This is a genomic window from Nitratireductor indicus C115, from assembly GCF_000300515.1.
In the GTDB taxonomy this organism is placed as follows: domain Bacteria; phylum Pseudomonadota; class Alphaproteobacteria; order Rhizobiales; family Rhizobiaceae; genus Nitratireductor; species Nitratireductor indicus.
The window spans coordinates 172,072-260,779 of sequence record NZ_AMSI01000007.1 but is presented as its reverse complement, the minus strand read 5'-3'; the positions used below and the strand labels follow the sequence as shown (position 1 = coordinate 260,779).

The 88,708-nt window shown below is 61.0% G+C and carries 85 protein-coding genes and 6 pseudogenes (1 of these 91 cut by a window edge); 50 read left to right on the top strand and 41 right to left on the bottom strand.

Features of this window, described 5'->3' with window-relative positions:
- The 5 genes and pseudogenes from NA8A_RS25495 to NA8A_RS12450 all read right to left on the bottom strand — a co-directional run.
- On the bottom strand, positions 1-379 hold a 379-nt coding region (locus NA8A_RS25495), incomplete at its 3' end, for a transposase (protein ID WP_009450661.1).
- Positions 369-803: an IS630 transposase-related protein gene (locus NA8A_RS25490; RefSeq protein ID WP_009450660.1), complete on the bottom strand. Its 435-nt coding sequence runs from the start codon at positions 801-803 to the stop codon at positions 369-371. The genes NA8A_RS25490 and NA8A_RS25495, both read right to left, overlap by 11 nt.
- 36 nt (positions 804-839) lie before the next feature.
- A pseudogene (locus NA8A_RS25485) lies at positions 840-1,312 on the bottom strand (integrase core domain-containing protein); the annotation flags it as partial.
- A gap of 75 nt (positions 1,313-1,387) precedes the next feature.
- Positions 1,388-2,038 carry an NHL repeat-containing protein gene (locus NA8A_RS12455; RefSeq protein ID WP_009450658.1) on the bottom strand — a complete coding sequence of 217 codons (651 nt, stop codon included), beginning with the start codon at positions 2,036-2,038 and terminating at the stop codon, positions 1,388-1,390.
- Positions 2,039-2,047: 9 nt separating this feature from the next.
- Positions 2,048-3,268 carry a hypothetical protein gene (locus NA8A_RS12450; protein ID WP_009450657.1) on the bottom strand — a complete coding sequence of 407 codons (1,221 nt, stop codon included), beginning with the start codon at positions 3,266-3,268 and terminating at the stop codon, positions 2,048-2,050.
- 107 nt (positions 3,269-3,375) lie between these two features.
- Between NA8A_RS12450 and NA8A_RS12445 the strand changes: the two genes are divergently transcribed.
- Together NA8A_RS12445 and NA8A_RS12440 are read left to right on the top strand one after the other, a co-directional pair.
- Positions 3,376-3,660, top strand: coding sequence for a hypothetical protein (locus NA8A_RS12445; protein ID WP_009450656.1), 285 nt, complete (start codon positions 3,376-3,378; stop codon positions 3,658-3,660).
- A gap of 2 nt (positions 3,661-3,662) precedes the next feature.
- Complete coding sequence (locus NA8A_RS12440) at positions 3,663-4,382, top strand: DUF899 domain-containing protein (protein WP_009450655.1); 720 nt, start codon at positions 3,663-3,665, stop codon at positions 4,380-4,382.
- An 8-nt stretch (positions 4,383-4,390) separates the two neighbouring features.
- On the opposite strand, the gene NA8A_RS12435 is transcribed toward NA8A_RS12440, so the two are convergent.
- Both NA8A_RS12435 and NA8A_RS25270 read right to left on the bottom strand, forming a co-directional pair.
- Entirely contained in the window at positions 4,391-5,011 is a 621-nt protein-coding gene (locus tag NA8A_RS12435; protein WP_040672552.1) for a YdeI/OmpD-associated family protein, read from the bottom strand.
- A gap of 6 nt (positions 5,012-5,017) precedes the next feature.
- Entirely contained in the window at positions 5,018-5,287 is a 270-nt protein-coding gene (locus tag NA8A_RS25270; protein WP_009450653.1) for a hypothetical protein, read from the bottom strand.
- On the opposite strand from NA8A_RS25270, the pseudogene NA8A_RS25480 reads away from it, so the two are divergent.
- Positions 5,287-5,638 (top strand): annotated as a pseudogene (locus NA8A_RS25480) (IS6 family transposase); the annotation flags it as partial. The gene NA8A_RS25270 and the pseudogene NA8A_RS25480 sit on opposite strands and share 1 nt — an antisense overlap.
- 391 nt (positions 5,639-6,029) lie before the next feature.
- Complete coding sequence (locus NA8A_RS12420; RefSeq protein WP_040672489.1) at positions 6,030-6,821, top strand: IclR family transcriptional regulator; 792 nt, start codon at positions 6,030-6,032, stop codon at positions 6,819-6,821.
- 5 nt (positions 6,822-6,826) lie between these two features.
- On the opposite strand, the gene NA8A_RS12415 is transcribed toward NA8A_RS12420, so the two are convergent.
- Together NA8A_RS12415 and NA8A_RS12410 are read right to left on the bottom strand one after the other, a co-directional pair.
- Complete coding sequence (locus tag NA8A_RS12415) at positions 6,827-7,702, bottom strand: beta-keto acid cleavage family enzyme (RefSeq protein ID WP_009450650.1); 876 nt, start codon at positions 7,700-7,702, stop codon at positions 6,827-6,829.
- Positions 7,699-9,036 (bottom strand): aspartate aminotransferase family protein, encoded by a 1,338-nt coding sequence (locus tag NA8A_RS12410; protein ID WP_040672549.1) that lies wholly within the window; start codon positions 9,034-9,036, stop codon positions 7,699-7,701. Before NA8A_RS12410 ends, NA8A_RS12415 begins: the two co-directional genes overlap by 4 nt.
- Positions 9,037-9,135: 99 nt before the next feature.
- Here NA8A_RS12410 and NA8A_RS12405 point away from each other — a divergent pair, with 99 nt between their 5' ends.
- The 10 genes and pseudogenes from NA8A_RS12405 to NA8A_RS25705 all read left to right on the top strand — a co-directional run.
- Positions 9,136-10,302 (top strand): CaiB/BaiF CoA transferase family protein, encoded by a 1,167-nt coding sequence (locus NA8A_RS12405; protein WP_009450647.1) that lies wholly within the window; start codon positions 9,136-9,138, stop codon positions 10,300-10,302.
- The gene (locus NA8A_RS12400; protein WP_009450646.1) at positions 10,299-11,177 is read left to right on the top strand and encodes an SMP-30/gluconolactonase/LRE family protein; all 879 of its coding nucleotides are present in this window, start codon (positions 10,299-10,301) and stop codon (positions 11,175-11,177) included. The genes NA8A_RS12405 and NA8A_RS12400 overlap by 4 nt, the downstream gene beginning before the upstream one ends.
- 12 nt (positions 11,178-11,189) lie before the next feature.
- Positions 11,190-12,089: a dihydrodipicolinate synthase family protein gene (locus tag NA8A_RS12395; protein ID WP_009450645.1), complete on the top strand. Its 900-nt coding sequence runs from the start codon at positions 11,190-11,192 to the stop codon at positions 12,087-12,089.
- Positions 12,086-12,373, top strand: coding sequence for a (2Fe-2S)-binding protein (locus tag NA8A_RS12390; protein ID WP_009450644.1), 288 nt, complete (start codon positions 12,086-12,088; stop codon positions 12,371-12,373). Before NA8A_RS12395 ends, NA8A_RS12390 begins: the two co-directional genes overlap by 4 nt.
- 7 nt (positions 12,374-12,380) lie before the next feature.
- Positions 12,381-13,799, top strand: coding sequence for an FAD/NAD(P)-dependent oxidoreductase (locus NA8A_RS12385; RefSeq protein ID WP_009450643.1), 1,419 nt, complete (start codon positions 12,381-12,383; stop codon positions 13,797-13,799).
- Positions 13,796-14,896 (top strand): NAD(P)/FAD-dependent oxidoreductase, encoded by a 1,101-nt coding sequence (locus NA8A_RS12380; protein WP_009450642.1) that lies wholly within the window; start codon positions 13,796-13,798, stop codon positions 14,894-14,896. The genes NA8A_RS12385 and NA8A_RS12380 overlap by 4 nt, the downstream gene beginning before the upstream one ends.
- On the top strand, positions 14,893-15,678 hold the full coding sequence (locus NA8A_RS12375) for an SDR family NAD(P)-dependent oxidoreductase (RefSeq protein ID WP_009450641.1): 786 nt from the start codon (positions 14,893-14,895) through the stop codon (positions 15,676-15,678). The genes NA8A_RS12380 and NA8A_RS12375 overlap by 4 nt, the downstream gene beginning before the upstream one ends.
- Positions 15,679-15,955: 277 nt before the next feature.
- Positions 15,956-16,945 carry a TAXI family TRAP transporter solute-binding subunit gene (locus tag NA8A_RS12370; RefSeq protein WP_009450640.1) on the top strand — a complete coding sequence of 330 codons (990 nt, stop codon included), beginning with the start codon at positions 15,956-15,958 and terminating at the stop codon, positions 16,943-16,945.
- An 86-nt stretch (positions 16,946-17,031) separates the two neighbouring features.
- Complete coding sequence (locus NA8A_RS12365) at positions 17,032-19,011, top strand: TRAP transporter permease (protein WP_051018002.1); 1,980 nt, start codon at positions 17,032-17,034, stop codon at positions 19,009-19,011.
- Between the two features lie 52 nt (positions 19,012-19,063).
- Positions 19,064-19,183 (top strand): annotated as a pseudogene (locus NA8A_RS25705) (integrase core domain-containing protein); the annotation flags it as partial.
- Positions 19,184-19,282: 99 nt separating this feature from the next.
- Here NA8A_RS25705 and fic read toward each other — a convergent pair.
- The 11 genes and pseudogenes from fic to NA8A_RS12310 all read right to left on the bottom strand — a co-directional run bounded on the left by fic (position 19,283) and on the right by NA8A_RS12310 (position 28,649).
- A complete protein-coding gene (gene fic, locus NA8A_RS12360) occupies positions 19,283-20,380 on the bottom strand; it encodes a protein adenylyltransferase Fic (RefSeq protein WP_009450638.1) in 1,098 nt (365 codons plus the stop codon).
- A 171-nt stretch (positions 20,381-20,551) separates the two neighbouring features.
- A pseudogene (locus NA8A_RS24675) lies at positions 20,552-21,304 on the bottom strand (IS5 family transposase).
- Between the two features lie 149 nt (positions 21,305-21,453).
- Positions 21,454-22,233, bottom strand: coding sequence for a zinc ribbon domain-containing protein (locus NA8A_RS12345; protein WP_240532781.1), 780 nt, complete (start codon positions 22,231-22,233; stop codon positions 21,454-21,456).
- Positions 22,145-22,672 carry a carboxymuconolactone decarboxylase family protein gene (locus NA8A_RS25475; protein ID WP_074896757.1) on the bottom strand — a complete coding sequence of 176 codons (528 nt, stop codon included), beginning with the start codon at positions 22,670-22,672 and terminating at the stop codon, positions 22,145-22,147. Before NA8A_RS25475 ends, NA8A_RS12345 begins: the two co-directional genes overlap by 89 nt.
- Before the next feature lie 28 nt (positions 22,673-22,700).
- Positions 22,701-23,330 (bottom strand): 3-oxoacid CoA-transferase subunit B, encoded by a 630-nt coding sequence (locus NA8A_RS12340; protein WP_009450630.1) that lies wholly within the window; start codon positions 23,328-23,330, stop codon positions 22,701-22,703.
- Positions 23,330-24,034: a CoA transferase subunit A gene (locus tag NA8A_RS12335; protein ID WP_009450629.1), complete on the bottom strand. Its 705-nt coding sequence runs from the start codon at positions 24,032-24,034 to the stop codon at positions 23,330-23,332. The genes NA8A_RS12340 and NA8A_RS12335 overlap by 1 nt, the downstream gene beginning before the upstream one ends.
- Positions 24,035-24,044: 10 nt before the next feature.
- Entirely contained in the window at positions 24,045-24,977 is a 933-nt protein-coding gene (gene kce / locus NA8A_RS12330) for a 3,5-dioxohexanoate:acetyl-CoA acetone transferase (RefSeq protein ID WP_009450628.1), read from the bottom strand.
- Positions 24,974-25,759: a cyclase family protein gene (locus NA8A_RS12325; RefSeq protein WP_009450627.1), complete on the bottom strand. Its 786-nt coding sequence runs from the start codon at positions 25,757-25,759 to the stop codon at positions 24,974-24,976. The genes kce and NA8A_RS12325 overlap by 4 nt, the downstream gene beginning before the upstream one ends.
- A 12-nt stretch (positions 25,760-25,771) precedes the next feature.
- Positions 25,772-27,046, bottom strand: coding sequence for a TRAP transporter large permease (locus NA8A_RS12320; RefSeq protein WP_338086164.1), 1,275 nt, complete (start codon positions 27,044-27,046; stop codon positions 25,772-25,774).
- Positions 27,047-27,084: 38 nt separating this feature from the next.
- Positions 27,085-27,597 (bottom strand): TRAP transporter small permease subunit, encoded by a 513-nt coding sequence (locus tag NA8A_RS12315; RefSeq protein WP_009450625.1) that lies wholly within the window; start codon positions 27,595-27,597, stop codon positions 27,085-27,087.
- Positions 27,598-27,602: 5 nt separating this feature from the next.
- Positions 27,603-28,649: a C4-dicarboxylate TRAP transporter substrate-binding protein gene (locus NA8A_RS12310; protein ID WP_009450624.1), complete on the bottom strand. Its 1,047-nt coding sequence runs from the start codon at positions 28,647-28,649 to the stop codon at positions 27,603-27,605.
- Positions 28,650-28,813: 164 nt separating this feature from the next.
- On the opposite strand from NA8A_RS12310, the gene NA8A_RS12305 reads away from it, so the two are divergent.
- The 7 genes from NA8A_RS12305 (at position 28,814) to NA8A_RS12275 (ending at position 35,898) form a co-directional block, all read left to right on the top strand.
- Positions 28,814-29,752 (top strand): amidohydrolase family protein, encoded by a 939-nt coding sequence (locus NA8A_RS12305; protein WP_009450623.1) that lies wholly within the window; start codon positions 28,814-28,816, stop codon positions 29,750-29,752.
- 36 nt (positions 29,753-29,788) lie between these two features.
- Positions 29,789-30,544, top strand: coding sequence for a TetR/AcrR family transcriptional regulator (locus NA8A_RS12300; RefSeq protein WP_240532780.1), 756 nt, complete (start codon positions 29,789-29,791; stop codon positions 30,542-30,544).
- 241 nt (positions 30,545-30,785) lie between these two features.
- The gene (locus tag NA8A_RS12295) at positions 30,786-32,273 is read left to right on the top strand and encodes an aldehyde dehydrogenase family protein (protein ID WP_202802943.1); all 1,488 of its coding nucleotides are present in this window, start codon (positions 30,786-30,788) and stop codon (positions 32,271-32,273) included.
- Positions 32,274-32,456: 183 nt separating this feature from the next.
- Positions 32,457-33,251: an ABC transporter ATP-binding protein gene (locus tag NA8A_RS12290; protein ID WP_009450620.1), complete on the top strand. Its 795-nt coding sequence runs from the start codon at positions 32,457-32,459 to the stop codon at positions 33,249-33,251.
- A gap of 80 nt (positions 33,252-33,331) precedes the next feature.
- Complete coding sequence (locus NA8A_RS12285; RefSeq protein WP_009450619.1) at positions 33,332-34,078, top strand: ABC transporter permease; 747 nt, start codon at positions 33,332-33,334, stop codon at positions 34,076-34,078.
- Positions 34,079-34,114: 36 nt separating this feature from the next.
- Entirely contained in the window at positions 34,115-35,191 is a 1,077-nt protein-coding gene (locus tag NA8A_RS12280) for an ABC transporter substrate-binding protein (RefSeq protein WP_009450618.1), read from the top strand.
- 26 nt (positions 35,192-35,217) lie between these two features.
- The gene (locus NA8A_RS12275) at positions 35,218-35,898 is read left to right on the top strand and encodes a VOC family protein (protein WP_009450617.1); all 681 of its coding nucleotides are present in this window, start codon (positions 35,218-35,220) and stop codon (positions 35,896-35,898) included.
- 44 nt (positions 35,899-35,942) lie between these two features.
- Here NA8A_RS12275 and NA8A_RS12270 read toward each other — a convergent pair whose 3' ends face one another.
- Positions 35,943-36,575, bottom strand: a complete 633-nt coding sequence (locus NA8A_RS12270) for a TetR/AcrR family transcriptional regulator (protein ID WP_276275401.1) — start codon at positions 36,573-36,575, stop codon at positions 35,943-35,945.
- 457 nt (positions 36,576-37,032) lie between these two features.
- On the opposite strand from NA8A_RS12270, the pseudogene NA8A_RS25470 reads away from it, so the two are divergent.
- From NA8A_RS25470 to NA8A_RS12230, 9 genes and pseudogenes are all read left to right on the top strand, one after another.
- Positions 37,033-37,110 (top strand): annotated as a pseudogene (locus NA8A_RS25470) (VirB3 family type IV secretion system protein); the annotation flags it as partial.
- Positions 37,111-37,119: 9 nt separating this feature from the next.
- Entirely contained in the window at positions 37,120-39,636 is a 2,517-nt protein-coding gene (gene trbE, locus NA8A_RS12265) for a conjugal transfer protein TrbE (protein WP_009450615.1), read from the top strand.
- Entirely contained in the window at positions 39,633-40,373 is a 741-nt protein-coding gene (gene trbJ / locus NA8A_RS12260; protein ID WP_009450614.1) for a P-type conjugative transfer protein TrbJ, read from the top strand. Before trbE ends, trbJ begins: the two co-directional genes overlap by 4 nt.
- 12 nt (positions 40,374-40,385) lie before the next feature.
- Positions 40,386-40,703 carry a putative entry exclusion protein TrbK-alt gene (gene trbK-alt, locus NA8A_RS12255; protein ID WP_009450613.1) on the top strand — a complete coding sequence of 106 codons (318 nt, stop codon included), beginning with the start codon at positions 40,386-40,388 and terminating at the stop codon, positions 40,701-40,703.
- Positions 40,700-42,055 (top strand): P-type conjugative transfer protein TrbL, encoded by a 1,356-nt coding sequence (gene trbL, locus NA8A_RS12250; RefSeq protein WP_009450612.1) that lies wholly within the window; start codon positions 40,700-40,702, stop codon positions 42,053-42,055. Before trbK-alt ends, trbL begins: the two co-directional genes overlap by 4 nt.
- On the top strand, positions 42,052-42,741 hold the full coding sequence (trbF, locus tag NA8A_RS12245) for a conjugal transfer protein TrbF (RefSeq protein WP_009450611.1): 690 nt from the start codon (positions 42,052-42,054) through the stop codon (positions 42,739-42,741). The genes trbL and trbF overlap by 4 nt, the downstream gene beginning before the upstream one ends.
- Positions 42,742-42,761: 20 nt before the next feature.
- The gene (gene trbG, locus NA8A_RS12240) at positions 42,762-43,799 is read left to right on the top strand and encodes a P-type conjugative transfer protein TrbG (protein ID WP_040672538.1); all 1,038 of its coding nucleotides are present in this window, start codon (positions 42,762-42,764) and stop codon (positions 43,797-43,799) included.
- The gene (locus NA8A_RS12235; protein WP_009450609.1) at positions 43,799-44,995 is read left to right on the top strand and encodes a TraB/TrbI/VirB10 family type IV secretion system protein; all 1,197 of its coding nucleotides are present in this window, start codon (positions 43,799-43,801) and stop codon (positions 44,993-44,995) included. The genes trbG and NA8A_RS12235 overlap by 1 nt, the downstream gene beginning before the upstream one ends.
- Complete coding sequence (locus NA8A_RS12230; RefSeq protein WP_009450608.1) at positions 44,992-45,222, top strand: DUF2274 domain-containing protein; 231 nt, start codon at positions 44,992-44,994, stop codon at positions 45,220-45,222. The genes NA8A_RS12235 and NA8A_RS12230 overlap by 4 nt, the downstream gene beginning before the upstream one ends.
- A 58-nt stretch (positions 45,223-45,280) precedes the next feature.
- Here NA8A_RS12230 and NA8A_RS25110 read toward each other — a convergent pair whose 3' ends face one another.
- Positions 45,281-45,739 carry a hypothetical protein gene (locus NA8A_RS25110; RefSeq protein ID WP_143088031.1) on the bottom strand — a complete coding sequence of 153 codons (459 nt, stop codon included), beginning with the start codon at positions 45,737-45,739 and terminating at the stop codon, positions 45,281-45,283.
- Entirely contained in the window at positions 45,729-47,573 is a 1,845-nt protein-coding gene (locus NA8A_RS12225; protein WP_040672482.1) for a Z1 domain-containing protein, read from the bottom strand. Before NA8A_RS12225 ends, NA8A_RS25110 begins: the two co-directional genes overlap by 11 nt.
- A 248-nt stretch (positions 47,574-47,821) precedes the next feature.
- On the opposite strand from NA8A_RS12225, the gene NA8A_RS12220 reads away from it, so the two are divergent.
- The 3 genes from NA8A_RS12220 to NA8A_RS24350 are packed head-to-tail and all read left to right on the top strand — an operon-like array spanning position 47,822 to position 51,344.
- A complete protein-coding gene (locus tag NA8A_RS12220; protein ID WP_202802942.1) occupies positions 47,822-48,829 on the top strand; it encodes a DNA-methyltransferase in 1,008 nt (335 codons plus the stop codon).
- A 29-nt stretch (positions 48,830-48,858) separates the two neighbouring features.
- Positions 48,859-50,727, top strand: coding sequence for an AAA family ATPase (locus NA8A_RS12215; RefSeq protein ID WP_009450605.1), 1,869 nt, complete (start codon positions 48,859-48,861; stop codon positions 50,725-50,727).
- On the top strand, positions 50,724-51,344 hold the full coding sequence (locus NA8A_RS24350) for an HNH endonuclease family protein (RefSeq protein ID WP_009450604.1): 621 nt from the start codon (positions 50,724-50,726) through the stop codon (positions 51,342-51,344). Before NA8A_RS12215 ends, NA8A_RS24350 begins: the two co-directional genes overlap by 4 nt.
- An 81-nt stretch (positions 51,345-51,425) precedes the next feature.
- On the opposite strand, the gene NA8A_RS12205 is transcribed toward NA8A_RS24350, so the two are convergent.
- Together NA8A_RS12205 and NA8A_RS12200 are read right to left on the bottom strand one after the other, a co-directional pair.
- Positions 51,426-53,093, bottom strand: a complete 1,668-nt coding sequence (locus NA8A_RS12205) for a recombinase family protein (RefSeq protein WP_009450603.1) — start codon at positions 53,091-53,093, stop codon at positions 51,426-51,428.
- A gap of 19 nt (positions 53,094-53,112) precedes the next feature.
- Positions 53,113-53,304 (bottom strand): hypothetical protein, encoded by a 192-nt coding sequence (locus tag NA8A_RS12200; RefSeq protein WP_229342097.1) that lies wholly within the window; start codon positions 53,302-53,304, stop codon positions 53,113-53,115.
- 294 nt (positions 53,305-53,598) lie between these two features.
- On the opposite strand from NA8A_RS12200, the gene NA8A_RS12195 reads away from it, so the two are divergent.
- Positions 53,599-53,901, top strand: a complete 303-nt coding sequence (locus tag NA8A_RS12195; protein WP_009450601.1) for a hypothetical protein — start codon at positions 53,599-53,601, stop codon at positions 53,899-53,901.
- Entirely contained in the window at positions 53,898-54,329 is a 432-nt protein-coding gene (locus NA8A_RS24660; RefSeq protein ID WP_009450599.1) for a PIN domain-containing protein, read from the top strand. Before NA8A_RS12195 ends, NA8A_RS24660 begins: the two co-directional genes overlap by 4 nt.
- Positions 54,330-54,515: 186 nt before the next feature.
- Here the strand turns inward: NA8A_RS24660 and NA8A_RS12190 are convergent.
- From NA8A_RS12190 to NA8A_RS12165, 6 genes and pseudogenes are all read right to left on the bottom strand, one after another.
- Positions 54,516-55,397 (bottom strand): annotated as a pseudogene (locus tag NA8A_RS12190) (acetate/propionate family kinase); the annotation flags it as partial.
- A gap of 119 nt (positions 55,398-55,516) precedes the next feature.
- Positions 55,517-55,894: a hypothetical protein gene (locus NA8A_RS12185; RefSeq protein ID WP_009450595.1), complete on the bottom strand. Its 378-nt coding sequence runs from the start codon at positions 55,892-55,894 to the stop codon at positions 55,517-55,519.
- Between the two features lie 14 nt (positions 55,895-55,908).
- Positions 55,909-56,601 (bottom strand): ABC transporter ATP-binding protein, encoded by a 693-nt coding sequence (locus tag NA8A_RS12180; protein WP_009450594.1) that lies wholly within the window; start codon positions 56,599-56,601, stop codon positions 55,909-55,911.
- Between the two features lies 1 nt (position 56,602).
- Positions 56,603-57,736 carry an ABC transporter permease gene (locus NA8A_RS12175; RefSeq protein ID WP_009450593.1) on the bottom strand — a complete coding sequence of 378 codons (1,134 nt, stop codon included), beginning with the start codon at positions 57,734-57,736 and terminating at the stop codon, positions 56,603-56,605.
- A complete protein-coding gene (locus NA8A_RS12170; RefSeq protein WP_040672478.1) occupies positions 57,733-58,881 on the bottom strand; it encodes an efflux RND transporter periplasmic adaptor subunit in 1,149 nt (382 codons plus the stop codon). Before NA8A_RS12170 ends, NA8A_RS12175 begins: the two co-directional genes overlap by 4 nt.
- 3 nt (positions 58,882-58,884) lie before the next feature.
- Entirely contained in the window at positions 58,885-59,463 is a 579-nt protein-coding gene (locus NA8A_RS12165; protein ID WP_009450590.1) for a TetR/AcrR family transcriptional regulator, read from the bottom strand.
- 169 nt (positions 59,464-59,632) lie between these two features.
- Here NA8A_RS12165 and NA8A_RS12160 point away from each other — a divergent pair, with 169 nt between their 5' ends.
- The 3 genes from NA8A_RS12160 to NA8A_RS12150 all read left to right on the top strand — a co-directional run bounded on the left by NA8A_RS12160 (position 59,633) and on the right by NA8A_RS12150 (position 64,055).
- Positions 59,633-60,556, top strand: a complete 924-nt coding sequence (locus NA8A_RS12160; protein ID WP_009450588.1) for a LysR family transcriptional regulator — start codon at positions 59,633-59,635, stop codon at positions 60,554-60,556.
- Between the two features lie 185 nt (positions 60,557-60,741).
- The gene (chrA, locus tag NA8A_RS12155) at positions 60,742-61,977 is read left to right on the top strand and encodes a chromate efflux transporter (protein ID WP_009450587.1); all 1,236 of its coding nucleotides are present in this window, start codon (positions 60,742-60,744) and stop codon (positions 61,975-61,977) included.
- Between the two features lie 116 nt (positions 61,978-62,093).
- Positions 62,094-64,055 carry a heavy metal translocating P-type ATPase gene (locus tag NA8A_RS12150; protein ID WP_009450586.1) on the top strand — a complete coding sequence of 654 codons (1,962 nt, stop codon included), beginning with the start codon at positions 62,094-62,096 and terminating at the stop codon, positions 64,053-64,055.
- Between the two features lie 259 nt (positions 64,056-64,314).
- Here the strand turns inward: NA8A_RS12150 and NA8A_RS12145 are convergent, their stop codons facing one another.
- On the bottom strand, positions 64,315-65,094 hold the full coding sequence (locus NA8A_RS12145; RefSeq protein WP_009450585.1) for an acetoin reductase: 780 nt from the start codon (positions 65,092-65,094) through the stop codon (positions 64,315-64,317).
- A 292-nt stretch (positions 65,095-65,386) separates the two neighbouring features.
- Here NA8A_RS12145 and NA8A_RS12140 point away from each other — a divergent pair, with 292 nt between their 5' ends.
- Both NA8A_RS12140 and NA8A_RS12135 read left to right on the top strand, forming a co-directional pair.
- On the top strand, positions 65,387-66,775 hold the full coding sequence (locus NA8A_RS12140) for a mercuric reductase (protein ID WP_009450584.1): 1,389 nt from the start codon (positions 65,387-65,389) through the stop codon (positions 66,773-66,775).
- A 35-nt stretch (positions 66,776-66,810) separates the two neighbouring features.
- A complete protein-coding gene (locus NA8A_RS12135) occupies positions 66,811-69,162 on the top strand; it encodes a heavy metal translocating P-type ATPase (protein ID WP_081581943.1) in 2,352 nt (783 codons plus the stop codon).
- A gap of 50 nt (positions 69,163-69,212) precedes the next feature.
- Here NA8A_RS12135 and NA8A_RS12130 read toward each other — a convergent pair whose 3' ends face one another.
- The 9 genes from NA8A_RS12130 to NA8A_RS12085 form a co-directional block, all read right to left on the bottom strand.
- Positions 69,213-69,443, bottom strand: a complete 231-nt coding sequence (locus NA8A_RS12130) for a hexameric tyrosine-coordinated heme protein (protein WP_009450582.1) — start codon at positions 69,441-69,443, stop codon at positions 69,213-69,215.
- Positions 69,444-69,539: 96 nt separating this feature from the next.
- Positions 69,540-70,184: a DUF924 family protein gene (locus tag NA8A_RS12125; RefSeq protein WP_009450581.1), complete on the bottom strand. Its 645-nt coding sequence runs from the start codon at positions 70,182-70,184 to the stop codon at positions 69,540-69,542.
- Positions 70,185-70,276: 92 nt separating this feature from the next.
- Entirely contained in the window at positions 70,277-72,226 is a 1,950-nt protein-coding gene (locus NA8A_RS12120; protein WP_040672527.1) for a heavy metal translocating P-type ATPase, read from the bottom strand.
- A gap of 86 nt (positions 72,227-72,312) precedes the next feature.
- The gene (locus NA8A_RS12115) at positions 72,313-72,534 is read right to left on the bottom strand and encodes a heavy-metal-associated domain-containing protein (RefSeq protein ID WP_009450579.1); all 222 of its coding nucleotides are present in this window, start codon (positions 72,532-72,534) and stop codon (positions 72,313-72,315) included.
- A 360-nt stretch (positions 72,535-72,894) separates the two neighbouring features.
- Complete coding sequence (locus NA8A_RS25755) at positions 72,895-73,599, bottom strand: hypothetical protein (RefSeq protein WP_425287023.1); 705 nt, start codon at positions 73,597-73,599, stop codon at positions 72,895-72,897.
- Positions 73,600-73,678: 79 nt separating this feature from the next.
- Positions 73,679-74,083 carry a Ros/MucR family transcriptional regulator gene (locus tag NA8A_RS12105; protein WP_409529907.1) on the bottom strand — a complete coding sequence of 135 codons (405 nt, stop codon included), beginning with the start codon at positions 74,081-74,083 and terminating at the stop codon, positions 73,679-73,681.
- 172 nt (positions 74,084-74,255) lie between these two features.
- Positions 74,256-75,565 (bottom strand): IS3 family transposase gene (locus tag NA8A_RS12100; RefSeq protein WP_086006164.1). Its coding sequence is split into 2 segments (ribosomal slippage): positions 74,256-75,271 and positions 75,271-75,565, totalling 1,311 coding nucleotides; the frame shifts between segments, so codons are not numbered across the junction.
- Between the two features lie 20 nt (positions 75,566-75,585).
- The gene (locus NA8A_RS12090) at positions 75,586-76,602 is read right to left on the bottom strand and encodes a nucleotidyl transferase AbiEii/AbiGii toxin family protein (RefSeq protein ID WP_009450573.1); all 1,017 of its coding nucleotides are present in this window, start codon (positions 76,600-76,602) and stop codon (positions 75,586-75,588) included.
- Positions 76,595-77,188 (bottom strand): DUF6088 family protein, encoded by a 594-nt coding sequence (locus tag NA8A_RS12085; RefSeq protein ID WP_009450572.1) that lies wholly within the window; start codon positions 77,186-77,188, stop codon positions 76,595-76,597. Before NA8A_RS12085 ends, NA8A_RS12090 begins: the two co-directional genes overlap by 8 nt.
- A 235-nt stretch (positions 77,189-77,423) precedes the next feature.
- Between NA8A_RS12085 and NA8A_RS12080 the strand changes: the two genes are divergently transcribed.
- The 10 genes from NA8A_RS12080 to NA8A_RS12040 form a co-directional block, all read left to right on the top strand.
- Complete coding sequence (locus tag NA8A_RS12080) at positions 77,424-78,386, top strand: ArdC family protein (RefSeq protein ID WP_009450571.1); 963 nt, start codon at positions 77,424-77,426, stop codon at positions 78,384-78,386.
- Positions 78,383-78,778: a DUF2958 domain-containing protein gene (locus tag NA8A_RS12075; RefSeq protein ID WP_009450570.1), complete on the top strand. Its 396-nt coding sequence runs from the start codon at positions 78,383-78,385 to the stop codon at positions 78,776-78,778. Before NA8A_RS12080 ends, NA8A_RS12075 begins: the two co-directional genes overlap by 4 nt.
- A gap of 124 nt (positions 78,779-78,902) precedes the next feature.
- The gene (locus tag NA8A_RS12070) at positions 78,903-81,041 is read left to right on the top strand and encodes a ParB/RepB/Spo0J family partition protein (RefSeq protein WP_009450569.1); all 2,139 of its coding nucleotides are present in this window, start codon (positions 78,903-78,905) and stop codon (positions 81,039-81,041) included.
- A gap of 97 nt (positions 81,042-81,138) precedes the next feature.
- On the top strand, positions 81,139-81,444 hold the full coding sequence (locus tag NA8A_RS12065; protein ID WP_009450568.1) for a hypothetical protein: 306 nt from the start codon (positions 81,139-81,141) through the stop codon (positions 81,442-81,444).
- Between the two features lie 417 nt (positions 81,445-81,861).
- On the top strand, positions 81,862-82,026 hold the full coding sequence (locus NA8A_RS25265; RefSeq protein WP_009450567.1) for a hypothetical protein: 165 nt from the start codon (positions 81,862-81,864) through the stop codon (positions 82,024-82,026).
- Positions 82,027-82,225: 199 nt separating this feature from the next.
- On the top strand, positions 82,226-82,774 hold the full coding sequence (locus NA8A_RS12060; RefSeq protein ID WP_009450566.1) for a hypothetical protein: 549 nt from the start codon (positions 82,226-82,228) through the stop codon (positions 82,772-82,774).
- Between the two features lie 65 nt (positions 82,775-82,839).
- Positions 82,840-83,256 carry a hypothetical protein gene (locus NA8A_RS12055; RefSeq protein ID WP_009450565.1) on the top strand — a complete coding sequence of 139 codons (417 nt, stop codon included), beginning with the start codon at positions 82,840-82,842 and terminating at the stop codon, positions 83,254-83,256.
- The gene (locus tag NA8A_RS12050) at positions 83,249-83,893 is read left to right on the top strand and encodes a hypothetical protein (RefSeq protein ID WP_009450564.1); all 645 of its coding nucleotides are present in this window, start codon (positions 83,249-83,251) and stop codon (positions 83,891-83,893) included. The genes NA8A_RS12055 and NA8A_RS12050 overlap by 8 nt, the downstream gene beginning before the upstream one ends.
- Positions 83,894-84,050: 157 nt before the next feature.
- Positions 84,051-88,373, top strand: a complete 4,323-nt coding sequence (locus tag NA8A_RS12045) for a strawberry notch family protein (RefSeq protein WP_009450563.1) — start codon at positions 84,051-84,053, stop codon at positions 88,371-88,373.
- Positions 88,373-88,708, top strand: the start of a protein-coding gene (locus tag NA8A_RS12040; protein ID WP_009450562.1) for a DUF7146 domain-containing protein. It continues 702 nt past the right edge of the window; only the first 336 of its 1,038 coding nucleotides appear in the window; the start codon lies at positions 88,373-88,375; its stop codon lies beyond the right edge, outside the window. Before NA8A_RS12045 ends, NA8A_RS12040 begins: the two co-directional genes overlap by 1 nt.

The window sequence follows — 88,708 nt, the reverse complement described above, 5'->3', positions numbered from 1 at the left end:
TCCGGTAAACCCGGCTCGGTTCATAGGCCGGCAGGAAGAGCATCCATGCGCCGCGTGCCTTGATGGCGGTTTCAGCTTTCGGGCTCTTGCGGGCGGCGAGGTTGTCGAGGATGACGACATCGCCGGCAGACAGTGTCGGGGCAAGCTGGGTTTCGACATAAGTCTCGAAGATGCGCCGGTTCATCGGACGGGCGACGACGAAGGGCGCGGTGAGCCCATGGCAGCGTAGGCCGGCGATGAAGGTCTGCGTCTTCCAGTGGCCGAACGGGGCCTTGGAGCGTAGGCGCTGGCCCTTCGGGCAGCGCCCGTAAAGCCGGGTCATCTTTGTCGTCGTGCCGGTTTCATCGATGAAGACCAGCCGGTGCGGCTCAAGCCGCATCCTCGGCTGGCGTTTGTCCCGCCATTCCTGGCGCGCCTTTTTGATGTCGGGCCGGTCTTGTTCGCTGGCCAGCAGCGTTTTTTTTGAAGCGGTAGCCGTTGCGGATGAGCCAGCGCGAGAGCGAGGCGGGATCAGCCTCGACACCTGTGGCAGCAGCAAGATCGGCCGCCAGCTCCGGCATGGTGATGTCGTCCTTCTCGGCCACACGTTCGAGTAAAAACGTGCGATGCGCTTCCAACTTGGCGTGACGCCGCCCGCCAGCGGGCTTGGGAGCGAAGCTTCCCCGCGTTCGCCAGGCCTTCATCAGGTTCACCACGAAGGAAACCGACACAGCAAAATGAGCCGCAGCGGTGCGCCGTGAATGACCGGCCGCCACGAAGCCGACCACCCGCTCGCGCAAATCAAGAGAATAGGCTTTGGGCATGGCAAATCACCTCCTCCAAGAAGTGAATCACCAATCTCAACTCAAAGGAATCCCCTTCGATTCAATTTGAAAATCCGGCGCTCTAGCGCTGTTCACGTTGTGGTCCATTTGGGATCGGGTTGCAAACTCACTCGGTGTGAGCCCCTCGAGGCTCGTGTGCGGTCGGCGCAGGTTGTAGTCGATGCGCCATTCCTCGATGCCCTCGCGGGCATGACGATCTAGTCGATGCGCCATTCCTCGATGATCTCGCGGGCATGACGATAGCTGCGGAACAAATGCTCGTTGAGACACTCATCGCGGAGCCGGCCATTGAAGCTTTCCACGAAGCCATTTTGCATTGGTTTTCCTGGCGCGATGTAGTGCCACTCGACACCACGATCCGCCTGGCAGGCAAGAATGGCGTTCGATGTCAGTTCTGTCCCGTTGTCGCTGACAACCATGCAGGGGTAGTGGCGCGGAGATTGGCGTTGTCGTGTGGGAATAGGCAGCCGGCGCGCTGACAAAGCAGACAAGCTGGCCGAAGCTCCAATGGGGCCGGAGCCGCTCCTTGCGTTTATGGAACAATGCGCTGGATACTGTTCAGCTCATTGCGCCGCTTCGGAGTGTTTTGGCTTGCGGACTGAACGGATCTTGGCGCTGTCTCCGCCGCCGCAGAAGAAGCAACTACCACCGTCAGATTCGAGGCCCGAAACCCCGGTTCCCGCCGGCATGTCCAACCGCTCCAGCACGTCTCCGCTCGACGGATCTATGCGACGTAGCTCGCTCTCGCCGTTCTCCCAGGTGCCATGCCAGAGCTCACCGTCGACCCAGGTGACGCCGGTGACGAAGCGGTCGGTTTCAATCGTGCGCAGCACCTGTCCGGTTTCGGGGTCCACCTGATGGATCCTACGACCGCGATGCTGCCCAACCCAGAGTGAGCCTTCCGCCCAGGCAAGGCCGGAATCGTCGTTGTCGCCGGGTGCCGGGATCGTGGCGAGCACAATGCCGGTCTTCGGATCGATCTTCCGGATCACCGCCTCTGCGATCTGGAACAGGTGTTCGCCGTCGAATGCGGTGCCAGCCTCTGCGGCAACGTTCAGCGCGTTCAGCATTTCACCGCTGTCCGGGTCGAGCGCCTGCAGCCTGGCACCTGTTGCGATCCAGATCTGGCGACCGTCGAAGCTGACGCCATGGACACTGTCCACTCCGGGAAAGGGACCGTATTCGCGAATGATTTCGGCTGCTGCGTGTTTCATGCCCTCTCTTTAACCCAGAATGCCATCGGTGGGGAGTAACAAGCTCGTCGGGAAACCCGGAACGCCGGTTGCGATCCATCGACGCGCGCGTCCCTGGCCGAACCAGTCTGCCTTGCCATCTCCGGCAAGAGTGTCGAGCGCGCGCTGCACGGTGCGCGGGCTGACGTCGAGCGCCAGAGCCAGCGCGGAACTGGACCAGGCCTCGCCATCGGCCAGAAGCGCCAGCACGTCACCATGTGTGTGTTCGACGGGCGGTGCGAGAACTGCCACCGCTCCGGCCGCGTGGCGGGTCAATATGAAGCCCCGTTCGGTGGCCTGGATGTCTGCCAGGGGGGAGATGGTCTCGCGCAGGCGCCCGATCTCGACCCGCAGGCGCGCGCGGTGCGAGCTATCCACCTCGCGCGCGTGAAAGGCGCAGGCGAGAAGCTCTTCTCGCGGTGCATCTTGCGGCCAGGTCGCACCGAGCACACGCAGGAGAGCGAACAGGACCGGGCGGCTGGCCAGAGAGACGATGGCTGTCCTGGTACGCACCACATTCCGGCAGGCATCGACGATCAGCGCATCCGAGGCGATCAGCGCCTCGACCTCTGCGAGCTGGAGCAGCGCTTCGCCACCGCGCGCCACCAGCCGCGCTGCGGGAGCTGCGAAAGCCTGCACAGCGCGCGCAACTTCGGCCTTCAAGGCGGCATTGCCGATGCCGTCTGCGATGCGCCGTGCGCGGTCGAGCGCCTCACCGGCCGGTTTTGCGCGGATGCGGCGCATCGCAATCCCTGCGGCCACCAATTCGCAGCCCGCCCGTGATGTCACCGGCAATGCGGTTGGATCTAGGCCGCCGAGGGTCCGCTCTGCCTCGTCGAGGCGACCGATCAACAGCAGGCGCCTTGCGTCGAGATAGCCGGCGTGGGCGGCGTTTGCGCGATCTCCGGATTTCTCCAGCGTCGATCTGGCGGCGCCGAGGTCCTGCATCGTCTGGCCGAGGTCGCGGGTGACCAATGCGATCTCGGCCTCGGCGAGATTGCAGCGCGCGCGGGCCATGGGCGCTTTGGCGCCGAAACCGCGCGCGGCGTTGCCCAGCAGCTCTTTTGCGCGCGCCAGATCGCCGAGTTGCGCCATGGCGATGCCGCGCAGGGCAAGCGCCGGGGCGTCGTCGCGCAGGGCGATGCGCTTGAGCGCCGCAAGCGGATCGCCTGCCTGCAGCGCACGTGCAGCGGAGTCTATCAAGGAGTCCATTCGAATCCCGTCACACTTGTTACTCACGCCGTCCCACGGTTCGGCGGTAGGTTCTTCCTCAGCCCAGCGCCGAAACCTATCGGCAAAGATCAACCGGAAGTACGGAAATGACAAGTTTCATGCCAGTTAGCGACCGCACCTCCGAGACCCGACCGCAGCGCGATGCTGCGGGCTGGCTCGGCCTTGCGGCCTCGCCGACCTTCGCGCTGATGGCCTGGATATCGGCGGGTGACGACATGATGTGCGCGTCAGGTTCCGGGCTTTTGCCGGTCGGCGGTATGGCCTGGATGTATCTGCTGATGGGCTTGTTCCACCTCGCGCCCTGGCTGAGGCTCGCTTCTGTCGCCTTGCGTCAAGGCGCGGCACTGACGTCCCAGATCAAAGGAGATTGACCATGCAACACGTAATCGTTTCACGCAAAGACTGGCTCGCGGCCCGCAAGGCGCTTCTGGCAAGGGAACTCGAGCTGACCCATGCGCTCGATGAGCTGCGCGCCGAGCGCCGCGAGCTTCCCTGGGTCAGGGTCGAAAAGAGCTATGTCTTTGACGGGCCGGACGGCAAATGCAGCTTGATCGACCTGTTCGGCGAACGCGGCCAGCTCGCCGTCTATCACTTCATGCTTGCGCCGGGTTCGGATCATATATGCGCAGGCTGCTCGTATACGATGGACCACGTCGATGCGGCACGGCAGCATTTCGAACGCGCCGACCTCGCCTTCGCCGCGGTCTCGCGGGCACCGATCGGACGGATCGAGCAGGTGAAGGAACGGATGGGCTGGGCTTTTCCGTGGGTCTCTTCCGGCGACGGCGACTTCAATTATGATTTCGGCGTGTCGTTCACCGAAGAGGATCGTGCTGCTGGCCGCGCGCTTTACAATTACGACAAAACCAGAATCCAGAAGTCCCCGGACATGTTCGGCGTCAGCGTCTTCGTCAAGGGCGAGGATGGCGACATCTTCCACACCTACTCGACATATCATCGCGGCACCGAACTGCTGATGGGCGCTTTCAACTGGCTCGACCTGGTACCCAAGGGCCGCAACGAAACCGGTGGCGTCATGAGCTGGGTTCGCCTGCATGATGAGTATCCGCAAGCGGAACGGGCCTTCGCGTAGCGAGGCTCCTAACGCTCCAGCGCGCCCTTGCCGGCGATGATCCTGTCGCGGAACTTCTCGATGCGAGCCACGCGGGTGGCGGGTTGCTTGGCCTGGCCGAGGTTGAACATATAGCTTCTTTGCCGCCCGGGGGTCAGCGCGTGAAACGCCTCGGCCAATTCCGGATCGGCATCGAGCGCTTCGGCCAGTTCGTCGGGCATGTCGGTCTCGGTCTGCATCTTTGGCGGTTTCGTGCCGGCCTCGGCATGATCCATCAATTGCCGCAGATAGGCGCGGATCGCCGGCTCCGTCCCGCCGACCTCGGCCACATCGGTAAAGCGGATCATTCCCGGTGTCCGGCTGTTCGGCCCCTGCGGTTCAAGCAGACCTTCGCTGTCGTTCAGCAGGCCGGGATTCATGAAGCTCAGCCGGAAATCGCCCCGGAAAGCCGCGATCAGCGCGATATTGCGGCCCGCGTGCATATAAGTTGGGTGAGCCCATTTCACCGTCTCTTCCAACCCCATGTCGTGGCAGATGCGACGCAGGGCATTGAGACCGTCGATCCATCGACGGGTCGAACAGCCGGGCGTATCAAAGCGCGCGCACCGGCCGCAGCCCTTGGTGAAGAAATCATTGGAATCTGTGATCATCGCCATTTATCCGCTTCTCCTCAAAGGCAGCACCGTGTCCCGATAATGCACGAAAGCTCTCCTGCCATCCATGCCACGACCGGGTTTGCCAGCGCCGATCACCGAGCGTTGCGGCGGCTCCATGCCAAGGTGGAGATTGCGCAGTTCGGCCATGAATGCTTCCCACATCGGCGGCCCGCCTTTCTCCAGAAACTGCGCGCGAACCGACATCTCGCGGATCGCCGGCGTGTAGCGTCTGCCCCATTGATCCAAGAACACCGGACTGAAGCGGAGCAATGATGTTGTCCAAGGGCGCGCAGTTTCCCAAGAAGGTGATCCTCTTCGTGATGTTTTTCTATGTCTGCTAAACAGTATCGTATCGTGACCTTGAAGAGATCATGGCCGAGCGCGGCGTCGAGGTGGATCATGCGACGCTGACCCGGGGGGGGGCAAGTATTCGCCGCTGATCGCAAGCACGGCTCGGCGCCGGAAGGCGCCGACGGATGATCCTTGCGGATGGATGAGACCTACATCAAGGTGAAAGGCGGGTGCGCCTATCTCGACCGAGCTGTCGAAAAGCTAAGCAACACACTCGATTTGATGCTGTCGACGCGGCGCAACAAGACGGCCGCAACCGAGTTCTTCGCCTCCACGTCGGCTACGCTCAAAGGGATTGAAGGCGCGAACATGATCTGCAAGGTCATATGACGCCCGGACTCTGCCCGTTTGCACAATTCGCCTCCTTGGCGGCCTGATTGAAGAAGGTCAACGGCCTTTGGAAATCAAAGCTGAAATTTGCGACAAAGCCGCCTTAACACGATTAATGGGTCCTGAGCCTAAAAGACATTTCACCCCCGAGAGGCCGGCGATATGTGGGCAAGTAACTAAAGTGACGTGTTCAAGCGGGATAAAAAAGGATGAAATCTCGGTGCTTGGCTGCCAAATACAAGGCTGCCTGCCTTCATCCAGTCTCCCCTCCATTGTGGGCAAGGCGTTTTGCATCTAAAACCACCGAAAAGGCCATCCTGATCGAGCTGACATGACTGACACTCCCAATCACAAGGTTTACTTCGTCCCCGGATTGCATCGGGGTCTCAAAGTGCTCGAGCTACTCGGCGCGGCGGGGGAGGCGATGTCGATCAGCGACATCGGCCGCGCGATGGGGTTGAGCCGGTCATCGGCCTTTCGCCTCGTCTATACGCTGCGCCACATGGAATTTCTCAAGGAAGGCGAGCAGAAGGACACCTATACTCTCGGCGCAAGGGTCCTGAATCTCGGCTTTGCCTATTTGAATCAGCAGCCGATCACCACGATCGCCCGTCCGCACCTGGCCAACCTGAGGGACAAAACTGGCGTCAGCGCACATCTCAGCGTGCTGGAAGGGCAGGACGTTCTGTACCTAGGCAGCCACCAGGCCAGGACCGGCTATGTCTCGAACATGGTGACGGGGACGCGGGTGAAGGCCTATGTCATTCCGGTTGGATGGGTACTGTTGACGGCGCTGGACGACGCCGAGCTGAAGGCCTTTTGCGCCGGTCAAAAGATGGTGCCAACAACCGAGCATACGCCGACGACCTATACCGAGCTGAAAGCCAAGGTCGCCAGCGTGCGGGAGCAGGGCTATGTCTTCTCGCGCGGCTTTCACGAGCCGGGCGGGTCGAGCGTCGCGGCGCCGGTGCGCAACAACACCGGTCGGGTAGTCGCCTGCGTCAATGTCTCTGGGCCGGACAGCGGGTTCGACTTCGACCAGTTGGATAGCCTTTACATCGCCGAAACGCGGGCGACCGCGCTCCAGATCTCGCGCGAGCTCGGGTATCTGGGCGACAACTGAAGGCATCAGGCCAGCGCGAGAATCGCGCGGGCCTCGGCAGGAGTGGCAATGTCGCCGCCAAGATCGCGTATGATCCTGATCGCCTTCTCCACCAGTTGGGCATTCGATCGGCAATGTTCGCCGCGGTCGATGTAGGCCGTGTCCTCCATCCCAATCCGGCAGTGCCCTCCCAGCAGAAAGGCCTGCGCCAGCATCGGAAAGGCCATCCGACCGATTCCGAAGGCGGCCCATTCGCTGCCGGCGGGAAGTTGGCCGACGAGATAGGCCATCGTCTCGGGGTTGGCGACGGCGCCGAACCGGACGCCCAGGACCATCTGCACCATAAGCGGCACTGTCAGCACGCCGCGCGCCACGAAATCCTTGACCATGTGCAGATCGCCGGAATCGAAGATCTCGATTTCCGGCCTCACCCCGGCGGAGATTATCCTCTCGGCCATAATGGCAAGGTTGCGCGGGCTGTTGATCACGCTGGCTTGGCCGGACCACATGGTGTTGAAGTCCAGCGTGCAGATGTCTGGAAGCAGGGCCTCGATATGGGCAACCCGGCGTTCGGGCGCGCAAAGGGTCGAGCCGGGTGCGGCTACTTTCGGATCATCGTCCGACGGGATGAAGCGACCTCCTTCACCCGTCGTCAAGTTGAGCAGGACTTCGGTGTTCTCCAAGCGGATCCGGTCGACGAGTTCGCGGTAGAGCGCCAGATCCATCGACCCTTTCGCCGTTTCCGGATCGCGGACATGCAAGTGTACGATTGCCGCCCCCGCCGCCGCCGCATCCAGCGCCTGACGCGCAATCTGCTCCGGTGTGACCGGCAGGTAGGGGCTGATCTCGGGTGTCATCAGGTTGCCGGTGATCGCGGCGGTAAGGATTGTCTTCCTGCTCATGCTTGGGCGTCCAGTGCGGCATTAACCGCTGCGGCGAGCGTATCGGCGATGCGCTCAATCTCGTCCGGCGTTGATGTATAGGCTGGCGCGAGCAGGACGTGGTCGCCCAGCCGCCCATCAGCACAGCCCTGCGCCGAGTAGGTCATTACCCCGCGGGCGAATGCCTCCGCCTGGATGTTCTGCGCGACGGAGCGTTCGACGGGGAAGGGGGCCTTGGTATCGCGGTCGGCGACCGCTTCAATCGACCAGAACAGGCCCCGGCCGCGAATGTCGCCGACATTGGGGTGTTGGGCCAGGCGGACATGGAGCGACTGTTGCAGCTGCCCGCCCCTGGCACGGACATTGGCCAACAGTCCATCGTCTTCGATCACCTGCTGGACGGCCAGCGCTCCGGCCGTTGCGACCGCGTGGGACATGTAGGTGTGCCCGTTCCACAAAGTCCCGCTGCCGGTTTCGATGGCGGAGATCACCTTCTCGGCGGCCATGACCGCGGCGATCGGTTGGTAGCCGGCGCCCAGACCCTTGGCCAGCGTGGTGATGTCGGCGCAGATGCCTTCTTGTTCGAGCGCGAACAGAGATCCGGTGCGACCCATGCCGCACATGACCTCGTCGGCGATGAACAGGACGTCGTGCGCGTCGCAGATTTCGCGGATCCGCTTGAAATAGCCGGCGGGCGCAGGCTGCGTTCCCAGCGAGGCACCCACCACCGGCTCGGCCACGAAGGCCATGACGTTCCGGGGACCGAGCTCGAGGATCTTCGCCTCCAGCAGGTCGGCCATCCGGCGCGCGTAATCCGCTTCGGTTTCGCCGCTCTCGCGCAGGCGATAGGCATAGGGAGCCTCGATGTGGCCAACCTCCATGAGCAGCGGCTGAAACGGCGCGCGCCGGCCGGCGTGGCCGCCGGTGGCGAGGGCGCCAAGGGTGTTTCCGTGGTAGCTGGGTGAACGCGCAATAATCCGGACGCGCTCGGGCTGACCGCGTTCCAGGTGGTATTGACGCGCGAGTTTCAGGGCGGCTTCCATCGCTTCCGAGCCGCTGCCCAGGAACATCACACGCCCGGCGCCAGTGCCTTCCGGCGCGCGATCGACCAGGAATTTTGCGAGTTCCTCGGCCGGTGCATTGGTGAAGAAGGACGTATGGGCAAAGGACACCTGATCGAGTTGATGCTTCAGGGCGGCAATCACCTTGGCATTGTCATGGCCAAGGCAGGATACTGCCGCACCGCCGCAGGCATCCAGATACCGATTCCCCGCGTCGTCCACGAGGTAACTGCCTTCACCGCCAACGACTGAGGGAAGGGTTGATTTCAGGCTGCGATGGAGCACACTGGACATGTTCATTCCGTCTTGCATGTGGATATGCGTTTTGTATATTAAACGAAATCAGCGAGCTCAAGGAAATTCTCCACGAGCCGAAAAATTCAGGAGTTTGACTTGGTAGGTGCGCTGGAGGGGCTGCGGATCATCGAGGTGTCGCAGGTGCTCGCGGCTCCGTTCTGCGGCTATCAGTTCGCCTTGCTTGGCGCGGACGTCATCAAGGTCGAAAACCCGCGGACGCCTGATTGCGCGCGCGGACGCGGCCCGGTGCCGGCGCTAAACGCACGCGAAGTCGGGCTGACCTATCAGGTGCAAGGCGCAAACAAGCGGTCGCTTGCGCTCGACCTGACGGACCCGCGCGGAGCGGTCGCCTTGCATAAGCTCGTGGGTACGGCGGATGTCTTCATTGAAAATTACAGCACGGGAACACTGGACGCGCTGAACCTTGGCTACGACACTTTGCGTGGGGTCAATCCCCGGTTGATCCACTGTTCGATGACGGGATACGGAGAAACCGGGCCGAAGGCGCGTAAGGGAGCCTATGACAACACGATCCAGGCCGCCTCCGGAATCATATCCCAAAGTGGGGGGCAAAAGCCCGGCCTGTCGTTTGTCGACTACGCTGCCGGATATGCGGCCGCCTTTGCAATCGCTGCGGCAGTCGTGCAGCGCCACCGAACCGGTGAGGGCTGTCATATCAGCGCGTCGATGCTCGAGGTGGCCATGTCGCTGATGGCACCCGAAGCGGCCGCTCTTCAGGTGGCGCCGGCTGCTCCGAAGCGAGAAGAAGCCGGGATCACGGCTTATGAGACGGCAACCGGACCACTGATGCTGGGTGCATTCAGGCCGGCCCAATATCGCAAACTCGGTCGCTGCCTGGCCAAGGCCGGATATTCGCTGCCGATTCTCGATGAGATCAGGGATTGGCCCGATGTCTGGGCAAATTCCGACGCGATCCGGGTCTCGCTTCAGGCGATCTTTCGGCAGCGGGGTGCAGAGGAATGGGCCGGTATGCTCGATAGCGCCGATGTACCGGCGGAACGGATCGTCACGCTTGGTGAGGCGGTCGCTTCGCGCCAGCTGGCGGAGCGGGGCTATTTCAGTGAGTCGCCGGATGACCCTTCGGTCCGTCTGCCGGTGGCAGGTTATACGATGTCGCGGGGCGGACCCGAAGTCACGACGGCGCCTCCCGAGCTGGGCGCGCACAGCCGGGCGGTGTTGCTGGACGCAGGATTGTCCGGTTCCGAGATCGACACCCTGATCGCGGCAGGGGTGGTGCGATGACGCCGCGCCTCATCGCCGAACCAGCCTTCCGGCTTCCCGACGAGTTGCGGCACTGGGGCGAACCCTCTGCCTGGGCGAAGATGACCCGGCCTGGGCAGCCGATGCATTCTTTCCTCGAGGCCGCCTTCTTCGATGCCGAGCGGAATCTCTGGCTCTGCGATGTGCCCTATGGCCGGGTGTTCCGGGTCACACCCGGCGGCGAATGGACGATGGCTCACCGGATCGACGGTGAGCCACATGCCATGCGAATTGCGCCCGACGGGCGGCACATCGCCGTCGACTATCGCCACGGGCTGATCGAGTTGAGGGACGAAAGCGACTTCACGGTTCTTGAGACCGGAGCCGAATCCTGCGGTTTCCTGGGTCTTTCCGACATGTGCTACGGGCCGGATGGCCGGCTCTGGTTCACTGATAGCGGCCGCACATCGCTGAGCGACCAGCGGGGCAGGGTCTGGTGCCGGATGCCGGACAGCGAACTGCGGCTGGTGCTCGATTGCGTGCCCTATTCCAACGGTATCTGCCTGTCGCCCGACGGTGCCTGGGTCTATGTCGCCGCCACCCGCGCCAATCAGGTCTGGCGGCTGTCGTCGCACCTGCCCGCCATGGGCCAGCCGATGGTCGGGGTCTTCCTGCAACTGTCCGGCGGTCTCGGGCCGGACGGTCTGGCCACCAACACCCGCGGCTGGCTCGCCGTTGCGCAGGCGCAGGCCGGGCGCGCCTATGTCTTCGATGCCCTGGGAGATCTGGTCGCTGAGATCCGACTACCCGAAGGTCTCTGGACCACCTCGGTCGCCTTCGGCCCAGACGAACCGTCCCGCCTTTTCATCGTCGATGCCCAGACCGGCACCGTTTTCACAGCAGCAATCCCCGACTGACGGAACCCCTCAATGAACAAAGATGACCTTCACGGCTATGTCCCCGCAATCGCCACGCCTTTTTCCGCGAAGGGCGAAATCATGGAGGACGCCTTTGTCGAGCTGTTCGAGTTCCTGATCGGACGGGGGGCGACCAGCATCTGCATCGCCGGCGACAACGGCGAGAGCTGGGCCCTGACCGCTGCGGAACGTGGTCGGCTCGTGCGCCTGGCCAAGGATACGTCCCGAGGTCGTGTTGGGGTAATGATGGGCATTTCGGCCCCTACGATCGAAGCCTGTCTGGGATACGTGCGAGCGGCCGAAGAGAACGGGGCGGATGTGCTGCTGTCGATGCCGCAGACCTATGTCCTGAAGGCTTCGGAAGCGGAACTGATGGCCCGCTTCGACAAGATCTCGGCGGCGACCGGTCTGCCTCTGGTCCTGTATAACTCGCCGCGTCGGATGGGCTTCTCGCTGACCGTGGACCAGACCGAGACGCTGGTGAACGCGCATAACGTCATCGGCATCAAGGAAAGCCAGCGCGACTTCTTCTATCATACACACCTGCTTGCACGTTTAGGCGGGAAGATGTCGGTGATGACCGGCCCGTGCCACTATATCCTGCCGGCCTTTGCGCTGGGCGCGAAGGGATTCATCGCCACCGGCCCCGAGTTCACCGATCTGCTTCCCTCGCAGATGCAGGAAGTGGGGACTTCCGCGCCTGACGAAATCTATCGCAAGGCGCACTACCAGCTGACGGTCATATACGAGATGCTAATGGGGACAGGCACGTGGCCGGCTTCCTTCAAGGCGGCGTTGAACCTGATCGGCCAACCGGCGGGCGTGCCGCGCGACCCGGTCCTGCCGCTGAGCGGGCAGGATCTCGACAAGATCCGGCGCACCTTTGACGCGCTGGGGATCAGTTACAGATGATCCGCCTCGTTCCCGATCACTCCGCCCGGATCCAACGCTCGGAGAAGGTGCCTTTCACCTTCGACGGGGTCGCGTTGATGGGGTGCGCGGACGAAAACCTTGCCGCGGCGCTGATGCAGGCGGGAGTTCTGCATCTGCGGAACGCACCGGGCGATGGTGCTCCGAGGGGCGCGTTCTGTATGATGGGCCTTTGCCAGGAATGCGTGGTCTTCGTGGATGGGCAGAGTGTTGAAAGCTGCCGCCTCACGGTATCGCCCGGCCTAGCTGTCAAGTCGCGGCGGTGACGGTGCGATGCGGGACATAGTCGATATTTCAATCGTCGGTGCCGGCCCGGCCGGTGCGACCGCAGCTCTGGTCGTCGGTCAGACGGAGTGTCGGTCCTTGCTGATTGACGAGCAGCGCCAGGCGGGCGGACAGGTCTGGCGGGCCAAGGACAGATCCATCCTGTCGGCCCCGGCGACCCCCGAGAGCCGTTCCGGTGATAATCTGCGCGAGAGGCTCGCCGCAAGCGGTGTCAGTCAGATGACCGACACGCGGGTCTGGCAGATCGAAAGGCAGGGCGAGCATTGGGTCATACATACCCTGCGCAATGGCACCGCAGGTCGCCTGTATAGCCGTGCCGTCATACTGGCGACGGGCGCGCGCGAGGAGGCACAACCGGTTCGGGGGTGGACCACTCCGGGTGTCATCGGACTTGCCGGTGCAACGGCGCTGTTCAAACAGTCGATCCGGCTGCCTGGCCGGGCGAGCGTGGTTGCGGGCACCGGGCCACTGGTATTCTTCGTGGCCAGCGAAATTCGCCGGTTGGGGGGAACGGTGGCGGCTGTTGTTACACCCAACACCCGCGCCGACTGGCTGGCACGCCTGCCGTCGATGATGGCGCGACCCGACCTGCTGTGGCGCGGGGGGCGCTGGGTTGCCGACCTGATGCTGGCTAGTGTGCCGATCTACTGGGGCCATGCCGTGAAATCCGTTTCCGGGGACGATCGGGTCATCGGTGTCACCCTGTGCCGCCTGGCGACCGACGGCACGCCGCTTCCCGGTGACATCGGGATCGCGGCGGATTCCGTCTGCCTCGGGGGCGGTCTTGCCCCGTCGATCGAGGCGGCACAGCTGGCCGGTGTAGCGGTCCGGTACCGACCCGATCTCGGCGGGTGGGTTTCCGAAGCCGAATCGGACGGCAGCACTGCGCGCGAAGGACTGTTCCTAGCGGGAGACAGTTGTGGCATCAGAGGCGCGGTCGCGGCCGAATTGCACGGCCAGATCGTCGCTCGGACCGCCTTGCGCCATATCGGGCAGGCCAGCGCGTCCGATCCGGCTCTGGAAAGGGCCTATCGCCGTGCGTCGCGTTTTGGCGAAGCGATGACCGCCCTGTCGGTGCTGCGTGCGGACCCGATCGGCCTGGCCACGCCCGACACGGTCGTGTGCCGCTGCGAAAGCCTCACCCGGCGTGCCATCGAGGACGAGATCGAGTCGGGTGCGGTCAGCAGCAATGCGGTCAAGTCCGGACAGCGTGCGGGCATGGGGCCTTGTGGCGGCAAATACTGCCAGTCATCTGTGGCCCGGCTTATCGCGTTGCAAGAAAACCGGGCTTTGTCCGAGATCGCACCACCAACGCCGCGGCCACCGATACGCCCGGTTCCGGTGTCCGCTCTGGCGGGCGACTTCGATTATGGCGATCTGCCCATGCCGAAACCGGCCCCGCTATGAGCGAGAACCACGACATCGCGATAATCGGTGGCGGCATCATGGGTTGCGCCGCGGCCCTGCGCCTGGCCTCGGGCGGGATGGCGCCCATCGTGCTCGACCGTGGCGACCTGGGGCAGGGGGCATCCGGCGTTAACGCCGGCACGCTCTCGTTGCAGATCAAGCGGGTCAGGCTGATGCCCTATGCGCTGAAGGGCCATGAGGAGTGGGCGCGCATGGGGGATGCGGTCGGCTTTCGCCGCACCGGTGGCTATACGCTCGCCTTCACCGAGCGCGAGGCAGAGCTGCTGACGGAACGCCAGACGCTCAAGGCCGAAGCCGGTGCGCCGATTGAGTTCGTGACGAACAACCAGGTCCTGAGCGCCGAGCCGAACCTGACCCGCCGCGTGCTGGCGGCGAGCTATTGCCACGAGGACGGCTATGCGAACTCCTCGCTGACCGGTCAGTATTATCGCGGACGCCTGCGTGAGGCTTCGGTGCCATATCGCGAGCGATGTGCGGTGACGTCCATCACTCGCGATACGCAGGGCTTCGTGCTGCACACCGGCGGTCCGCCAATAAAGGCCAGGCGGATCCTGCTCGCGGCGGGCGCCTGGCTGAAACCGGTGGCCGCGATGCTTGGCGTCGATCTGCCGGTCAATGCCCGGATCAACACGGTTTCGGTGACGGAACGGATGCCGCCGCTGTTCGCGACGGTCATCGGCCACGCGACCGGTTTGCTGACCATGAAGCAGAAAGGCAACGGTACCATCCTGATCGGCGGTGGCTGGCAGGGGCGCGGCACGCCGCAGGAGGGCAGGGGCGAAGTCATCGCCGACAGTCTCATCCCGAACCTGTCGCTGGCTCAATTCGCCCTGCCGAAGCTGGGGCAGGCACGGGTTCTCCGCAGCTGGACCGGCTTTGAAGCCAACGTGCCCGACTTCTACCCGCTCGCCGGAGAACTTCCCGGCGTGCCGGACGCATTCGTTCTGGGCTGCGTGCGCGGCGGCTATACCATCGGCCCGTATATCGGCCGGCTGATGGGTGATTTCATCCTGGGGCACAGCCCTGAAATGCCCCTGTTCAATCCGGGGCGAGATTTCGAAAAGGACGCGACATGAGCGCTGATTTCAACGATCTTTCCCGCCTGGACGGCAAGCTTGCCGTCGTCACCGGCGGCGGCAGCGGAATCGGCGAAGCCACCGCCCGGGTCTTTGCCGCGGCGGGTGCCAAGGTCGTCGTCGCCGGGCGCCGAATCGAGCCGATTAAACGGGTCGCCGACGCGATCGGCGGTTATGCGATCGCCTGCGACGTTGCGGATCAAGCGCAGGTCAGGAGCATGTTCGCCGAGGCGCTCGCAATAACCGGGCGGGTCGACATCCTGCTGAACAATGCCGGTGGTCCCGGCCCGATCGCGCCGGTCGCCGAGGTCGATATGGCGGACTGGATAAATTGTCTGAACATCAACCTGGTCGGGGCGATGTATTGTCTCCAGGAAGCGGCCCGGATCATGAGCGCGCAGCGTTCGGGGTCGATCATCAACATGTCGTCGCTCATGGGCATCGAAGGCTATCCGATGCGCTCGGCCTATGTCGCCTCGAAGTTCGCCCTCATTGGCATCACCGAGACCATGGCCCGCGAGCTTGGGAGCGTCGGGGTTCGGGTCAATGCGTTGATGCCAGGTGCGGTCTCTGGCGAGAACATGGATCGAATCCTGAAACGGCGATCCGAAGCGGAGGGGCGCCCGGTCGAGGAAATCGAGCGCGAGAACTACACCGACGTTGCCGCGCTGAAACGGTGGGTTGCCCCTGAAGAGGTTGGCCGGGCCGCGCTTTACTATGCCTCCGACCTGTCATCGGCGATCACCGGCGACAAGATGAAGGTCGATTGCGGGCGGTTTTGATCTTGCCCAGCCTGCGCCCGAACCGTGCAGAGAGCGTTCGGGCACCGGGACATGCGGGCGAAGCGATGCGGGCGAAGCGATGCGGGCGAAGCGATGCGGGCGAAGCGCAATTGTTGCGACGGGCAAGTTCGGCCAATCGCAGAAGCGCCGAAGCAGAGCGCTTTCTGTTTGATATATAAAACTATGTCTAGTATATTAGTGAACGTCAGGGCAGCGTGCGCTCTAGTCAAAAGTTGAAAAACCAAAAAACGCAACCACTGAATGAGAGGGGAAGCCATTGAAACAGATCACACATCTTCTTGCAGCCATAGCTGTCGTCGGATTGGCCACGACCGGTCCGGCCCTGGCGCAGGACAAGACGCATGCGGTTGCATCCTTTATTTCGGGCGGTGCGACGGGCACCTGGTACCCGACGGCCACCGCGATTTCCGACATGGTCAACCAGGCCTACGAAGGCCAGCCGGTCAGCACACTACCAGGCAAGGGTGCCATCGGTAACGCACTGGCTGTCGGTTCGGGGCAAGCGGACTTCGGGCTTTCCTACGGACCCTTCCTTCTCGCGGTGTACGAAGGAAATAACCCGGTGCTCAACCGTGACGGTCTGAAGGATTTGCGCATTGTCGCCAACGTGGTGCCAAATACCGTCCAGATCGTGTTGGCCGGTGACGTGCCCGATACCGTGTTTTCCGACGTCAAGGACGGCGGCAAACTGCGAATCGGTGTCGGGGCGAAAGGATCATCCAATCTGTTCGGTATCGAGAAGATCCTCATCGAGAATGGCTCGGATTTCGCGGCGGTCGAGCGCAACGGCGGTTTTGTCATGGAAGGCGCGCAGGAAGGTCTGCTGGATGCATTCCTGAACCGGCAGATCGACGTCTATACAAATACGGTCGGTACCGGGGCGAGCGACTTCCAGCAGGCGCTGGCGACACGCAGTTCGCGTCTCTACGCCATTCCCGAGGACATCCGCCAGAAAATGATCAGGAACTGGGGCTATGTGGCCTATGACATCCCGGCCAACACCTATGCCGGCCAGACCGAAGTGGTGCCGTCGCTCGACCTGTCGACGCTGGTGATCACCAACGCGTCGATGGACGACGACATGGTCTATGAAATGGTCAAGCGCATGGCAGAGAACAAGCCGCGACTGGTGTCGGCCTATAGCGGGTTTGCCAACTGGGAGCCGAAGGACATGGCCACCGGTGCGCCGATCCCGCTGCATCCGGGTGCAGAGAAGTATTACCGCGAAGTCGGCTGGATCAAGTGAAGCCGGCCTAACTTGAGACCACCGCCCCGGGATATTGTCCCGGGGCGATCCAATAACAACGGCAATACCATCGGGTCACGGGGATCATGATGACGGATACAACGGCAATTGATGCTCCCATGGGCGAAACGTCTCTCGATATTCCCGCCCTGTCGCAGGCCGAGTTCGAGACCTCGATCTTCCCCGCTGAACAGCGCCGGACGCACGGTCTGACCCGGCATGTCATCCGGGTCGCCTGCGCTGCCCTGACCATCTTCACGCTATTCTTCGCCTTTCGCACGACGATTGGGGAGATCGCCAGCCGGGGCCTTTACCTCGCCTTCGCGGTTCCGCTCAGCTTTCTGCTCTATCCGGCGCTTCACCGCAGCCGGAAGGACGGACCCTCGATGCTCGACTGGGGGCTCGCCGCGCTTGCGGTGATCGCATTCGGGTGGGCCGTCATCTCGCAGGAACGTTGGCTGGACCGTTACGTGGGTTTCGATCCGATACCGAACTACGATATCGCCCTGGGCGTCATCGCGCTGATCGTGACCTTCGAGGCGACGCGTCGCACGGTTGGCGGCGTGATTGTGGGATTGAACCTTGTCTTCATCGTCTACGCCGTTACCGGACCCTATTGGCCAGGGCTGTTCCAGCATCGCGGCATCAAGCTCGATGAGTTGATCGAAACGCTCTACATGGACACCAGCGGGCTGTTCAATTTCATCACCGGGATCATGGCCACGTTCCTCTTTGCATTCCTCCTGTTCGGAGTATTGCTCAGGGCAACCGGCGGTGACGTGATTTTCACCAACCTGGCCCTCTCTGTAGCCGGACACCGACGCGGCGGACCCGCGAAGGTGGCGGTGATCTCGTCCGGATTGATGGGGATGCTTTCGGGCTCTTCAATTTCCAACGTCGCCACCACCGGTGTGATGACGATCCCGCTGATGAAGCGCACCGGCTACAAGCCGGTCGAGGCTGCCGCCATCGAGGTGGTGGCCTCGGTGGGCGGCGCGCTGGCGCCGCCGCTCATGGGAGCCGGAGCCTTCATCATGGCCAACCTGACTGGATTGCCGCTGACGACGATCCTTCTGTATTCGGTTGCTCCGGCCATCCTGTATTACCTGGCCCTCTATGTGTTCACCGACACCATCGCCGCCAAGCGGGACCTGAAGGGCCTGCCGCGCGAACAGCTTCCAACCCTGGTATCGGTGTTTGTCAGCGGTTGGCACATCCTGGGCTCGATCCTGATCCTGATCGGCCTGATGCTGCTTGGATATACGCCATACTTCGCCGCCGCGGCCTGCGTCATCGGCACCTTTTTTGTCGCGATGATGCGCCGGTCCACGCGCCTGGACTTCCGCAAGACGATTGCACTGCTGGAAGCAGGGGCGCGGACGGCGCTGAGCATCTCGGCGCTACTGGCCAGCGCAGCCCTGATCTATGGCGTGGTGGTGCAGACCGGTCTGCTGACCAAGGTCACGTCGATCCTGCTGACTTTCTCCGGTGGTTCGGCGGTGTTCGCGATCATCCTGCTGGGGCTGATCAGTTACTTCGTCGGCATGGGGCTGCCGGTAACGGCCTCCTATGTCATCATTGCCGCGCTTGGCGCACCCTTCTTGCAGGATCTGGGCGTATCGCTTCTGGCGGCGCATCTGATCATCTTCTGGTTCGCACAGGATTCGACGATCACTCCGCCGATCTGCATGACCGCGATGGTCGGTGCCCGGATTGCCGGAGCGCCGCCAATGCAGACCGGCTGGCTGAGCGTGAAGATCGCCAAGGCGCTTTACCTGCTGCCCTTCGTCTTCGCCTTCGGCGGATTGCTGGATGACCGGATCCACGTCGTCGTGCTGACGGCCGTTGCCGTGGGTGTTTGTCTCTGTGCGATGCAAATTGCGCTGATCGGATACTGGCGCCGGCCCCTGAGCCTGCTCGAACGCGGTGGCTTCTCGCTTGTAAGTGTCACGAGCTTCCTGGCCTCGATTGCGGACACGCCAAGCGAAGCGGCAATTTGCGTTGGTATCACGGCGGCGGTTGCAGCGGTTCTGGTGGTTTCCTCGAAAAGAGCCATCAAGCTTTGATCGCACACTCGAATCCACGTCACTATCAAACGTGTTCAATTATAGATTAGATTCTGCAGTTGGCTCCCCTTTGAATTTGGTGCCACAAAGCCCGTCTTCATCATGCCGGGGCAGACCGTGGGAAAATGGCTATTGCGAGAGCTTCAATTCGAAGCCCCGTGACGAACTGCTCATCACGATTTGCGGAATGTGAGCTCCGTCTGAGGAAAATGGCGCACCCACCGGGGCTTGAACCCGAGACCTCATCATTCGGAGCGCAACTGCCACCCGGTCAGGCGTTTGCCTGACCACGTTCCGATAGCAGCGTCAGCAGGGCGGGATTGATGTAGAGGTTCTCCCGTCCGGCCTTCACCTCCTCAAGCAATCCCTCGGAGACCATCGCCTTTAGGTAGACTGCCGCAGTCTGTCGCTTGGCGACACCGGAATCGACAAGATCGCTGATCCGGCAATAGGGGTTCACGAAGATCAGTTCGGCCAGTTCGTGGGAGTAGACCTTGGGCAGTTTCTGCCGCATCCGCGCGGCGGTCTGCTCCAGCAGATTGCGGATCGTCTGGATCCTCGCCGTGGTCCAAAGCGCGGTTGCCCTGACGGCCTCGATCATGAACAGCAGCCATTGTTCCCACGCCCCGTGCGTGGTGACCTCCAACAGATACCTGTAGTAGAGCGCCTTGTTTTGGATGATGTGCCGGCTGAGATAGAGCACCGGGATATCCAGCAGCCCCTTGTCCACCAGATAGAGCAGGTTCAGTACGCGCCCGGTGCGGCCGTTGCCGTCGACGAAAGGGTGGATGGCCTCGAACTGATAATGCATCACCGCGAGGCGGATCAGCGGGTCGGTATCCTCGGCCTCGTGGATATAACGTTCCCAGTTGGCAAGTTTCGCACGTAACAAGTCTTCGCCTTCCGGCGGAGTATAGATCACGGCTCCGGTGGCGTCGTTCATCAAGGCGGTGCCGGGCGTGTTGCGAATGTCGAGTTCGACACCTTTGATGGTGCGGCAGACCTCGACCGCGATGGCTGTCGAGAGCGGGCGCTGCCTCAGCATCCCGAAGCCGCGGTTCAGGGCGGTGCGATAGCGCAGCGCCTCCTTGGTCGCCGGGTCGGCCTGACCGCCCGCATCGTTGGCAAAGCGGAACAGCCGGTCGGTGGTGGTGACGATGTTTTCGATTTCGGAGCTCGCCTGGGCTTCGAGCAGGGGGATGGAGTTGATCAGCACCGCCTGATTGGGGATGATCTGCCCGGAGATTCGCAACTCCGCCAGAGCGGCGCGCGCCTCAATGCAGGCTTTCAGCACGGCTTTGGTTTCGATATCCCGTACTGGCGGCAGGGCAGGGAGGTCGTTGAACGGACGGTCTGGGCGGAAGCTCATGTCTATAACCTGCGTTCTGATCGACATGCGAAACTGACGTGTCGATGTTATCGACAGATCAGGACAATGTGTCGATTTTTGTGGAATATATCGACATGTCGTTTACGGCGCAAGAACTGTGGTGGCAGGCTGAAATGTGTTGGAGAAATGGCTAGGCTCAGGACTCATTGATCAGTGCCAGAAGATGACGGCGGCTGCGATGCAGATTGCGGAGAAGAAGGTGTGGGCGCATCGGTCATTGCGGGTGGCATTGCGCCGCCAGTCCTTGAGCTTGGCGAGGAGATTTTCGACCTTGTGGCGCTGGCGGTAGAGCGCCTTGTCGTAGGCATAGGGAATTTTGCGGCTGCGGCTCGACGGAATGCAGGGCTCTATGCCACTGGCTTTCTGTTGCTCTCAGAACCATGCGCTGTCATGGCCGCGATCGGCGATGAGATGAGAGGCCGGCGGCAAGGCGCCGAGCACGAGACCGGGCACCCTTGTGATCGCTCATCTGGCCTTCAGACAGGAGCAGAATGATCGGTCGTCCGCCATCGTCGCAGACTGTGTGGAGCTTCGAATTCAGCCTGCCCTTGGTTCGCCCGATACGACGGGGAACATCCTTTTTAAGCAGGCACGCCGCCGTGTGATGAGCCTTCAGATGCATCGCATCGATCATGATACGCTCGGGCTTTGGTCTTTCTCCGGCCAGCCCCGCGAAGATGCGGTTGAACACCCCATCAGGCTCCAACGGACGAAGCGGTTGTAGAGCGTCTTGTGCGGCCCATACGCCGAAGGCGAGTCCTTCCAATGCAAGCAGTTGCGGATCACATAGATGATGCCGCTCACCATTTGCCGGTTATCGATCCGGGGAACTCTATACGACGACGGGAAGAACGGCGATATCTGCGCCTTCTGGCGTTCGCTCAGGCAAAATAGATCATCCATCAAGGCCTCCTTCTCGGAGACCGTGAATCACACCTCAAATCAAATTGATAGATGCTGACCCCAGTTGGGCAAGATCACCGGTTGTAAAGCTGTTCGCCTGGAAATTTCTGGGAATGGCTGATGACGCAACTGCTGTAAATAGAACAGTGTTACGCTATGCAGCGAGCTTCGGGATTTGGTATTCGCCCAATCGCAAGTATCGTTTGGTTGCGCGCCCCCGCAACCAATGATCCCTGCGATCCACTCAAAGCCCCTCCACGGGGCTTTTTGCGTTTCTGAACGCCAGCGCCCGCCGAACTACGAAGCAGCCCCTCGAGCACTTCGGCCTCAGCCAGAAATGCCGGGTTCTTCTTGCCGCAGGCAAAGGTCAGGATCGCCGCCAGGTCACCGCGCAGCACGATCGCCAGTTCTTCACTGTCTGGGACGAGATCGATCCGGCTGACCAGCGTGCGGATCCTTTCCGCCGCATGCGCCCGCGTCTCCTCATTGCCAAGCTGCATGTGGAGGGTGGCAATCTCCCTGTGATAGAATTTTGCGAGGTTCGGGTGCAGCAGGGCAGGCGGGTCCTCGGTCGCGGCGAGCATCGAAGACAATTCCTTCTTCCGCTGCTCGAGGGCGACCATCTTGGCGTTGATGCGATCCGCTGCGCCGCCTTTCAATATCAGGTCGAGAAGCGTGTCGAGTTCGCGATCGATACGCTTGATCTCTGCTTCCGCCGAATCCAATGATGCCCGCGCTTCCATCCGCGCCGTATTGACCGCGCGCGTAAAATCCTCGCAGAACGCCTTGAACAGATCGGGTTCCATGAGATGCTTGTCGAGACCGTTCAGGACGGCTGCTTCAAGCACGTCGCGGCGGATATTGAGGCGGTTGTCGCAGGTGCCTTTTGTGCGGGCGTTCGTGCATCCGAGCATGTCCTTCGAGATCATCGAATAGCCGCCACCGCAACAGCCGCATTTGATGAGGCCGGTGAATAGGTGCTTCGGGCGCCGGCGATTGTTCAGGTTCAGATTGTCGCCCGGCAAAACACGACGCCGCCGGCCAACCGCAATAGCATCCGGCGTGCAACAGGAGTTCCCGTAACTCCGCATCGGTGACGCCGTTGTTTAGCGCTCCGCGAAGGTGTGTTTCCAATTCGCGTGGCCTGTTCAATGCAATCAGCATGGCGACTGTGATCAGACTGCGCGTTTTCAGGTCCAGCCCTTTGCGTGACCATGTCGCGCCCCAACCAAGCGCCGTAACCGCCTGTTGCAGCGCCTGACGCAGTTCATCTTGCTCAGCAGAGGCAAGGGATTTGTCGACATACTCGTCGCCAAGAACCTCACGCCGGATGGGCATTCCAACATTATAGAGTTCCTCATACATCATTTGATATCCCAGCCATGCATCGCTTCCGCTAGTTTAGAAGGCTCGCCATCGTCGCCGCGCGGAGGTGGCCCAAGGAGATCCCGTCAGCCAACTCCACGACCTTCAAGCCGCCAGGGACGACATCGAGGACACCCAGATCTGTGATAATGCGATCGACAACGGCTTTGCCGGTCAGCGGCAGAGTACAAGATTTTAAGACTTTGGATCTTCCTGCCTTGTCGGTATGGTCCATGACCACCACTACGCGTTTTACGCCCGCCACAAGATCCATGGCCCCGCCCATCCCCTTCACGAGTTTGCCCGGGACCATCCAGTTCGCAAGGTCTCCTTCTTCAGACACCTCCATGGCGCCAAGAATTGCCATGTCGATTTTACCTCCACGGATCATCGCAAAGGATGTCGCGCTGTCGAAGTAGGCGGTCTGCGGCAGTTCAGCGATGGTCTGCTTGCCGGCGTTGATGAGGTCGGGATCTTCTTCACCTGCAATGGGGAACGGCCCCATTCCCAGCATCCCGTTTTCCGATTGCAACGTGACAGCTATTCCGGTTGGGATGTGATTTGATATCAGCGTCGGAATTCCGATCCCGAGGTTTACATACCATCCGTCCTGAAGTTCCTGCGCTGCGCGCGCAGCCATGCGGTTTCGATCCCAAGGCATCAGGCCACCTCCTTCGGACGAACGGTGAGCTGTTCGATGCGCTTCTCGTGTACCCCTGAGACAATTCGATTAACGTATATGCCGGGAAGGTGGATGTGATCCGGGTCGAGGCTGCCTAGCGGCACGATTTCCTCGACCTCAGCGACGCATACCTTGCCGCAAGTTGCCGCCGGCACATTGAAGTTTCGCGCGGTCTTGCGGAAGATCAGATTTCCGGAAGGGTCGGCTTTCCACGCCTTCACAATCGAGAGGTCGGCGATGATGCCGGTCTCGAGAATGTGCACTCGTCCATTGAATTCCTTGTGCTCCTTGCCTTCGGCAACGATGGTGCCGACACCCGTTGCCGTGTAGAAGCCGGGAATGCCTGCACCGCCCGCACGCATTCGCTCGGCCAATGTGCCTTGCGGGTTGAATTCCAGCTCCAGTTCGCCTGAGAGATACTGGCGCATGAATTCGGCGTTTTCACCTACATAGGACGAGATCATCCTGCTGATCTGTCTTGTGTTAAGGAGAACCCCGAGGCCGAAGCCATCGACTCCGCAATTGTTCGACGCGACGGTTAAGTTCTTTGCTCCACTTCGACGCAAGGCTTCGATCAGGAGTTCAGGAATGCCACAGAGCCCGAAGCCACCAGCGGCAATGGTCATGCCGTCGAATAGCAGTCCGTCGAGAGCCGCATCGGCATCAGTGTAGGTTTTTGTCATTGGGTCCTCTTCAGAACGCGACACTGTCGGCACCTTTCAGGCCGAGGATTTCTCGCGCTTCATCGGGCGAGGCGATCTCGCATCCAAGGTCTTCGATGATCCTGCGGATTTTCGTGACTTGCTGCGCATTGCTTTCGGCCAGCTTCCCGCGGCTGATAAACAGGCTGTCTTCAAGGCCAACGCGAACATTTCCCTTCATTTGGCTCGCGGTTGTCGCGAGGCTCATCTGTGCGGCACCTGCGCCGAGAACAGACCAGTGATAGTCATCGCCAAAGAGCCTGTCGGCAGTGCGCTTCATGAAGATGAGGTTGTCAATTTCCGGGCCTATGCCACCCAGGATGCCGAAGATGAACTGGATAAAGATGGGCGCCTTGAACAGGCCGATGTCCATGCAGAAGCGCAGGTTGTAGAGATGGCCCACATCGTAGCATTCGTGTTCGAATTTTATGCCATGGGGGGCAAGTGCCTTCGCTGCATTCTCGATGTCGGCAAAGGTATTGCGGAAGATATATGTATCCGATTGAGCTACATAATCCCGCTCCCAGTCGAATTTCCAGGTATCGTAACGCTTTGCGAGTGGATGAAATGAGAAGTTCATGCTTCCCATGTTCATCGAGCACATCTCCGGCGAGAATTTTAGCGCTGGTGCGATGCGTTCTTCGATCGTGTTCTTCAGGCTGCCGCCCGTCGAAATATTTATGACGGCATCGGTTGCTTGCTTTATCCGTGGCAGAAAAGCGGCAAAGGCATTCGGTTCAATCGTCACGCCGCCGTCTTGAGGACGCCTCGCGTGGAGATGCAGGATCGCGGCGCCCGCCTCCGCCGCCTCGATCGCTTGAGCTGCAATATCGTCTGCGGTGTAAGGCAAAGCATCCGACATGGTCGGCGTATGAATTGCACCGGTAATGGCGCATGTGATGATCGTGCGTTGCTTCTTGGTCATTTCGTCTCCGCTTCGTCGAGAATGGCAACTGCCCGGATGAAACCGGCCGAGGCGCCCTTGATCTTGAATGGAAAGCAGGAGACCTGGTACCCGCTCGATGGGAGTAGATCCAGGTTTGCAAGTTTTTCCATATGGCAATATCCCGTCGTCATGGAGGCGCGATGCCCTTCCCAGATAATCGACGGGTCATGGGTTTCGGCCCAGGTTTTCGCGGTATGCGAAAATGGCGCGTCCCAGGACCAGGCATCTGTTCCTGTTACGCGTATCCCCCGTTCAAGGAGCCATTCCGTCGCCGCCCGCCCGACGCCGCAGCCGCGGGAAAGATAGTCGTCATGGCCGTAGCGGCCGCCAGCTGCAGTATTGACCAACACGATATCGCCAGGGCGTAACTCATGCCCAATACGCAGCAGTTCACCCTCAACATCCCTCGGTGTGGCGACATATCCGTCGGGAAAGTGGCGGAAGTCGAGCTTCACGCCGGGCGCGAAGCACCATTCCAATGGTACCTCATCAATTGTGATCGCGTGGGCTCCGCCGTTCATGGTCGAATGGTGATGGAATGGGGCGTCGAGATGGGTGCCGTTGTGCGTCCAGAGCGTTAGTTTCTCGATCGCCCAACCTTCCCGACCCGGGAGATCATCGACGGTGAGACCGGGAAAAAATGAGGTAATCTGGTCGGCTGTCTCGTCGTGTTGGAAGTACTCAATCTGAGGCAACATGAAAGCTGGATCGGACGGGAGTCCCGCTTCGAGCGTGACGGAGAGATCAATGAATCTTTGCATTAGGTGGAGGTCTCACGGGCTAAGTGTAAGAATACCGGTGGCGATACCCGGGAAGGCTATCAACAGGCCAACAGCGATGAGCATCGACAGGGCGAACGGAAACGCTCCGGCAAATATCTCGCCCAGTCCCACTGATGGATCGTTTAATGTCGCCTTGATGACGAATACGGATATCCCGAACGGAGGCGTCAGGAGGCCCATTTCGACAGCCACCACTGTCAGAATGCCGAACCAGATCAGGTCGACATTGAGCTGCGCGAGAATCGGCAGCATGATCGGCACCATGATGAGCATGATCGATGAGCTGTCGAGAATCATGCCCAGCAGAATCACCGCAAGCAGATAAAGCAGAAGCACTGGGAGAAATCCCATGTCAGATCCCGCGATGAGCGCGCCGAATTCCTGCGGGACCTGCGAGAATGCCAGCATTCGAGAATACATCTGGGCCGCAATAATGAGGAAACAGATGGTCGCCGTAATGATGCCGGTCTCAAGGAGCACGACGCGCAGCCGCCGGAGGGTCAACTTGCGCTTCGCGAGACCCAGGATAAACGCGCCAACGCAACCGATAGCGCCCGCCTCAACGGGCGTGAACACTCCGCCGTATATTCCTCCCAGCACACAGACGATCAAGAGAAGGATAGGGAAAGCTTTACGGGCAATACTGAGAGCGGTTTCCTTCTTTGTGGCGGAGTGATCGTGCTTTCCAGTGAAGCTCGGGCGCAAGATGATCATCGCCATGATCAGCAGGCAGAAGATAGTTGCCAGCAGCAGGCCAGGCACGATTCCGGCCAGGAAGAGGTCGCCGACCGATTGTTCTGTCAAAACTGCATAAAGGATGAGCAGGAGGCTGGGCGGGATAAGCATCCCTAGCACCGACGAGCCCGCGACCACGCCAACGGCGAAACGGCGGGTGTAGCCGTGACGCACCATTTCCGGCACCGCAACCCTGGTGAAGACTGCGGCCGAGGCGATGGAAATGCCGGTAATAGCGGCGAAGATGGCGTTGGCGCCAACCGTGCCCATGGCGAGCCCGCCGGTCAGGCGACCAAGGACAGCGTTGGCGACATCATAGGCATCCTGTCCAAGATCGCTTTCAGCCACGAGAAATCCCATGAGCACGAAGAGCGGGATGATCCCGAAATAGTAGCTCGCTATGGAATCGTTGACTGCCAATCCCAGCATCTTGCCGGCCAATATGGGTGAGCCCTTGATCGCCCAGACGCCGCAGAAAGAGGTCGCGATTAAAGCGATCGGTACGTAGAGCCCGGCCAGAACCAGCACCACCAGAACCGCTATGCAAATGAGACCGATGTCAAAGGGTGTCATTGCCGACCTCCCATTTGTCTTGAGACATGCCGCAAGAGCTGCAAGAGCATAACGACACAGGAAACAATGACAGCGATCCGCACCGGCCATAACGGCGCGGTGAATGTGCCGGTCGCGCCTATGAAGAGGTTGTTCGCGAAGGCCTTTTCGGCCAGCGGCCAGGTGAATCCGAGGATGAGGGCAACGACAACCAGTGCCACCAGATTGAATATGACCTCCATCCAACGGTGAAGGCTCGGATTGCGACGGACGAGCATGTCCGGAATTGCATCGGAACGGGTAAGCCGGTTCTCCCGCATCGCGTAAGGCAGTTGCAGAAATACGATGCCCACAATGGAGAGCGCCACGATTTCCGGTACGCCGATCAGGGGGCTATTGGCGATATTTCGTAAAGCGACGTCTGTGCTGACCAGGAGAACCAATCCTCCGATCAACAACGAACCGACAAGATTCATGCCGTCGATCACGACATCGAGCGCGCGTGTGACTGCTTTCAAAGAACCGGTCATGCCCGTTATTCCTTGTCCCAGTCGCGAAGCGGCTTCACGCCGGCGTTGCGCATGCGGTCCATGTACAGTTTCAAGATTTCCGTGCCGGGCAGGCCACTGGTATCGGCCTTGTTCGCCCATTCCTGGGCGATATTCTTCATCCCCTTCGCCCAGGCCTTTCGCATGTCCTCAGAAGCGATAGTGATGTGTGCACCTTCCGCCGCCATTTTCGCCAAGGCTGCATCCGTGCCTTCCTCTAGCGAGCGCAGGTACCAGTCACCCGCTGCCTTGGCCCCCTCACGCAGCGCCTTCTGGACCTCTGGAGGCTGGCTTTTGAACCATTCCGCATTGGCCCCGATCTCACCCGCATACTGTGCACCGAATCCGACGCGCGTGATGTATGGCGCGACTTCGTGCAGTTTGGCAGGCAATGCCGCGGTGGCAAACAGGATGACGCCGTCGTACACGCCGGTCTTGATGTCGTTGTAATAAAGCGGGATCTGGCCAGACACGCCAACCGCCCCTGTGCCGTCAAGCCAACTGACGGCGGCGCCAGCTGTGGCAATTTTTCGTCCCTTGAGGTCATCGAGCGACTTCACCGGAAACGTCGTCAATAGAAGATAGTCGTCGATTGCCAGTGGTCCGCCTAAAGGCACAATGTTGTGCTGGGTGAAGGCGGCTTGCAGCCGAGGGTCCGTAAGCACCAGTTCGTTCATCAACTCGTTGACCGTCCGGGGGTTTGGGCTGACGAAGGGTGTGTAATAGGTGACGTTTTGAAGCGGCATCTTTGCCGGGTCGAACAGGCTCTGGATGATGCCGATTTCGGCCAGACCATCCTCGACCGTTTCAAGTTCTTCGCCAACCCCAGCGATCGACCCGCCGAATTGGTTGCTGAAGCTGATCTGGTGCCCGGTTCCTTCAAGCGCTTTTTGCACTGCCGGTTCGAAGGCTGCGGGAAACATTTTCACCCATCGGAATACTTCAGGGTGTCCCGCGACAACCGTGGCGCTGATGGTATCGGCCCAAGCAGAACTCGCAGCCATAGTGGCCAGCAATGCAACAACGAGTCGCATAGTTTTATCCTCCCTCAAGAGTGCCGCACGTTCTCGTGGCAGCACAGCCGACCTCCCGTCGGCCCAGGAAAAATATCCTGACTGATCGATTAGTCAATGCACTTTTTGAGCGGAGATGTTAAGTTCGTGATCAGGAATGCCGTTCGTATGAGGAGGATCATCGGATGCCCAGGGCTCAAGCCATTGCACTTGAAGAACATTTTGCACATCCAGAATTCGCGGCGCGTTTCGGTGTTGCTGGGCCGGTAGACGCGTTGACCGGTCCTCTCGAAAGTAGGCTGCCCGATATGGATGCTGCAGGCATCGAGATTCAGGTTCTGTCCCACGCCCCCGGCGCGGCGCAGTCGCTACCCGCCGACGAAGCTTGCTCCTGGTCGGAGAGGATCAACGATCACCTCGCTGCCGCCATAGGCGGGAACGCACGGTTTGCTGGCTTCGCCTCATTGCCGATGACAGCACCAGAGGCGGCTGCCCGTGAGCTGGCACGCACCGTCGAAACGTTGGGCTTCCGTGGGGCGATGCTGCATGGTCTGACGAATGGCGCCTTTCCAGATGACGAGAGTCATTTCTCGCTCTATGCGGAAGCCGAACGTCTCGGCGTGCCGATCTATCTCCATCCGTCCTTTCCCCATCCTGCCGTGATGCAGGCCTATTACGCTGATTGGACGGAGCGTTTTCCGATGTTTGGAATGGCCGCAGCCGGATTTACCGCCGAGACAATGGTGATCGCCATTCGCATGATGCTGGGGCGGATTCCCGAGCTTTTCCCCAAGTTACAACTCATTCTCGGTCACATGGGGGAAGCAATTCCGTTTCTGCTGGAACGAATTGATGAATCGCTAGCTCGCAACAACGGTGGCCAGCGCTTTTTCCGTGAGCGTTTCCTTCGTCATTTCCACATTACAACGAGCGGCAATTTTTCAGACGCGGCGCTGATTTGCGCACTGAGTGAGATGGGAGCAGACCGTATCATGTTCTCGGTGGACTGGCCTTACGTGGCTAACCGTGCTGGTCGAGATTGGATCGATGCGGCGCCATTAAACGAGCAGCAACGTCTATTGATCCTCAACGGAAACGCCCGCCGTGTCCTGCGTCTTCCCTAGCTCCACGGGCTGTGGTCCGTTCCGGGAGGCGAAAAGTTGGCAGCAGAACATTCGTTGACTGTGAAGGGAGCGGGCGGGTATGGTCTGACTGATCAGTTAAGCAGCAGAGTCCCCTCAATCATGAAAGCATCCCCTTCTCGTTCCGTCAGCGGACCTGCTCCGGATAATCGCGAAGCAATCATGTTGGCAGCCGAACGCGTGTTCGCAAGAAGCGGGTATGATGGCAGCAGCATGCGTGACATAGCCAAGGAGGCGAACGTTTCGCAAGCCCTCCTGCACTACCACTTTGGAACGAAGGAAAAACTGTTCGATGAGATTTTTTCCTTTCGTGCAACTGAGATCAACCGGGAACGAGGCCGCCATCTCGATCGCCTGTTCGCTGACGGTGCCATTCCTGACCTGCCACAGTTGATCGATGCCTTGTTTCGACCCACCGTTGAACTCGGTCATGACCCCGATCGCTTCGGCAACTTCTTTTCAAGGATTCTGGCGGCGTCTGCTAACTCGGATGATCCTCATACCAAGGACCTGATTGCTGAACACTACGATAGCACAGCCCTGCGTTTCATCAGCGCGTTTGAAAAGGTGCTCCCGGGGATTTCGCGGGAGGACGCTGTCTGGGCGTATATGTTCTCGATCGGTGTTGGCATGACCATGATGGCGCGCACCGGCCGCACGGCAAGATTGTCGAACGGGATTTGCGACGATAGCGACGTGGAGCTTCTGCTGCGAAAGATCAATCTTTTTGTGTGTGGTGGACTGCTCAAGATGGCCCCGGCTGCCAAATCGTAGCTTGGTTCCTCCAGAAAGCCGCTTCTTTCTAAACGATACGAAAGTTCTTCGATCAGCACACTTGACCGAATTGCACTGCACTGTATAGTGCAATGTATCGTCTTCGCCGCATACCTTAGAAGGTTGAATGCCGGCGGTGTGGTGATAGCGGACCGCTCCTGAATTCCAGCACTCTGAACGAAGATCGGGGGCTTTCCGCGCGAATGTCGAATTACGCGCTGTTTCAGAGGAAAGTCCAATGTTGACGACACCTGTTCCGACTATCAATTCGAGATGGTCGTCGAGAAGTTCTAATGACCTATTCGATGTCGATAATCCGGCGACCGGCGAAATCATTGCCCATGTTCAGGGAAGCGGAGTTGCAGAAGTTGGTAAGGCCGTCTCCGCTGCGCATGCTGCGTTCTTAGGGCATTGGCGCGAACGGTCTGCACGCGAACGTGGTGCCATGCTCATGGCGGCAGGCAAGCATCTGGAGAACCATGCTCAGGAACTTGCCGAACTTGTCTCTCGGGAAAATGGAAAGCCAGTACGCGATGCGTTGCAATTCGACGTTGCCAGTCTGACGGGTTCCTTTGCCTTCTTTGGTGCGCTGGCCGGCAAAAGCGGTGGTGAATATCTGGATCTCGGTTTTGTGACGTCGGCGACAGTGCGTGAACCATTCGGCGTGGTCGCCGGCATTATTCCCTTTAACTGGCCGCCCATTCACACCGGCGCAAAGGTTGCGCCGGCTCTTGCCGCAGGAAACACGATCGTCGTGAAACCAGGAGACCAGGCACCGCTGACGATCATGCGCATAGTAGATCTTCTCAACGAAGTGCTGCCGGAGGACGTCCTTCATTGCGTGACCGGAATAGGGCCGGCGGTCGGGCAAGCACTGACGCAGCACCCGCTGGTGCGCAAGATCTCGTTCACGGGTGCGCCTTCAACAGGCACGGCCGTTCTGAAGACGGCGGCCGAACGCCATGTACCGGTTCTGTGCGAACTTGGCGGTAAGAACCCATTTATCATCATGGCCGACGCGGATCTCGACCAAGCTGTGCGCGATGCGGTTGACGGAGCCTTCTTCAACAAAGGTGAGGCATGCACGGCCGCTTCGCGCATTCTGGTTCACCAGGACGTTCATGATGCGTTCGTCGAGCGTTTCTGCGCAGCTACCGAAAGGCTGACGACTGGAGACGGCGCACTGGAAACGACCCACGTCGGCCCTGTCGTATCGCGGGCACAAAAGGAAAAGGTTGAAAGCTACATCCGCATCGGCCAATCGGAGGGCGCCACCATTGCTGCGCAAGGCAAGCTACCTGATGATCCCAGGCTAAAACAGGGTTATTTCGTTCCACCGACTGTCTTCACAAATGTCACCTCGAAGATGCGCGTTGCTCAGGAGGAAATCTTCGGTCCCGTCACCTGCGTGATGAAGTTCAAAGACGAAGCCGATGCAATCGAAATCGCCAACGGGACGCAGTTCGCGTTGGTCGCCGGCATCTATTCGAGAGATCAGGAACTCGCCAATCGTATGGCTCGGCGGGTGGAGGCGGGAATCGTTTTCGTCAACAACTACAATCGTATCGTTATCGGCACGCCGTTCGGCGGCACAAAATCGAGCGGCTACGGGCGTGAGCATGCCGCGGCAACGCTGAACGAATTCACCTATTCAAAGGCGATACGGACCCCGACCGGGAGAGTTCCGGTTCCGGAATGGAAGGCTGTCACGGATATTTTCGGCCGCTGAGAAGCTGGATCAGGAAGAGCGGCCAATTTTGCCGCTCTCCAAGCAACCCGCATTCGAGAAACAAACGCTTGACTGCACTGCATGATGCAGTGCATTACTAGACTGCACCATGCAGTGCATCGCGCGGTGATCACCCATGATGATCCAACCATTGCCGCGCCAACCAAGAAAAATGGGAACACAATGAATTCAATTGAAAATGGAGTTTCGGACTTTATCTCGCTCCGCCACGTCACAAAATCTTTCGAGACCATGTCCGGTGACATCGTCACTGCATTGCGTGACGTTTCACTTCAGATCCCAAAAGGCGCATTCGTCACTCTCTTGGGCCCAAGCGGATGCGGAAAGAGCACGCTCCTGCGGCTGATCGGCGGGCTTATCGAAAAGACCAGTGGCGACGTATTGCTTGGAGGAAAAGCAGTGGAAAAGCCGACGAACCAGGTCGGCATGGTTTTTCAGTCGCCGGTCCTTTTGCCTTGGCGCACCGTGCTTGAGAATGCCACGCTTGCGGCCGATCTTGGCAAATTGAGCAGAGCAGAAGCCCGTGAAACTGCGTCGCGGTATATCCGTCTTGTCGGGCTCGAAGGGTTTGAGAGGAAGTATCCAGGTGAACTTTCCGGTGGCATGCAGCAGCGTGTCGCAATCTGTCGAGCGCTTGTGCACAATCCCTCCGTGCTGCTCATGGACGAACCATTTGCCGCACTCGACGCCATGACCCGGGATCATCTTCAGGTGGAGCTTCAGAGCCTCTGGATGGCGGGCGACAAGACTGTCGTTTTTGTCACCCATTCGATCTCAGAAGCAGTGTTCCTCGCCGACTATATGGTTGTCTTGGCCGCTCGTCCCGGAAGAGTTGTCGAAGTCATCAAGGTGGATCTACCTCGGCCAAGAACCCTCGACATGGTCAACTCTGCGGAGTTTGGGGGCTATGTCAGCCATGTCCGCGGCTACTTCGAGGCTGAGGAGCGTGCGGCGTGACTGATCAAGTATCCATGGCTATGCGGCCAGCTAAAACCAAGCGCAACCGGAGATTATCGAGCGGCTTCGACCGCGTCACGATGCTGGCCATTGCACTGTTCATCCTGTTCCTTGCTGTATGGGAATGGATTCTCATTCCAGCAACGGGGGTGAGCCCAGCTCTACTTCCTCGCCCAAGCCAGATTGCTGTATCCCTTTATCAAGGCGCTGTGCAAGGCTATCTCCTTCCCAATACTTTCATCACGTTGCAGGAGGTGCTGATCGGCTTTGTCGTTGGTTCCGCCCTCGGATTTGCCCTTGCGGTGCCTGTCGCGGAATGGCGGGCTGTGGAGCGGATTCTATCGCCATATGTTGTCGCCCTCCAGGCCATTCCCAAGGTGGCGATAGCCCCACTTTTTGTCGTCTGGTTTGGCTATGGCCTTTCCTCAAAGGTCCTCATCGTCGGCCTGATCACGTTCTTCCCGGTCTTCATCAATACGGTGGCGGGTCTGCGCTCGGTCGCCCATGAACAACGCGAGTTGTTCATGATCTATAACGCGACACGCTGGCAGCGATTTCGATATCTGACCCTACCCAATTCCGGCAGTTTCGTTGTGGCGGGTCTGAATGTTGGGGTCACGCTCAGTGTCATTGGTGCGGTGGTCGCCGAATTCGTTGGGGCGCAAGAAGGCCTTGGCTCGCTTATCGTCCGTGCGGGATTTGCAATGGACACGGCAGGCGTTTTCGCAGGGGTGCTGTGCCTCACTGTTATCGCAGCCATCCTCAGCGCTACCGTGCAGCTTTTGGGCCGGAAAATCGTCTTCTGGGCGAACGATCTGCGCCGTTGATTAAATCCATCTTCAACACAACTCGGGGGAATGACAATGCTCGCCAAACGTCATCTAGCAGGACTACTTCTTACAACCGCCGTCCTTTTCGCAATCGGCAGTGAAGCCGGGGCTGCCGAAAAGCCCCGCACGGTGCCATTCGTTATCGGCAACCCGCTGATGATTCAGGCGGTCTATGAACTGTATGTGCCACTTGCAATGGGCTGGTGGCGCGACGCCGGATATGACGTGCAGGTGCAATACATGCCCGGCTCCAGCGCTGCGGTCCAAGGAATCATTGGCAAAAGCGCGAGCGTTGGAATGATGAACACGACACCTTGGATGGTTGTCGATGCAAAAGGACTTTCTGACATTCGCATGGCAGCCGTGATGACGAATAGTCTCTGGAGGGTCATCACGGAAAAGTCGAGCGGCATCACGAAGCCGCAAGACCTCAAAGGAAAGAAAGTCGGCCTGGCGGTCGGCGGGTCGGGTGGCTCCATGTATCTCGATTCGTTGCTTGCCAAAAACGGAATGGATCCCAATCGCGACGTACAGAAGATCGTCATCGGCATGGGTGCTCAGGCCCAGGAGATGTTGCGGTCCGGTAGAGTTGACGCGAGTCTGACTTTCACGCCGGAAATCGCCACCTACCAGGCGCTGGGCGGCAAAGTGAACTTTATCTACGACGACGCATGGTTGCGCTTTCCGGACTACGGCTTTGTCGCGACAAAGGACGCCCTCAAGACTGATGCGAAAATGGTCGAGACGCTCGCGCGCGGCGTGGCAATGGCACAGGTCTTTGCCGAGGCGAACCCCGAATGCGTCGCGAAAATATACCGTAAGAACTGGGCCCCTGACCGGAGCACGACCCTTGCGCAAGACACCGAAATCCTCAAGAGCATGCTTGAAGAGCGACGTCTGCCTTTCGAGGCCTCAGGCGGGAAACTTCATGGAAAACCGGCCGTAGCTGGACTTGGGGAGCTTCAGGAGTTCCTTCACAAGAACGGCCTGATCGAGACCCCCGTCGATCCTGCGCGGTTCGTCTCGGACGATCCAGCGTTCTACAGTCGAATCAATGACTTTTCCAAAGATGACGTCGTCGCCCAAGCGACGAAGTGTGAAGGCTACTGATAAATTTACGACGAGGAGCATATTCGATGATCGAGATCGACCATATTTGCCTGGGCGCGCGGAACTTCTGGGAGTCGACTCACCGTCTGACTCAGGAAACCGGATTGGGCAATGCCGAGGGAGGATGGTTTCCTGAGTACCGGCTTGCCAACCGGATCTTACCCACCGGCGGTGATACCTATATCGAGGTGGAAGGGGTGATCGATGCCCACGCCGTTGAGGCGGGACATCCAGTCGCCAAATTTTTCCACGAGGCGACCCGGGACGGCGATTGTTTTATAGGTTGGTGCGCCCGCGTCGACTCTCGGGCGGAATTGGACGCAATCGCTCGACGCCTGGGAAGCGACGTTTTCGAGGGAACGATGCGCATGCGGGCGGACGGATCGATGGGTTACTCGGCGCGCACGCCTGACACATCCCGTGCCTGGAAAGCGGGCCTGCCCAATTTTTTCTACATTGAAGACAGATCAGAGCACGCAGGTCGGCTTCAGCCGCAATATGGAACCACGATCGCCCGCGGCATTGCCTGGATGGAACTCGGAGGTAGCGCTGCGGAAATGAGCGATTATCTTGGCATGGATGCCGCTCGGCTCGGCTTACGGTTCAACGGTGGCAAGCCGGGGCTCCATGCAATGGGCATTCGCACTGACAGTGGTGAGGCCATCATTCGTCGTCCCGTGATGCCGGGAACAACGGGAAAACTCTAGCCAGGCAAAGGTCAATCGATCTTCCAACGCGCCGCCGCCATGGATCATGATGCGGCGGCGGTTCCTTTCGCACTGTAACGTGCGAGGAACGTGGCAACAGCCTCTTCGACGACCTGCTGGCGTCGGTCCTTCGAGGGTGCGCCACCGACACCGATCACACGGTACCAAAGCAGCGGTTCATTGACGAGTCCCACGAACTGCCGGGCGGCGAGATCGGGATCTTGGACATTGATGATCCCTTGGCCGTTCATCGCGCTGATATAGTCGATCAAGGCCCGAAGTGCCGGCATCTTCCCAAGTCGTACAAAATTTTCAGCGAGGTCCGGGAAGCGATTGCTCTCGCTGATGACCATGCGTACAAAAGCCACCGCTTGATCTGGAGTCCAGAAATCCGCGATCAGCAGCCCCACTTTTCTGAGGCCAAGAGCTGGATCCTCGAGGGCGGCTTCATCGGACATGATGCTCACAACGGGCATATCCCGCCATACCCGCTCCACCGCGGCGTTGAAAAGGACCTCCTTGCTTTCGAACTGATTATAGACGGTGCGGCGCGCTGCGCCCGACTCTTGCGCGACAAGATCCATGCTGGCTCCCTCATAGCCATGAGTGAGGAATATCCGCGTCGCTGCATCCAGAATCGCTTCACGTTTGGAGGGTCCCTGGTCCCTGGACCTCATTGGCGATTTGTTCGTCGCCGTCGAAACAGCAATGCTTTTCATCAATTCGATTGATCCCATAAAATGTAGGATTGAGCGCCATAATTACCTAGTGCATTGCACTCAAGCGTGCAAGTTGCCTCAACTGACAAAACCACGCGCTTCGTTCAGACGTCGAACGTCGGAGCAACGTCTCAGGTAGACCGTCCGTCTCACTTCTGGATCAATCTTCGGCCCCACAATGTGAACGAAACCGCCAAAGGGAGAGTTGTCGCTTTTGTGTTGACTGCACTGCACTATGCAGTGCATATCTTGGGAAGGGAGGTGTTCGCGTTTGAGGATTGATCATGAATATTCGTTCTATCGTGTTTGTTCTCCTGATGATGGGTTGCGCTGTCTTGGCTACGGGAGAGCTTTATCTCACAATCCCCCTTGGTGTTGACATCGCCCGCCAATATCACGTCGATGCAACATCTTCTGGGCGGCCAGGCGCGACGCACAGTTCATCGACGTGGGCCGCCGGCACCTGCGCTATCCGGCGCATATGGGCGTGTGAGGTCTGACCATGCTGAACCTCACAGAATACCGCTGGAGAAATGAAAGCCTTGCCGATTTCCTGCCCTGGGCAGCCCTGATTGCTCCGGGCGTCGTCCTCAACAAGGACGGCTCGTTCCAGCGCACAGCGCGGTTTCGTGGGCCGGACCTCGACAGCGCCACGCCGGCCGAACTCGTCGCCGTCACTGCACGCCTCAACAATGCGCTACGGCGTCTCGGCTCCGGCTGGGCGGTCTTCGTCGAGGCGCAGCGCAATCCCGCCAGCCATTATCCCCAAAGCCTGTTCGCCGATCCCGCATCCGCGCTGATCGATATCGAACGCCGCGAACAGTTCGAGGGGGAGGGCGACGCGAACGCGTCCCTCTTCGAGAGTAGCTATTTCCTGAACTTCGTCTGGTTGCCGCCGGCCGAAGAGGCCTCGCGCCTGGAAGGCTGGCTCTATGAGGGCCGCGAACAATTCGGCGTCAATCCATGGGAATTCCTCAAGAGCTTCGTCGATCGCACCGACCGGGTGCTGCACCTCTTCGAAGGCTTTGTCCCGGAGGCCGACTGGTTCGATGACGCGGAAACACTCACCTATCTGCACTCGACCGTCTCAACCACGCGCCAGCGTGTCCAGGTTCCGGAAACCCCGATGCATCTCGATGCGTTGCTGGCCGTCGAGCCGCTGACCGGCGGTCTCGAGCCGCGCCTTGGCGAGAAGCATCTGCGTACGTTGACTGTGATCGGCTTTCCGACCATCACCTTTCCGGGCATTCTCGACGATCTGAACCGCCTTGCCTTCTCCTATCGCTGGTCGACCCGAGCAATCATGCTCGACAAGACGGACGCAACGCGCCTCGTCACCAAAATCCGCCGGCAATGGTTTGCCAAGCGCAAGTCGATCGCTGCGATCCTGAAGGAGGTATTGACCAACGAACAATCGGTGCTGACAGACACCGATGCTGCCAACAAGGCGGCCGATGCGGATGCCGCACTCCAGGATCTCGGCTCCGATGAGATCGGTCAGGCCTATGTCACCGCCACCGTCACCGTCTGGGACGCCGATCCACGGATCGCCGAAGAAAAGCTGCGGCTTGTCGAGAAGGTCATCCAGTCCCGCGACTTCACCTGCATTGCCGAGACCGTCAACGCGATCGAGGCCTGGCTCGGCAGTCTGCCCGGGCACGTCTATGCCAATGTCCGCCAGCCGCCGATCTCGACCCTGAACCTTGCCCATATGATCCCGATCTCGGCGGTCTGGGCGGGGCCGGAGCGGGACGTGCATCTCGATGCCCCACCGCTCTTCTATGCGCGGACCGAAGGCGCGACCCCGTTCCGCTTCGCACTCCATGTCGGCGATGTCGGGCATACGATGGTGGTTGGTCCGACGGGGGCGGGGAAATCAGTGCTCCTTGCACTGATGGCGTTGCAGTTCCGCCGCTATGATCGCGCTCAAGTGTTTGCCTTCGATTTCGGCGGCTCGATCCGAGCGGCAACCCTTGCCATGGGCGGCGACTGGCAGGATCTGGGTGGTGCGATCTCGGAATCCATATCCGTTCTCGACATGGTGGCATTGCAGCCGCTCGCCGGCATTCACGACACGCTGGAGCGCGCCTGGGCCGCGGACTGGCTGGTCGATATTCTGGTCCGTGAGGGCGTCGCGATCACGCCCGAGGTCAAGGAGCATCTCTGGACGTCCCTGACATCCTTGGCGTCCGCGCCGGTCAGCGAACGCACCATTACCGGCCTGACCGTGCTTCTGCAGTCGACCCGCCTGAAACAGGCGCTCAAGCCCTATTGCATCGGCGGTGCCCATGCCGGTCTGCTCGACGCGGAAATGGAATGGTTGGGCGATGCCTCCGTCCAGGCCTTCGAGACCGAGGGCCTGATCGGAACGGGGGCCGCGCCCGCCGTGCTGTCCTATCTCTTCCACCGCATTGAGGCCCGCTTTGACGGGCGGCCCACGCTCCTCATCATTGACGAGGGTTGGCGGGCGTTGGACGATGGCGGCTTTGCCGCAAAGATCAAGGAATGGCTGAAGACGCTGCGCAAGAAGAATGTCAGCGTCGTCTTCTCCTCCCAGTCGCTTGCCGACATCGAAGCCTCGCCGATCGCGCCGGTGCTGGTGGAAAGCTGCCCGACCCGCATCTTCCTGGCCAATGAGCGCGCCATCGAACCGCAGATTGCCGGCGTTTACCGGCAGTTCGGATTGAACGACCGTCAGATCGAGATCGTCGCGCGGGCCACGCCGAAGCGGGATTATTACTGCCAGTCCCGGCGCGGCAATCGCCTGTTCGAACTGGGCCTCGGGGATGTCGCGCTTTCGCTCTGTGGAGCATCTGACAAGGCGGCGCATGCGGCGATGAACGAGCTGATCGAAGCCGGTGAGCAGCCGCGCTTCCTGGAGGCCTGGCTGACGGCTCGCGGTCTCGGCTGGGCCGCCGATCTTGTTCCCGTCCTTACCAACATCGTTCCGTCGGCGGACGGTGAGGCCGGCGATGCTCCCACCTTTTCCCCATCATCCGACGAGGAGATCATGCCATGATCCGTTCCGCGCCCGTTTACACACCAGCGGGCCGCGCGCTTGCCGTTGCGCTTGGCGCAGCCGTGATTCTTCCGTTCGGCGTCACCCTGGCGCCGAAGCCGGCCTTCGCCTTCATCGTTTTCGACCCGACCAACTACACCCAGAATCTTCTGACCGCGGCGCGTTCGCTTGAACAGATCAACAACCAGGTCACCTCGCTGCAGAACGAGGCGCAGATGCTGATCAACCAAGCGCGCAATCTCACCAGCCTGCCGACATCGATGTTGTCTGAGATCGAGGGCAATTTCTCTCAGATGAAGAGCCTGCTCGATCAGGCCGAACAGATTGCCTACGACGTCCAGACCATCGACCAGCAGTTCAGCCAGACCTATGAAACCTTCGCCGCCGGCAAGAATGGCGAGCAGTTGGTGACGGCCGCGCGCGGACGCTGGCAGCGATCGGTGTCGGCCTTCGAGGATTCGTTGAAGACCGGTGCCGCGGCCGTCAACGGGATTGAGGATACACAAGCCCAGACTTCGGAACTGGTCAGTGCCAGTCAGTCGGCGGTCGGCGTCCTGCAGGCGGCGCAGGCAAAACAGATGGCGGACCTCACCGCCATGCTGGCAGCACAAGGTCGAGCCGACGCGCTTGAAAAGGCCCGTGAGGCGGCAGCGCAGGAACAGGCCCGCGAACAGTTCAGCCGCTTCATGGCGGGCACTGCCTATAATCCGTCGTCCGTCCGCATGTTCCACGATTGAGGAGCACGCCCCATGGACCTGAAGATCGCCGCCCGGATGATTGCCGTCCTTGCCGTTGGAGCGGGATTGACCGCGACGCTCATGGCAGTGGGCCGGCCGCGCGGAGCGGAAGAGGCCCCCGTCTTCCGCTCCGCCGATCCGGGCGGCGACCCCGATGGTGTCGATGGTCGCGCTGAGCTTCGCCATTGCCGTGATCTCGGCACGAACGCCCTGAATGACACGGGTTGCCGGAAGGCCTGGATGGAAAGCCGACGGCGCTTCCTTCAGGTGTCGCCGACCACGCATCCGTCCGCGCCGGCATCCGGCGCCGAGGTCACGGTGGCGCCATGAACAACACCGGCATCATCGATCGTTTTCTGGAGACCTTCACCGCCTATATCGATTCCGGCTTCGGGCTGCTGCATGGCGAGGTGGCGTTTCTGTCGTCGACGCTGATCGCCATCGACATCGTGCTGGCCGGTCTTTTCTGGGCCTGGGGCGCCGACGAGAATGTCATGCAGCGCCTTGTGAGAAAGACACTCTATATCGGCGTCTTCGCCTTCATCATCGGCAACTTCAATCATCTGGCGAAGATCGTCTTCGAAAGCTTTTCCGGTCTCGGGCTGAAGGCGGCCGGATCGTCGCTTTCGGCTGCCGAACTCCTGCAGCCGGGGCGTGTCGCGCAAGTCGGCATCGATGCCGGTAACCCGATCCTGAAGGCAGCCAGCGACCTGATGGGTTATGTGAGCTTCTTCGAGAACTTCGTGCAGATCTTCGTGCTGATGACCGCCTGGGCCATCGTCATCGTTGCCTTCTTCATCCTCTCCGTCCAGATATTCGTCACCCTGATCGAGTTCAAGCTGACGACGCTCGCCGGCTTCGTGCTGATCCCCTTCGCCTTCTTCCAGAAGACCGCCTTCCTCGCCGAAAAGGTGCTTGGCAATATCGTTGCCTCCGGCGTCAATATCCTGGTGCTCGCCGTCATCGTCGGCATTGGCTCCAGCCTCTTCGGCCAGTTCACCTCCGGGTTCTCCGATCAGCCGACGATCTCGGAAGCCCTGTCGCTGGTGCTTGGCGCACTGGCGCTGATGGGTCTTTCGATCTTCGGGCCCGGTATCGCCACAGGCCTCGTCTCCGGGGCGCCGCAGCTTGGCGCGGGTGCGGCCGTCGGAACCGGGCTGGCGGCCGCGGGTCTGGGTGCGGCCGGTTTTGTCGGCGCCCGCGCCGGAATGGGCATGGCCACAGGTGCGATCGGCGGCGCTATGCGAGGCGGCGCTGCCGTCGCCGGTGGCGCCAGCACCGCCTATGGGCTTGCGAGTAGCACCTCGGGTGCGGGCAGCGTGGGCCGCGCTGCGGCTGGCATCGGCGGTGTGGCCAGGGCTGGCGCGGGCTTTGTTGCCAACAAGGCGAAGGATGCCACGAGCCATTCCCGCGACACGCTTAGCGAGCGCTATGCGGCCGGTCAGTCGGCCGCCTGGAAGGCGACCGGCGGCGGCAACGACATTGGTGGGGGTACGCCCGGCTCGGCTGGTGAAATGGCCGGCGAGATCCAGCGATCCTCTTCGCCGCCGCCTTGGGCGACGAAGATGCAGCGCCGCAATGCGTTCCATCATGGCGTCAGCACCGCTGCCCATACCGTCCGCTCCGGCGATCATGGTGGCGGCTCCATGTCCGTTTCCCTCAATCAGGATGACCGTCGATGAACCCGTTCAAACGCGCCTCCGTGCGCTACGCCCGCACACCCGAACCCGAAACTCCGTATCAGAAGGCAGCCCAGGCCTGGGACGAGCGCATCGGCTCGGCCCGTGTCCAGGCGAAGAACTGGCGGCTGATGGCCTTCGGCTCGCTCCTGCTCGCCGGCAGCTTTGCAGGCGCCCTCGTCTGGCAATCGACCCGTGGAACCGTCGTGCCCTGGGTCGTGCAGATTGACAAGCTTGGTGAGGCCCAGGCCGTGGCGCCGGCGATGGCCGATTACAAACCGAGTGATCCGCAGATCGCCTGGCATCTTGCCCGCTTCGTCGAGAACGTCCGCTCGATCCCCGCCGATGCGGTGATCGTTCGCCAGAACTGGCTGCGCGCCTATCAGTATACGACCGATCGGGGTGCTGTGGCGCTCAACGATTATGCGCGCGCCAACGATCCCTTCACCAAGGTCGGCAAGGTCCAGATTGCCATAGACGTCTCGTCCGTCATTCGCGCCTCGCCTGACAGCTTCCGCGTCGCCTGGGTCGAGCGCCGCTACGAGAACGGACAACTCTCATCCACCGAACGCTGGACGGCGATCCTGACCGTGGTCATCGCCCCGCCGCGCGATGCCGACCGGCTGCGCGCCAATCCGCTCGGTGTCTATGTCAACGCCATCAACTGGTCGAAGGAGCTTTCGCAATGACGGGGGTAACAGGAATGTCCATGAACAGACGTCGGCCGGGCAGGGCGGTCACGTTAGGCTCAGTGCTGCTGACGGCAACGGCGCTTGCCGGCTGCGCCCACAAATATATCCCGCCAGAAATCAATTATGATGACGCGGCGCCGGCAGTGAAGATCACCGATCCGGTAGGCCCGGTGAAAATCGTCGAGCTGCCGAAGCCGCTGCCGCTGCCCGGCCAGTTGAAGCCGGTTGGGGATGCGAAGAAGAAGCCGGAAGCCAAGGACCCGAAGGACCGGGTGTCGGCGGCCAACGCGGCCGCACGCATGCAGCCGGTTCGCGACGGCTTCATCAATGCCGTTCAGGTCTATCCCTATACCGTCGGCGCGCTCTACCAGGTTTATGCAGCCCCTGGGCAGGTGACTGATATCGCGCTGGAGCCCGGAGAGGAACTGGTCGGCTCCGGTCCGGTTGCCGCCGGCGACACAGTGCGCTGGATCATCGGCGATACGGAAAGCGGCGCGGGCGCCACCAAACAGGTGCATATTCTTGCGAAACCGACGCGTCCCGACATCGAGACCAATCTTGTCATCAACACCAATCTGCGCACCTATCATCTCGAACTGCGCTCGACGGAAAAGACCTACATGGCTTCCGTCTCCTGGCAATATCCCGCCGACCAGCTGATTGCCCTGAAACGCCGCAACACGCAAGCCGCTGAGACCATGCCGGTCGCCGCCGGCGTCGATATCGCCAGGCTCAATTTCCGCTATCGTATCGAGGGCGACAGCGCCCCCTGGCGGCCCGTTCGCGTCTTCGACGACGGCAAAAAGGTATATATCGAATTCCCCTCCGGCATCGCCCAGGGAGAAATGCCGCCGCTCTTCGTCATCGGCGCGTCGGGCAATTCCGAACTCGTCAACTACCGCGCCCGCCAGAACTACTATGTCGTCGATCGCCTCTTTGCCGCGGCTGAACTCAGGCTCGGCGACAAGGAGAGCCAGCGCCGGGTGCGGATCGTGCGCACCGACGGCCGTCCCTCGAAACGCAGAACGGTACTCTTCCCGTCGGAGAACGATTGATGACCGGGGAGAAGGATATCAAGGCGGCGTTCCGGCTGCGGCCGGAGCCGCCCCGCGTCAAGCGCCTCTCCCGGAAAGTCCTGATCGGGCTTGGGGGTGTCTCCGGATTGGCGATCGCCGCCGCTTTGTTCTTTGCCCTCGATACCGCACGGCGCAAGGGTGAGGCCCCGTCCGAACTCTATAGTACCGACAATCGCACGGAAGCCGACGGCCTTGCCAGCCTCCCGAAGGATTACACCGCCATTCCGAAGCTGGGGCCGGCACTTCCCGGCGATCTCGGCCGGCCGATCCTGAAGGCGCAGGGAGAGGGCAAGCCCGTGACCGTACCTGCGCTTAAGATCCCGCGCGCAGATCCGGATGAACAACGGCGTCTCGCGGAAATCGAGGCGGCACGGGTCGCCAAGCTGTTCACCGACAGTCATGGTGTGCGTGCTGAAACCGCGCCGGTGCTCGACGGCAAGGCTAATGCTGCCGATCCGAATACGCTGACGCAGCCTGGTACCACGCCTGCGCTCGACGCCGGGGCGGTCCAGAACATGCAGGACCGCAAGCTCGCCTTCGTCAATGCCGAGGCAGATCGGCAGACCGTCAGTCCGGATCGGGTGCAGAAAAAAGCCTCGTCCTATATCCTGCAGGCCGGATCGGTAATTGCCGCCGCCCTAATCACCGGTATCCAGTCCGACCTGCCGGGATCGATCACCGCGCAGGTCACCGAAAACGTCTATGACAGCCCGACGGGAACCGCTCTCCTCATTCCGCAGGGCTCACGTCTCATCGGCCAGTACGACAGCCAGGTCGCCTTCGGCCAGTCGCGCGTCCTTCTCGTCTGGAACCGTGTCGTCATGCCGAACGGCACGTCCATCGTGCTGGAGCGCTTGCCCGGCGCCGACCCGCAAGGGTTTTCTGGGCTTGAAGACGGTGTGGATTATCATTGGGGGCAGTTGTTCAAGGCGGCCGCCCTTTCCACGCTGCTCGGCGTTGGAACACAGATCGGCGGCAACAGCCAGGAAAGTCAGATCGCCCAGGCAATCCGCGAAAGCGCGCAAGGGACGGCCGCTAATGTCGGGCAGCAGATCGTCGGTCGGCAGCTCAATATTCAGCCGACGCTGACCATCCGGCCGGGGTTTCCGGTCCGCGTTATCGTCAATCGCGATCTAATGATGCAGCCCTATGTGTCACGCAAGGAGCCGTCATGACCAAGCTGAAGCTCTCCGTCATTCCGGACGACAAGCCGGTCAAGATCACTGTCGAATTGCCTGCGGCGGTGTTTCGGGATCTGCAGGCCTATGCGGAGATCCTGGCGAGAGAGAAAAGGGAGGCGTCACCGCCAGAGCCGGGGAAGCTGATCGTGCCGATGGTCCAGAGATTCATGGCAAGCGACCGCGAATTTAGCAAAACAAAGCGCCGCATCCACGATACGTGAGTTGAGATTTGTAGCTTCAGTTTCGCAATCTGCCGCGCATGCGACCGTGTGCACCGCTTCAAATACCTCCCCACACAGGATGCCGAAAAAGATCGATAAATCCGTCACGCTTTTTTGTTTTCAACACGCCAAAATCACCAGAGACGGTAAACATGCTTTTTGGTCGACGTGTCACTCTAACCCACGGCAGCTCGGTGCCATCTACTGCTGCAACCGCTTTGAGCTCCGAGAGATCCAAGCATACAATGCCGTTCCATCCGCAAACAAGCGCCACGAACACCTCTCTGCAACAAGAGCGCAGTTCCAGAAATTGTTCAATGTTTTGGCCGGTGAAAGAGAACTGCCACGGTGTCAGGCGCGCGGTAGAATGTTTAATATAGAGCCCAACTATCTGATTGATGATATAGAATCCTGAGCGCCCATCGGCGCCCAGGTGGCCGATTGTCAGTCCAAAAGGCGATTGGTCGATCAGTGCGCAAATGGCAGCCCCATGAAATAGTCGGTACTCAGGTATCATTTCGCAGGTTCTTGATGAACTGAATATTCCCTTCAAATTTATAAAATAGTCGAGCTCTTCCTTCGCCATTTGTGTAGATTTTAAAATGATGGATGGCGTGAGGATATTTTCCCTTTTGAAGGTCAGAGGTGCCGATAAATCCGCGCCGCCGCTCTATGAGTTTTTGGTTGGCATCAGTGTATTTTACTATCGATCCTGTTGGATGAAAGGCCAAGGATGCACTCTGCTTCGGAAGGGTTCTCAATATATACTTTCGGAGATAACTCGGGAAACTCTGATCTCCCAGTAATTGGGAGAGCTCTTCCATCAATTGCAGCGAAGATTTTTCCGACGTAACTAATTTTTCAATCTCTCTTGTGTGGTCAAATATTGCAAACGACATTTCACCCCTATTGAGATCGACGGTAGAACGATCAATACTTGAACTTGAGACCGCGGCTATTCGCTGATCGGTAAGCCAGACCAAGGAGCCCATTTTCTGTCGGATCGCATCCAGTGCCAAACGGTGGAATACAAAACAGCGGTGCCAATCACTATAAAGCGCGGAGGGAATAGTTAGTTCAAAGAAGCGAAGATATCCTCCCCTGCTTCCGAACATGCGTGCCCGCTGAATATAGGTATCTTGCTGGATCTTATGGCGAACGTCACGTGTAAAGAACATTGAAAGTAGATTTTCAAGCGTTACTCCCCGTGAAACAATATTGCCGCCTATAATTATTGTGAAAAGACTACTCGGATTCGTCGCGGAAGCGCCGCGAAGGCTAAAATCGCGTTCGCTATTTATTATTATAAGGGAGTTTCTGGTAATGTTGTTTAGTACATACCGGGTTAATTCGTCCACATCGGCGTCTGGATACCGTGTTGAGATGACGTCCCAAATTTCTTTAACATACTTTTCAAACCGGGATGATTTCGGATCCTGAAGATCATTTAGCGCAGAATTTATTACCGACCAGTCCGATTTATGATCAGTCTTTTTTCCGCTCGTGTGAACAAGAAATGAGTAGTTTTCTTCAGAATTGTTAACATACTTATTGAGATAAGCTACATTCGCAAGAAATCTGAATAAAGCGCTTCTTGCATATTTCGGTTCATCTCCGCTGTTCGGTAAGAGCTGAAGCGAAAAATCAACCTTATTGTCTAACGGAAAGAATACGTCTTGGCCGGTGTAAGCGGAGTGAGGCGGGAAATCGACCCAGAGGTGGCTGTCATTCTGAAAAGTGTTATTCAGGTCAAGTCGGGCTGGTGTAGCCGTCACGCCAATATAAATCCCGGTTTCACCAAGAATCTGATTTATGAGTTCATTTATTCTGGTTTTGGTTCCGGAATTGATTTTAGAATTGGGAGAAGCATAGTCTGCTTCGTCATCTATTACAACGATGCCCTCTACACTCCCAATTTTGTCGATAAGTTTTCGGAGGTCGTTGGCATTTTTTTTGCTGAAAATAACATGCCTTCCGCTTTTTACCGGGATAGTAGGGTCGAGAATCTCTGAAAAATTGCGGGCGGCTGGGGCCAAGCCCGACGTCTTAAAACGACCGAGATTTTGACCGAGCAGGTCGACGCTGTCGTTCAGCAGGTGGAGAATGAAGGTGTGTCCTTGATCCAGCAACTTTGCTGTTAGGCATATCATCATTTCGGTCTTGCCACTTTGCGGCTCACCATAGACGACGAACGAACGAGTGGCTTTCGAGGATAGATTCGCCACTGCACCGCGCACTGCGATTTCGATGCATTCCACGTCTTTCCCAGCGGTTCGTAGTCGCTCAAGCTGACCTTCATATTGATGCGATGACGGTGCATTATTCAAAAAATTGTTGATATCGAAAGACATTACGATTCGATCCCCTAGCTCCTGGATCTAGTTTCATCGCTGAGATGCAACTCGTCAACAGGTTGAATTAGCGCTGACTGGCTGACCTTCTTGTCGATTGAAGATCGCTGCTGGAGTGCTCGAAATTTCCCATTCGATCGACGACCGTGAATATTTATCGCACCTGTTTAAAACCCACTTCAGGTCTCGCGCCCGCAGGGTCTAGCCGCTATGTTCGCTGAAGACATTTCAATAACTTGTGATTCAAAATGACGCGCAGCAACAAAAGAGCCAAACTGAAGTTGGTCGATTTACCCGAAGAAAGTCGTCCCCCCACTCGTGCAAACGAGGCCATGCATCCTCAGGTAATGTCCGAAGATGCGTTTAGCTCAAAGCGACTAAAAGCCGCTGCGGCTTACGCCGACGAGACTGCCATCGTGCTCAATATGGACGTGCGTGAAGCTTTGTCGCTTCTTGCTGCAGAAGGCGTTCAGGCGAACTGCATTGTTACTTCGCCACCCTTTTACGGGCAGCGTGATTATGAAGTTGATTGCCAGATCGGATTAGAAGCGCACCCCTCGGAATTTATCAGCACTCTTGCCGACGTTTTTCAAAGCGCGGGTTCTGTGCTCGCTGACAACGGAAGTCTTTGGGTCAATATCGGGGATACGTACTGGAGCGGTAAAGGTGAACATCGAAGTGGGGAAGCAAAGCAATCAGCGCGGCGCTTTGGTATCCGCCCACAAGACAAAAAAGGTGACGGCAAATGGTGTGTTCCCAAGCAGCTACTTTTGATTCCCCATCGATTTGCTATAGAAATGCAAGATCGTAATTGGATTGTTCGAAACGACAATGTTTGGGTAAAGCCTAATCCGATACCGGACCAAGTGCGTGACCGGTGTTCAATGTCCCATGAGTACGTTTTCCATTTTGTAAAGGAGAGATGGTACTATTTCGATAAGAATGCCGTGGGGCGGACATCCGAAACAGGCACTGTTCTGCCGCCACTAGATACCTGGGAGATAGCGCCGGTGAGGGGGCAGACGGGCCGACATAAGGCCCGCTTCTCAGAAGAGTTGGTTCGTATTCCAATTCTGACGACAACGCCACCCAGAGGTGTGGTATTGGATCCGTTTGCGGGAAGTGGAACCTCGCTGGTATTTGCGCTTAAGCACGGTTTTCGCGTGATAGGTATCGATGCCAAAAAGGAATATTGCGATTTGATGATCGACCAGATTAAGCAACTCATAGCTGAAGACGAGTTGGACTTGGAATAGCCGCAATTCTTAGAAGGCATAACGGGCATATGTATCTAACAGCCGAAGCCGTGCTTCATGCTATCGCCATTCTTCGCGCCAATGTACATCCGTTCATTGGCATCACTTTTGTTGCATGCAAGCATTACGGGCTCAGTGTTGGCTCTTTAGACGCTTTAAGCCTGGACAAACTCACCGAAGAGCATCTTGATGGCCATCACCGGCTTGATCATCGTAGCTCCTACTATTTCCAGCCTTTCAAAAGCGCTTCGTCGTGGGTCAAACAACGATATCCGTCAACAGGTTTACAGACAGTCAATACGCAGACGTTCGCATCGGTGTTTGAACATCCCAGAGGGACCCCGAAATGGGGCTTTTCGCGCGAGTATCTTGATCGAATTACGACCGTCCTGGAAGAGAAAAAATTCCCATCTAACGTTGCCGCAGACGCATTGGCGGTGTGGCTTTATAAGGATACAGACGTAGGTAGCGTCAGCAACTACGAGGAACTTGTTGAATTATTTTTCTCTGAATACAAGATAAATGAAGCCGAGAAGGAAAGACTGTTCTCTATCAGGATGATGGAGGATGTTCTGGCCTTTGAAGGTGCATTTTCATTTGAGCCGCTCGCGATGACGGCAATTACGCGCGAATTACCGCCTCCGCCTGACGCAAAAGCTGAAGGTGGTCGAACCATAAAGTCGCTACGGTTGCGCAACGCTGGGCCAGCCCGCGAAATGGAACTTGATTTTGGGCAGCGCCTTAGCGTTATCACCGGCGATAATGGCTTAGGTAAATCGTTTCTGCTCGACTTTGCCTGGTGGGCAGCGACTGGCAGCTGGGCTGATCGCGAAGCGCTTCCGCAACTCGATAATCCAACGGTGGTATCAGAGGTGGATTACTCCTTAAGCGGAAGCTCAGGAAGGATGGTAAGTTTCAAGGCTAAGTATGATAGGAAGAGCTTTACGTGGGTACGGCCGAAAGAAGCGGCGACAGTTGAGGCGATTGCGATCTTTTCCCGCGCTGACGGTTCCTTCGCGTTTGCCGATCCTGTACGTAGCAGGTTCAACAGGAAGTCATCGATATCCAATAGCTTATCGGCGAAGGAGTTGTGGGACGGGCGTCCAGGAACTATTGAGGGGCTAATAAGAGATTGGATCAAGTGGCAGACCTCTATTGATCGGAAGACATTCGATCAATTTGCGGCGGTACTTAAAAGGCTGTCTCCCGAGGATCTAGGCACTCTGACGCCAGGGGAGCCGGTTCGAATTCCAGACGAACCTCGAGATATCCCTACCATTCGGCACCGTTACGACACCGTGCCAGTAACTCACGCATCTTCTGGCGTGCAGAGAGTGCTACTCTTGGCTTACCTCATCATTTGGTCATGGCAAGAGCATGAGCTTGCCGCGAAGCAGATGGGTGAAATTCCGCTTCGCCGGATGATGGTTATCGTGGATGAACTCGAGGCACATCTTCATCCGAAGTGGCAAAGGATAGTCCTTCCTGCACTCATGAGCGTTGGAGAGCTTCTGAGTAGCGATTTAGCGGTACAAATGATCGCGGCTACCCATTCCCCAATGATACTAGCCTCGATGGAGGCGAGCTTCGACACCTCCATCGATGTTCTTTACCATCTTCATGGCGTGGGACCGACGGTCAAGCTCGAGGAAACGCCGTTTGTAAAATATGGCGATGCCTCGGGTTGGCTTACCTCTCCGTTGTTTGGACTACGTCACGCCAGATCAAGAGAAGCTGAAGAGACAATCGAGCGGGCGAAGGCCCTCCAGCTGGCCGAAAATCCGAGCTCCGGTGATGTCGCGGCGATCACAGAGCGGCTCAAATCGCAGCTTGCTAACGACGATAAATTTTGGCCGCGGTGGCTCTATTTTGCTGAGCAGCATGGTGTAAAGATATGATCGGCGTAGTTTTTCAACCGGAATACGTGGGTTTTGACGATGAGGTCAGAAAACCTGGCGCCGCATTCCTCACATCCTGTCCAAAGCCCACTTCAAAGCAATTCAAGAAGTATGCCTACTGGAGTAGAGCGCTTTCTCAGCTTCACGAGGCCTATTCAGGCGTCTGCGCATACACCGCTATGTACCTTCCAGACCGAGGCACGGTCGATCACTTCCTACCCAAGGCCGGTGAAAATGGCAGACCAGATCTTGCATATGAATGGAACAATTTTCGGTTGGCAGGCGGGAAAATAAATACATCAAAGGGCGATCTGACTGACATAATAGACCCATTCCACGTACAAGACGATTGGTTTTTTATTGACTTACCCGCTTGTCTTATCCGTCCAAATCCCGAGCTTGATAAAGAATTGAAGAGAAAAATTGCAAATACAATTAACTCTTTGCGCCTTAACCAAGATGACAATTACGTGCAAGAGCGTTGTAATATCCTAATGGCTTACGCCACCAACGATGTGTCGCTGAATTTTCTCGAACGGAGGTACCCATTCTTGGCAAAGGAGATCGCGCGACAAGGACTTACCCTGGAGCGGCTAAGGGAGCTTTTCAGAATTTAGGTCGCATTCGGAGTTCGAAGGCGAAGTTCTGGCAAAAGGCTCGGTTAGAAAAATATCCGAAGGCTGGCTACACCGTCAGCGTCAGATTGTGTTCTCGACCAGGCGTAGGAATCGTTGGTTGCGAGCCCCCGCAACCATCTTTACTTGCGATCCACCCCGCTCTCCGGCGGGGTTTTTCGGTTGTGCGGAAATCATAAGGATTCCAGCGAGATCGCCCTGAACGTCGATCTCCACCTTCCCATCCACCGGCGTCAGCACGATCTTGTCCACCAGCGAGCGCAGGATGTCCGCCGCCTCGATCCGCTTCTCTTCCTCTTCGTCCTGCAAGGCTTCGTAGAACTGCTGAACGCGCTTCCGGTACTGGAGCGCCATTGAGGGATGCAGCAGTGGAGGCGGCTCGTCGGCCTCGGCGAGGAACGTAACCAGCTCGGTCTTCCGAGCCTCCAGCCGCTTCATGTCTTCCACGATGGCCTCTATCGGTCCACCAGCCTTGATTGCGGTCAGCAGCTTCGCCAACTCGCGCTCGATCTTTCCGATCTCGGCTTCGGCCGATGCGATGCCGGCGCGGCCTTCCATGCGCAGACGGTTCATCTCCTGCGTGAACACCTCGCAGAAGCGGGCGAACATCTCGGGATCGACCAATCGAGTGCGAAGGGCGTTCAGCACGCGGGCTTCCAACTCGTCGCGGCGAATGTTGACTCGATTGTCGCAGGTGCCCTTGTTGCGCGCTGTCGAACAACCGATCAGCTTCTGAGAGATGGCGGAGTAGCCGCCTCCGCAGCAGGCACATTTGGTCAAACCCGAGAACAGGTATTTGGGGCGGCGACGGTAGTTCATCTTGCTGACGTCGGCGATGCCGCTCTCATCCCGTTCGGTCCGCATTTCGCCTTGGCGGGCTTTCACGACGTTCCAGAGGTCGTCATCGAGGATGCGCAACTCCGGCGCCTCCTGGATCACCCATTCCTCTTCCGGGTTGGGCCGAGCCTGCCGCTTGCCGGTATCCGGGTCTTTGACGAAGCGCTGGCGATTCCAGACGATCTTGCCGACATACATCTCGTTGTTAAGGATGCCGTTCCCGCGTTTCGGATTGCCGTTGATGGTGCTGAAACCCCAATGCCCACCCGAAGGGGCGGGAATACCATCCTTGTTCAGGGCAAAGGCGATGGTCTTGGCCGATTTGCCAGCCGCATAGTCACGGAAGATGCGGCGCACGACATTGGCCTGCGCTTCGTTGATGGTGCGGTCACCCCGGATTGGCTCACCGTTGGCATCGAATTTCTTCACCACATCGTAGCCGTAGGAATTGCCGCCGCCGGACTTGCCGGCCTCGACGCGGCCGCGTTGCCCTCGGCGGGTCTTGTCGGCCAAATCCTTCAGGAACAGCGCATTCATCGTGCCCTTGAGCCCGACATGCAACTCGCTGATCTCACCCTCCGACAGGGTGAACATCTTCACGTCGGCATAGCGCATGCGCTTGTAGATGCCGGCGATGTCTTCCTGGTCACGGCTGATCCGGTCCAGTGCCTCGGCCAGGATCATGTCGAACCGGCCTCGCGCGGAATCCATGATCAGCGCCTGGATGCCGGGACGCTGGATCATGCTGGAGCCTGAGATGGCGTGATCGGAATATTCCTCGACGACCGTCCAGCCTTCCTTTTCCGCCCGCAGGCGGCACATGCGGAACTGGTCGGCGATGGACGCCTCGCGCTGGTTGTCGGACGAATAGCGGGCGTAAATCGCGACCTTCAATGCACTTCTCCCCGAAGCATCAGGAGGGGCGCTTCCTCCGCCGCTTCATCATCTGAACTTCCTCGGCGTAGCACTCCCGCGCCGCCTGACGAGCCAGGAAATCGACCAGACGCAGAAGACGTGGATCGGGATCGCCCCGCGATGTGAACGTCAGCTCCGGCTCTTCCAGCAACAGAGATTCGAGCAGCGCTTCGCGCTCGCTTCCAGTCATCTTGGATTTGTTTCCGGGGGCTCGCAAGGTCATAACTTGCAGCATCCCCGGCGTTTCTGACGTAAGCAACTGAAATCAAAGCCGTATAATTGGCGGCGGCCGGGGCGACAACGGCGGCGTTGTCGCGCTCGGGCGAAGCATGGCGTGCCACAGCATATGGAAAATACTGGCGGGAACGCGCAGTATTCTTCTGCACAAATGGCCTGTGGTGCGAGTCTCGTGGCATCGCTGACATCCCTTGTTTACAAGGCCGACATCGGCTATATGTCAGGATATATAACACGGAGGCCAGCCATGAGCAATGCCGCACAGAAGAGAGCGATCGAGAATTACCGGACACGCCTGACGCAGCGTGGCTTCAAGCGCTTCGAGGTTCTGGCGCTGGAAGCCGACCGTGAGCTGATCCGGTCGCTTGCCCGGCATCTGGCCGAGGAGGGGCCGGAAGCGGAAGAAGCCCGGCAGACCATCAAGGCTCTGGTTGCCGGCGAGCCGCCGAAATCTGGGGACATCCTGTCGGCCCTGCGCCGCTCGCCTCTGGTCGGCGCCGATCTCGACCTGTCGCGGCCGCGCGAGGAAGGGCGCCGGGTCGACCTGTGACGCGCTACCTCCTCGATACGAACATCCTCAGCAACATCGTCAAGCCGCAGCCGTCGGAATCGCTACTGGCGTGGTGGGCGGAGCAACGCGACGAAAACCTGTTCGTCGCCTCGTTGACCATCGCAGAAATTCGGCGTGGCGTTCTCGAAAAGCCACGCGGCAAGAAGCGCGATGCTCTCGATGCCTGGTTTTCGGGACCGGAGGGGCCGCAAGAGTTGTTCGCCGGCCGCATTCTCTCGTTCGATGACAAAGCGGGCCTGATCTGGGCGCGATTAATGGCGGACGGCAAGGCCGCTGGCCGCCCGCGCAGCGCTCTCGACATGATCATCGCTTCTGTCGCAGGTGCAAACGACTGTATTGTGGTTACGGACAACGAGAAGGACTTTGCCGGGCTGGAGTTCGTCAATCCGCTGCGTCCGGTGGAATGATCCCCGGCAGACCGGGATCAAGAACGGGTTCGTCCCATTTGCGTGCGACGCCGAGCCAGCGGTCCACGAACGCCTGAAACTCGGGCTCTCCGAAGCGGAGCTGGAACGTATAGAGGCGATTGACAGTCCTCCCATCGCTGCAGCATAAGCCCCGACATACTTTTTGGCGCGGTATGCGTAGATCTCGATCGCGAGTTGGGCCTCGGGGTCGCCCTTAGCCGCCCTGTCTTCAATGTCGCGCATGTCGGACGAGCCTGCCAGCCCCTTCAGCCCGCTCTCGTAATAGAGCGCATCCTCGATCTCCTGCACCGAAAGCTGAAGTTCGCGCGACAGAAAGCCAAACGCGCCTGGGTCCACGTCACCGGAGCGGGTACCCATCACCAGCCCCTCGAGCGGCGTCATGCCCATCGAACTGTCCATGCTGTGCCCGCGGTTGACGGCGCAGATGCTGGCGCCGTTGCCGAGATGAATGCTCACCAGTTGGAGGTCGGAAAACGGCCGGCCGATCTCTTGGGCCGCCCTCTCGGCCACATATTTGTGAGAGGTACCATGAAACCCGTAGCGGCGCAGACCGGCATCCCGCCACCTTGCCGGCACCGCATAGGTGTTTGCGAAGGCTGGGTTGTCGAGGTGGAAGGCCGTGTCGAACACGGCCACTTGGCTTATGTCCGGCCATAGGCCGCGGCAGAGCCTGACTGCTTCCAAGTTCGCCGGGTTGTGCAAAGGAGCCAGCGGTGTCAGGGCTTCGATGGCCTCGACTGTCTCGTCGTCTAACAGTGTCGGCGAGGTAAACCTTGCGCCGCCATGGACGATCCTGTGCCCGACAGCGTCGATTGCGTCGAGCCCGAAACGCTTCAGCGCGGCCGGAACCACTTTCAGCGCTTCGCTGGGACTATCGAATTCGACCGCACCCCGCTCGTCGGTTTCTCCATGCCGAAAACGGCATTCGCATCCTCCGGCCCGAAAGCGCTCATAAGAACCCTTGAACACTTCGTGTGTTTCAGTCGTCACGCTGAAGATGCCGAACTTGAGGCTGGAACTGCCGGCGTTAAAAACAAGTACCTGCATAGTTGCCCTGTCATTTAGTGGTTAGGTTTGCCAAAGGTTAGTTCGATCCAACTTCGCCATATCGCGATACTGGACGTAGCGAATGCCTGTCGACTCGCCAGCACAGTCGTCGCGCACCACTATCGTGGCCATCGGATCTTTACCGCAACTGTCGAAATGGCAACCCAGATGCCGAGCCGCAGGACCATCGCCGCCATCGTGCGGCTCTCGTAGGCCCCGCCGCGCCAGACGTGCCAAAGGAAGAAAACGAAGACCACGGCCGTTGCCGCCGCGATACCGATGGACAGGGCAGGCGCCCAGGCCGTGCCGCGCCATAGTCCGATCCCTGCCAGCAGATAGGCGAAGCCCGCCACGAAATTGAACCACAGCACGAAGGGAACCACCGCTCCCATATCAGCGCCGCCGAAGAGCGCGCGGCCGCCCGAAATGACGGTAGCCAGGCCAAACACGATCGCCACAACTGCGGAGATAGAATGGGAAAGTGGCCTTGCGGTCATGGTGTCCTCCGGTGTCACGCGTCGGCCAGCCTGCCGTCGCGCAGGTGGACCAGGCGGTCGAAACGGTCAAAAATCTTCTCGTCATGGGTGACGGTGACGATGCAGGCTTCCTGCTCGACGGCAAGCTTGCGCAGAAGGTCCATCACCAGTCCGGCCCGCTTGCCGTCGAGCGCGGCGGTCGGTTCGTCGGCCAGGATGATGCGGGGACGGTTGGCCAGCGCCCGCGCAATGGCCACTCGCTGCGCCTCGCCACCCGACAGGAGCGCTGGCTTGGCCGCGGCGCGGTGGTCGACCTCGAGATAACCGAGCAGATCGCCGGCACGCGCGCGACCCTTCTCAACCGACCAGCCGGCGAGGTCGAGGACCACGGCGACGTTCTCCTCCGCAGTCAGGAAAGGCAAAAGGTTATGGGTCTGGAAGATGAAGCCGATCTTGTCGAGCCTGAGCCTCCTCAGGTCGCGCCGCAGCCATTGCCCGTCGAACACCGTCTCGCCGTCCAGCGTCACCTTGCCCGCCGATGGCGCCAGGATGCAGCCGATGACGTTGAGCAGCGTGGTCTTGCCCGAGCCGGAGGGGCCAAGAAGAGCGATCACCTCGCCGGCGCGAACCTGAAGGTCGACGTCGCGCAGCGCATCGACACGGGTTTCGCCGTCCCCAAAATGCTTGGCCACACCCTTCACGTCGATCAGGATTTCGCCGTCCGTCATGTCAGCTCCCCAGAGCCGTGGCCGGATCGACCTTCATTGCCGCCCGTACGCCAAGACCCGAGGCGGCGATGCAGACGGCGAAGATGATCCCGGCCAGCACCATCACGTTGAACGGCTCCAGCACCACCCGGCGTGGGAAATAGTCCTTCACCGTCAGGATCAGCACGAGCCCGATCCCCCAGCCTGAAGCGCCGAGGATCAGCGCCTGCTGCACGATCAGCCCGATGATGGTGCGGTCGGGCGCGCCGATCAGCTTCAGTGTAGCGATCTGCTTCAGCTTCTCCATCGTCATCGTGTAGATGATGAGCGCGATCACCACCGCTGAAACACTGAGCAGGATGCCGAGAAACAGGCCGATTTGCCGCCGCGCCAGATCGACCACCGAGGAGACCAGAATGTCCTCTTGCTCGGCTTGCGTCAGGGCCGCCAGATGTTTCCACTGCCGCACGGTCGCGGTCAGCAATTCGACATCCGCGCCCGGCGCTAACCGTGCGATCACGGCCGCGACCGAAGCGGACTTGACCGAAACGGTACCCCGCGCCGCCTGAACGCGCTGCGCTGCCGGGTCAAGCTCTGTCTGTAGCGCCATCGCGTCCGCCAGCGTGATATAGACCGCCGGATCGCCGCCCGCGTTCATTGCCCCTTCGACCAGCCCGACCACGATGAAGCGGTTGCGTCCGAGACGGATCGTCTCGCCGGTCAGAAGACCAGTCTTGCGGTCTGCCACCAGTTCGAAATGGCTTGTGCCGATGCCGCGCCCCTCGGCGATGCGCTGCGGGCCGCCGGGATGTCCCGGTTCGTAGCCGATGACGTAGAGCCGCAGCGAAGCGCCGGCATGGGCAGCCTCGATGTTCTGGAAATTGATCGCGCCGGCCTCAGTCACGCCGGGCATCCGCGCCACGGCGTCGCGCGTGGTCAGCGGGATGTTCGAGGCTTCGGCGAACGGCCCTTTAGTGCCGCTCTCGACCACCCAGACATCTGCTGCCGGCGCCTTCACCACCGCCAGCGCATCGGCGACAAGGCCGTTATAGATGCCGATCATCGACAGCACGACTGTCATCAAGAGCCCCAGCCCGAAACAGGTGAGGACGAAGCGGAACAGTCCGTGGCGTATATCCTTGAGGGCAAGGTTCATGGCGTGGTCCTGGTCCGCGCCCGCCGCCCCTCGGTCGCGCCTTGCGGTATCCGGGCGACGATGGCGGCATCGTCCGGCAGGCTGCCCGTGACTTCGACCCGGCCCCGATCGTCGCGCGCGCCGAAGGACAGTTCGACCTGCTCCAGCCGTCCGTCCCGCACCAGCCAGACCCGGCCGCGATGCCCGTCGAAACCGGTGATCGCCACCTCCGGCACCATCAGCGCACTGTTGCGGTTGCCGGTGGTGATGCGCACCTCGGCCTGCTCGCCGAGATACAGCGGCTGGGGGCAGTCTGTGCAGGTCAGCCAGATTCGGCGTTCCTCATTCACCCGGTCGCTTTCAAGCCCGATGCGGGCGATGGTGCCCTGGAATTCAGCCTGCGGCCGCGAGCGCAGCCGGATCGTGCCGGGCTGGCCAAGCGCAAGCTGGCCGGCGCGCTCCTCATCGACATAGGCCTGTATCCACACCGTTTCGGGAGCAATCAGGGTGAAAATCGGGTCGCCGGCCCGCACCACCGTTCCTGCTTCGGCATGGCGCGTGACGATCACCGCGTCATAGGGTGCGGCCAGCCGATGACGCGCGAGAAGGACCTTCTCCTGTTGCAGGGCCGCCGCCGCATCCGCGCCCTGAGCACGGATCACCGCCACATCCGCCTCGGCGACCGCAAGATCGGCACGGGCCACATCTTCGTCGCGCTGCGCTTCCTCGGCGCGCTGGATCGAGGTCACATCGCGCCGCGCCAATCCCTGCTGACGCTGATTTGCCGTCTGGCGCTGCGCCAGTACGCTGCGGGCACGCGCCACCGTGGCCTCGGCGCGGGCGAGGGCGGCGACATTGGCCGCGACAGCAGCGCGGGCGCGGGCGGTACGCGCCTCCTGCTCGGCCGGATCGAGGGTCGCCAGTTCCTGCCCCCTGACTACCCGGTCCCCGACGTCGCCGGCCAGCCCGGTCAGGGCAGCCCCAACCTCGAACCCGACCCGGCTGAGGATCCGTGCCTCGACCGAGCCGAGGCCGTAGATGCGCAGGGCCACATCCTGCTCGGGCTGCACCACGCTGACCGTGAGCGGCCGCTCGGTGAGGAACAGCACACCCCCGCCCAGCACCAGAACCACTGCCACCGCACCGAACATCCACCGACGCCGCATGGCCTAATCCTCGTTCACGGTCAAAAGCCGAAGTTGCACGTCAAGGAGCCGCATTCCCTCCCCGATCAGCGAGAAGTTGCGCGCCCCGAGCGACCAGCGGATCGCCATGCCCTGCACCAGCGATGTCAGCAGCACGGCGGCATCCTCCGGAGCGACTTCGCGGCGCAGGCGGCCGGCGTCCTGACCGCGAGCCAGTTCGGCCACAATCAGCGCCTGAAACCTCATCAGCAGGCCTCGAAAGGCCGCGCGCAAATCCTCATTGCCAACATTCAGCTCGCGCGAGAACAGCAGCATCGGCAGCGCCGGTGTGGAAACAATCTGCCCCAGTTGCGCGGCCATCAGCGCCTTGATCCGGTCGATGGGGCCATCAGTCCCAGCCAGGGCCCGTTCCCATTCCATGGCCAGTTCCCCGGCCACTTGATCCGCCACGGCAAGCCACAGCGTGTCCTTGGTCGGGAAATGCCGGAACAAGGCGGCCTGGCTGACGCCTACGGCCGCTGCGGTAGCACCTGTCGTCACCCGGTCCGGCCCGATCCGGTCGGCCAGGTCGAGGACGGCCGCGACGATTTCGGCCTTGCGCAATTCCGCGGATTTTCGCATAAAGTACCTAGTAAGTGAGCAATCACATACTTAAGTGGAGCGATGATCGTGGTCAAGCTTTTCTGACGAGGCAATGCGAACGCGCGGTGTTGCGGGCAAGATGGGGGCAGCCTGCCGGCAATCGGAGCAGGCTTGCAAGGGGTGATCCTTCATGGATGCACAGAACCAGAACTGGGACGATCTGCGCTTTTTCCTCGCTGTGGCCCGGGCGGGCACGCTGTCTGGAGCAGCACGCAGCCTTGGCGTAACGCACTCGACCGTGTTTCGCCGTCTCGGCGCCTTCGAGGAACGTCTGGGTGTCCGGCTCTTTGAGCGGTTGCCGGATGGCTATGCGCTGACGGGCGCCGGAGAGGCCATGCACGAGACCGCCATCCGGATCGATGAGGAGATTATCGCCCTGTCGCGTCAGGTGACCGGACAGGACCAGCGCCTGAGCGGGCTTATCCGCATCACAGCCATCGATATGCTGGCGATCGGGTTATTGCCGCCGCATCTGGCGGCCTTCCATGCAGCGCAGCCAGGGATCGAATTGGAAGTGATCGTTTCGGACACTCCCCTGGACCTGACCCGACGCGAGGCCGATGTCGCACTGCGCATCGGCAACACCCCGCAGGAAACATTGGTCGGCCGGCGCGTCGGCCGACTGGCATTCGGAGCCTATGTCTCGGCGGAACGCGCCGCTCACGGACTCGATGACGATCTTGCCGGCAATGACTGGATCGGCTTCGGCCGGTCACATGGAGCGATTGGCCATCAGTTGGCGGATTGGCTGCCGACGGTGCGGCCGATTTACCGGACCAATTCGATCTCGGCTGCGATTGCCGCGGCAAGGGCCGGAATCGGCCTTGCGCCACTGCCTTGCGCCGTGGCCGACCGCACGCCCGACCTCGTCCGCATCGCCATGTTTCCGGAAGATTTCCGGCTCGATCTGTGGCTGCTGACCCATGAGGATCTGCGCAACACTGCCCGTATCCGCGCCTTCATGGATTTCATGGCCGACGCGCTCGCTGCTGACGCCGATCTTCTGGAGGGTCGCCGGCCACAGGCGGGTCCTCCCCGGACAACCACGGCATGATTCATCCGTTATCTCTCTTGCGGGGTGCGGTCCTGTGGACACCGCTTGCGATGCTGATGGAGCAACAAGGCGCGCGCTTCGGCAGTCACCAGTCTGTTCCATTGCTCCAATACAGGGACAATGTCGGATGCGTCTTCTCATAGCGCCTGGCAAGCCCCTGAAATCGCGAGCATCACGGAGACATCATGCCCGCCAATGACACGCTGAATGTTATGCCTCAGCGCCAACGACAAGGAACGCCCGGCGAGGTTCTGGCCGCCTTCCTGAAACTGGGCCTCACCTCCTTCGGTGGACCGATCGCGCATCTGGGCTATTTCCGCGAGGAATTCGTCGCCCGGCGCGGCTGGATCGAGGATCGTGGCTATGCCGATCTGGTCGCGCTATGCCAATTCCTTCCGGGACCAGCATCCAGCCAGGTCGGCTTTGCATTGGGCTTGCAGCGTGCCGGACCGGTGGGTGCGCTGGCTGCCTGGGTGGCGTTTACCTTGCCTTCCGCCCTGCTGCTGCTGTTGTTCGCGCTCGGAGCGGGGGCGTTTTCAGGCCCGCTTGGCATCGGGGTGCTCCACGGGTTGAAACTGGTGGCGGTGGCCATCGTGGCGCAGGCGGTCTGGGGGATGGCGCGCACGCTCTGCCCCGACCGCTCACGCCAGACGATCGCGCTCGCCGCCGTCCTGATGGTGGTGCTGATCGGGGGCGCGACGGGCCAGGTGGGTGCAATTCTGCTCGGTGGACTTGCCGGGCTCTGGCTTTGCCGGGACACGGCGGGAGAGACGGGTGAAGCGCTGCCCTTCCCGGTCTCGCGACAGGCGGGGATAGTCGCGCTGGCCCTGTTCTTCATCCTGATCTTCGGCCTACCGCTGGCGGCGGCGCTGTTTCCCGCGCAGGGGTTGGCGGTGATCGACGCGTTCTATCGCGCCGGTGCTCTGGTATTCGGTGGCGGCCATGTGGTCCTGCCTTTGCTGGAAGCCGAAGTGGTTCGCCCGGGCTGGGTCACGCCCGATGCGTTCCTGGCCGGCTATGGCGCGGCCCAGGCGGTGCCGGGGCCGCTATTCACCTTCGCCGCCTATCTCGGCATGCTGCTCGAACCCGGCCCGAACGGGATCGCCGGCGCGACGCTCGCCCTTCTTGCGATCTTCCTGCCGGGCTTCCTGCTGCTTGTCGGCGCGCTGCCGTTCTGGAACACACTGCGCGCACGCTCCGGCGTGCGGGCGCCGATGGCAGGCGCGAACGCTGCGGTGGTCGGCATTCTGGGCGCTGCGCTCTACGATCCGCTCTGGATCAGCGCGATCGGTTCGCCCCGCGACTTTGCGCTGGCGCTGACCTGTTTCGTGGCCTTGATGAGCTGGAGATTCCCGCCCTGGCTCGTGGTGCTGATCGCGGCTGCCGGCGGCGCGATTCTGGAGGTAAGCTCAATGTCATAATGGAAAGGAATAGCGACCAGGAACCTGATCGACCGGACAGATCGCCAGCCCATCCGGCGCATCATCGCCGGTCTCCCCAGCCACTGCCGCCGTCGCGGCACAGCCAGGAACACAAATTGCAAATCGATCTTTCTTCCGACCGCTTCATGACAGCATTGACCGGCATCACGCTTGCCGGGATGGCGCTTGCAACTGTCGATGCCTTTTTGAGCCCCGGTCTATGGGGACCGGTCGGCCTCGTGCTGGTCTATCTGGCCGGTGGTGTGCCGACGGCGGTTCGGGCCCTGACCACGCTCTGGCGTGAGCGGATCCTCGACATCGATCTTTTGATGATCGTGGCAGCCCTTGCTGCCGCTGCGGTCGGCGCCGCGCTTGAAGGGGCAGTGCTGCTGACGCTGTTCAGTCTCTCAACCACGTTGGAGCAGCGGGCGATGGGCCGGGCGCGCCATGCGGTCGAGGCGCTGATGGCGCTGCGCCCCGACACCGCGCTGAGACGCGACCCAGAGGGCGCCGTCACGGAAGTTCCGGTGGGCGATCTCGTGGCCGGCGATCTGGTGGTGCTGCGGCCCGGCGCGCGGGTGCCGGCCGATGGCGAGGTGGCGGAAGGGGAAGGCTCGCTCGATGAGGCGACGATCACAGGCGAATCGATGCCGGTCGGCAAAAGCCCGGGTGCTAAGGTGTTTGAGGCCACGGTGAACCTCAACGCCGTGCTGGTGGTCCGCGTCACCCGCCCGGTCGCGGAAAGCACGGTGGCGCGGATGATCGAACTGGTGACAGAGGCACAGGCCGCACGCGCTCCGTCCGAACGGTTCAGCGCCTGGTTCGGCCAGCGCTACACCATCGCGGTGCTGGTGGGTGCGGTGCTTGCTTTGGCGATATTCCTCGCGCTTGGCTGGACGATGCAGGATGCGCTTTATCGCGCCGCGACGCTGCTTGTCGCGGCCAGCCCCTGCGCGGTGGTGATATCGGTCCCGGCCGCGATCCTCTCGGCATTGGCGGCGGCCGCGCGCGGCGGCGTGCTGTTCAAGGGCGGCGCGGCGCTGGAGACGCTGGCCGATGTCGATATCTTCGCCTTCGACAAGACCGGTACGCTGACAACAGGCAAGGCCGAGGTGACACAGGTGGTGGCGTCGGAAACGGGAGCACAGGCCGAAGAGCGGTTCCTGTCATTGATCGCGGGTCTCGAGGCGCATTCCGAACATCCAATTGCCGATGCGATCCGCCGCCACATCGACGAAAAAGGCATAACCGCCGCCGTGGTGCGCGATGTGGAAACCGTGCCCAGTGAGGGGATTACGGGGGAGGATGCCGTGGGCCCGCTCTGGGCCGGCAATCCGCGCATGGCCGCGCGCATGGGCGCATCGCTCGACGCACCCGAATTTGCGCAGCTGACGGACGGCAGCCAGACCGTGGTGTGGCTGGGGCGGGGAGATCGGGTCTATGGCGCGCTCACCGTCGCCGACCGTCCGCGCGCGACCTCGGCCGCGGGGTTGGCTGCGCTCAGAGCGGCTGGGGTGGGCACCATCGCCATGATGACCGGCGACCGGCGCTCTGTCGGCTTGCGGATCGCCGCGGAGCTCGGACTGGAAGCAAAACATGTCCATGCCGATCTGCTGCCTGAAGACAAGGTCCGGCTGGTGGGCGAACTGGCGAGGAATGGGAAAGTCGCCTTTGTCGGCGACGGGGTGAACGACGCCGCCGCGCTGGCGCGCGCCGATGTCGGCATCGCCATGGGCGCGGCGGGCAGCGATGTCGCGTTGCAGGCGGCCGATGTCGCGCTGTTGTCGGAGGACATGGCCCGGCTTGCCGCCGCGCATCGGCTGGCGCGGCGCACCCACCGGATTATCCGCCAGAATCTGATTTTCGCCATCGGCATGATGCTGCTTCTGGTCGCCTCGAGCCTGTTCTTCGCCCTGCCTCTGCCGCTCGCGGTCGTCGGACACGAAGGCGGCACGGTGCTGGTGGTGCTGAACGGCCTCAGGCTACTCGCCGACCCGATCCGGGCGCGCAGTGCGACCTCACTGCGACGCCAATCCAACGCCGGCCCTGTAGAGCCTTCATACCAGTCAGGGGTTTGACCGGATGACGGCAATCCCGCTCGAAACGCGCGTAGATGAGGAAACCGATCGATCTTCAGCAGGTGTCGATTGCCGGTCAAGAACCTGTAGTGCGAATGGCGACCGAAGGCGGCGATGACCATGCCAAGCAACAAGAGAACAATTCTCTCCGACAAAACGCGGTTCTTCCAGACGGAACCATTCCGCTGGAGAGAAAAATTCTCACAAGGCCGTTTCCCGGTGTGGGCGCTTCTGAACGTTCGCGATTTGGCAGGCGGCTTTATCGATAGACGATACCGCCATCGGTCAGGATCGACTGTCCCGTGATGTAGTCGGAATCGGCGCCCGCGAGGAAGGCGACCAACGCTGCCACGTCCTCCGGTGTCTGCGCGCGGCCCAAAGCGATGCCCTCGACGTATTTCTTGTAGGTTTCGCCCTTCGGCGTTCCGGTGATCTCGGAAAAGCGCTCGTCGATCTCCACCCACATGTCGGTGCCGACGATGCCGGGGCAGTAGGCGTTCACCGTGATGCCCGCGCTGGCATATTCCTTGGCGGCGGCTTGCGTCAGCGCACGCACGGCGAACTTGGTTGCCGAATAGACGCCGAGCATGGCGAAGCCGTCATGTCCGGCAATCGAGCAGGCATTGATGATCTTGCCCTTCTGACCTCGATCCTTGAATTTCTGCGAAGCCGCCTGGATGCCCCAGAGCACGCCGTCGACATTGATCCGGAAGATCAGGTCCATGTCCTCGGGCGTGACGTCGGCGATCGGCTTGACCTGGGCGATGCCGGCATTGTTGACCATGACGTCGAACCCGCCGAGTTGCTTCTCTGCATGGTCGATGGCGGCGTAGACTTCGTCGCGCTTGCTGACATCGGCGACGACGGTGGTGGCCTTGCGTCCGAGCGCTTCGACTTCCTTGCGAACGGAGTCGAGCTTATCGGCCTTGACGTCGGCCAGCGCGAGATCAGCGCCTTCCTTTGCAAGCCGCAGCGCAATACCGCGTCCGATCCCCTGGCCAGCGCCGGTTACCAAAATGACTTTGCCATTCAACGACATGATTTTCTCCTACAGAAAGTCGGCCAATCCTGTGCAGCCAGCATGTTCCCTTTCCGGGCAATACAGCCGGAGCAGAACCCACTCCACTCCATGATCCCGGCCCATTTTAAGGCCGTGGCCTGGAAATGATGCGACGGCACGGATACTGGCAGTAAGGCCACCTCAAGGGGCCGCCCGCAAAAGCAACAGTAATTGTTCGACCCCGCAAGAGTATGACATGATTCCGCATATATGTCCGAGCGCCATATTTTCATCGTGCGGTGAGTCGCTGTTGCAGAAGGATACGTAGTTGATGACGGAAGCGGAGCGCTACGACGCTGTCGTGATCGGCAGTGGCGAGGGCGGCAAATACCTCGCCTGGGATATGGCGCAAGCCGGCCAGAAGGTAGCCGTCATGGAGCGGCGCTGGATCGGCGGTTCGTGTCCCAACATCAACTGCCTGCCCAGCAAGAACGAGATCTGGAGCGCGGGTGTCGCTCATACCGTTGCCCATGCCGGGGAGTATGGCGTTGTCGCCGGCCCCGTCTCGGTCGACATGAAGACGGTTGTGGCGCGCAAGCGCGCCATGGTCGAGAGCCTCGTGGCGTTTCATCTCGAGCGCTACGAGGCGACCGGCGCGGAACTCGTCATGGGCAATGCACGCCTCGTCGCGCCTGGGACGATTCAAGTTGCCTTGAACGACGGCGGGATGCGGCGGCTCGCCACTGAAAAGCTGTTCCTCAATCTTGGGACGCATGCAACCATTCCGCCTGTTCCCGGCCTCGCCGAGACCAGGCCGCTCACTCATATCGAGGCGCTCGAACTGGACCGGTTGCCGGCACATCTGATTGTTCTCGGCGGAGGCTATGTCGGCCTTGAACTTGCCCAGGCGTATCGACGTTTCGGCAGTCGCGTCACAGTTGTGGACCGTGGCCCGCGGCTGCTGAAGCGCGAGGATGAGGATGTTTCCGACGAGGTCCGACTGATCCTGGAGGCGGAGGGCGTCGAGGTGCTTTTGTCGGCTGAAGTTGCGAACGTGGAGGGCCGATCAGCCGGAAGCGTGCGCGTCACCGTTCGGACGCCGGATGGTTCGAGAATGATCGAAGGCACAGACATTCTGGTTGCAGCCGGCCGCACGCCCAACACGCGAGGCATCGGCCTTGAAGAGGCAGGGGTTGCGCTGACGGATCCCGGCACCATCAAGGTGAACGATCGCCTGGAGACGACCGCAAAGGACGTTTGGGCCATCGGCGAATGCGCGGGAAGTCCGCAATTCACCCACGCTTCGCTAGATGATTTCCGAATAATCCGGGACAATCTCGACGGTGGAGACAGAACGACCACCGGGCGGCTGATGCCCTATTGCATGTTCATCGACCCGCCGCTGGCCCGCATCGGCATGAGCGAGGCGCAAGCGCGGGCCAATGGAATGGATTTGCGCGTCGTCAAACTGCCGATGAAGGCGGTGCTGCGGACACGGACGACATCGCAGACCGCGGGCTTCATGAAGGCGCTGGTCGATCCGCAGGATCGGATCGCAGGCTTTACCATGATCGGCTCGGAGGCCGGGGAAGTGATGGCCGTGGTGCAGGCGGCCATGCTTGGCGGTCTGTCCTACAGTGTCCTGCGCGATGCGGTTCTTGCGCACCCGACAATGGCCGAGGGGCTGAACGCGCTATTTGGCAACGTAGCGAAACGATGAGTTTTCCAAGTTCCATTGAGGCGGCGGGTTAGAGAATGAACGGACACGATGAGCATCGGCACCATTCGCATGATCATGACCATTCGGGTCATGCGCATCTTGTGACGGACCCGGTCTGCGGGATGGAGGTCGACCCGCAAACCGCAGAACATCGCCTGACCCATGGGGGCCACACTCACTATTTCTGCTCGGCGTCCTGCAATGCGAAATTCGAGGCGGACCCGGCGCGATATCTTGCAGGGGAAGCGTCGCCCATACCGGAAGCGCCCGAGGGCGCGATCTGGACCTGCCCGATGCATCCCGAGATCCGGCAGGACGGGCCGGGAAGCTGCCCGATCTGCGGCATGGCGCTGGAGCCGCTGGTGGTGACGGCCGACAGCGGCCCCAGCCCCGAACTCGCCGACATGACACGGCGTTTCTGGATCGGGCTGGTTCTCGCCGCTCCGGTCTTCGTGCTCGAAATGGGCGGTCATCTTTTCCCGGCCCTGCACCATCTGGTGCCAATGCGGATATCGATCTGGATTCAGCTCGTTCTGGCGACGCCGGTGGTTTTGTGGTGCGGATGGCCGTTTTTCGAGCGCGCCTGGGCCTCGCTGATCAATCGCAGCCTCAACATGTTCACTTTGATCGCCATGGGCACCGGCGTCGCCTGGGCCTACAGCATCGTCGCCGCCCTTGCGCCGGGAATTTTCCCCGCCGCTTTCCGCGCGGAAGATGGCACGGTCGCGGTCTATTTCGAGGCGGCGGCGGTCATCACCGTTCTGGTGCTGCTTGGCCAAGTGCTGGAACTGCGCGCCCGCGAACAGACCTCGGGCGCGATCAGGGCGCTGCTTGATCTGGCGCCGAAGACGGCGCGGCGCATCGGCGATGACGGCACAGAGGAAGACGTGCCGGTCGAGCACGTTATTCTCGGCGACAGGCTGCGCGTGCGGCCCGGCGAGACCGTGCCGGTCGATGGCGTGGTGGAGGACGGACGCTCATCGCTCGACGAGGCGATGGTTACCGGCGAATCCATGCCTGTCACCCGCACTGTGGGCGATCAGGTCATCGGCGGTACGCTGAACCAGACCGGGGCGCTGGTGATCCGTGCGGAAAAGGTCGGCCGCGATACGATGCTGTCGCGGATCGTCCAGATGGTCGCCGATGCGCAGCGTTCGCGTGCGCCGATCCAGCGCATGGCCGACCACGTCTCGGGCTGGTTCGTACCGCTGGTCATCGTCATCGCAATTCTCGCCTTCATTGTCTGGGGCATCTGGGGGCCGGAGCCGCGCTTTGCCTATGGGCTGGTCGTGGCCGTTTCGGTGCTGATCATCGCGTGTCCCTGCGCACTTGGGCTGGCGACGCCAATGTCGATCATGGTTGGCGTCGGCAAGGGCGCTAGTGCCGGCGTCCTGATCAAGAACGCCGAGGCGCTCGAGCATATGGAAAAGGTCGACACGCTGGTGGTCGACAAGACCGGCACGCTCACCGAGGGCAAGCCGTCGGTGACGGCGGTCGTTGCGGCGGCCGGCTTCGACGAAACGGAAATCCTGCGGCTTGCCGCCGGTGTCGAGAAGGCGTCGGAACATCCGCTGGCATTGGCGATCGTGGAGGCGGCGGAGAAGAAGGGCATCGCCATCCCGCCCGTAGTGGATTTCGACTCTCCGCTTGGCAAGGGCGCGCTCGGCAGCGTCGAAGGCAAGGCGATCGTGGTCGGCAATGCGGTGTTCCTCAAGGAACACGACGTCGACGTTGCGGAATTGTCCGGCCAGGCAGATGCGTTGCGTCATGATGGCGCCACCGCGATCTATATCGGGATCGATGGCAGGGCCGGCGGCATCTTCGCCATCGCCGATCCGGTCAAGGCGACGACGCAGGAGGCGCTGAACGCGCTGCATGGCGAGGGCATCCGCATCGTCATGCTGACCGGCGACAATAAAACCACGGCCGAAGCCGTCGCGCGGCAACTCGGCATCGATGAGGTTGAAGCGGACGTGCTGCCGGACGCAAAGAGCGCGGTCATAAGCCGGCTCAAGGCAGAAGGCCGGGTGGTGGCGATGGCGGGCGACGGCGTCAACGACGCGCCCGCGCTTGCCGCCGCCGATGTCGGGATCGCCATGGGCTCGGGCACCGATGTCGCCATCGAAAGCGCCGGCGTCACCCTGCTCAAGGGCGATCTGATGGGGATCGTCAAGGCGCGGCGGTTATCCGAGGCGACGATGGCGAACATCCGCCAGAACCTGTTCTTCGCCTTCATCTACAATGCCGCCGGCATCCCGGTTGCCGCAGGCGTGCTCTACCCTTCTTTCGGCCTGCTCCTGTCACCGATCATCGCAGCAGCCGCCATGTCGCTGTCGTCGGTCAGCGTCATCGCCAACGCGCTGCGGTTGCGGGGTCTGAAACTGTGACTGAAACGCTGACGCGACTGACGCCCTGGCGTCAGTCGTAGGCGAGGGCGTCAGTCGCGCCAGTAATTGTTGGCGGCCGCCACCGTCTGGAAATGGATGGCGATCACCTGTGAGGAGGCGATCAGTTGCGCGGTGTCCTGATCGTAAGCCGCGCGCAGCTTGTCGCGAATTTCTGCGGACGGTTGGGTGACCTTGACGCCGACCCGCGCCATTTTGGTGGCAAGGTCGAACCCCTCCTGCGGGGTCGCTGTCTTGAGTGAGGGAAGCCAGATGTCAGCCATGTTTTTTCCTTCCAGAGAATATGAATACGCAACAACCGTAATCTACCCGAGCAGCCGACGAAAGCATCAACCCGCGATGCGCTTCGCCTCCAGGCGTCACGCCTGAAACGCCCTTTCGTGCGGGAAATCCCTTCCGGCGATGTAAGCTTCTTCCGCCGGCGTCGATTCTCGGCCGAGGACGTTATTGCGGTGCGGATGACGGTCGAAAGCGGCGATGACCTTGCGTACGTCGCCAGCCTGATCCACCAGCGACTGGTATATCGGTTGAAGGGAAGCGGACGCTTCCGCCGCTATCTCTTCGCGAAGCCTGATGAGCAGGTCGATGCGCGCGAGGTGATCCGGGCCTTCGCAATGGCCAAGGGGCTGACTGTAGACGATTCTGAACCAGGGCATGTCCAGCGATGCGTAGTGGCCGTTCGAAAACCCCTCCATCGCCAGCGACAGCGCGGCAGGGTCCTGCGCGAATGCGCGCTGTGTGTTGCGCCAGAGCGAGCGCGAGAACTGGTCGAGCACGATGATTAGCGCCAGCCTGCCTTCGGGGTCGCTGGTCCAGTCGTCGAGATCGCCTGAAGCTGCGCTTCTCGTGAGGTCGGCGAAGCGCTCGACGATCATGTCATCCGCTCCGCCGTGCAGCCGCCACGACCAGTGATCGCGGTGAGTTTCAGCCTTTATCTGTGAGGAGCGGCCTTCGGGAAACCAGAAGTCGAAAACGTCGTTCCATGGGGCGGTCCTGGCATTCATGTCGATCCTTTCCGACAAATGCGAGCGATGAGACAGGGTTGACGTCGCAAAAACAACAGACTCCGCATCGCTGCGGGGTCTGCGAGGAGGCTTCAGCCTCGCGCGGCCACAGTTGCGGGCCGGGCGGTGGCGACCTTTGAGGCCCTCCCGCCGGGTGCGGTCGTCTTCGGCATGCGCAGAAGGCGCATGCCGTTGGCGATGACGATCAGCACCGAAAGTTGGTGGACCAGCATGCCGCCGGCCATATGGACATTGCCGGAGAACACGCCCGCCAGCAGTCCGGCCACCGTCACCAGTGCGATGACGAGGTTCTGGCGCATATTGCCCAGCGTTGCGCGCGAGATCGCCATCGCCTCGGGGATCTTGCCGAGATCGTCTTTCAGGAGCGCGATGTCGGCGGTCTCGATGGCGACGTCGCTGCCGGCGGCGCCCATGGCGATCGAGGTGTCGGCGGCGGCAAGAGCGGGGGCATCGTTGATGCCGTCGCCGACCATGGCGACATGCGCGCCATCCGCCTTCATCTTCCGGATCAGTTCCAGCTTGTCCTCGGGCATCAGCCCGGCATGGACCTCGTCGATACCGACCTCGCGGGCGATGGCTTCGGCTGCGCCATGCTGGTCGCCGGTCAGCATGACCACACGGCCTATGCCGATGTTACGCAGCCGGGTGATGGCTTCCGCCGCGCCTTCACGGGCCATGTCGGACATGCCCAGCATCCCGATCAACTGCCCGTCACGCGCCACCAGGATCGGCGTCTGGCCATTGGACAGCAGACGGTCCAGAGCGGCTTCGCCCTCCTGGCCCAGCGCAATGCCGAGCGTGTCCATGAGGCGCCGGTTGCCGGCGGCGATGATGCGGCCGTCGATGCGGGCGCTCAGGCCCATGCCGGCATGTTCCTCCAGCGATTCGAGCGTGGAAAGCGGCCCCTGCTTGCGGCCGGCCTCGACGATCGGACGGCCGAGCGGATGGGTCGATCCGGTCTCGGCGGTCGCAGCCAGATGCAGCAACTCGGCCTCGGCAATGCCGCCGAGCGCGACGATAGAGGCGAGCTGCGGCTTGCCTTCCGTCAGCGTGCCGGTCTTGTCGAGCGCCAGCGTATCGATGCGGCCCGCACTTTCCAGATGCTGGCCGCCCTTGATCAGGATGCCGCTGCGCGCCGCCCGGCCGATGCCGGCGACGATGGAGACCGGCGTCGAGATGACCAGCGCGCCGGGGCAACCGACGACCAGCAGCGTCAGCGCCAGGCGGATGTCCTGCGTCACCGCGAAGGCGGCGACCGCGAGCCCGATGATCGACGGCGTATACCATTGCGCAAAGCGCTCGATCATGCGCTGGCTCGGGGCCTTTTCCTCCTGCGCTTCCTCGACGCGCTGAATAATGCGGGCAAGGGTGGTGTCGGCGCCGACATTGGTGGCGCGGATGCGCAGCAACCCGTTCTCGGCGATCGTTCCTGCATGGACGTGGCTGCCAGGCGCTTTCTCGGCCGGCATCGGCTCACCGGTAATCGCCGCCTCGCTGACGGCGGCGGTGCCTTCGGTTACTTCACCATCCACCGGGATGCGTTGACCGGCCCTGACCAGCACGGTCTCGCCAAGCTGGACCATATGCGCCGGCACCTCGACGGGATCGCCGTCGCGCAGCACGGTCGCGGTGGCGGGCGCGGCATCAAGCAATGCCTTCAGCGCGCCACGGGTCTGCCCCATGGTGCGCGCCTCCAGCCAGCCGCCGAACATGAACAGGAAGGTGACGGCCGCCGACTCCCAGACTTCGCCAATAATGAGCGCGCCGACCGCCGCGACGGTGACGAGCAATTCGATGCTGAAATGCTTTACACGCAGCGAGCGCCAGGCACGGATCGCGATGTCGGAGCCGGCAAGAAATGCGGCCGCGACCATCAGCGCGGTCCATGCCTCGACCATGCCGAAGCCGTAGCGCGCCAGAAGACCGGCCGCGATCAACCCGCCGCTGCCGACCGTCAGCCAGAAACGCCGCCGTGCCGGATGCACGAAGGCGCTCTTGATCCTGCTGACAAGATTGCTCATCTCCTCGCTCCTTTCATCTTCATCCATGTCGGAAAAGCGTGCCTGCCGCGCCGGCACGCGGCGCGGCGAAAAAGGCGGAGTGCCGATCAAAAGGCGGCAGGCCGCGCCTCGTAGCCGGTTCCACGCACTGCCTCGACCAGCGCTTCAACGCTCGATTGCGCGGGGTCGTGCTCGACCTCGATCTTGCCGGTGTTGAAGCGCACCTCGGCCTTTGCCACACCGGGAAGGGCGTTGAGCGCCTTCTCGATCTTGGGTACGCAGGAGGGGCAGGAAAGCTCATCGCTGCGAAGGATGGTTTTCTGGGTCATGATCGGGTTCCTTTCGATAGTGGGGAAGGGGTGTCCCCTGCCTCATTGATCTAAGGGTTTGACCCCGCATTGCGATTGGTGAAACCGGCAAGCCAGGCTTGCATGAATGCACAGGCCGCTGCCTTGGTTCTGGTTCGTCGGGCGACGACATGGGGAGCTGTGGTGGAATTGCCGCCTAAACCAAAGGGATTTCCGTGCGTAAATGCACAGGTCGACAAGTCTCGATTCCCTGGCGGATGCTTTGATGTGGACGCGCCGCTGCTGGAAGGACAGCTTGAGGATACTCTTACCAAAGTCGCATCGGCGACACGACCATATGCGAAAGTCTTATGGGGAGACTTGAGTGAGATCAACGACGAGCTAACATTTTTGCAATAAACCAATGAAATGGAGCATATCATGCGTGGATTTGTTGATGACATCGAGGAACTGACCGAAGGAAACACGGATTTTCGCCGTGTTCTTTATACGGCAAGAAATATGCAGCTCGTGCTGATGGCGCTTCAGCCCGGCGAGGAGATCGGCGAAGAGGTTCACGACGACGGCGATCAGTTCTTCCGTGTCGAGGACGGCGAAGGCGAAATCCTGATCGACGGCAATGTGAGCAGGATCAGGGCCGATATGGCCATGATCGTACCGGCCGGTGCGCGGCATAACGTCAAAAACACCGGGAATGAGCCGCTGAAGCTTTATACGATCTACAGCCCTCCCGAGCACGTCGACGGTGTCGTTCATCCAACCAAGGCTGAAGCCGACGCCGCGCATGAACACTTCGACGGCAAGACCACCGAATAACGCCGTTGCGCAAGCAGTGACTTGCGGCGACAACATCCATGAACGGTGTTCCTGCTTGCCCTCCCGCACCGAACCGCGAGAGGGCAGCTCTTTACTAGGAGATGACGTGAAGACCCCGATGCGCACCGGCCTTCCTGCCGCACGGCTGGGATTGCCCTTCAGAATCTGACATTCGTCATCGGTGCCGTAGTGGTGCGGGTCATCGGTGGTCTGTTCTTCGAACTGCCGTTGACCCTGCTCACCGTTCGCGATGGAGAAGCGCCGGTGCATTCAGGACGGCATCTATTGAATCGCGCAAATGGGGCGGCGAGTTGTTCCGGTGCAACCTGGGGAACGGTCGAAAGAGGCCCTATGAGAATTTGAGGCCGAGTCTCTTCCGTCTGGCAGGAGCCGCTGGCGGTTCTTCGACGGGCTTTGGCTTGCGTCCTAATCCCATCGATTTTGCCAGTGCGGAACGCGCTGCGGCGTAGTTTGGCGCGACCAGCGGATAGTCTGCCGGCAGGCCCCATTTCGCACGATATTCGTCCGGGGTGAGGCCATGGTGGGTCGACAAGTGGCGCTTCAGGGATTTGAACTGTTTTCCGTCCTCGAGACAGACGATGTAGTCCGGCGTCACCGACTTCTTGATTGGGACTGCGGGCTTTTTGGATTCTGATACGACTTCCGTGGGGACATCGGTCTGCTGCAGCAGGCTCGTATACACCCTGGAGATCAAGCCGGGCAATTCGGCGACAGGTACAGGATTGTTCGACACATAGGCCGAAACGACATCTGCGGTCAGCTCGATTAGCCTGTCTGTTGATTTCCGCTGAGAGCTGACCCGGGATTTTCGCCGAGAAGTGACCCGCCTCTTGTCCGTCGTCAGAACATTTGGCGCTGATGGCTGCTTGATTTAGCGGAGTGTCGGCCTCGATCTTTGGTTGATGTTAAGCGGCGAGTTTGCGGTGCTGCAAGCGCCGGAGCTCGATCGTCTGTCGTTTGATCCTTTCTCGTTGTTCGATGATAGCAGAGGCCCTGCCGAAGTAGGCGTCGGCCGGGGTCACGTTGCCAAGGCTCTCGTGGTGGCGTCGGTGATTGTAATACTCGACGAAGGCTTCGATCTGGCGTTCGAGATCGCCCGGCAGGAAGTAGTTCTCCAGCAGGATGCGGTTCTTGAGCGTCTGATGCCAGCGCTCGATCTTGCCCTGGGTCTGCGGATGAAGCGGAGCGCCGCGGACATGGCTCATGCCGTTGGCGTCGATCCATTCGGCGAGTTCGCTGGCGATGTAGGGCGGCCCGTTGTCGCTGAGCAGTTTTGGCTTGTGCAACACCCTGGCGCTGTCACAGCCTGAAGCCGTAAGGCCCAGTTCCAGCGTTTCGGTCACGTCCTGGGCCCGCATGGTCGTGCACAGCTTCCAGGCGATGATGTAACGGGAGAAGTCGTCGAGCACGGTCGACAGATAGACCCAGCCCCAGCCGATGATCTTGAAGTAGGTGAAGTCTGTCTGCCACATCTCATTGGGACGCATGGTCTTGTCCCTGAACTCGTCGGCGGCCTTGATCACCACGAAGGCCGGGCTGGTGATGAGGTCATGGGCCTTGAGCAGGCGATAGACGGTCGCCTCGGACACGAAGTAGCGCTTCTCATCGGTGAAGCGCACCGCCAGCTCACGTGGTGACAGCTCGGACTGTTCCAGCGCCATGTCGATGATCTGGCTCTGGACCTCGGCGCTGATGCGGTTCCACACCCGGTTCGGCCGGGAAGGACGGTCCTCCAACGCCTCCGGGCCGCCTTCGACGTAGCGGTCATACCAGCGGTAGAAGGTGCGCCGCGCAATGCCGAGCTGATCCAGCGTCTTCTTCGCCGGAAGGTGCGACTGCTCGACGATCTTGATGATCTCGAGCTTTTCGGATGCGGGGTATCTCATTCGTCGTCGCCCCCATCCGCGATCATGCTTTTTTTGAGCAGACGGTTCTCCAGCGTCAGGTCGGCGACTGCCTCCTTCAGCGCGCGGGTCTCGCGACGAAGGTCCTGCACTTCACCGGTCGTCGCAGCACGGGCCGTGTCGCCTGCCAGTCGCCGCTTGCCGGCTTCCAGGAATTCCTTCGACCAGGTGTAGTAGAGGCTCTGCGCAATCCCCTCCTTGCGGCACAACTCGGCAATGCTGTCTTCGCCACGAAGGCCATCCAGCACGATCCTGATCTTGTCTTCCGATGAAAAGTGCCGCCGTGTCGCCCGGCGGATGTCTTTGACCACACCCCGGTCCTCCCAGTTTCTTACTTGGCTGCTCTGTTCGTGCGCGCGGCTATATCAGCGCACCGCGCCATGAGCGCTTCGAACGGCTCCTCGTCGTCGAAGAGCAGTCCATCCTCAACCATGCGGGCATAGTCATCCTCCAACGCCTTCGCGCCATCGCCGACCGGCACGAGTTGCAAGCCGCCGCTGACAGCCGCTGCATAGTCGATCGGCGTGCGGTCGGCAGCCTTCTCTGCGAAGAACATCGACTTGTGCCGGGCGACAGCGTTGGCCAGGTCGCGATCGGCAAAAGCGGCTTCCGCAAAGCCGGCTTCGTCCAGTCGGACAACATCGTGCCAATGTCGCGCGAAGCGGTCGCCGCGCAGCCGCTCCTGGAGGCAAAAGACGTGGATGGCGGTCGCCTTCTCCCAGAAGGTCCGCTCCGCGTGCATGACGCGCGGCCGCGCCGTCGGAAACACCAGGCCGTCGATCAGGCCGGCCGCGTCGCAGACGACGTCGCGCAAGCTCGCGGGTTCGCCCGTCGAGCGCCCGCCGAACTCCAGCATGACGCTTGGAGCCACATAGCCGGACCCGGCTGCGGTCGCCTCATAGTCGATGAAGAGCTTCTCATCCTCGACCCGGACGGCCGCCGCCAGACCTTCGACGGCCAGTGCGGTCTCGATCACAGGCTGCACGGTGTCCGCGACCCATGCCGGTAACCGCCGACGGACCTCGCTGGACCAGCGCTTTTCCTCGCTTCGTGTCTTCGGCAGACCCTCGCCATTGTCCCCGACCAGATCGGGCGCAATCGCCCGAATGTCGTAGGTCAGATCCACGTCCTCCGAAAACCGGCGAATGACCTGATAGGCTTTCGACAGCGACGTGCCGCCCTTGAACACCAGATGCTCGCCGAGCGGTGCCGCGTAGAGGGTCGCCAGCGCCCACACCACCCACACATCCTTTTCGAGAAGATGGGTGGGACGACCCGAACGGTCGGCGACGACGCTCAACGCGTCACGCCGATCCTCGGCCGAAAGCTGGAGGAAAACGTCAGCCATAGGCCGCCTTTCCGACGCTCTGCGCGAGCCATGTCGGAAGCTGCGGCGCGGCGGCGACCAGTTCGCCGAACACGCCGGGCGGCATCTTCCGCTTCAAGGTCGTGAGCGCGGCCTCCGCCTTTTCGGGGCCGAGCCAGGCCAGCGCCCGCACGGCCTCGCCTGCGGGGCGGTTGGCCAGGGCCAGTTGCCAGCGCGGCGCGTGCCGCAATTCGACGACCTGCTTGCCGAGGTGTATCTTTCGGCTGCGTCCGGAGGTCAGATAGACCGAGCGGACGGGCACCTGCGTCGTCAAGCCAAGCGCGTTCGCCGCGGCGGCTCCGTTCGAGACGATGATCTCCCCTTTTTGGGTCGCGAGGGCCTCGACAGCCTGCTCGACCGAAGGTGCGCGCGTGCCAAACCGACTGGCGATGGGGCGCAGATAGACGCCACGACCGGCGCGGATGAGCTGCCCGCGCTCGGACAGACGCGACAATGCCTGATCCACGGCCGCCCGGTTTCCGAGGTGGAGCAGGCCCTTGGCGGACACGGGCATCCCTTCGGGAAGTCCCGTCGCATGTGCCAGAATCTGTTCGGTCAGCCGTGTCATCGTCTTTCTCCTGTTGGAAATATACGCGAGTTTCTGACAGTTTTCAAGGAAGCGCAGGGGAACATACCGAATAGGGGGAAAGCCTTCCCCTGCGGCCGAGCCTTGGTCTCTACCTACCCCTTCTGCGGGGAGATCCCCGCAACGCCCCCTTCCGAGTGAGAGTGCGGGCGGATTTTCCGTGACGGGTTAAGAGCTGGAGGAGAGGCTTCCGGCACCCGTCGCGGAGATCATCCCGATGGCCAGACAGGGTCGTAACCTCGCGGAAGGTGGCGCGCGCAGCAACCTTTACGACGACATCACCAACAAGATCATCGCCGAGCTGGAGCAAGGGCGGTTGCCATGGGTCCAGCCTTGGGGTGCGTCGCCTGATACCGCCCCGCTGGGCCTGCCGAGAAATGCTTCAACCGGCCGGTCCTATTCCGGCATCAATATTCTCATCCTCTGGGGGGCTGTCATCCAGCATGGTTTCCCCGCTCAGGCGTGGCTGACGTTCCGCCAGGCGCTTTCGCTTGGCGGCAATGTCAGGAAGGGCGAGCGTGGCACGACTGTCGTTTATGCCGACCGTTTCACCCCCGAGGACGAGAAGCGCCGTGCCCGCGAAACGGGTGAGGATGCGCATGCCATTCCGTTCCTGAAGCGGTTCACGGTCTTTAACGCCGCGCAATGCGATGGCCTACCCGATGAGATCACGGCAGTCGCGCCGCCACCGCCGCCGGGCCTTATCGAACCTCAGGTCGAGGCGCTGATCCGGGCTACCGGCATTGACTTCCGTATTGGCGGCAATCGCGCCTTCTATATGCCGTCGCTCGACTATGTGCAGGTGCCGCCTCCGCAAGCCTATTTCGAGCCGATCAACTGGCACAGGACGGCCCTGCATGAGCTGGGGCACGCCAGCGGCCATCACAGCCGCCTCAACCGCGATCTGACCGGCTCGTTCGGCTCGAAGAAATACGCCTTCGAGGAAATGATTGCCGAACAGACCGCGGCCTTCAGTTGCGCCGCGCTCGGGATCATGCCGACCGTCCGCCATGCCGATTACATCGGGTCGTGGCTGGAGGTCATGCGCGAGGATTCCCGCGCGATTGTCCGCGCGGCCTCGCAGGCCAGCAAGGCGGCGGACTGGCTGCTGTCGCATCTGCTTGCCGAAGACACCGGGGAGTCGGATGCGAGCGAAACCGACCGGAGGGCGGCGGCATGATCCTCCTGACAGGCGCACAGCAGGACCGCCTGCTGGCCAATGGTCGCCAGCGCGATCAAGATCACATCCCGGTCGTGAAGTTCTTCAATCCCCTCGGTGAAGGCGTCTGGCTCGCTACCGAGCTGGATGAGGATGGCGACATCATGTTCGGCCTGGCGGATCTCGGCCATCCCGAACTGGGTTCGTGGAGCCTTGGCGAGATGCAGTCAGTCCGGCTGCCATTTGGCATGGTCATCGAGCGCGATCTGCTGTTCACCGGCGATTTCCCGATCTCGGTCTGGGCCGAGGCCGCCCGTGAGACCGGCAGCATCCGCGCCGCCGAGCGTTTGCTCTACGGCGTCGGCGCGAGCTTTTCCCGCACATCCGCCGATACAGAAAACCGGAGTGCCTGATTTCCGGGTTTCAGGTTCTGCGGCTGGCGTCGCTCTCTTCAGAGGAAGAGGGCGGCGCTTCGCTTCGTGACGGGCTGATAGCCGGAGAGAGAGGCTCACCGGCGTCCGTCATGGAGTCACTGACATGGCCACTGCCGTTCAGAAGATCACCCTGTCGTCCTCGCGCGACATTCCCTTCAACAAGCTGGTGCTCAGCCAGTCCAACGTCCGGCGCGTCAAGGCCGGCATCTCGGTCGAGGAACTGGCCGAGTCCATCGCCCGCCGCGGCCTGATCCAGTCCCTGCATGTCCGTCCGGTGGTGGATGCCGGGGGCAAGGAAACCGGCATGTTCGAGGTGCCCGCCGGCGGTCGCCGGTTCCGGGCGCTGGAACTGCTGGTCAAGCAGAAGCGCCTCGCCAAAAGTGCGCCGGTCCCGTGCGTGGTGTCGGAGGCCAGCGCCGATGTGCTGATCGACGAGGTATCGCTCGCCGAGAATATCGAGCGCGCTCCGCTGCATCCGCTCGATCAGTTCCGCGCTTTCCAGGCCATGCGCGAAAAGGGCATGACCGAGGAAGCCATCGCCGCCGCCTTCTTTGTGGATGCCAAGGTGGTGAAGCAGCGCCTGCGTCTGGTTTCCGTCTCACCGGCATTGCTCGACGTCTATGCCGAGGACGGCATGACGCTGGAACAACTCATGGCCTTCAGCGTCAGTTCTGACCATGCCCGTCAGGAGCAGGTCTGGGAAGCGATCAGGGATGGCTGGCAGAAGGAACCCTACCACATCCGACGCCTGCTGACCGAAACCACAGTCCGCGCCGCCGACAAACGGGCGGTGTTCGTTGGTATCGATGCCTATGAAGAGGCTGGCGGCTGCGTGCTGCGTGATCTCTTTCAGCAGGACAATGGTGGCTGGCTGCAAGATCCGGTGCTGCTCGACCGGTTGGTGGGCGAAAAACTGAAGGCCGAGGGCGAAGCCATCGCCGCCGAGGGCTGGAAATGGATCGAGGTCGCCATCACCTTCCCCTATGGTCACGACCATGGCCTACGCCAGATTGTCGGCACCACGGTCGATCTGAGCGAAGAGGAACGCGCCACCCGCGAAGCATTGCGCGACGAGTATGACCGGCTTGAAGTCGAATATGGCGAGGCGGACGAGCTGCCTGACGAGATCGACGCCCGCTTGGGTGAGATCGAACTGGCTCTGGAAACCTTCGAGCGCCGTCCGATGACCTTCGAGCCGGACCAGATCAGCATGGCGGGTGTCTTCATCAGCATCGACGCCGATGGCGCATTGCTGATCGAGCGCGGCTATGTTCGCGCCGAAGATGAAACGCCTGCGGAACCGGAAGCTGAAATCGTTGACCCGGAAACCGGCGAGGTGATCCAGCGGTCAGAACCGGAGGTAAGCCGCATGGGTGCAGTTATCACGCTGGGCGGCCAGGCGGTCGAAACTGAGGAGGAAGACGAGGCCGACATCATCAAGCCGCTGCCCGATCGCCTGGTCAGCGAGCTGACCGCGCATCGCACGCTGGCGCTGCGGGATGCGGTGGCAGTAAACCCGCATGTCGCTATGACGGCACTGCTGCACAGGCTGGCCATGGATTGCTTCATGCCGCATTCCAGCAAGGGATGCCTCGAAGCCCAGGTCCGGGAGGTTCATCTGCCCGCACAGGCCGAGGATCTGCGCGACAGCGCGTCGGCCAAGGCTATCGCTGACCGCCACGAACGCTGGTGCGATCATGTCCCGGCAGACGATGCCGCCCTCTGGGATTGGCTGACCGATCTGGACGATGGTTCGCGCATGGAGTTACTCGCCCATTGCGTCAGCTTCGGTGTCAATGCGCTCTATGAGAAGCCGAACCCTTACAGCGGCACGGGCGTCAGCCAGCACGGGCTGGACATCCGCCTGTCGCAGGCTGACCGGCTGGCCCGTTCGACCGGCCTCGACATGGTGGCCGTGGGCTGGCGGCCGACGGTCGGCAATTATCTCGGCCGCGTGACCAAGCCGCGTATCCTTGAAGCTGTACGTGAAGGGGCCGGAGACCGGGCCGCCGAGTTGATCGGACATCTCAAGAAGGGCGACATGGCCAAGGAAGCCGAACGCCTGCTGGCGGAAACCGGCTGGCTGCCTGAGCCGCTGCGCATGGCGGACGAGGGTATCGAAGTCGACCCGGCATCGGGCACTGCGGCGGAAGCCGACAATCTGCCCGATTTCCTCTCCGGCGATGGCGAGGACGACCCCGCTGACGATGAGGAAGAACAGCATATGGTCGCTGCTGAATAGCACTCATGCGGGGCGGCTTCGGTCGCCCCGTTCTAACCGCTCCGTTTCCGTAACTCGCCCGATCCTCGTGATCGGGCTTTTTCTTTGGAGAGCCGCCATGGCTGCCAGCATCGACGTTGATGAAATATTTGCTCAGGATCGGGAAAACCGTCCGCTGGAGCGTACACTGCCCTGGGAGGAAAGCCGCGACGGCATGACCGTTGTTGTGGAGCCAAAGCCCCATTGGGCCGAAGATATGCGCGTTTTCCGGCTCGATGCCCGTGAATACTGCCGCTATGCCGAATGGACTGCCCATGGCGGCCGTGCGCGCTTCTATGGTCACATCGATACATCGGGCGACGATCTGATGATGAAAGCCCGCGCGATGGTTGCCCGCGAAATTGCCGATGGGCTTTGGAGCTGAAGACCCGATCGCAGGGTCTCTGGCCGTGAGGATGGGATGTCTGCACCGGACGGGCCCAATCCGGCTTCACCATGCAATCCGCCATCCCGATCAGGACAAGCGGCAGCCATCTCTGGCCTGAAGGAACACGATCCTGATGCCAGCATGGTGGCAAGGCTGACGCGGCAGAGCATCTGCGACGGGTATCCGGCATCCTGTCAGATGCGAAAAACCACCCCCGCTTCCATTCGCAAACCTTGGTCCGATCCGTCTCTTTGACATTCAACCCCAAAGGGGTCGGCTTACGCGCGCGTGCCGCCCTCGGGGATTCGGGAAAAGTCCGAACGCCCTCGGGTGATTGCAGATCCGGTCAGACACTTCGGGCGCCTGTCGCGCGGGGGATGGTCCCCCGCCTCCCAAAGACAGGAGCCGGAACCCATGTCCTATGCAGATGCCACCGCCTTCGCCGCCAGCCTTGCCGCCACGCTGATGGTTTCGATCGTTGTGTTCCAGGCCGGAGACGGCACCCACGCCGCGTGCCCTGCCGCCGAGTTCGACGGCGACGACGACATGGTGAAGCTGGAGCTGGACCCGTGGGAATAAGGCGCGAAAGCGCCTCATCCCCGACGGCCCGAGCGCGGCAGCCCGCGCTTCGGGCCTTCAGCGCCTCGCGATGGTTCCCATCGCCGGCAGCGGAACCGGGAACGAGCCCGGTCAGAGAGGAAGAGTGCGGGCCGTTCGGCCGTGACGGGTTGAGGGTCGGAGAGAGAGGCTCACCGGCGCCCGTCATGGAGTGATCCCGATGACCTTTGCCCGTTCCGAAACCTTCCGTTCCATCGGCCAGATTCTGGCTGCCGATGTTCTGCCCGCGCTTTATCGGTCGCAAAAGCTGCCGCTGCGTATCTCATGCCTTGGCGTGGCCAGTTATGACGCCAGTGACGCGGCGAACGGTTTTGACCGCGTGATCCCGCTTGGCGAATGCCCGTCACCGGAAGAGGCCATCCAGGCCGCAGCCTTGCGCCTGTCGCGCGGTGATATTCGCACGGGGCCGGACAGCTTTCCGTATTTTCAGCCGCGCATCATGCTCATTCAGGACCGAGATCAGCGCCTGGTCCTCGCCGGTGAAATCCGCGCCGGCATTATCCTCTGGCAACAGCCAGTCGCATCCGATGCCGAGGCACGCAGGATCGTGACCGAGGCCAGCCGCTTGCGCGGTATGGCATTCCGGGCCTCGGACCCCGGTGATGCGAGACGGCTGCGTTATCGCGCCGCTGCGCTGGAGGCCCGGTTGGTCGATCCCTTCTGGCGCGAAACCTCGGCCGATCTGCTCCGCCTGCCGCAGGCCGCCTGAGCTTAACCCTTTCCATCCCATTCGGCTCGGCCATACGCCGGGCCATGTCATGTCTGGAGACCGCCATGCCCGACTATTACACGCATTTTTCTTGCCTCCTCGACGTAGGCACCCCCGAAAACGCTGCCCGCGCGCTTGATCTCTACAACGCTCTGGCGGATGACAATGCCGCCGAAGATCCGCCCTCGGATGGCTTCCTGCTCTCCATCCAGCCAGAACATGGTGGCACACAGCTCTGGATGCGTGATGATGTCACCGGCGATCCCGAGCATGTCATCCAGTTCGTCAAACGCTGCGCCACTGAATTCCGCCTGACGGGCCTATGGGGCCTTCAATACGCAAACAGTTGTTCCAGGCCGAGAATCGACGGCTTCGGCGGTGGTGCGCATGTCCTCGATCTTGCCACCGGCGAAACAGTGGACTGGATCTATACTGACGGCTGGCTTTCCTCAGTTTTGGAAGGGAGAGATCCCTATGCCTGAGATCATCGAAACCACCGTCTATCGCTTGGGAGAACTTTCCGACGCGGCGAAGGACAAGGCCCGCGCCTGGTATCGTGAGGGCGGCTTCGACTATGACTGGTACGATGCCGTCTATGAGGATTTCCAGCGCATCGCCGAAATCCTCGGGCTCAACCTCAAGACCCGCACCGTCCGGTTGATGGACGGCGGCACACGGCAGGAACCGTGCATCTGGTTCCGGGGCTTCTGGTCACAAGGGGACGGTGCCTGCTTCGAATCTCTCTATTCCTACCGCAAACAGGCGCCGCACCTGATCCGGGAATACGCCCCGCAGGACACCGAACTGCACCGCATCGCCGATGCCCTTCAGGCGATCCAGCGCCGAAACTTCTATCAGATTCGCGCAGAGGCGAGCCATCGCGGCCATTATTATCACGAATACTGCATGTCGATCTCGGTCGAGCGCGACAGCCCGACCTGGCAGGACATGACCGCTGATGCCGAGAAGACGATCATCGAGGCGTTGCGCGATCTGGCCCGCTGGCTCTACCGCCAGCTTGAGCGCGAATATGACTATCTGTCCTCGGACGAAGCGGTCGATGAAACCATCGCCGCCAATGAATACACGTTCACCGAAGCCGGTCGCCGCTTCGGATGATCCCGAGAAGACACTGACAAGCGCCCCGCCGTCCGGTCGGGGCGCTTTTTCATGCTGCGCTTTGAGAGTGAGAGGTGGGCCGGAAAGGGTCAGGTCCGGGTGGTCGAGAGAGAGCGCTGTCCGGGCTTGTCCTTCCCGCTCTCCTGAGGTTCCCGACATGAACATGGTTTTCCCCGTAGCCGATCCGGTCACACCGTTGGCGGCCACGCCTGCGATCCTGGCTGCGGCCAATCTCCTGCTCCCCCATCTCGAACGGGGTCAGCGTGTCGATGCCGCCACCTTGCGCGGTGCTATGGAAACGGCCTTCGGCGCATCCGATGCTACCGGCGCGTGGGACTGGAAGATGGCTTATGAGGCGTGCGAGGTCGCCACAGTTCTCTTCCTGCGCAAATACGGAAAGGCGCTTTTCCGTAAAGCAGCGTCTCGGGCTGCACGGATTTCCGTGCTGGCAAAGATCGCCGGACTATTGCCGACGCAGACCCGGCGTTCCGAGGAAAGCCAGAACTTCCAGCAATTCTCGACGCCGATCCCCCTCGGCCTTGCCGCTCTGACGGCTGCCGCGATTACGCCCGATGACAGGGTGCTGGAACCATCGGCGGGCACCGGCCTTCTGGCGATCCTGGCGCAGACCATCGGTGGCTCGCTGATCCTCAACGAACTGGCCGAGACCCGCGCCGATCTGCTTGCCGAGCTCTTTCCGGCTTTTGCCGTCACCCGCTTCGACGCCGCCCAGATCGATGATCATCTGGCTCCGGATGCTGTCCCGTCCGTGGTGCTGATGAACCCGCCATTCTCGGTCATGGCCAATGTCAGCGGTCGCATGGCCGATGCCGCGTACCGCCATGTTGCCTCGGCACTGTCTCGTCTTGCTCCCGGCGGCCGCCTCGTGGCGATCACCGGCGCTGGCTTTGGCCCCGAAGCTCCGGCATGGCGAGACGCCTTCATCCGCTTGCAGGCCCGTGGCCGCGTGGTGTTCAGCGCTGCCGTCGATGGTGCGGTCTATGCAAAGCACGGCACCACGATCGACACGCGGCTGACCGTGATCGACAAACTGCCCGCCGACGATCCTGGCATCTTTCCGGCCTCACCGGGCATCGCTCCCGATGTTGCCACGCTGATCGGCTGGATCGAGGCGCATGTCCCGCAGCGTTCGCCGGTATCATTGCCGAAGATCGTGGTGCCTGCTTCGACCGCCGCGCCGAAAACCGTGCGGGGCTATCTGACCCGCGCGACAGCGGCACGACCTGCCGCTGCTCTCGCTAACGATCCCGAGGGCGCCGAACTCGCCTATGAGACCGTGGACTGGACGCAACCGGAAGGCGCTCGCCTGTCCGACGCCATCTATGAGGAATATACGCCGCAATCGCTACGCATTGCTGGCGCGCAGCCGCATCCGACCAAGCTTGTGCAATCCGCAGCCATGGCCTCGGTCGCACCGCCGAAGCCCTCCTACCGGCCTTTGCTGCCCGCTGACATCTGCGCGCGTCTGTCGGACGCCCAGCTTGAAACGGTGATCTATGCTGGTGAAGCCCATGCCGATCATCTCGCGGGTGCATGGACCGTGGACGAGCATTTCGACAATGTGAGTGCCGCGCCCGAGGATGCTGCCGGATCGATCCGCTTTCGCCGGGGCTTCATGCTCGGTGATGGAACCGGCGCTGGCAAGGGTCGCCAGTCCGCCGCCATCATTCTCGACAACTGGCTTCGCGGTCGGCGCAAGGCGATCTGGATCTCCAAATCCGACAAGCTGATCGAGGACGCGCAACGCGACTGGTCGGCGCTCGGCATGGAACGGCTGCTGGTCACGCCTCTGTCACGCTTCCCGCAGGGCAAGCCGATCACGCTGTCGGAAGGCATCCTTTTTACCACCTATGCCACGCTACGCTCCGACGACCGGGGCGAGAAGGTTTCCCGCGTCAAGCAGATCGTCGAATGGTTGGGGTCCGATTTCGATGGAGCCATTATCTTCGACGAGAGCCATTCCATGCAGAATGCCGGTGGCGGAAAAGGTGAACGCGGTGATGTCGCCGCCTCGCAGCAGGGACGTGCGGGCCTGCGGCTTCAGCACGCGCTGCCCGACGCCCGCGTCGTCTATGTCTCGGCGACTGGCGCCACCACCGTCCATAATCTCGCCTATGCTCAGCGCCTCGGCCTCTGGGGCGGTGAGGACTTTCCGTTCCAGACCCGCGCCGAGTTCGTCGAGGCGATCGAATCCGGTGGCGTTGCGGCCATGGAGGTCCTGGCCCGCGACCTGCGATCTCTCGGCCTCTATACCGCCCGCTCACTCTCCTATGATGGCGTCGAATATGAACTGATCGAGCATCAGCTCACGGACGAACAGCGGCACATTTACGACTCATATGCTGCCGCCTTCGCTGTCATTCATGGAAACCTGGTCGCGGCGATGGAAGCCGCCAACATCACCGGCAGCGATGGGACGCTGAACCGGCAGGCCAAATCCGCCGCCCGTTCGGCCTTTGAAAGCACCAAGCAGCGCTTCTTTGGCCATCTGCTGACCTCCATGAAAACCCCGACCCTGATCCGGTCCATTGATGCCGATCTTGAAGCGGGCCATGCGGCCGTCATCCAGATCGTCTCGACCGGCGAAGCGCTGATGGAACGCCGGCTATCCGAGATCCCCACCGAGGAATGGAACGATATTTCCGTCGATGTCACGCCGAGGGAATATGTAGGCTCGTATTTGCAGCATTCCTTCCCGGTGCAGCTCTATGAGCCGTTTACCGATGGCGAGGGCAACCTGTCGTCACGCCCCGTCTTCCGCGATGGTCAGCCGGTGGAATGCCGCGAAGCGGTGGCGCGGCGCGACGAGATGCTGGAGCAGCTGGGTTCGCTTCCGCCTGTCCCCGGTGCGCTCGACCAGATCGTCCAGCGTTTCGGCACAGATATGGTGGCAGAGGTCACAGGGCGTTCACGCCGGATCGTGCGCAAGGGCGACGGGGCATCGGCCCGCCTTGCGGTCGAGAACCGTGCGCCTTCCGCCAACCTTGCAGAGACTTCGGCCTTCATGGATGACCAGAAGCGCGTCCTGATCTTCTCGGATGCGGGTGGTACGGGGCGCAGCTATCACGCCGAACTCTCGGCGAAAAACCAGCGGCTGCGCGTGCATTACCTGCTGGAGCCGGGCTGGAAGGCAGATGCCGCCATTCAGGGGCTGGGCCGCACCAACCGGACCAATCAGGCGCAGCCGCCGCTGTTTCGGCCGATTGCCACGGATGTCAAAGCCGAGAAGCGCTTCCTTTCGACCATCGCCCGCCGCCTCGACACGCTGGGAGCGATTACACGCGGCCAGCGCCAGACAGGCGGTCAGGGGCTGTTCCGTCCCGAGGACAATCTGGAATCCGCCTATGCCCGCGATGCGCTGCGCCAGCTCTATCTGCTCATCGTGCGCGGGAAGGTCGAGGGATGCTCGCTCGAACGGTTTGAATCCGCCACCAGCCTGAAGCTGATGGACAGCACCGGTGTGAAGGACGAACTGCCGCCGATCACCACCTTCCTCAACCGCCTGCTGGCGCTGACCATCGAATTGCAGGGCATCCTGTTCTCGGCCTTCGAGCAGCTTCTGCAGGCACGGATCGACGGAGCAATCGCATCTGGCACCTATGACATGGGGCTGGAGACGCTGAAGGCCGAAAGCTTCATCGTCACAGACCGGCAGGTCATCCACACCCATCCCGGCACCGGGGCGGAAACCCGGCTCCTGACGCTCACCGAGCGCAAACGCAATCAGCCGGTTACGCTCGATGCCGCCCTGGCGGAACTGGATGATCCCCGCGCAAGATTGCTCATCAACGAGCGATCCGGTCGCGCTGCCGTTCAGGTCCCGACCACCAGCGTCATGCTGGATGATGGTGAGATCGAAAGGCGCGTGCGGCTGATCCGGCCGATGGAAGCGATGAACATTCCGGTGCGGGCGATGGGCGAGACCCATTGGATCGAGGCTGACCGTGCCGCCTTCACCACAGCCTGGAAGGCGGAACTGGCCCAGGTGCCGGAGTTCACCGACAGCATCCTGCATATGGTGACAGGGCTGCTTCTGCCGATCTGGAAACGCCTGCCGCAGGACTCCGCCCGCGTCTATCGGCTCCAGACCGACGAGGGCGAACGCATCATCGGTCGCCGGGTATCGCCGGCCTGGGCCGCCAATGCTTCGACCAGTGGCGTCACCAACAGCCTGACACCGGATGCCGCCTATGCCGCGCTGATCGAAGGTCGCACGATCCTTGATCTCGCCGAAGGGCTGAAACTGCGCCGCGTCCGCGTCATGGGCGCCAACCGGATCGAACTGACCGGCTTTACCGATGCGATGCGTGACCGGCTGCGAGCCTATGGCCTCTTCAGTGAGATCATCTCGTGGAAACTGCGCTTCTTCGTGCCCGTCGATGCAACGGGGTCGGAGATCATCGGCAAACTGCTTGACCGCTTCCCGGCCTTGCGCATCGGTGAGCGGGAGGCCGCATAATGGCGCGTCTCAACGCTTCCGAACTGGCGCAGCGTCTCGGCCGACAGGCCGAGGCGGTGTGCCGCCACTATCTCTCCAATGGCCGCAAACAGGGCAATTACTGGCAGGTTGGCGATGTCCGAAACACGGCTGGCCGCTCGATGTTCGTCCGGTTGCACGACAGCGTGAAGGGCATTGCCGGGAAATGGCAGGACTCGGCCACGGGTGAATATGGCGATCTGCTCGACGTGATCCGGGACTCGCTCGGTTTGATCGACTTCGCAGATGTTGCCGAAGAAGCCCGGCACTTCCTCAGCCTGCCGCATCCTGAACCGCAGCCACCATCCCGTCCGTCC

Bases quoted from the DNA above. Each gene is read 5' to 3' on its own strand.
- NA8A_RS12090 (WP_009450573.1), bottom strand. From the start codon at position 76,602: ATGGCTGACGTTTTCCTCCAGCTTTCGGCCGAGGATCGGCGTGACGCG.
- trbG (WP_040672538.1), top strand. From the start codon at position 42,762: ATGAACAGACGTCGGCCGGGCAGGGCGGTCACGTTAGGCTCAGTGCTG.
- NA8A_RS12375 (WP_009450641.1), top strand. From the start codon at position 14,893: ATGAGCGCTGATTTCAACGATCTTTCCCGCCTGGACGGCAAGCTTGCC.
- NA8A_RS25475 (WP_074896757.1), bottom strand. From the start codon at position 22,672: ATGATGTATGAGGAACTCTATAATGTTGGAATGCCCATCCGGCGTGAG.
- NA8A_RS12085 (WP_009450572.1), bottom strand. From the start codon at position 77,188: ATGACACGGCTGACCGAACAGATTCTGGCACATGCGACGGGACTTCCC.
- NA8A_RS12070 (WP_009450569.1), top strand. From the start codon at position 78,903: ATGGCCACTGCCGTTCAGAAGATCACCCTGTCGTCCTCGCGCGACATT.
- NA8A_RS12170 (WP_040672478.1), bottom strand. From the start codon at position 58,881: ATGCGGCGTCGGTGGATGTTCGGTGCGGTGGCAGTGGTTCTGGTGCTG.
- NA8A_RS25490 (WP_009450660.1), bottom strand. From the start codon at position 803: ATGCCCAAAGCCTATTCTCTTGATTTGCGCGAGCGGGTGGTCGGCTTC.
- NA8A_RS12080 (WP_009450571.1), top strand. From the start codon at position 77,424: ATGGCCAGACAGGGTCGTAACCTCGCGGAAGGTGGCGCGCGCAGCAAC.
- trbL (WP_009450612.1), top strand. From the start codon at position 40,700: ATGAACAACACCGGCATCATCGATCGTTTTCTGGAGACCTTCACCGCC.
- NA8A_RS12185 (WP_009450595.1), bottom strand. From the start codon at position 55,894: ATGACCGCAAGGCCACTTTCCCATTCTATCTCCGCAGTTGTGGCGATC.
- NA8A_RS12390 (WP_009450644.1), top strand. From the start codon at position 12,086: ATGATCCGCCTCGTTCCCGATCACTCCGCCCGGATCCAACGCTCGGAG.
- NA8A_RS12140 (WP_009450584.1), top strand. From the start codon at position 65,387: ATGACGGAAGCGGAGCGCTACGACGCTGTCGTGATCGGCAGTGGCGAG.
- NA8A_RS12385 (WP_009450643.1), top strand. From the start codon at position 12,381: ATGCGGGACATAGTCGATATTTCAATCGTCGGTGCCGGCCCGGCCGGT.
- NA8A_RS12340 (WP_009450630.1), bottom strand. From the start codon at position 23,330: ATGCCTTGGGATCGAAACCGCATGGCTGCGCGCGCAGCGCAGGAACTT.
- NA8A_RS12055 (WP_009450565.1), top strand. From the start codon at position 82,840: ATGCCCGACTATTACACGCATTTTTCTTGCCTCCTCGACGTAGGCACC.
- NA8A_RS12270 (WP_276275401.1), bottom strand. From the start codon at position 36,575: ATGAGGTCCAGGGACCAGGGACCCTCCAAACGTGAAGCGATTCTGGAT.
- trbK-alt (WP_009450613.1), top strand. From the start codon at position 40,386: ATGGACCTGAAGATCGCCGCCCGGATGATTGCCGTCCTTGCCGTTGGA.
- fic (WP_009450638.1), bottom strand. From the start codon at position 20,380: ATGAGCTTCCGCCCAGACCGTCCGTTCAACGACCTCCCTGCCCTGCCG.
- NA8A_RS12230 (WP_009450608.1), top strand. From the start codon at position 44,992: ATGACCAAGCTGAAGCTCTCCGTCATTCCGGACGACAAGCCGGTCAAG.
- NA8A_RS12380 (WP_009450642.1), top strand. From the start codon at position 13,796: ATGAGCGAGAACCACGACATCGCGATAATCGGTGGCGGCATCATGGGT.
- NA8A_RS12420 (WP_040672489.1), top strand. From the start codon at position 6,030: ATGACTGACACTCCCAATCACAAGGTTTACTTCGTCCCCGGATTGCAT.
- NA8A_RS12410 (WP_040672549.1), bottom strand. From the start codon at position 9,036: ATGTCCAGTGTGCTCCATCGCAGCCTGAAATCAACCCTTCCCTCAGTC.
- chrA (WP_009450587.1), top strand. From the start codon at position 60,742: ATGCCCGCCAATGACACGCTGAATGTTATGCCTCAGCGCCAACGACAA.
- NA8A_RS12290 (WP_009450620.1), top strand. From the start codon at position 32,457: ATGAATTCAATTGAAAATGGAGTTTCGGACTTTATCTCGCTCCGCCAC.
- NA8A_RS12125 (WP_009450581.1), bottom strand. From the start codon at position 70,184: ATGAATGCCAGGACCGCCCCATGGAACGACGTTTTCGACTTCTGGTTT.
- trbF (WP_009450611.1), top strand. From the start codon at position 42,052: ATGAACCCGTTCAAACGCGCCTCCGTGCGCTACGCCCGCACACCCGAA.
- trbJ (WP_009450614.1), top strand. From the start codon at position 39,633: ATGATCCGTTCCGCGCCCGTTTACACACCAGCGGGCCGCGCGCTTGCC.
- NA8A_RS12065 (WP_009450568.1), top strand. From the start codon at position 81,139: ATGGCTGCCAGCATCGACGTTGATGAAATATTTGCTCAGGATCGGGAA.
- NA8A_RS12440 (WP_009450655.1), top strand. From the start codon at position 3,663: ATGCAACACGTAATCGTTTCACGCAAAGACTGGCTCGCGGCCCGCAAG.
- NA8A_RS12200 (WP_229342097.1), bottom strand. From the start codon at position 53,304: ATGACTGGAAGCGAGCGCGAAGCGCTGCTCGAATCTCTGTTGCTGGAA.
- NA8A_RS12215 (WP_009450605.1), top strand. From the start codon at position 48,859: ATGTATCTAACAGCCGAAGCCGTGCTTCATGCTATCGCCATTCTTCGC.
- NA8A_RS25755 (WP_425287023.1), bottom strand. From the start codon at position 73,599: ATGCACCGGCGCTTCTCCATCGCGAACGGTGAGCAGGGTCAACGGCAG.
- NA8A_RS12455 (WP_009450658.1), bottom strand. From the start codon at position 2,038: ATGAAACACGCAGCAGCCGAAATCATTCGCGAATACGGTCCCTTTCCC.
- NA8A_RS12235 (WP_009450609.1), top strand. From the start codon at position 43,799: ATGACCGGGGAGAAGGATATCAAGGCGGCGTTCCGGCTGCGGCCGGAG.
- NA8A_RS12315 (WP_009450625.1), bottom strand. From the start codon at position 27,597: ATGACCGGTTCTTTGAAAGCAGTCACACGCGCGCTCGATGTCGTGATC.
- NA8A_RS12115 (WP_009450579.1), bottom strand. From the start codon at position 72,534: ATGACCCAGAAAACCATCCTTCGCAGCGATGAGCTTTCCTGCCCCTCC.
- NA8A_RS12050 (WP_009450564.1), top strand. From the start codon at position 83,249: ATGCCTGAGATCATCGAAACCACCGTCTATCGCTTGGGAGAACTTTCC.
- NA8A_RS12045 (WP_009450563.1), top strand. From the start codon at position 84,051: ATGAACATGGTTTTCCCCGTAGCCGATCCGGTCACACCGTTGGCGGCC.
- NA8A_RS25110 (WP_143088031.1), bottom strand. From the start codon at position 45,739: ATGATACCTGAGTACCGACTATTTCATGGGGCTGCCATTTGCGCACTG.
- NA8A_RS12275 (WP_009450617.1), top strand. From the start codon at position 35,218: ATGATCGAGATCGACCATATTTGCCTGGGCGCGCGGAACTTCTGGGAG.
- kce (WP_009450628.1), bottom strand. From the start codon at position 24,977: ATGACCAAGAAGCAACGCACGATCATCACATGCGCCATTACCGGTGCA.
- NA8A_RS12435 (WP_040672552.1), bottom strand. From the start codon at position 5,011: ATGATCACAGATTCCAATGATTTCTTCACCAAGGGCTGCGGCCGGTGC.
- NA8A_RS12310 (WP_009450624.1), bottom strand. From the start codon at position 28,649: ATGCGACTCGTTGTTGCATTGCTGGCCACTATGGCTGCGAGTTCTGCT.
- trbE (WP_009450615.1), top strand. From the start codon at position 37,120: ATGCTGAACCTCACAGAATACCGCTGGAGAAATGAAAGCCTTGCCGAT.
- NA8A_RS12395 (WP_009450645.1), top strand. From the start codon at position 11,190: ATGAACAAAGATGACCTTCACGGCTATGTCCCCGCAATCGCCACGCCT.
- NA8A_RS12335 (WP_009450629.1), bottom strand. From the start codon at position 24,034: ATGACAAAAACCTACACTGATGCCGATGCGGCTCTCGACGGACTGCTA.
- NA8A_RS12365 (WP_051018002.1), top strand. From the start codon at position 17,032: ATGATGACGGATACAACGGCAATTGATGCTCCCATGGGCGAAACGTCT.
- NA8A_RS12325 (WP_009450627.1), bottom strand. From the start codon at position 25,759: ATGCAAAGATTCATTGATCTCTCCGTCACGCTCGAAGCGGGACTCCCG.
- NA8A_RS12345 (WP_240532781.1), bottom strand. From the start codon at position 22,233: ATGATCTCGAAGGACATGCTCGGATGCACGAACGCCCGCACAAAAGGC.
- NA8A_RS12285 (WP_009450619.1), top strand. From the start codon at position 33,332: ATGCTGGCCATTGCACTGTTCATCCTGTTCCTTGCTGTATGGGAATGG.
- NA8A_RS12075 (WP_009450570.1), top strand. From the start codon at position 78,383: ATGATCCTCCTGACAGGCGCACAGCAGGACCGCCTGCTGGCCAATGGT.
- NA8A_RS12445 (WP_009450656.1), top strand. From the start codon at position 3,376: ATGACAAGTTTCATGCCAGTTAGCGACCGCACCTCCGAGACCCGACCG.
- NA8A_RS12060 (WP_009450566.1), top strand. From the start codon at position 82,226: ATGACCTTTGCCCGTTCCGAAACCTTCCGTTCCATCGGCCAGATTCTG.
- NA8A_RS12180 (WP_009450594.1), bottom strand. From the start codon at position 56,601: ATGACGGACGGCGAAATCCTGATCGACGTGAAGGGTGTGGCCAAGCAT.
- NA8A_RS12135 (WP_081581943.1), top strand. From the start codon at position 66,811: ATGAACGGACACGATGAGCATCGGCACCATTCGCATGATCATGACCAT.
- NA8A_RS12160 (WP_009450588.1), top strand. From the start codon at position 59,633: ATGGATGCACAGAACCAGAACTGGGACGATCTGCGCTTTTTCCTCGCT.
- NA8A_RS12280 (WP_009450618.1), top strand. From the start codon at position 34,115: ATGCTCGCCAAACGTCATCTAGCAGGACTACTTCTTACAACCGCCGTC.
- NA8A_RS12195 (WP_009450601.1), top strand. From the start codon at position 53,599: ATGAGCAATGCCGCACAGAAGAGAGCGATCGAGAATTACCGGACACGC.
- NA8A_RS25265 (WP_009450567.1), top strand. From the start codon at position 81,862: ATGTCCTATGCAGATGCCACCGCCTTCGCCGCCAGCCTTGCCGCCACG.
- NA8A_RS12415 (WP_009450650.1), bottom strand. From the start codon at position 7,702: ATGAGCAGGAAGACAATCCTTACCGCCGCGATCACCGGCAACCTGATG.
- NA8A_RS12120 (WP_040672527.1), bottom strand. From the start codon at position 72,226: ATGAGCAATCTTGTCAGCAGGATCAAGAGCGCCTTCGTGCATCCGGCA.
- NA8A_RS12450 (WP_009450657.1), bottom strand. From the start codon at position 3,268: ATGGACTCCTTGATAGACTCCGCTGCACGTGCGCTGCAGGCAGGCGAT.
- NA8A_RS12145 (WP_009450585.1), bottom strand. From the start codon at position 65,094: ATGTCGTTGAATGGCAAAGTCATTTTGGTAACCGGCGCTGGCCAGGGG.
- NA8A_RS12175 (WP_009450593.1), bottom strand. From the start codon at position 57,736: ATGAACCTTGCCCTCAAGGATATACGCCACGGACTGTTCCGCTTCGTC.
- NA8A_RS12220 (WP_202802942.1), top strand. From the start codon at position 47,822: ATGACGCGCAGCAACAAAAGAGCCAAACTGAAGTTGGTCGATTTACCC.
- NA8A_RS12225 (WP_040672482.1), bottom strand. From the start codon at position 47,573: ATGTCTTTCGATATCAACAATTTTTTGAATAATGCACCGTCATCGCAT.
- NA8A_RS12400 (WP_009450646.1), top strand. From the start codon at position 10,299: ATGACGCCGCGCCTCATCGCCGAACCAGCCTTCCGGCTTCCCGACGAG.
- NA8A_RS24350 (WP_009450604.1), top strand. From the start codon at position 50,724: ATGATCGGCGTAGTTTTTCAACCGGAATACGTGGGTTTTGACGATGAG.
- NA8A_RS12305 (WP_009450623.1), top strand. From the start codon at position 28,814: ATGCCCAGGGCTCAAGCCATTGCACTTGAAGAACATTTTGCACATCCA.
- NA8A_RS12130 (WP_009450582.1), bottom strand. From the start codon at position 69,443: ATGGCTGACATCTGGCTTCCCTCACTCAAGACAGCGACCCCGCAGGAG.